102 protein-coding genes, 2 pseudogenes and 1 other annotated feature (1 of these 105 running past the window's edge) are annotated in these 115343 nt (G+C 44.7%); of the genes and pseudogenes, 32 read left to right on the top strand and 72 right to left on the bottom strand.

All coding sequences use genetic code 11. The features are described from left to right. Positions 1–1374, top strand: the 3' portion of a protein-coding gene (locus tag GM612_RS06455) for a glycerophosphoryl diester phosphodiesterase membrane domain-containing protein (RefSeq protein ID WP_155431567.1). It extends 411 nt beyond the left edge of the window; only the last 1374 of its 1785 coding nucleotides appear in the window; its start codon lies off the left edge, out of view; the stop codon is at positions 1372–1374. A gap of 144 nt (positions 1375–1518) precedes the next feature. Here the strand turns inward: GM612_RS06455 and dltD are convergent, their stop codons facing one another. The 11 genes from dltD to GM612_RS06400 all read right to left on the bottom strand — a co-directional run bounded on the left by dltD (position 1519) and on the right by GM612_RS06400 (position 11516). Beyond that, positions 1519–2772, bottom strand: coding sequence for a D-alanyl-lipoteichoic acid biosynthesis protein DltD (gene dltD, locus GM612_RS06450; RefSeq protein WP_155431566.1), 1254 nt, complete (start codon positions 2770–2772; stop codon positions 1519–1521). Beyond that, positions 2769–3002 (bottom strand): D-alanine--poly(phosphoribitol) ligase subunit DltC, encoded by a 234-nt coding sequence (gene dltC / locus GM612_RS06445; RefSeq protein WP_155431565.1) that lies wholly within the window; start codon positions 3000–3002, stop codon positions 2769–2771. Before dltC ends, dltD begins: the two co-directional genes overlap by 4 nt. 12 nt (positions 3003–3014) lie before the next feature. Beyond that, positions 3015–4229, bottom strand: coding sequence for a D-alanyl-lipoteichoic acid biosynthesis protein DltB (gene dltB, locus GM612_RS06440; RefSeq protein ID WP_155431564.1), 1215 nt, complete (start codon positions 4227–4229; stop codon positions 3015–3017). After that, positions 4222–5718: a D-alanine--poly(phosphoribitol) ligase subunit DltA gene (gene dltA / locus GM612_RS06435; RefSeq protein WP_155431563.1), complete on the bottom strand. Its 1497-nt coding sequence runs from the start codon at positions 5716–5718 to the stop codon at positions 4222–4224. The genes dltB and dltA overlap by 8 nt, the downstream gene beginning before the upstream one ends. A 20-nt stretch (positions 5719–5738) precedes the next feature. Further along, positions 5739–5885, bottom strand: a complete 147-nt coding sequence (locus GM612_RS06430; RefSeq protein WP_343031834.1) for a teichoic acid D-Ala incorporation-associated protein DltX — start codon at positions 5883–5885, stop codon at positions 5739–5741. A 488-nt stretch (positions 5886–6373) separates the two neighbouring features. Beyond that, positions 6374–7756 (bottom strand): HAMP domain-containing sensor histidine kinase, encoded by a 1383-nt coding sequence (locus GM612_RS06425; protein ID WP_155431561.1) that lies wholly within the window; start codon positions 7754–7756, stop codon positions 6374–6376. Continuing rightward, entirely contained in the window at positions 7746–8447 is a 702-nt protein-coding gene (locus GM612_RS06420; protein WP_343031829.1) for a response regulator transcription factor, read from the bottom strand. The genes GM612_RS06425 and GM612_RS06420 overlap by 11 nt, the downstream gene beginning before the upstream one ends. 159 nt (positions 8448–8606) lie before the next feature. Beyond that, complete coding sequence (ahpF, locus tag GM612_RS06415; protein ID WP_155431559.1) at positions 8607–10160, bottom strand: alkyl hydroperoxide reductase subunit F; 1554 nt, start codon at positions 10158–10160, stop codon at positions 8607–8609. Between the two features lies 1 nt (position 10161). Next, positions 10162–10725 (bottom strand): alkyl hydroperoxide reductase subunit C, encoded by a 564-nt coding sequence (ahpC, locus tag GM612_RS06410; RefSeq protein WP_155431558.1) that lies wholly within the window; start codon positions 10723–10725, stop codon positions 10162–10164. Positions 10726–11106: 381 nt separating this feature from the next. Further along, on the bottom strand, positions 11107–11244 hold the full coding sequence (locus tag GM612_RS06405) for a hypothetical protein (RefSeq protein WP_155431557.1): 138 nt from the start codon (positions 11242–11244) through the stop codon (positions 11107–11109). A gap of 17 nt (positions 11245–11261) precedes the next feature. Beyond that, the gene (locus tag GM612_RS06400; protein WP_155431556.1) at positions 11262–11516 is read right to left on the bottom strand and encodes a GlsB/YeaQ/YmgE family stress response membrane protein; all 255 of its coding nucleotides are present in this window, start codon (positions 11514–11516) and stop codon (positions 11262–11264) included. A 212-nt stretch (positions 11517–11728) separates the two neighbouring features. Between GM612_RS06400 and GM612_RS06395 the strand changes: the two genes are divergently transcribed. Both GM612_RS06395 and GM612_RS06390 read left to right on the top strand, forming a co-directional pair. After that, entirely contained in the window at positions 11729–14257 is a 2529-nt protein-coding gene (locus GM612_RS06395; protein ID WP_155431555.1) for an AAA family ATPase, read from the top strand. A 25-nt stretch (positions 14258–14282) separates the two neighbouring features. Then, the gene (locus GM612_RS06390) at positions 14283–14858 is read left to right on the top strand and encodes an isochorismatase family protein (protein ID WP_155431554.1); all 576 of its coding nucleotides are present in this window, start codon (positions 14283–14285) and stop codon (positions 14856–14858) included. A gap of 197 nt (positions 14859–15055) precedes the next feature. Here GM612_RS06390 and GM612_RS06385 read toward each other — a convergent pair whose 3' ends face one another. After that, positions 15056–15604: a TetR/AcrR family transcriptional regulator gene (locus tag GM612_RS06385; protein ID WP_155431553.1), complete on the bottom strand. Its 549-nt coding sequence runs from the start codon at positions 15602–15604 to the stop codon at positions 15056–15058. Between the two features lie 299 nt (positions 15605–15903). Between GM612_RS06385 and GM612_RS06380 the strand changes: the two genes are divergently transcribed. Further along, positions 15904–16734 (top strand): undecaprenyl-diphosphate phosphatase, encoded by an 831-nt coding sequence (locus tag GM612_RS06380; RefSeq protein ID WP_343031828.1) that lies wholly within the window; start codon positions 15904–15906, stop codon positions 16732–16734. 110 nt (positions 16735–16844) lie between these two features. Then, complete coding sequence (locus tag GM612_RS06375) at positions 16845–17240, top strand: iron-sulfur cluster biosynthesis family protein (protein WP_155431552.1); 396 nt, start codon at positions 16845–16847, stop codon at positions 17238–17240. A 141-nt stretch (positions 17241–17381) separates the two neighbouring features. Here GM612_RS06375 and GM612_RS06370 read toward each other — a convergent pair whose 3' ends face one another. The 6 genes from GM612_RS06370 to GM612_RS06345 all read right to left on the bottom strand — a co-directional run bounded on the left by GM612_RS06370 (position 17382) and on the right by GM612_RS06345 (position 22692). Then, positions 17382–18557, bottom strand: a complete 1176-nt coding sequence (locus GM612_RS06370) for a MalY/PatB family protein (protein ID WP_155431551.1) — start codon at positions 18555–18557, stop codon at positions 17382–17384. Then, positions 18554–19405: a DUF3737 family protein gene (locus GM612_RS06365; RefSeq protein WP_155431550.1), complete on the bottom strand. Its 852-nt coding sequence runs from the start codon at positions 19403–19405 to the stop codon at positions 18554–18556. The genes GM612_RS06370 and GM612_RS06365 overlap by 4 nt, the downstream gene beginning before the upstream one ends. A 281-nt stretch (positions 19406–19686) precedes the next feature. Beyond that, positions 19687–20424, bottom strand: a complete 738-nt coding sequence (locus GM612_RS06360) for an SDR family NAD(P)-dependent oxidoreductase (RefSeq protein WP_155431549.1) — start codon at positions 20422–20424, stop codon at positions 19687–19689. Between the two features lie 22 nt (positions 20425–20446). Continuing rightward, positions 20447–21280 (bottom strand): SDR family NAD(P)-dependent oxidoreductase, encoded by an 834-nt coding sequence (locus GM612_RS06355; protein WP_155431548.1) that lies wholly within the window; start codon positions 21278–21280, stop codon positions 20447–20449. 26 nt (positions 21281–21306) lie between these two features. After that, positions 21307–21897 (bottom strand): TetR/AcrR family transcriptional regulator, encoded by a 591-nt coding sequence (locus GM612_RS06350; protein WP_155431547.1) that lies wholly within the window; start codon positions 21895–21897, stop codon positions 21307–21309. Positions 21898–22272: 375 nt separating this feature from the next. Then, positions 22273–22692 carry a MerR family transcriptional regulator gene (locus tag GM612_RS06345; RefSeq protein ID WP_173021237.1) on the bottom strand — a complete coding sequence of 140 codons (420 nt, stop codon included), beginning with the start codon at positions 22690–22692 and terminating at the stop codon, positions 22273–22275. A gap of 165 nt (positions 22693–22857) precedes the next feature. Continuing rightward, positions 22858–23104, top strand: a binding site (T-box leader). 57 nt (positions 23105–23161) lie between these two features. Between GM612_RS06345 and asnA the strand changes: the two genes are divergently transcribed. Then, positions 23162–24169: an aspartate--ammonia ligase gene (gene asnA, locus GM612_RS06340; protein WP_155431545.1), complete on the top strand. Its 1008-nt coding sequence runs from the start codon at positions 23162–23164 to the stop codon at positions 24167–24169. Between the two features lie 780 nt (positions 24170–24949). After that, a complete protein-coding gene (locus GM612_RS06335; RefSeq protein WP_155431544.1) occupies positions 24950–25822 on the top strand; it encodes a hypothetical protein in 873 nt (290 codons plus the stop codon). Positions 25823–26219: 397 nt separating this feature from the next. Here GM612_RS06335 and GM612_RS06330 read toward each other — a convergent pair whose 3' ends face one another. Then, positions 26220–27134, bottom strand: coding sequence for an SDR family oxidoreductase (locus GM612_RS06330; protein ID WP_155431543.1), 915 nt, complete (start codon positions 27132–27134; stop codon positions 26220–26222). Between the two features lie 110 nt (positions 27135–27244). Between GM612_RS06330 and GM612_RS06325 the strand changes: the two genes are divergently transcribed. Beyond that, on the top strand, positions 27245–27829 hold the full coding sequence (locus tag GM612_RS06325) for a TetR/AcrR family transcriptional regulator (protein WP_155431542.1): 585 nt from the start codon (positions 27245–27247) through the stop codon (positions 27827–27829). 55 nt (positions 27830–27884) lie between these two features. Here GM612_RS06325 and GM612_RS06320 read toward each other — a convergent pair whose 3' ends face one another. Next, positions 27885–28655: a glucose 1-dehydrogenase gene (locus GM612_RS06320; RefSeq protein ID WP_155431541.1), complete on the bottom strand. Its 771-nt coding sequence runs from the start codon at positions 28653–28655 to the stop codon at positions 27885–27887. A gap of 139 nt (positions 28656–28794) precedes the next feature. Between GM612_RS06320 and GM612_RS06315 the strand changes: the two genes are divergently transcribed. Further along, positions 28795–29328 (top strand): TetR/AcrR family transcriptional regulator, encoded by a 534-nt coding sequence (locus tag GM612_RS06315; protein WP_155431540.1) that lies wholly within the window; start codon positions 28795–28797, stop codon positions 29326–29328. A gap of 180 nt (positions 29329–29508) precedes the next feature. Here the strand turns inward: GM612_RS06315 and GM612_RS06310 are convergent, their stop codons facing one another. Continuing rightward, complete coding sequence (locus tag GM612_RS06310; protein ID WP_155431539.1) at positions 29509–29829, bottom strand: HesB/YadR/YfhF family protein; 321 nt, start codon at positions 29827–29829, stop codon at positions 29509–29511. A gap of 278 nt (positions 29830–30107) precedes the next feature. Here GM612_RS06310 and GM612_RS06305 point away from each other — a divergent pair, with 278 nt between their 5' ends. Together GM612_RS06305 and GM612_RS06300 are read left to right on the top strand one after the other, a co-directional pair. Beyond that, positions 30108–30641 (top strand): TetR/AcrR family transcriptional regulator, encoded by a 534-nt coding sequence (locus GM612_RS06305; protein ID WP_155431538.1) that lies wholly within the window; start codon positions 30108–30110, stop codon positions 30639–30641. An 88-nt stretch (positions 30642–30729) separates the two neighbouring features. After that, positions 30730–31758 carry an amidohydrolase family protein gene (locus GM612_RS06300; RefSeq protein ID WP_155431537.1) on the top strand — a complete coding sequence of 343 codons (1029 nt, stop codon included), beginning with the start codon at positions 30730–30732 and terminating at the stop codon, positions 31756–31758. A 101-nt stretch (positions 31759–31859) separates the two neighbouring features. Here the strand turns inward: GM612_RS06300 and GM612_RS06295 are convergent, their stop codons facing one another. The 4 genes from GM612_RS06295 to GM612_RS06280 all read right to left on the bottom strand — a co-directional run bounded on the left by GM612_RS06295 (position 31860) and on the right by GM612_RS06280 (position 36376). Next, a complete protein-coding gene (locus GM612_RS06295; RefSeq protein WP_155431536.1) occupies positions 31860–34319 on the bottom strand; it encodes a phosphoketolase family protein in 2460 nt (819 codons plus the stop codon). A 284-nt stretch (positions 34320–34603) separates the two neighbouring features. Further along, entirely contained in the window at positions 34604–35068 is a 465-nt protein-coding gene (locus tag GM612_RS06290; protein WP_155431535.1) for a DUF3021 domain-containing protein, read from the bottom strand. Further along, positions 35065–35508 carry a LytTR family DNA-binding domain-containing protein gene (locus GM612_RS06285; protein ID WP_155431534.1) on the bottom strand — a complete coding sequence of 148 codons (444 nt, stop codon included), beginning with the start codon at positions 35506–35508 and terminating at the stop codon, positions 35065–35067. Before GM612_RS06285 ends, GM612_RS06290 begins: the two co-directional genes overlap by 4 nt. A 259-nt stretch (positions 35509–35767) precedes the next feature. Beyond that, the gene (locus GM612_RS06280) at positions 35768–36376 is read right to left on the bottom strand and encodes a PepSY domain-containing protein (protein ID WP_155431533.1); all 609 of its coding nucleotides are present in this window, start codon (positions 36374–36376) and stop codon (positions 35768–35770) included. Between the two features lie 308 nt (positions 36377–36684). On the opposite strand from GM612_RS06280, the gene GM612_RS06275 reads away from it, so the two are divergent. Further along, entirely contained in the window at positions 36685–37308 is a 624-nt protein-coding gene (locus GM612_RS06275) for a hypothetical protein (protein WP_155431532.1), read from the top strand. Positions 37309–37425: 117 nt separating this feature from the next. Here GM612_RS06275 and GM612_RS06270 read toward each other — a convergent pair whose 3' ends face one another. Then, on the bottom strand, positions 37426–38019 hold the full coding sequence (locus tag GM612_RS06270; RefSeq protein WP_173021236.1) for a TetR/AcrR family transcriptional regulator: 594 nt from the start codon (positions 38017–38019) through the stop codon (positions 37426–37428). Positions 38020–38182: 163 nt separating this feature from the next. On the opposite strand from GM612_RS06270, the gene GM612_RS06265 reads away from it, so the two are divergent. The 3 genes from GM612_RS06265 (at position 38183) to GM612_RS06255 (ending at position 41217) form a co-directional block, all read left to right on the top strand. Continuing rightward, positions 38183–39070 carry an SDR family oxidoreductase gene (locus tag GM612_RS06265; RefSeq protein ID WP_173021235.1) on the top strand — a complete coding sequence of 296 codons (888 nt, stop codon included), beginning with the start codon at positions 38183–38185 and terminating at the stop codon, positions 39068–39070. A gap of 21 nt (positions 39071–39091) precedes the next feature. Continuing rightward, positions 39092–39844 (top strand): SDR family NAD(P)-dependent oxidoreductase, encoded by a 753-nt coding sequence (locus tag GM612_RS06260; protein ID WP_343031833.1) that lies wholly within the window; start codon positions 39092–39094, stop codon positions 39842–39844. A 185-nt stretch (positions 39845–40029) separates the two neighbouring features. After that, entirely contained in the window at positions 40030–41217 is a 1188-nt protein-coding gene (locus tag GM612_RS06255) for an MFS transporter (protein ID WP_155431528.1), read from the top strand. 57 nt (positions 41218–41274) lie between these two features. Here the strand turns inward: GM612_RS06255 and GM612_RS06250 are convergent, their stop codons facing one another. Beyond that, positions 41275–41859, bottom strand: a complete 585-nt coding sequence (locus tag GM612_RS06250; protein WP_246147616.1) for a TetR/AcrR family transcriptional regulator C-terminal domain-containing protein — start codon at positions 41857–41859, stop codon at positions 41275–41277. A gap of 151 nt (positions 41860–42010) precedes the next feature. On the opposite strand from GM612_RS06250, the gene GM612_RS06245 reads away from it, so the two are divergent. Further along, positions 42011–42853: an NmrA family NAD(P)-binding protein gene (locus GM612_RS06245; RefSeq protein ID WP_155431526.1), complete on the top strand. Its 843-nt coding sequence runs from the start codon at positions 42011–42013 to the stop codon at positions 42851–42853. 252 nt (positions 42854–43105) lie between these two features. Here the strand turns inward: GM612_RS06245 and GM612_RS06240 are convergent, their stop codons facing one another. Beyond that, positions 43106–43630 carry a flavodoxin family protein gene (locus tag GM612_RS06240; RefSeq protein WP_155431525.1) on the bottom strand — a complete coding sequence of 175 codons (525 nt, stop codon included), beginning with the start codon at positions 43628–43630 and terminating at the stop codon, positions 43106–43108. A 475-nt stretch (positions 43631–44105) separates the two neighbouring features. Between GM612_RS06240 and GM612_RS12565 the strand changes: the two genes are divergently transcribed. Continuing rightward, positions 44106–44645 (top strand): DapH/DapD/GlmU-related protein, encoded by a 540-nt coding sequence (locus GM612_RS12565; protein WP_173021234.1) that lies wholly within the window; start codon positions 44106–44108, stop codon positions 44643–44645. A 3-nt stretch (positions 44646–44648) separates the two neighbouring features. Beyond that, a complete protein-coding gene (locus GM612_RS06230) occupies positions 44649–45266 on the top strand; it encodes an NAD(P)H-binding protein (protein ID WP_155431523.1) in 618 nt (205 codons plus the stop codon). 748 nt (positions 45267–46014) lie between these two features. Here the strand turns inward: GM612_RS06230 and GM612_RS06220 are convergent. Next, positions 46015–46221: pseudogene (locus GM612_RS06220) on the bottom strand (2,3-bisphosphoglycerate-dependent phosphoglycerate mutase); the annotation flags it as partial. Positions 46222–46341: 120 nt separating this feature from the next. Next, positions 46342–47034, bottom strand: coding sequence for a hypothetical protein (locus tag GM612_RS06215; RefSeq protein ID WP_155431522.1), 693 nt, complete (start codon positions 47032–47034; stop codon positions 46342–46344). A 289-nt stretch (positions 47035–47323) separates the two neighbouring features. Here GM612_RS06215 and GM612_RS06210 point away from each other — a divergent pair, with 289 nt between their 5' ends. The 3 genes from GM612_RS06210 (at position 47324) to GM612_RS12665 (ending at position 48976) form a co-directional block, all read left to right on the top strand. Further along, on the top strand, positions 47324–47659 hold the full coding sequence (locus GM612_RS06210; protein ID WP_173021233.1) for a transposase: 336 nt from the start codon (positions 47324–47326) through the stop codon (positions 47657–47659). Between the two features lie 93 nt (positions 47660–47752). After that, entirely contained in the window at positions 47753–48730 is a 978-nt protein-coding gene (locus GM612_RS06205; RefSeq protein WP_155431520.1) for a transposase, read from the top strand. A 9-nt stretch (positions 48731–48739) separates the two neighbouring features. Beyond that, positions 48740–48976 (top strand): transposase, encoded by a 237-nt coding sequence (locus GM612_RS12665; RefSeq protein WP_425500337.1) that lies wholly within the window; start codon positions 48740–48742, stop codon positions 48974–48976. 29 nt (positions 48977–49005) lie between these two features. Here the strand turns inward: GM612_RS12665 and GM612_RS06195 are convergent, their stop codons facing one another. The 7 genes from GM612_RS06195 to GM612_RS06165 all read right to left on the bottom strand — a co-directional run bounded on the left by GM612_RS06195 (position 49006) and on the right by GM612_RS06165 (position 55488). Then, on the bottom strand, positions 49006–50289 hold the full coding sequence (locus tag GM612_RS06195; RefSeq protein ID WP_155431518.1) for a helveticin J family class III bacteriocin: 1284 nt from the start codon (positions 50287–50289) through the stop codon (positions 49006–49008). A gap of 676 nt (positions 50290–50965) precedes the next feature. Beyond that, positions 50966–51145, bottom strand: a complete 180-nt coding sequence (locus tag GM612_RS06190; protein ID WP_155431517.1) for a hypothetical protein — start codon at positions 51143–51145, stop codon at positions 50966–50968. A 270-nt stretch (positions 51146–51415) separates the two neighbouring features. Further along, positions 51416–51640, bottom strand: coding sequence for a hypothetical protein (locus GM612_RS06185; RefSeq protein WP_246147614.1), 225 nt, complete (start codon positions 51638–51640; stop codon positions 51416–51418). 285 nt (positions 51641–51925) lie between these two features. Next, a complete protein-coding gene (locus GM612_RS06180; RefSeq protein WP_155431516.1) occupies positions 51926–52615 on the bottom strand; it encodes a 2,3-diphosphoglycerate-dependent phosphoglycerate mutase in 690 nt (229 codons plus the stop codon). Positions 52616–52767: 152 nt separating this feature from the next. Continuing rightward, a complete protein-coding gene (gene lepB, locus GM612_RS06175; protein ID WP_343031832.1) occupies positions 52768–53385 on the bottom strand; it encodes a signal peptidase I in 618 nt (205 codons plus the stop codon). Positions 53386–53408: 23 nt separating this feature from the next. Then, the gene (locus GM612_RS06170) at positions 53409–54488 is read right to left on the bottom strand and encodes an AI-2E family transporter (protein ID WP_155431514.1); all 1080 of its coding nucleotides are present in this window, start codon (positions 54486–54488) and stop codon (positions 53409–53411) included. A gap of 70 nt (positions 54489–54558) precedes the next feature. Then, entirely contained in the window at positions 54559–55488 is a 930-nt protein-coding gene (locus GM612_RS06165; protein ID WP_216644509.1) for a hypothetical protein, read from the bottom strand. Positions 55489–55668: 180 nt separating this feature from the next. Here GM612_RS06165 and GM612_RS06160 point away from each other — a divergent pair, with 180 nt between their 5' ends. Continuing rightward, the gene (locus tag GM612_RS06160) at positions 55669–56841 is read left to right on the top strand and encodes an SAM-dependent methyltransferase (RefSeq protein ID WP_155431513.1); all 1173 of its coding nucleotides are present in this window, start codon (positions 55669–55671) and stop codon (positions 56839–56841) included. A 551-nt stretch (positions 56842–57392) separates the two neighbouring features. Here the strand turns inward: GM612_RS06160 and GM612_RS06155 are convergent. The 20 genes from GM612_RS06155 to GM612_RS06060 form a co-directional block, all read right to left on the bottom strand. Further along, positions 57393–57737: an AzlD domain-containing protein gene (locus tag GM612_RS06155; RefSeq protein ID WP_155431512.1), complete on the bottom strand. Its 345-nt coding sequence runs from the start codon at positions 57735–57737 to the stop codon at positions 57393–57395. An 18-nt stretch (positions 57738–57755) separates the two neighbouring features. After that, on the bottom strand, positions 57756–58490 hold the full coding sequence (locus GM612_RS06150; RefSeq protein WP_246147623.1) for an AzlC family ABC transporter permease: 735 nt from the start codon (positions 58488–58490) through the stop codon (positions 57756–57758). A 442-nt stretch (positions 58491–58932) separates the two neighbouring features. Continuing rightward, a complete protein-coding gene (locus GM612_RS06145; protein ID WP_155431511.1) occupies positions 58933–60222 on the bottom strand; it encodes a D-alanyl-D-alanine carboxypeptidase family protein in 1290 nt (429 codons plus the stop codon). Further along, the gene (locus tag GM612_RS06140; protein WP_155431510.1) at positions 60209–61384 is read right to left on the bottom strand and encodes a sensor histidine kinase; all 1176 of its coding nucleotides are present in this window, start codon (positions 61382–61384) and stop codon (positions 60209–60211) included. The genes GM612_RS06145 and GM612_RS06140 overlap by 14 nt, the downstream gene beginning before the upstream one ends. 45 nt (positions 61385–61429) lie before the next feature. Continuing rightward, positions 61430–62119: a response regulator transcription factor CroR gene (croR, locus tag GM612_RS06135; RefSeq protein WP_155431509.1), complete on the bottom strand. Its 690-nt coding sequence runs from the start codon at positions 62117–62119 to the stop codon at positions 61430–61432. Positions 62120–62996: 877 nt separating this feature from the next. Then, a complete protein-coding gene (gene guaB / locus GM612_RS06130) occupies positions 62997–64136 on the bottom strand; it encodes an IMP dehydrogenase (RefSeq protein ID WP_155431508.1) in 1140 nt (379 codons plus the stop codon). Between the two features lie 262 nt (positions 64137–64398). After that, positions 64399–65166 (bottom strand): DUF1129 domain-containing protein, encoded by a 768-nt coding sequence (locus tag GM612_RS06125; RefSeq protein WP_155431507.1) that lies wholly within the window; start codon positions 65164–65166, stop codon positions 64399–64401. A 270-nt stretch (positions 65167–65436) separates the two neighbouring features. Beyond that, complete coding sequence (ychF, locus tag GM612_RS06120) at positions 65437–66537, bottom strand: redox-regulated ATPase YchF (protein ID WP_155431506.1); 1101 nt, start codon at positions 66535–66537, stop codon at positions 65437–65439. Positions 66538–66559: 22 nt separating this feature from the next. Further along, positions 66560–66751, bottom strand: coding sequence for a DUF951 domain-containing protein (locus GM612_RS06115; protein WP_155431505.1), 192 nt, complete (start codon positions 66749–66751; stop codon positions 66560–66562). Between the two features lie 10 nt (positions 66752–66761). After that, positions 66762–67643, bottom strand: a complete 882-nt coding sequence (locus tag GM612_RS06110; protein WP_155431504.1) for a ParB/RepB/Spo0J family partition protein — start codon at positions 67641–67643, stop codon at positions 66762–66764. Further along, the gene (locus GM612_RS06105; RefSeq protein WP_155431503.1) at positions 67627–68400 is read right to left on the bottom strand and encodes a ParA family protein; all 774 of its coding nucleotides are present in this window, start codon (positions 68398–68400) and stop codon (positions 67627–67629) included. The genes GM612_RS06110 and GM612_RS06105 overlap by 17 nt, the downstream gene beginning before the upstream one ends. Before the next feature lie 17 nt (positions 68401–68417). After that, entirely contained in the window at positions 68418–69242 is an 825-nt protein-coding gene (gene noc, locus GM612_RS06100) for a nucleoid occlusion protein (RefSeq protein ID WP_155431502.1), read from the bottom strand. A 15-nt stretch (positions 69243–69257) separates the two neighbouring features. Beyond that, a complete protein-coding gene (rsmG, locus tag GM612_RS06095) occupies positions 69258–69989 on the bottom strand; it encodes a 16S rRNA (guanine(527)-N(7))-methyltransferase RsmG (RefSeq protein ID WP_155431501.1) in 732 nt (243 codons plus the stop codon). Between the two features lie 290 nt (positions 69990–70279). Next, positions 70280–71191, bottom strand: coding sequence for a ribonucleoside hydrolase RihC (rihC, locus tag GM612_RS06090; protein WP_155431500.1), 912 nt, complete (start codon positions 71189–71191; stop codon positions 70280–70282). 30 nt (positions 71192–71221) lie between these two features. Next, the gene (locus tag GM612_RS06085; RefSeq protein ID WP_155431499.1) at positions 71222–72529 is read right to left on the bottom strand and encodes an NCS2 family permease; all 1308 of its coding nucleotides are present in this window, start codon (positions 72527–72529) and stop codon (positions 71222–71224) included. A gap of 189 nt (positions 72530–72718) precedes the next feature. Next, positions 72719–73972, bottom strand: coding sequence for a NupC/NupG family nucleoside CNT transporter (locus tag GM612_RS06080; protein WP_155431620.1), 1254 nt, complete (start codon positions 73970–73972; stop codon positions 72719–72721). A 1269-nt stretch (positions 73973–75241) separates the two neighbouring features. After that, entirely contained in the window at positions 75242–75922 is a 681-nt protein-coding gene (rpiA, locus tag GM612_RS06075; RefSeq protein WP_155431498.1) for a ribose-5-phosphate isomerase RpiA, read from the bottom strand. A 636-nt stretch (positions 75923–76558) separates the two neighbouring features. Continuing rightward, a complete protein-coding gene (locus GM612_RS06070) occupies positions 76559–84742 on the bottom strand; it encodes a DUF7601 domain-containing protein (protein ID WP_155431497.1) in 8184 nt (2727 codons plus the stop codon). 145 nt (positions 84743–84887) lie between these two features. Next, the gene (locus GM612_RS06065; RefSeq protein ID WP_155431496.1) at positions 84888–85400 is read right to left on the bottom strand and encodes a sigma-70 family RNA polymerase sigma factor; all 513 of its coding nucleotides are present in this window, start codon (positions 85398–85400) and stop codon (positions 84888–84890) included. Between the two features lie 249 nt (positions 85401–85649). Then, positions 85650–86339: a hypothetical protein gene (locus tag GM612_RS06060; protein ID WP_155431495.1), complete on the bottom strand. Its 690-nt coding sequence runs from the start codon at positions 86337–86339 to the stop codon at positions 85650–85652. Between the two features lie 224 nt (positions 86340–86563). Between GM612_RS06060 and GM612_RS06055 the strand changes: the two genes are divergently transcribed. Next, positions 86564–87022 (top strand): hypothetical protein, encoded by a 459-nt coding sequence (locus tag GM612_RS06055; RefSeq protein ID WP_155431494.1) that lies wholly within the window; start codon positions 86564–86566, stop codon positions 87020–87022. A gap of 128 nt (positions 87023–87150) precedes the next feature. Here GM612_RS06055 and GM612_RS06050 read toward each other — a convergent pair whose 3' ends face one another. The 11 genes from GM612_RS06050 to GM612_RS06000 all read right to left on the bottom strand — a co-directional run bounded on the left by GM612_RS06050 (position 87151) and on the right by GM612_RS06000 (position 99679). Then, complete coding sequence (locus GM612_RS06050; RefSeq protein WP_155431493.1) at positions 87151–87429, bottom strand: hypothetical protein; 279 nt, start codon at positions 87427–87429, stop codon at positions 87151–87153. Between the two features lie 173 nt (positions 87430–87602). After that, entirely contained in the window at positions 87603–88760 is a 1158-nt protein-coding gene (locus tag GM612_RS06045; protein WP_155431492.1) for a M57 family metalloprotease, read from the bottom strand. A gap of 112 nt (positions 88761–88872) precedes the next feature. Next, on the bottom strand, positions 88873–89133 hold the full coding sequence (locus tag GM612_RS12560; RefSeq protein ID WP_173021232.1) for a helix-turn-helix domain-containing protein: 261 nt from the start codon (positions 89131–89133) through the stop codon (positions 88873–88875). 505 nt (positions 89134–89638) lie between these two features. Beyond that, on the bottom strand, positions 89639–90454 hold the full coding sequence (locus tag GM612_RS06035) for an NlpC/P60 family protein (protein WP_155431490.1): 816 nt from the start codon (positions 90452–90454) through the stop codon (positions 89639–89641). Between the two features lie 15 nt (positions 90455–90469). Beyond that, positions 90470–91312: a C39 family peptidase gene (locus GM612_RS06030; protein WP_155431489.1), complete on the bottom strand. Its 843-nt coding sequence runs from the start codon at positions 91310–91312 to the stop codon at positions 90470–90472. Positions 91313–91490: 178 nt separating this feature from the next. After that, positions 91491–92402 carry a hypothetical protein gene (locus GM612_RS06025; RefSeq protein WP_155431488.1) on the bottom strand — a complete coding sequence of 304 codons (912 nt, stop codon included), beginning with the start codon at positions 92400–92402 and terminating at the stop codon, positions 91491–91493. 191 nt (positions 92403–92593) lie between these two features. Next, complete coding sequence (locus GM612_RS06020; RefSeq protein WP_155431487.1) at positions 92594–93715, bottom strand: SGNH/GDSL hydrolase family protein; 1122 nt, start codon at positions 93713–93715, stop codon at positions 92594–92596. 85 nt (positions 93716–93800) lie between these two features. Then, a complete protein-coding gene (locus tag GM612_RS06015; RefSeq protein ID WP_155431486.1) occupies positions 93801–94775 on the bottom strand; it encodes a hypothetical protein in 975 nt (324 codons plus the stop codon). 358 nt (positions 94776–95133) lie between these two features. Beyond that, entirely contained in the window at positions 95134–96165 is a 1032-nt protein-coding gene (gene rfbB, locus GM612_RS06010; protein WP_155431485.1) for a dTDP-glucose 4,6-dehydratase, read from the bottom strand. Positions 96166–96351: 186 nt separating this feature from the next. Beyond that, a complete protein-coding gene (locus GM612_RS06005; RefSeq protein WP_155431484.1) occupies positions 96352–97587 on the bottom strand; it encodes an S-layer protein in 1236 nt (411 codons plus the stop codon). A 199-nt stretch (positions 97588–97786) separates the two neighbouring features. Continuing rightward, entirely contained in the window at positions 97787–99679 is a 1893-nt protein-coding gene (locus tag GM612_RS06000) for a hypothetical protein (protein WP_155431483.1), read from the bottom strand. A gap of 493 nt (positions 99680–100172) precedes the next feature. Here GM612_RS06000 and GM612_RS05995 point away from each other — a divergent pair, with 493 nt between their 5' ends. Then, on the top strand, positions 100173–101294 hold the full coding sequence (locus tag GM612_RS05995; protein ID WP_155431482.1) for an NAD(P)-dependent alcohol dehydrogenase: 1122 nt from the start codon (positions 100173–100175) through the stop codon (positions 101292–101294). A 480-nt stretch (positions 101295–101774) separates the two neighbouring features. Next, entirely contained in the window at positions 101775–102605 is an 831-nt protein-coding gene (locus GM612_RS05990) for a TIGR02391 family protein (RefSeq protein WP_155431481.1), read from the top strand. Between the two features lie 78 nt (positions 102606–102683). On the opposite strand, the gene GM612_RS05985 is transcribed toward GM612_RS05990, so the two are convergent. The 3 genes and pseudogenes from GM612_RS05985 to GM612_RS05975 all read right to left on the bottom strand — a co-directional run bounded on the left by GM612_RS05985 (position 102684) and on the right by GM612_RS05975 (position 105629). Then, on the bottom strand, positions 102684–103418 hold the full coding sequence (locus tag GM612_RS05985; protein ID WP_155431480.1) for a hypothetical protein: 735 nt from the start codon (positions 103416–103418) through the stop codon (positions 102684–102686). Between the two features lie 30 nt (positions 103419–103448). After that, entirely contained in the window at positions 103449–104180 is a 732-nt protein-coding gene (locus GM612_RS05980) for a helix-turn-helix transcriptional regulator (RefSeq protein WP_155431479.1), read from the bottom strand. Positions 104181–104604: 424 nt separating this feature from the next. Beyond that, positions 104605–105629: pseudogene (locus tag GM612_RS05975) on the bottom strand (IS30 family transposase). A gap of 499 nt (positions 105630–106128) precedes the next feature. On the opposite strand from GM612_RS05975, the gene GM612_RS05965 reads away from it, so the two are divergent. The 4 genes from GM612_RS05965 to GM612_RS05950 all read left to right on the top strand — a co-directional run bounded on the left by GM612_RS05965 (position 106129) and on the right by GM612_RS05950 (position 112604). Further along, positions 106129–107652, top strand: a complete 1524-nt coding sequence (locus tag GM612_RS05965) for an AAA family ATPase (RefSeq protein ID WP_246147612.1) — start codon at positions 106129–106131, stop codon at positions 107650–107652. Positions 107653–107662: 10 nt separating this feature from the next. Continuing rightward, positions 107663–109015 carry an McrC family protein gene (locus tag GM612_RS05960; RefSeq protein WP_173021231.1) on the top strand — a complete coding sequence of 451 codons (1353 nt, stop codon included), beginning with the start codon at positions 107663–107665 and terminating at the stop codon, positions 109013–109015. 1738 nt (positions 109016–110753) lie between these two features. Further along, on the top strand, positions 110754–111437 hold the full coding sequence (locus GM612_RS05955; protein WP_155431477.1) for a DUF5986 family protein: 684 nt from the start codon (positions 110754–110756) through the stop codon (positions 111435–111437). A gap of 36 nt (positions 111438–111473) precedes the next feature. Then, positions 111474–112604, top strand: coding sequence for an ImmA/IrrE family metallo-endopeptidase (locus tag GM612_RS05950; protein WP_155431476.1), 1131 nt, complete (start codon positions 111474–111476; stop codon positions 112602–112604). Positions 112605–112796: 192 nt separating this feature from the next. On the opposite strand, the gene GM612_RS05945 is transcribed toward GM612_RS05950, so the two are convergent. Further along, positions 112797–113285, bottom strand: a complete 489-nt coding sequence (locus GM612_RS05945) for a hypothetical protein (protein ID WP_155431475.1) — start codon at positions 113283–113285, stop codon at positions 112797–112799. 285 nt (positions 113286–113570) lie between these two features. On the opposite strand from GM612_RS05945, the gene GM612_RS05940 reads away from it, so the two are divergent. The 3 genes from GM612_RS05940 to GM612_RS05930 all read left to right on the top strand — a co-directional run bounded on the left by GM612_RS05940 (position 113571) and on the right by GM612_RS05930 (position 115009). Continuing rightward, positions 113571–114137 (top strand): hypothetical protein, encoded by a 567-nt coding sequence (locus tag GM612_RS05940; protein ID WP_155431474.1) that lies wholly within the window; start codon positions 113571–113573, stop codon positions 114135–114137. Between the two features lie 179 nt (positions 114138–114316). Then, positions 114317–114541, top strand: coding sequence for a hypothetical protein (locus GM612_RS05935; RefSeq protein ID WP_155431473.1), 225 nt, complete (start codon positions 114317–114319; stop codon positions 114539–114541). 300 nt (positions 114542–114841) lie between these two features. After that, complete coding sequence (locus GM612_RS05930; RefSeq protein WP_155431472.1) at positions 114842–115009, top strand: hypothetical protein; 168 nt, start codon at positions 114842–114844, stop codon at positions 115007–115009. Positions 115010–115343 lie beyond the last annotated feature (334 nt).

Raw genomic sequence — 115343 nt, 5'->3', positions numbered from 1 at the left:
CTGCCATTTGCCGGGATTGGTTTCAAAACTGCGCTACTAGCAAAAGTTAAGATCCCCGACTTTATCATCACGTTCATGTTATCAAAAGTCTGGTTAACTGCATTATTGGTGATCGCTTACCTGCTGGTTTTATACCTTGGATTGCGCTTACTATTCGTGCTGCCTAATCTGGTCATCCGCCAAACCTCCGTCCGGCAAGCAATCACCGACAGTTGGCATAAAACCCACCATCACACCTGGGATTACTTCCTCAGTATTTTAATGCTGTCAGTTACCGTCACCGTCTTCGGTGCAATCTGCTACTTGTTGATTATCGGCGGGCAAAGCTTAGCTGATCACTGGCTCTATCCAATCGCTTTTCCAGTAGCCATTCTCAACATGGTGTTCATTCAAATCGTTTCGCAATTCGTACTGATTTTCTCGACGTTTGGCTTGATGCGGATTTTGATGTCAGATCTTATTATCTCAAACGTTGAACGCTCGCCGTTCATTCATAAACGCCGCCGGCCACGGGTGCTTACCGTAGCAGCCATTCTATTGGTCGCAGTGGGCATCGTTGGCTTTAACGTTATCTACTTGAAGGGCTTGACGGTCAGCCGCCCACTGGAGATCTCACACCGTGGCGTTGACAATGGTAATGGCGTGCAAAATACCATTCCGGCATTAAGAAAAACTAGCCGTGAACACCCCGACTACGTTGAAATGGATATTCATGAGACTAGGGACCACCAATTCGTGGTCATGCACGATAATAATTTAAAAAACTTGACTGGCGTGAATCAGGATCCATATCAAATGACCTTAAAACAGATCACGTCATTGACGGCAAGAGAAAACGGCTACGCAGCTAAAGTGGCCAGTTTCAATCAGTATTTGACAGCCGCTGAAAAGCTGCACCAAAAATTATTGGTGGAGATCAAAGTGACTTCCCACGATTCTCCTGATATGTTAAAACTGTTTGTTCAGCGGTACGGTAAGCGCTTGCGCCGGGATCACGATGAGGTGCATTCACTGTCGTATCCAGTCATCAAAGGGCTGAAAAAGCAGGACCCAAAGCAGTTTGTCAGCTTTATTCTGCCGTACAACCTGTCCTTTCCACACACCAAGGCCAACGCCTACACCATGGAGTACACCACACTGACCGATAGTTTCGTGGATCAGGCTAACGCGCGGCATCAGCGCGTCTATGCCTGGACGGTCGATTCAGATAACGCCGTCCAAATCGCTCTGTTTCAGGGTGTCAATGGTATCATCACTGACAATTTGTCGCAGCTTAAAAGGACGGTGAATGCTAATTTGAATCACCCAACCTATGCTACCCGGCTGGAAGATTACATTATCGACGTTCCATCCTCTAATCTGCCACTGAATTAATGACGGTCACTAACACAAAGCGCTACTAGACAAGTCTTCCGGTACTGAAAAATTGCCTAGTAGCGTTTAGTGTTTACTGAGACCTAGGTGCCAGTTATCGCCCTGCCGTCAGTGTCTGAGAACTTCAACTGCGGTTTAGATAACTTATTTAACGACTTTATTCTGCCAAGTCTTACTGAAGTAATAGTTGTTCAAATGGAGTTTGGGCCTCGTTTGTCGTTGCTCCAAGAATGGCTTCACTCGCTGATCCAGGGTTAACCAACCCTGCCAGCCTAAATGAATCGTATCCTGCATAAAGTACGGCTTATTACCATCGCGGCTCAGATCCACGATTTGATCAAAGCCCTGACTTTGTAGTTGCTGCTTAATCTTTTTGGTGTTTTGGGCCATCATCTTCATTGGTAAACCAGTGTAGCGCGCCCATTTCCCATTCACCGGCGGAATGACAAACATCACGTCAGTCCCCTGCTGTTTAAACGTACTCAGCAGTAGTTCCAAGTCGCTGTACTCTGGTGAGTGGAGATAGTCATAATGAATCTGCCGGTTTCTCATGTGCTTGATTCGACCATGACTGAGCCGCTTTTTGTACAGCTGTTTGTCAATGCCTAAGCGATTATTATCGGTTGAACGTTTACCAATTCGGTTTGCTAACCGGAACAACTGCGCCCGATTATAGGTAGCAGGTAACCGTCGCTCTTGTTTATGAAGCCTTGGTAATTTGTTGATGATTTTTAGTTGCGCAAACAGTTGGTCTTCATTGTGCAGCATTTTGGACCGGAATTGGAGGTACTGCCGCTGACTGCCGGTAATTGAATGCCCGGTCGCCATCCGCCTGACGGCTGAACCCATGACGCCCTTATTTGCCTGTGAGTGCATGGCTAATAAGCGCTTTGCCGCATATTGGTCAGTAGGACTAGGCTTAGCTTTAAGTAGCCAACTGGTAGTCGCTAACGGCGAGTAAAATATTTTAAAGGCCGGGCTGAGCTGCCCGTGTTTAGTAAACCACTGCGGTGACACAATCACGATGGCCTTTCGATGATGCAATTGTGGCAGCATATCTTGCATCTCAAAATACTGAGCCAGCGATTGCGTGCCTGCACGTCCAAGTAAAAATGGCCGGTATGGGCGATGGTACTTAGCGGCTAAAACACTCGGATGGGTGAAATCTAAGCGAGCCAGTTCTGATGAGCCAAAAAACGGCACATAGCCGTGATCCATGGCTTGGGTCTTGATCGATTGCCCTTTAAAAACGTTGTAGGCCAAGGAGATCGAGGCTAGCTCCAATTGGTTTTGGGAATAGTGTTTTGCCTTGCGGGGTATTCCGAGCAGCATGGCCACCACACCAAGCGCAATGATCACCGGTGCGATAGCCAGCAACAGTGTGTGTTTCTTTTTCATTGTAACGTCGCAACCTTTTGAATAATTTTATTAGCGGTATCCCATTCATTGCGGTCAAATTCCGAAATGGGAATCGTTACGTGGCAGGCTTCCTCCAAGTCAACGACTAACTGAACCGAAGCCATTGAATCCATTAAACCAGTCTCAAACAGGTTATCGTCGCGCTTGTTTGAAACATCGGTACCAGTTAACTCATTTAAAATTTGAAGAATCTTTTTTTCATTATTCATTAGTGTTTTCTCCTATCTGAACCAGAGTGTATTTAAGAAACCAGAGAAAATTAAAAAGCTCAAGCAAACCGTGTTAAAGGTGATGAAGATAGCTATACCTTCCGTCAATGAATTATGCGGTAAGCCCTTCAGATGCTTTTTCTTGAACCGGAGCCAAACGTCATTCAAAATGATGGCCACCGCATGGAAAAGCCCGTAAACAATGTAATACCAGGTTAGACCATGCCAAAAGCCCATCACCAAAAAGTTGATCAAATAGGCTACCTGGGAGATTCGAACGGGATTTTTCATCAGGCGTTTCTTCATGATAAAAAACGTCACCCGCATAAAAATAAAGTCCCGAAACCAAAATGACAATGACATGTGCCAGCGATTCCAAAAATCCTTGATGTTGTGGGAAATAAACGGCGCGTTGAAGTTCTGGGGCGTCTTGATTCCCAAAAAGTAACTGATACCGATTGCAAACATGCTGTAACCGGCAAAGTCAAAGAACAGGTACATACTGTAATCATACATATAAAACAGCAACGACCAGGACAGTCCGAGGCCGTGGAAAGCTTGACGATGAGCCATCGCCAGCTGCGCTATCTTTGGCAGCCACAGGGTGCCAAATAAATATCCCAGCATGTATTTGTACACAAAACCCCGAAATAGAAATTGGGTGCCCTTGTCTAACATCCGCGCGTAGGTATCGCGATCGGGAAGCTTAACCACATCGGCTTGAAACCGTCTGAACCGGTCAATTGGACCTGACGAAACGGTTGGGAAAAACAGCAGAAACCGCAAAAAATTCCGTGCCCGAATCGCTTTAATAGTCCCATCACGCTGTTCCATGATGATCTGAACAGTTTTAAATGTCAGGTAACTGATCCCTAAAAAGCCCAGGAATGATAATTTTTGTAAGGCTAGACCAGCTGCTAATTTAACGCAAACTAACGGTAAAATACTCAACAGTACCATTGTGATAAAAACCACGGTGCTATTGTGCTGCTTGCGATAACGCTGATACAACAGGATCAACAGTAACTGGAAAATCACGTAGAAAATCAAAGCCAGCCCTTGATGCCACTTATTCCCGCCAAATGTCAAAACTAAGAAGCCAAATGTCCACACCGCTTCGTATATCTGCAAACGCCTGCCATAGTACAGTGCAATCATGGCCGGCAACAGCGTGATGATCAAAAGAATGAAGTAGGTCGGACTGGCGTACGGTTGCAAATTAATCATTGACGTTTACGCCCGCAATCAAGGCTTTAATATCGACCTTACCGTTTGCACTAAGCGGTAACTGGTCTTTGAAGATGAACCGTTGAGGCATCATGTACGGCATAATATTGTGGCTTAGCTGCTGCTTTAAAGAGCTGACCAACGTTGAATCAGCAGCCGTCGATTCTTGCGGCACAACAACGGCTACTAGCTGTTTAACCTTATGATTCTGGTCATATTTAGGCACTGCTACGCCCTGCTTGATCAGTGCCAAATTTGCCAGGTAATGGTTAACTTCTTCCAGTTCAATGCGATAACCGTTTAATTTAATTTGAAAATCGGTTCGGCCGTTGTAAAACAGCAGCTGATCTTCGTAATAGCCAAGATCACCACTGCGGTAGAGTTGGTATTGACCAGGGTGTTCAAATACTTGGGCGGTCTTTCTTGGATTATTCAAATAACCCTTAGACACGCTTGGACCGCAAATCAATAGCTCACCCTTAGTATCGTGGGCATTAGTATCAATTAAGATCTGGGTATCCGGTTTAACATACCCAATTGGCAACCGCTCATACTTCGCTAGGATCGCCGTTGTAATTTCGACACGAGTGACCGCAACAGTTGCTTCGGTAGGTCCATAGGTGTTGTAAATATGAGCATCACTGAATCGCTGCTTTAGCTTTGCCGCTGTTTGGTGCGTCAACTCTTCACCGCAAAAGATAAACGTTTTTAAGTCCGGATAATGATGCTGGTCAAAATTGGGGTCTAACAGACAGATATCGATCAGTGAAGGCGTTGAGATCCATAGGTTCAGCTTCATTTTGGGCAGTGCAGCAAACATTAACATAAAATTATCCGTACTCTGTTTTGGCAAAACTTTCAACGTCCCGCCGTTGGCTAGCGTGGGATAAATCGCCATCACCGATAAATCAAAGGAAAAGGAAGGCTGGAGTAAAACGTTTTGCTGCTGATAATCTACCCAATCATCCATCCAATTCACAAAGCTCAATAAATTGGTATGGCTGATCTGAACACCTTTAGGATTACCAGTTGTCCCTGAAGTAAAAATCGTGTAAAAAACGTCTGAGCCTTTAGTGTCAACATCCTTAGAAACCGGCTCAAAAGTTCGGTAAATGCTTTGCAGGTCATCAAAGTTTAAAACCCGTGGCTTAACATGAACCGGCAACGGCTCAACTGCAATGACCAGAGCAGGCTGCGCGGTTTCCAGGATGGAAACTACCCGATCAGGAGCAGAATTAACATCTACTGGGATGAAAGCCCGACCAGCTTTTACGCTGCCAAGAAAGGCTACCAGCATATCGAAGGTCTGACCGCCAAATACCAGAATCGGACCATTGTCTAATTCGGATTCTTGCAGACAAGCCGCCAGTTGGCTTGATTGCTGCTCCAGTGTTGCGTAGGTCTCCGTTTGCCCAAGGTAGTCAAACGCGATTCGCTGTGGGTGTTGATGAGCCTGATTTGAAATGGCTTGAATAAGATTATTGATCATGATTGCTGACTTCCATTCATTTAAAATTCGTTATAGATAAAGTGACCGCTGGTGACCCCGTTATAATCATAGAGGTAGATCAGGGCGAGTAGAATCACCGTGTAACAGACGACCTTCAGTCCAAAATAAACGAGGCTGGAATGCCGTTTGATCCACGCATCGATCACTTGATCATCTTTTTTTGAGCTTTTATCCTGCAAAAGAAGCACCCCTTTTTTAATCACTAGAAACATTGTAGAAAATGCTCTTAGAAGCTACTATATATAAAATAAGAAAGTAGGATGAGAAAAACTCATAAACTAGAAGATGTTGCACACCACGGACAGGCTATCCAAGGGTATTTTCTTAATCAATCATGCTTTCAAACCGCTTTAAACAGGCATTTAGATCAATCATTAAAACGGCCAAGCGCGGGGACTTTTCTGAGAATTGTTTATAAATGAACGGCTTGAACCAAACCTTAACTTTGAGTAAAACTGGGAGATGAGGCGTTCAAAACCAGTAGTCAGTCGCTCAAACATAAAAAATAAGGTACTGCCAGATGAACTTCCGATTTTGGAAATTCACCTAGTAGTACCTTATCTGGTCACCATTTGAGTCATTGCTCATGGCCAGTCTAATTTAATGTTTCAAAATTAAAAAGTGGTATCGTGCTTCATTGTTGGGGCAAGGTCACTGTAAAGCAGGCACCGTTGGGCACGTTATCTTCAACCTTGATCTCACCGTGCATTAACAGCACTAGCTGATAAACGATGGCTAGGCCAAGACCGTTGCCCTTAACCTGATTGCGAACCGCTTTGGTTCGGTAAAAGCGCTCGAAAACGTGGGGCTTTTCTTCATCAGAAACTCCACGGCCAAAATCGGAAACCGTCAGCATGATTTTTCGACCAGTGGCGTTCATCGTCAGTCCAATCGGCTGATCAGCTGGTGAATACTTTTGAGCGTTCGTCATCAAACTCGTCAAAATTTGACGAATACTGTCGGAATTAGTCACTGCCAAGACATCTGGTTGGATAGTGGCCTCGATCTTGCGGTTTAAAGTTGACCCCAATTCGGCCACCATTTGAATCATTAGCTCACTTAAATTGACTTGCTCAAATTTCAGCTCGAGCTGATTAGCATGCGAAAGTTGCAATAGGCTTTCGATCAACCTCTGCATTCTTCCCGATTCCTGATCGATAAAGGCTAAAGAAGTCGGAATGATATCTGGGTGTGATCGACCACGACGTTGAATCAGGGACACGTGACCCCGAATCGCTGCGATCGGCGTCTTTAACTCATGCGATGCATTTGACACAAACTGTCGGTCCGCCTGTGCTTGGTCACTTAAAGAGCGTAATAGGTGGTTGAACTCCACGCTCAAATCATGCACTTCCTGCGGTGATTGAGGAACGGGTAATTGCGACTGGTATTGATCCGACAGATCACGATTAATCTTTTTGGTGGTTTTAGTGAGTTGGACTAATGGCTGATTGAGGCGGCGTGCTAACAAATAGATCACCCATGTGCCTAGAACTAGAAAAATAAACGTGATCAGCAAAATGAGCCGAATGAGCAGCCAGAGTAAGTTAAGGACGCCGTTTAACTCAACCCAAACATCGTAGTGGATCGCAGCATACGAACTATCTGACTGCAAACTCTTCGCATGGTAATAAAAACCCGTCCTAGGAGAATAGTAAACGTTCATTGAAACCTTTTTCCCCTTGCTTTTTTGAGCCCTCGTGAGAAACCTTTTAGTATTCGGCGAATAGAGATAACTTTCTGAACCGTTCTTTTTGATCAGTCTGAGCCGGATAAACGTATGATGATTATTCGTTGAACTGCCAGCGCGCCACCAGAGCCAATCGTCTTTCGTACTGATCTCACTTCGTTTAAGTGCTCTAGCAATCCCGATGGCCTTTTGTTTCTGTGCATCATACTGCTTAACGCCGACCACTGAAATAATGACCAGACTCAAAATGACGGCAATACCAGCTAACAGGCTAGCATAGACGCGAGTAATGCGCCACGCACTGGTATTAAATAACCTATTTTTCATGTTCTGACGCCGCCTCTAACCGATAACCAACACCCCGAACTGTTTCAATCAGCTGTCGATCAGTGTGTTCCTTAAATTTATTTCTGAGGTACCGTACGTACACGTCCACGATATTGATTTGACCATCAAAGCTCTGACCCCAAACGAGATCTAGTAGTTCATCACGAGTCAAAACTTCTTCAGGTCGCTTCATAAACGTCAGCAGTAATTCAAATTCACGTTGTGTGAGCTGAACTTCATCATTTTCGAAAAAGACCTGCCGCGTTTTAGTATCTAAGGATAAGGATCCAACCCGGTAAATTGGATCAGTCACGTTTTTGTGCACATTTCGCCGTAAAATTACCCGAATCCGCGCCAATAATTCCTCGGTCTCAAACGGTTTTGTAATGTAGTCATCAGCTCCTGCATCCAAGCCAGAGACCTTGTCGCCAACGTAGTCACGAGCGGTCATCATGATCACTGGAATATCAGAATGCCGTCTTAACCGACGTAGAACACCTAAACCGTCAATGCCGGGTAACATCCAGTCCAAAATGATCAACGATAACTGGCTTGCTCTGGTTTTAAAAGTTGCCAGCGCCTGTTCACCGCTCGAAACTGAAATCACTGTGTAGTCTTCAAATTTTAATTCTGATTCTAAGTACGACCTCAGACCTGCTTCATCCTCAACCAGTAAAATAGTGACTTGCACTTCCAACGCTCCCTTGCTGAAACACCCAATTTTTAACTCTAATATTTTCCCTAATTAAACCATCTCAATAAGAGCCACGTTCAGATATACCATGAAAAAAAGCGCTAGGCACCATCAAATGATGATTCTTAACGCTTTTTTGAAAATTTGCATCGCAGGTTATTCTTCAACGGCAACCTGTCGTGCCAGGGTATCAAACGCGCCAAGTGCTGCAGTGGCACCAGAGCCCATTGCAATCACAATTTGCTTATAGGCGGAATTAGTACAATCACCAGCTGCAAATACATTTGGTAGGCTAGTAGCACCTTTTTCATCAATCTCAATTTCACCTTGAGCATTCAGATTCAGGCAATCGCCCAACCAGTCGGTATTTGGAATCAAACCAATCTGGACGAACACGCCATCAACTGCTAAAGTGTGTGAATTGCCATTCGAACGATCGTCATAGGTCAGGCCAGTGACCCGGCCATCGCCTTCGATCTTGGTCGTTTGAGCGTTGGTGATCAGATCAACGTTAGTTAACGACTGTGCCTTGCTGGTCAACACTGCATCAGCTGAGATGCTGGGCGCGAACTCTAGCACTGAAACGTGTTTCGCGATACCAGCAAGGTCAATGGCCGCTTCAACACCGGAATTGCCGCCACCGATCACAGCTACGTTCTTACCCTTGTAAAGTGGACCATCACAGTGCGGACAGTAGGCCACACCCTTGTTGCGAAATTCAGCTTCGCCTGGAACACCGACATTGCGCCAGTGGGCACCCGTGGCAATGATCACCGTTCTGGCCTTCAGCGAAGTATCCCCCTTCAAATTAACCTGAACGGGTGACCCGCCAATGAGGCCCGTCACGGTTTGACCATCGATCAAAGTGACTTGGTACTTGGACATCTGAGCCTGAATATTTTGCATCAGCTGTTCACCTTCGATATAGTCGGTGCCAATCAGGTTTTCAATGCCCACCGTTTCCAGTGGCTGGCCACCCATGTGATCAGCCACGACCGCGGTTGCTAGTCCCTTACGTGCTGAATAAACAGCTGCTGAGCCGGCTGCGGGGCCACCACCAATGATCAAAACATCAAACGTCTTAGCAGATACGCTTTCATCAACAGCCGCTACGGCCGCCTTACCCTGGGCTTTGTTAACCAACTGTTCTAGGGTAGCACGCCCATTATGCCATTCCTGACCGTTCAAAAAGACCGTTGGAACAGCCATAATATCGTGAGCTGCCGCTTCATCTTGAAACATACCGCCTTCGATCATGGTATGCGTAATGTGAGGATTCAAAACACTCATGATATCAAGTGCCTGAACGACGTCAGGACAGTTATGACAACTTAAACTGGCAAAGGTTTCAAAGTGCAGGTCTTGATCAATGGCCTCGATTTGTTGTTTGACCTGATCTGAAATCTTTGGTGCGTGTCCAGAAACCTGCAGCAGTGCCAAAACAAACGATTCAAATTCGTGTCCTAATGGAATCCCCGCAAAGGTGATTCCCGAAGGCGCAGCTCCCCGAGCGTCAACGGTAAAACTGGGCTGCCGCTTAAGTGAGCCCTCTACCACCGACAGCTTTGGCGATAGCGCAACGACCTCGTTTAAAAAGTCGCGAACCTTGGTCCCGTTTTCTGAATCGCCAGCATCAAGCGTGAAGACTACTGGTTGTTGAAGTAACTGCAGGTAGGCACTGAGTTGCTGTTTTAATTTATCATCCAGCATCTTAAATCTTACCTACGAGGTCGAGGCCGGGCGTCAAGGTTTCTGAACCTTCCTTCCACTTTGCAGGGCAGACTTCACCAGGATGTGATTCAACGTATTGACCCGCTTTGATCCGGTCAATGTATTCGGAAGCGTTACGGCCAATGCCGTCAGCGTTGATCTCAAGGGATTGAACGATACCGTTCTTATCTAGAATGAACGTGCCCCGTTGTGCCAGACCCTGTTCTTCGTCAAAGACGTCAAACATCTTGGCTAATTGATGCGATGGATCACCAATCATGGCGTACTTTAACTTGCCAACCGCATCCGACTCATCGTGCCATGCCTTGTGGACAAAATGAGTATCTTCAGAAACGGAGTAAACTTCTACCCCTAAACTCTGCAGGGTTTCATATTGATCTTGCAGATCTTCCAATTCGGTTGGGCAGACGAACGAAAAGTCGGCTGGATAAAACATCACAACGCTCCAATGACCCTTTAAATCAGCGTCTGTAACATCAATAAACTTGCCGTTTTGATACGCCTGTGCCTTAAATTCCTCAATTTGTTTTCCTACTAAACTCATGTGAATTCCTCCTCAGAATTTTTTACTACAATGACATTGTACAATAGAATATTTCTAAATTAAAGGGCAAATTAGAATTTCTCAAATTAGGGTCTTTCTGGCCCCTTTTATACCGAATTTTAATCGTGGCTAGCCATTGTTGTACACTTTTTGATCGGCGCAATGATATCTAATGACTGCCAATTTTCTAACGTTTAAACTTATCGATAGTTACTGAAGATATTAATAGTTTAGAACCTTAGAGGACTGCATTTCACGAAACAGATTAAGATAGCTGACTTAAAATACTCTTTAACGTCCAGCACCCATTAGAACGTCATCTTTCTTGCCAGCTTGACCACATAAAAACCGCACCCAGCATCGGTGCGGTTCAAGTCTAATTTAATGCAGCTTCTTTTGTAATTTATCGCCAAGAGTGTTGACTTTTTTAGCGGCAAAAACGGTGCCGCCTACCAGAACACCACCCACAATTAACGTGCTGGCAATCATGAATTTAAACACCGATTGTAATGCGTCCATCATTGTCCCACCTTTCGTCACGATTCATCGCGCTTCATCCCAAAAAAGACCGATACGATCAGGATCAAAATGACCGCACCAATAATTGATGGTATCAGCGCCATCCCTGCCAACTGCGGGCCCCAAGAGCCCAGTAGTGCCTGCCCAACAACTGAACCTAGCAGGCCTGCGATAATGTTGGCGATCCAACCCATCGCCTGGCCGCGATTCGTCAGTGCGCCAGCAATCGCGCCGATAATGGCGCCAACAATTAGTGACCATAAAAATCCCATAAGAGTCCCTCCTGTCATTTTTGAGGTGGCCTTCATCTATATACCAATCATATCAAACTGCTTCAAAAAAGGACACAAATATGATAATAATTCTTTTATGTAATCGATTATTAAGCGTTTATGTAAAATACAGTTTAGTCGCATCATTTTCACCTCAATTGAATTTACGTTAAAATAGAATTATTCAACTATTCAGAAAGTCAGGTGGACATTTGGTACAACCTATAGATCACATTGAAGTCCGTGGTGGCAGCGTTAATAACTTAAAGAACATTAACGTTGATATTCCATTGAATAAATTTGTTGCCATTTCTGGGCCGTCTGGTTCGGGAAAGAGTTCGCTAGCAATGGGCATCCTCTATGCTGAGGGATCCCGGCGCTACTTGGACGCTTTATCGACTTACACCCGGCGACGAATTGCGCAAAATAAAAAGTCCCAGGTTCAGTCAGTCAAGCATATTCCCTCGGCTTTGGCACTGCGTCAGCGGCCAAGTATTCCATCGGAGCGTTCGACCGTGGGTTCCCTGACCGAGGCCTTTAACGTCATCCGCCTCATCTTTTCGCGGTTAGGTTCACCGGTTTGTCCCAATGGTCACCGCATTCCGTCAACGATTCAAATCGCTCAAGTTATGGATCTGGCTGGCGACGACATGGGAATGTTGACCTGTCCAACTTGTGGGGTCCGCTTTATGGCGCCAAGCGCGGAGGACTTTTCGTTTAACTCTACCGGTGCTTGCCCAACTTGCGGCGGTCTGGGAGTGGTCCGTCAACTGGACGAATCCAAACTGATCGGTGACGAAAATCTGTCGATCGACGAAGGCGTGGTCGGTTCGTGGCACCTGCCAGGCCGTAATTTTATGCCAAAAGTTGTGGCGACGCTTGGCGTTCGAACCGACGTGCCTTATAAGGATCTGACTGAACACGAGCGAGACATTGTGTTGCACGGTGAATCGAAGACTTATCCAGTTGATCTCACGACTGGCACCGGCCGGGTATTTCACATGGATAACGCACTCTACGAAAACGCCTACGCTGCCGTAGAAGACTCAGCGAAGAATTCGACAAATGAACGGTCCATTGCCCGTATTAACCAGTTCTACCACTTTTCGACCTGTCCAACTTGTCATGGGTCAAGGTTAAATCCGGAACGGCTAAAGCAGTTAGTTGGTGGTAAAAACATTGCTGAAGTCGCAGACATGCAGCTTGACCAGTTAGCCGACTGGGAAACTAAGACTAAGAAATCCCTGCCTGAAAACATGAACCATCTGGCAGAGATCTTATTTACCGAACTGGAGGATAATTTGCGGCCCCTACTGGAACTTGGCCTGGAATACCTAAGCTTATCCAGAAGCGGTAACACCTTGTCGACCGGGGAACTTCAGCGAATTCAGCTTGCTCGGACACTGCGAACCGAAACTACTGGTGTCCTCTACGTGCTGGATGAACCGTCGATTGGCTTACATCCCGATAACATCCACGGTCTGATCAACGTCTTTCGTGAATTGATCGCTCAGGGTAATTCACTGGTCGTTGTCGACCACGAAGTTGATATTATTGCCGCCGCCGACTGGGTGATTGAAATTGGCCCGGGGTCTGGTGATGAAGGCGGTCAAGTGATTGCTCAGGGACAGCCAAACGAACTGGTCCACAACCCCCATTCACTGATTGGCCCGTTTCTGGCTGGCAAAGCGGCCATTCTGCAAAAGAAGCACCCCGCAAAAAAGGCAAACGGCAAGTCAACGCACATCACCGTCAGTGATTACTTTAATCTGCACCACGTTTCAACTGCATTTCCAGATAACAAAGTCACCGCCATTACTGGGTTCTCTGGAGCTGGTAAAACCAGTCTGATCCTCGACAGTCTGGTTCCTGCCATCCAAGCACGTAAGCAGCAACACAAACTGCCTGCACAGGTGACTGACTTGCAGACCGACCTGCAAGACGTTGTCAGTGTGGATGCGACGCCCGTCGGTAAAAATACCCGCTCCACACTGGCCACTTACACCAGCATCATGGATTCACTTCGCCACATGTTTGCGGCGCTGCCCGAATCTAAGAAACGCCACTACGGCATCGCCTACTTTTCGTACAACAATAAGCAGGGTGCCTGCCCGAACTGCGGTGGTTTAGGTACGATCACGCTCGACATTCAGTACCTGCCGGACATGGAAGAAGTCTGCCCCGTCTGCCACGGGACCCGCTATAAGGATGACATTCAACAGATCAAGTGGCACGGTTATTCGATCGTTGACCTGCTTTCAATGTCCGTCGAAGAAGCGATTCCCGTGTTTAAGGACGTGCCGAAAATCGAACGTCAGCTCAAGCAGCTGCAAGAGGTTGGTCTGGCCTACTTGCACCTCGGTGAAAGTACACCGACCCTGTCAGGCGGCGAAGCTCAACGCCTCAAGCTAGTCAGCCACCTCACAAAGCGTCAGGCTGGCACGTTATTCGTCTTCGATGAACCCTCCATTGGGTTGCATCCGCTAGACGTCCAGACCCTGCTGCAGATCATCGACCGCTTACGGATCAAGGGTGCAACGATTCTAATCATCACTCATGATGTGGATCTGATGTTAAATGCCGATTATCTAATCGATATGGGGCCTCGCGGCGGTCAAGCTGGTGGCCGCATCGTCGCGACTGGCAAACCGTTGGACCTAGTGAAACAATCTGATCGCAGCCTAACCGTTGACTATCTGCAGAAACATTGGTCAAAGTTTGGTGAACCAGAGGACGCTTAAACGACAAGCAGAAAGCAGTGAAATAATGGCATTACCAACGATTGAACCTTCTAAAACAGCTTACATTGCAATTGATATGCAGGATAATATTTTGGCAGCCCCAACGATTGGTCCCAGCACATCTGCGGAAGTGCTGGCAGTCAATAATCAACTCGCGAACCGGCTTAAGAACACAGCCATCTTGATCGTCCAAGTGACCGTCAATATGCCAGACGTCCAAAACCTTTTTCCGTTTCCGAATGGGTTCGAGAAGCCACCACTGTCGCCAAATACAGCACGGCTAATGATGCCGATCGCTCACGATGATTCCGCAACCAACGTGATCACAGTCACTAAACATAATCCCAGCGCCTTTTTCGGAACTGATCTAGAAGTTCAGCTTCAACGGCAAGGTATCGACACGATCATTTTGACCGGGGTCTCGTCTTCCAACGGTGTCTACGCCACTGGTTTTGACGCCTATGAACACCGTTATCGTGTCATCTCAGTGGAAGACGCCTGTGCTGACCGGGATCCAGAGAGTCACCGCTTCTTCTTCAGGAAAATTTTCCCACGAATCGGTTGGGTAACGGAGAGTGACAAATTGTTGCAGCATTTATGAAAATTCATCTCGGTAAAATACCCGATATTTTCAGAAAGCCCGCTAAAAGTGGCTGAATAAAGCAACTATCTTTCAAACCAATACAAAAGGCGTGATTTCAAATTGAAATCACGCCTTTTGTATAAAATTATCCGGAAAGAATCCTTTATCTACTCTAATTCTTCCTCGCACTTTTATTTCCATAATATAAATAAAGTTTACTTATAATTCTGGATGCCTTCGACAACTTCCATCAAAAACGCCTTGACCCTGAGTCGGTCACGCTGATTTGATAAATTTGCCTGCGCCAAGACTCCAAACGTGCCATCAAGGAGAAAGATAATTGATAACATGGGGTCGTGCGTTCTTCTGACGCGCTCAATAACCGGTTGCGTAAACTTTTTTCTTTGTCCAATTCGAGCCATGATCCAACGCTGTAAAATCTTTTGAATATCTGCGTAGTGCCGGCTACTGGCGTCCACTTGCAAGTGCGAAAAGACGTCGTAATTGTCCATAAAAAAATCTGCAATTTCGGCTGGCGTGCGCTCGCCATGACCAGCATTTTGCCAGTCCTCCAAGAGCTTATCCAGAACCGCCTCAGTGACTTCAATTTTGTCATGAAAATAACGGTAAAACGTACTGCGCTTGATTAGTGCGGCTTCACAAATTTGGGTAACTTCAATATCATCGATCCGGTGAGTTTTTAATAAGGTCAACATTGCTATCGTTATCTGATTACGCGTTCGTAAGCGTGCATACGAGACCATAATTTACCCCCCTTAGATGTTGTTGCTCTCTAACATTGATATATAAATAATATAACAGGCCACGTTCTACTGTAAACGATAACAACACCGAAATAGCCATTAAATTATGACAAAATGGTATATCTGGTATCGAAGGGAACAGCTAATAAATTATGTGCCTAAATTTTAAAAACTATAAACAGTTTGCGAAGACCCTCTTCAATATTTACACAACTTTTACACAAACCAAACAAGCGCTTCACACCACTTCCCTAAAATAAATAAATACTGAAAGATCAAGCAGAGGATGTGTGAAAATAGTGATCGAAATTCTCCAAGCAATTTTCCTAGGAATCGTTGAGGGTGTCACGGAATTCCTACCAATCAGTTCCACCGGGCACTTGTATCTCGCAGATGAATTTGTCAGACTCAAGCAACCAACTGCTTTCATCAACATGTTCATGGTGGTTATCCAACTTGGGGCAATTATGGCTGTCGTCGTTTTGTACTTCAATAAACTGAATCCGTGGTCCCGCAAAAAAGTGGCTTTGCAACGGCACCAAACCTGGGTACTGTGGTTGAAAGTTATCCTTGCAGTACTACCATCCATCGTCATTGGTCTACCTCTCAATGATTGGATGGATGCTCATCTGACTACGTGGCCTGTAATCGCTTCCACCCTAATTATATACGGATTTTTGTTCATTGTAATTGAAAACATCAACCAAAACCGCGTGCCGAAGTTTACCGACCTTAACGCTCTGTCACTTAGGATGGCAATTTTTATCGGTTTGTTTCAGGTTTTATCACTAGTACCGGGTACTTCCCGCTCTGGGGCGACTATTCTAGGCGCCATTCTCTTGGGAACCTCCCGTTACGTTGCCACAGAATTTTCATTTTTTTTAGCGATTCCAACCATGTTTGGTGCCTCTTTCCTGAAAATTGCTAAATATCTCATCCATGGCAACGGTTTTTCAGAACTTCAGTTAGCCGTCCTACTCACTGGGGTCGTGGTTTCCTTTGTCGTCGCGTACTTATCGATTAAATTTCTACTCAATTACATTAAACGTAACGACTTTAAATTATTTGGCTGGTATCGAATTATCCTTGGAATCCTGGTGTTTAGCTATTTTGGCATACTTCATCATTAAATTTTTGGGGGTCATTTATTGGATTCACAATTTAATTGTGCTAGTCTGAATTTAACGAACGACTCATTACTTTCCAAGTAATGGAGACACTCGCAAAAGGAGGAATTCAAATGGCTGAAATCTATCTTACACCTGACTGTATAACTGAACTCAAAGCTAAACAACTGACGAACAAAACGCTGGCGTTGATCACTGACGATGCTGGTGGCAAATACTCCTTGCACGGTGGTGCTTGCAGTATCGGAACTAAGTTTACCTTAGTTGTTTTAGATCAACCGGATCCTGATTACAACGTTCCAGTTGAAAATAACGCCGGTCTTAAATTATACACTTCTGACTACGATATTTACTTCTTGGGAAAGGGCTTGAAGCTTGATTACCGAAAAGCCATGCTGTCACTGAGCAACAACGGTCAGTTACTGGATAATAACGTCCAAATTGCTGACGGGTCGAAAGTCCTGGAAGCCTTTGCTGAAGGTATTCCAGCTGAGATCAAGAATTGCTAAACTATTAACGGCATAAGAGAAAGTTTTTGACATCACCCGTTTAATTAGCATAACTAGAGTAACACCAAAAGTGGGTTCCCAAAATTTCTTGGGGAACCCACTTTTGAGATCACAAATGTTGTCACTCTTTGAATTACAAAACTAAGCTTTAATAGCCGCCTTGGCAGCTTTAATGCCCGTTTCAAGTCTATTCAACCCATCAAGCACGCGTTGTCTAGGGCAAGCTAAGTTCATCCGCAAAAATTGATCACCGTCACCGCCGTATACCGAGCCCTCCGAGAGATAGAGGCCGGTCTTCTCTCGAATTAACTGGCCTAAACGTTTCGCAGGCATTCCAACTTCGCTGATATCTAGCCAGATCAAATAGGTCGCATCACCATGAACCACGTGAACACTAGAAATATTATCGTTGATAAACTTGGTCACAACGTTTTTATTTTCCTCCACGTACGCTCGGAGTTCGGTGACCCACTGGTGACCCTTAGTGTAGGCGGCAATCGTACCTGGAATTGCAAACGAATTAGGTTCCGCCAGTTCATCAGTATTTAAACCCCGATCAACCACGCTACGCAGTGCTTCATTTGGAACGATCACCGTTGCGGCGTGCAATGCAGCCACGTTGAATGTTTTACTTGGTGAGACACAGGTGACACTATTTTGTTCGTTGACCTTATTTACCGAAGCAAACGGCGTGTACTCCTTACCCGGTGCGGTAATATCGCCGTGAATCTCATCCGCCAAAACAACGACGTGGTGCTTAGCTGCCAAGTCACCAATCTTCGCCAGCGTTTCCGCCGACCAGATATGGCCAACTGGGTTATGCGGATTACATAGGATCATCATCGTTGTCAGCGGTTCAGCCATTTTAGCCTCCAGGTCATTCCAGTCAATGTGGTAAACATCTTGATCATCGCGGACTAAATCGCTGGAAAGCACGTGGCGGCCGTTATTCACAATGGAATTGTAGAAAATATTGTAGACTGGCGCTTGAACGAGGACGTTATCACCAACGTTAGTCAGTCGACGAACAGAAGACGAAATTGTCGGCACAACCCCGGTGGCAAAAATCATCCACTCAGTGTCAGGCCGCCAGTTGTGTTCCTCAGCATACCAGTTTTGAACCGCCTCAAAATACGCTTGCGGGACTTCCTCATAGCCAAAGATTCCGTTCTTGGCTCGGTCTTCAATGGCGTCCACAATGGCAGGCAAGGTTTGGAAGTCCATGTCGGCTACCCACATTGGCAACTCATTATCAGCCACGTCCCACTTCACCGAATTAGAGTGCCGACGATCGATCATTTTGGAAAAATCTGTCATGCTGTCGCCTTCCTCACGTTAATTTGACATGCTGCTTTATCAATTTCTGGGTCGTCTTGAATCAATTCGCCAATGGCTGGTGCACTGATGACCCCGCTAATTGGGTTCTTAACGCTATCAATCTTAGTAACGATTTGAGCGTTAATGTTTGAACAGTATTCAAAGGCCAAGTCGGTATTGATCAGCGAACAGTTTTCCATCTGCAGGTCATCGACGTAGCAAAGTCCCTGGTCACTTTCAATCCAGCAGTTCACAAACCGAATGTGCTTAGTGTTCCAAGCTAAGTATTCACCAATCAAAGTAGAATCGTAAACGGTGACGTTCTCGCAATTCCAAAAAGCGTCATGGGTCTCAAAAGTGGAGTTATGCACTTCGATATTTTTACTGCCGTCAAATGCATAGTTTCCGCTCAACTTTAAATGGTCCACCGTGATATTTTCGCAGTTTTTGCCAAAGTAATCACCGGTCGCAGTAATGTGATCCAGTTTGACGTTTTGACACCACCATAACGTCTCACCGGCGTTACTGATCGTAATGTTGGAGAGTTTTGAATCGCTGATATGACGGAAAGTCTTGGTATCTTCGATCATGACGTTATCCATGGTCAGGTGCTTGGTGTACCAAATACCTGCGTGGGCGCCATTTTTCAAAGTGCTATTAGTGACCTGGACATTATCGGAATACCACAGCGGGTATTTCCACTTAAAAATGTTATGGTCCACCGTGACATCATGACTATGCTTCAGCGGTGATTCACCGTTTTGAAACGTACAGTTTTGAAAATGGAGGTCATGAGCCTTAAACTGCGCTCTTTCGCCTTCGAATACTTGTTGATTAATTTCCTTCAAATTGATTACCTCAACTTTTAATCTTGATCTTTTAATTCTTTTTTGGTCCATGAGTGTAAGCTAACTCACAATCATCGCCAGGAGTCATTTTTATGACATACTCTACTATACTACTTTAAGGTTACTCGAAGGCAAGTAGCCCGTTTGACCAACGTAGAACAACACAAAACAAGTGAAACCTGAACTTAAAAAAGAGTCGGTTCCCCCTGTAGCCCTGTCTAACTGAATTTTAGTCTAATAACCGTTTTCAATACTGATGGTAGGCTCTCCAATCAGCTAGCTTATGAGTGCTCACGCCTAGATTTAATCAGCCGTTGGATCAATTTAGTAGCCCCATAATCAGTCACGATTTTACCTTGGTGATGATGGGAATCGGTGGCAATTTTCACCACGGCACTAGCACCCTCCGGAATCGTGTGCATCAGCGGATTGCTCATGTGACCGTTTAAATCGGTTGTAACGCCACCAGGAATGATGCCAAAAACGTCCACTGGAATGTGCTGTTTACGAAAGCTTTGACCAACCATTTTGATCATCTGGTTCAGCCCTGACTTACTGATGATGTAGCTAAAAGGATGCCAGAACCGGGTATAGTTAACGGGAATTGTCAGGTTCACGATTCGGCCATGATTGCGCCGTAAAATCGGCGTAAAAGCCTTGATCATTTCAAAGTTGCCCAAAACATTCACGGTCAGTGTCTCCTTGAGTTCTTGATTGGTAACATCCAATGGTTCGGCTGACATATGGCCTGAAATACCGGCGTTATTAATCAGTATTTTTAATTCTGGATGCTGCTCAGACACTTTAACTGCAGCCTCTCGAACGGTGGCAAGATCATCCATATCGATCCTTAGCCATTCCACCTTCAGACCCTCGTTTTTCAACTGACGAACCGCCGCTAACCCACGGTCTTCGTTGCGGGCACCTAAAAGAACTGTCCAGCCTTTTTGCCCCATTTGTCGAGCTACTTCAAACCCGATTCCTTTATTAGCACCGGTAATTAATACCGTTTTTGTCATAATTGCCTGTCCTTCCAGTGCGTTAACGGTTAGCTTTTAAAGCTAATCTGACAACAGTGGTCATAAACTGATGGAACAATCCTGGGTGCTTACGCGCGATACTCGAGATAAGTCGATCTGGCAAGCCAAAGTAGTATCTGCGCTTGGGATGCCGATCCGTGGCAGCTCGGTAGAAGACTTTTGCTAAATCCTCAGAAGTTGCTTCTGGTGAATTCAGCATGCTACCCAGCAACCGTTTAGCCTCTGAAGTTAACTTTTGGTACGGTGAATTCGGCTTTAAGTTCTCAAGGGCGTTTTCCATCGCGATATCAGTCCATGCTGACTCGGTACCACCAGGTTCAATGATGATCGATTGCAGTCCAAACTGACGAATCTCAGTATCCAACACGTCAGACCAGACGTTTAGTCCGTGTTTCGTCACGTAATACCAACCGCCTAACGGAGAGTATATGTCGCCACCGATTGATGAATTGTTAATAATCCGGCCATAACCCTGCTCGCGCATTCGGGGCAGTACTAACTTAGTTAATTCTGACAAGCCAACCAGATTGGTGTCTAACTGTTTCTTAACCTTGTCCAGACCAACTTCTTCCAGCGGTCCGAATTCGCCGTACCCGGCGTTATTCAATAACACATTAATTTGTTGGCTATCTGTCAGCGCATCGGCCACGAATTTTTGCCGTGACTCGGCATCGGTGACATCTAAATACATGGGGTGGATGCCATCACCAGTGGGAATTTTTTCCACTCGTCGCGCACTGGCATACACTTCCCAGCCGTGCTGTGCAAATAATACCGTGGCTGCGTATCCCATGCCGCTTGATGCACCAGTGATAAAAATAACTCTTTTTGCCATCTTAACTCGTCTCCTTCTACGTTAATTCACACGTCTAACCGACTGTTTGAAACATTTGGTGTTGCTTTTATCCCTGAGGAAGTCATTAATTCTGTCAGCAGATTACTCAATTCTTTAGCGCTTAAATCATCATCTTCCAGCCATTTCTTGATTAACCCAATTGTTCCTGTACAACAGTAAGTAAATTGGTACTCCATTTTTTTACGATTGAAACCTGGTGTATTCGTTTCACAATCAGCTAACATGTGCTCGTGGGCCTTACTAAATAGGCGAGTCAGTGCCGATTCTTCGCGATTGTCTTGGATCACCACCCGCATGGCATCTCGGTGTTTGTCCACAACGTTTACCAGACTAATCATCCAATCGGCAAAATGATCATGATCCTTAGTTGCCAGGAGTGGTAGGATTTCGTCGAGGATCTCCCCTTCAATCTGATCTAGCAAATCAACGGGACTGTCATAGTGCAGATAAAAAGTGCCGCGATTAACATCGGCTAGATGACAGATTTCGGTGACCGTAATTTTGTCTAGTGGTTTTTTTTCGAGCAATGCCATCAAAGCGTTCTTCAAAGCGTTAACCGTGTATTGCGTTCGCCGGTTATTTACCACACCAACCATCTCGTTAACACCTCGATTCCATTTGTTGATTTCGTAACTTTCAAATATAAATTACTGGTTATCCCGGTAATTTATCTTAATTATAATAACCCATCATCTTTAAATCAACAGCTTGTTCAATTAATATCATAGTGTTTTAAACCATTTCCTGATATTAGGCTTTAACTTTGGGGCAATCACTCACAACCACACCAGTCCAACTAAATTTTGGCAGAGATTGTTAGACTGCTAAGTCAAATCAGGACTCCCATCACTGTAAACGTAATTTGAACGCTTGTATTCTTGAGAGGGCGAGCTTCAAGAGTCAGGTTTTAAATCCAGTAAAAAAGCGCTCACTCATCCAACGTAAGTGATCGCTCCCATGTAATTTAATAATCATTCCACCGGCCAAGTTTCAGGATTCAATCGGTCGTTGTGGTCATTTAGATCTTCTTGATACATTTTAACTTTTCTCGCCAAATAATCGACGCGTTCTTGAGCAGCCGTTAACTGTTTCTGTGCTTCTCGCTGCTGAGCCAAAATAATTTGGTACCGGTCAGGAATTGTATCTTCACCTTCGAGACACATGTTCACGTACTCTCTTAAGTGCGCAATGGTCATGCCCGTTTCACGAAGACACAAATCAGCCCGTAACCAGTTGACAGCATCTTGGTTAAAAACTCGCTGGTTATTAATATTACGCTGAACCGACGGCACCAAGCCTTGATCCGTATAGTAACGGACAGTATACGCTGAAATATTTAATAGTTGTGCCACATCTTTAACGGCCAGTTCTTTTTTGGGTTGATTGATCATGGGCTTTCCTCCGTTCATCTTCGAATTAATATCATAGTCTTTTAATTAAAATCTTACAACTAGTTTCCTACTACTAAGTGTCTTACGTCAAGTCATCGCGTTGAATAAAAAATCCAAATTGTGTATTTACAAATAATGAAAAGATGGTAAGATACTGATTAGAGATTAAAAACGTAGGAAAGACGAGTAAGTTTAGTTGCCCTATCAGTGAGTTGGGAAACGGTGTGAACCCAATCAGTGTGTGACTATTCTGAATAACACTTTCTTAGTTGCGGGCCGAACCTTTTTGAAGTAAGCCTCGCCGTCACCGAAACGTTACCATCGGAGCGTATGTTTGTACGCGTATTGAGGTGGCTTATCTATGGATAGGCAACTTGGGTGGTACCGCGAAATGAAGTCTTTCGTCCCTTGGTTATGGGATAAAAGGCTTCATTTTTTATTCCAAATCTAATATAGAGGAGCTATCACCTTGCATTTAATTATTCCAAAGTCATATGAACCAAAGTTGTCCGTCCGTGAAACTCAAGACGCTATTCGTTACATCCGTGAAACTTTCCAAGAAGAATTTGGCAAAGAACTGAACCTGTCACGGATCTCAACACCAATGTTTGTTGAAAAGAAAACCGGCTTGAACGATAACTTGAACGGTGTTGAAACACCAGTTTCCTTCACAATGAAGGACATGGGCGATGAAACGATTGAAATCGTGCACTCTCTTGCGAAATGGAAGCGAGTTGCTTTAAAGCGCTATGGCTTTAAGCTTCACGAAGGTATTTATACCAACATGAACGCCATTCGTAAAGACGAAGATCTAGATAACTTCCACTCCGCTTACGTGGACCAATGGGACTGGGAAAAGGTCATCACCAAAGAAGAACGCAACGTGGAAACGTTAAAGAGCACCGTGCGTCAGATTTTCAAAGTCATCAAGCATATGGAACACGAAGTTTGGTACAAGTTCCCGCAATCCGTCTATCATTTGCCAGATGAGATTCACTTCGTGACTACCCAAGAGCTGGAGGATCGTTGGCCAGATAAGACGCCAATGGAACGTGAAGATCTGATTGCTAAGGAACTCAAGTGTGTCTTCATCATGAAGATCGGTGGTGCATTGAAGAGTGGCAAGAAGCATGATGGCCGGGCACCTGACTATGACGATTGGGAATTGAACGGCGATATCATCTTCTGGTACGAACCATTGGATCAAAAGATTGAAATTTCTAGCATGGGTATCCGTGTGGATGCGGACTCAATGAGAAAGCAATTAAAGATTGCTGGAGCTGAGGATCGTTTGCAGTTGCCGTATCACAAAATGGTGTTGAATGAAGAGGTACCGTATACGATTGGTGGCGGGATTGGCCAGTCACGCTTGTGCATGTTGTTGCTTGGTAAGGTTCATGTGGGTGAAGTACAGGCAGCGTTGTGGCCACAAGAAATGATTGATAAGTGTGAAGAAGCGGGAATTCATATTTTGTAAAAGAAGGTGCGGAACAAGGCGGTTAAGGACTGGAGCGTAAGGCAACTTTGACAGAATTTGCGGCGGGCTTGGCCGTGAATTGTGTCGAAGTTGACTTACGTGCAAGTCCTTGCCTTGTGGAGCCCGATTAGGCAAGGTGCGGAGAAACGCGGTTAAAGAACGGCGTGTAAGGGAAGCCTGGCAGAATTTGCAGCGGGCTTTGCTGTGAATTATGTCAGGATTGCCTTACACATAGTTCTTTGCGTTTCGGAGCCCGATTAGACAAGGTGCGGAACAAGGCGGTTAAGGACTGAAGCGTAAGGCTACTTCGACAGAATTTGCGGCGACTTTTGCCGTTAGTTATGTCGAAGTTAACTTACGTGCAAGTCCTTGCCTTGTGGAGCCTGATTAAGCTAGGTGCGGAGAAACGCGGTTAAGGACTGGAGTATAAGCTGACTTCGACAGAATTTGCGGCGAACTTGGCCGTGAATTGTGTCGAAGTTTCCTTACACATAGGTCTCTGCGTTTCGGAACCTATTTAGGCTATGTAAATTAGCTGCTCCGCAAGTTCTTGCGTTTCAAAATCCCTAGCCTCTGAAAAATAAACATTCCAAACATCAATAAAAACTTGCATGTGTAAATAATCATCTAAAAGAGGACAAAACTACCAATCAAAGATAGTTTTGCCCTCTTTTCAAATCCAGCCAAACTGCATTTCACAATCCCCTACCCCATACTAAAACTGTAAAATTCCAGCTCAATTTAAAATGTTATAATAGGCTCAACAAAGGGGCGAGTAAAATGTCATCATCAAAAATAACGGTCGCCCTTGCTGCGGTCTTACTTAGTTTATTTTCTGCGGGGACGGCCTTAGCGAAGACGACCAGCAGTCCACACCGAACCACAATTGATACCGATACGTATGGCAATCGTGACGGGGGTTTCGCAACCAATTGGTATCGATTAAAATCAGCAACGAACGTCACAGTTACCTACCAATCGACTCGTAATTCAAAGGCTGTTAATAAGCAGTTACGTTTACCCAAGGGAACCATCATCGGTGCCCAACGTTACCATAAGGGTCTAGCACCCCAAAAAGATGCCTTCACCACGGGCTACATGACACCTAATATCAGTTATCATTTAAAATCAAAGCTGGTCAATTCTAAAGTCTATGGTTTTGGCGCAGTGTCCTTTAAACTGTCGGCAAATAAAGTGAAGCAAATCGTTCGGCCAGCTTATGGTCTGCCATATGGGAGCGGGACACTATACGCGGGTGGCTTACCAGCAATTAAAACGTTGAATCGCAACGTGAATGCCATTAAGTTAACGTCCGATGGCTACATTGAAACTTATCGTAATGACCCCAAGGAGTACGGTTCGTTCTGGGGTACGCTGGAGAGTCACTATCAATCGCGGCCAGATAGTGCGGAACCAATTACGTTATCTGAAAGAAAGGGCGATCAGGTTCACTTGTACTACGCCCACCATCTGGCTGGTGTGAATGATCAAAAAGTTCACCAAACTGGCAACATGAAGTACCGGCTGACCATCACAAATCAGCACACACCATACCAGTACAATGATCCTGCCTACATGGGCAATAAAGCGGTCGCCAGCATTTATAGCGTTGGCGGCAGCAATTACTTCACCATAATTGGCGCTGGCAAGTAGAAACTATAAACGGATCAAGTGATGATTTATCTGTTGCCTTAATAAGTTCCGTCGATAAATACCCCTAAATGGCTAAACAAAAAGACAAAGATTACGTTTAAATACGAATCCCCTTGATTAACAACAGTCAACTGCCATTTCGTTCCAAAATTGCCTGGGTGACCAAGCCAGTATTCGTCACACCAGCAGTGCTTAATTTAAACATCATTTCCTTGGCTGACAAATTAGCTTATAAACAGTTCGCACCTAGGCCGTGAAGCATCAACCACGATGTACCCTGTATCGCCGTGTCAGTTGGACATCTTGTTTACCCCCGTCAACAAGCCAAAATTTCAAACAAGATAACCGACCTCTAGACATAAAACAGCCACCTCAAACGAGGTGGCTGTTTGAATACCTAACTGACGATAGTCTGCGCCCTTGGCCCATCTGGACCAGCCTGATAGGCAGCGGCAAATTGCTTTGCAAAATCTGCTAATTTTACGTTACCGGCTGGAGTTTGCTCTACAGCTAAGTCTGCATACAGTTTTTCGGGTTGGCGTTCGAAAATCGTACTTTGAACAAAGGGTTCAACAATCCCCCTTGGTATGCCCGCAGTCAACATGCTTTGCGCATATTGCTCATCCGTAATCTCGACATACTTGAGATCAGGCATCTCTAATGCCTTTGCCAGAGCTTCAACAAGCATTTTACCGGTAAACGCATCACTGTAAACGTAATGAACGGTCTTTCCAGTTGGCACGTGACTCAATAAACTGTATACCGTTTCTGCAATATCTACGGGAGCGACAGCCCGACGAACAGTATCTTCTGGTAAATTAGAATATATTGCGTGCTTGGCTCGAATACTGGCCATATGGCTATAGTAGTTTTTGTAAAAACCAACCGGACGCACAAATGCGACATCCACATCTGGTAAAGAACTCAAGGCATCTTCGACTAGGTGGTAAGTATACAAAGAACCTGCTTGTTGGTCTTGAGCCCCAATACTGCTTAAATCCACAACCCGCTTGACGCCAGCGCGCTGGACAGCCGTTTTGAAGACGTCTGCTTGATGTGCCATAGTACCAAATAAATCCGTTCCAGGATTACCGGATACCATCAAATACACTACATCTTGCCCAGTGAAGTGTTTGGTTAAAAACGCGGCATCAGTCATTTGACCAACAACAGCCCTAGCACCAGTCGCTTCAATGACTGCCACCCGTTGTGGATTAGACGTCACAACCGTCAAGTCGTGTCCTTCAGCAATCAGTTTTGGAATCACGATTCGATTGATATTGCCAACAGAACCAAGTAATGTCATTTTCATTTTATCTTCTCCTCTTAAAAGATAGCTCTATCTTTTATTACTACACCATAAAAGATAGGGCTATCTTTGTCAACCTTGAACTTTAATTTCTTTTCTTTTAAACTAAACTCATGAGAAAAAAAGACGAGTCTAAAAAAATCAAAATTGAATCAGCAGTCGCTGACATTATTTTAGAAGAAGGGGCTGACGCCGTCTCAACTGTCAAGGTCGCTAAAAGAGTTGGAATCTCACAGTCCAACGTTTACCTTTACTTTAAAAACCGCGATGCAATGTTACTGAGTGTTTATTCCCGAGAAATTGAGAAAATCAAAGATACTGGTAACTTTAACCAATTAAATAATCACGACATTTCGCTAACTGAAAGAATCCGCGGCTATATTAAGGGCGTCTATGAGTTTTCCTTAGCACACCCCCAGAGTCTGTCATTGATTCAACAAATCAAATATCTTTTGGGCAAAGCCGATGAGACGCCTTTTCCTGACACAGATCAACCTACCGATTCGACCGTGACTGCTTTACTGACAGAAGGTGTTAAAGCTGGTGTGTTAAAACCATTGCCCATTAACGTTCATATGTCCCTTGTGTTTTCTGTCATCCACACTCATACACTAAATATCAACAAGGGAAGATACACTGAAAATCAATACTCATTTGACGACTTTTACGCCTTCATTTGGGGCGCAATGGCCAAATAAAAAGTCGCACCAACACGGTAAACGTGTGGTGCGGCTTGCTTTTAAAGTTCCAATATTAACGAACTGTCCAGCCACCATCGGCGGTAATAATATCGCCGTTAATAAACTTCGATTCATCACTGGCGAGAAAGACTGCTAAGGCAGCAATGTCTTCTGGCTGACCCAGCGGTGAGCCTTCAGCACCAGCAGCGGCAATGGCTTGGTAGCCCATCTTATCAGGATCCGTAATGGTGGTCCCAATATTGGTTGCAACTGAACCCGGCGCGATAGCGTTCGCCCGAACTTTACCAAAAGTGCCAAAGGTGGCAGCAATGTTCTTGGTCAGTCCAACTAAGCCGTGCTTTGACACGGTGTAAGCAACGCCACCACGAGCGCCAAATAACCCGCCAATGGAAGCGTTGTTGATGATAACACCACCATTTTCTTGGTCATTTATGACTTTCACTGCCTCACGGGCCGCCTTAAACGGGCCAGTCAGATTAACGGCTAGAACTCGTTCCCAGAGGTCATCAGTGGCGGTTTCCACCGTCTTAAAGTTATCCATAATGCCCGCATTATTGACCAGCACGTCTAATTGGCCAAATTCCTGTACTGTCTGTTTGACCATGTTTACAATGTCAGCTTCTTGCGACATATCAGCCTTAACAGTGGCAGCAGTTCCACCGGCACCCGTGATCTGTGTCTGCGTCTCCTTCACCGTCTCCAAATTAAAATCAGCCAGCATGACCTTAGCACCTTCATGCGCAAAGGCTTCGGCGATGGCACGGCCCATTCCTGAACCGGCACCAGTCACGATTGCAACCTTACCCGTTAATCGATCAGCCATTTTAATTACCTCCATTACTTGATTTGTATGCGCTTTCATTTTAGCATGGATTTAATTTGAACTGGTGAATCTTACTCCTCGGTAACAACGATACGTATACAGTTCTCGATTTTGTATAAATAACTCAAGGAGTCCTATCATGAACGAACAAGATCTTCGAATCCGGAAAACGAAACAGGCCCTGCAGCAGGCTCTGATCGATAAGCTTGAAGTGCAACCATTCTCCAAAACTTCTGTCAAAGCGCTATGTGAACAGGCCAATGTGGCCCGGGTCACCTTTTACAAACACTACCGGGATAGAGATGATTTGCTTTATGACGTATTAACCGCACAGACGCTGCCCGTTGAACAGGTCCCTATCAAGACGTTATTAAGCACGCCGTTTTCAGTATTCCCAAAGATTGTGCGTGCCCCGTTGATTAAACTGTTAAAGGCTCAGTCTTCTGATTCAGGCTTTCAGTCCGTCTCCCGCGAGTATTTTTACAACTACTACATGGAGGTCTTTAAGCACACAACTTTTAAATCTAATTTACCCCGCGAATTGGTCGCCTACACTCTGGTCAACAATGCTTTTAGCTTTTTTGAATGGCAAAGCACCTACCAAGTCCAGACCACGACCGACGAAATGAACCGCTTATTTGGACTGTTGGTCAATTTGAAAAACGTTTATTAAAGCTGTCGTTAAAAACTTGATACTGTATTTTCGTTAAATACAGTCCACCTTGACTTATTCATTATACCCAAGTGAATATCTTGGTTATCCTTTCGCCCAAAAAAACTTGGCTGTCAAAATTTAAACTGACAACCAAGCTTTGTGATGTCACACTCGAAAACAAGAACTTTTGGTGACCAATTAGTCAAGCTCACCGTTTTCCTTCCAATCGTACTGAACGTTATTTTCATCAATTTTCGGATCGTAATCAACGTTCAAATCGTAACCTTTAAAGAACCAAAGGTCGCCTTCTTCAATATAGTAGGTCACGCCGTTTTTCTCAAACTTGACGCCAAAACTATGTGGTTGTAGTTCACGCGCTAAGCCAACTGAAAAGCCTTCGTGAACCTTTGTCTTGCCATACAGTTTGCCGTAAAATCGAATTGCAGCTGGCTGATCAGGGCCAACGTTCATTTCGTCTTCAAACCATTTGCTTGCGGCATCGGTAACTTGTAATTTCATGCTTGATATCCTCCTTGGATAACCAGTTAAATTCAAAAGTAAGCGTAGCCATTGCTTACGCGTCGATATCATTATACAATAATTTGCCTATGGAAGGAAAATAAATACTTGTGTATTATATAATTTGCGTACAATCTATTTTTTGAATTAGCTATTAATTTACCACCTGACCTTTAACGCATCAAAAACTTTGCATTTCCCTGAAAATCTGCCGACTCCCCTATAAAATAATTCCGAAGTAAGTTCGAAAATTCCCTCTCATGAAAGCAGGTCAAAATATGGCGCGACTAGATTCACGAACCGTTAAAACTAACCAAAAAATTGTCGCTGCAATGATTCAACTCTGTCAGGATCAATTTCCCTTTGCCAACCTAACAACTTCTAAAATTGCTGGCACAGCCGGAATCTCAAGACAAACGTTTTACCGCCACTATTTAGGCCCGAAAGATGTTATCAAATCATTGATTGACACCCATTTACAGGAATTTCTGACACAATTCAGTGCGCAACATCTTTCCGCCAGATCCTTAACGACCCGTTTAATGGCCGTTTGGCAAAAGCGACCGACCGTTCTCTACTTAGTGGAGTGGGCCGGCATGCAGATTGAATTCATCCAAGCGATGGCCGGTTTTAATTTGCACATTGCACAACAAAATCAAGTCGCCTTAATTGACCTCGAAACCGTCTGCAAGGTCTATGCTGCCGCCACTTATATGATTCTCCGCGACTACGTGTTAACCCATAAGCTCACGAAACAACGGGCTGTCGACTTGCTTTTGCAACTCACCGATAATATGAAGCAGATCTATTAGTTATGTGACACCTTGGCTGAATCCGCCCACATCACCATAGTAGATTGGTCTAAACTGTATTTAATCTTATGAGAGGTGGCATTTACCTATGAAAATCATTACAACTGAAGAACATCTCAGCATGGCCTATGCAAATAAGGCAATCACGGATTATTTAAAGACCCAGCCGGCTGACCCAAAGGAGCTGCGGAAGTTTGGACAGTCATTTGCTGAGGGCTTAGTTGCTTATACGCCCGATCAAAAAGCAATGCAGGATATCAATGAGGGCCGCATTAAATATATGGATGATAATGGCATTGACATGCAGATTTTGTCTTATGGTGACTCCAGTACCAATCCTGATATGCTGCCTACCTCGCAATCTATCCCTTTAACTCAGAAAATCAACGATGATATTGCGAGTGCTGTCAATCAACATCCGGATCGGTTTGCTGGCTTTGCCACCTTGCCAGTTTCTGCTCCTGAGGCTGCAGCACAAGAATTAAAACGCGCCGTTTCGGAACTCGGCCTTAAGGGTGCCTTGATCTTAGGAACTGCACAAAATAATGAATTTTTAGACGCACCAAAATTCATGCCGATTTTTGAAATGGCTGCACAGTTAAACGTGCCACTCTACATGCACCCGTCAATGCCTTCCAAAACGATTCGCGATAACTACTATAGCGGCATGCAACCGATTGGATTCAACGCCATCATGTCAACGCCAGGCTGGGGGTGGCACATGGAAGCCGGTCTGCATATCGCGCGGTTGATTTTATCCGGTCTGTTTGATAAGTTGCCAAACCTAAAGATGATTTCTGGGCACTGGGGAGAATTCGTTCCCTTCTTCCTGGAACGGCTGGATGAAGCCACCACGCCCGTGATTGGCAATCCATTAAAGCACGCGTTTTCTTACTACTATAAAAAGAATTTCTACGTTACGCCTAGTAGAATGTACACTTGGCCACAAATGCAATTAGTCCTTAACGAAGTCGGTGCTGATCACGTCATCTGGGCACAAGATTATCCCTACGTGACGGGAAATGCTCAAGATTTTCTCGAAGGCACTCCCATCAGTTCAGCTGATAAAGAAAAGATTGCACATGGAAACATCGAAGAATTGTTAAATTTGAACTAGTCATAATTCGACTAAAATTTGCCAAATTATAAAACACAAAAAGCCCTAATCCACAAACTGCGGATTAGGGCTTTCGTTATCTATTCAAGAAGGTTAGTGAATTACTTCTTCAGTGGTGTCCATGACCACTTCGTGAATTCTTCAATATCGCGACCTTCGTCACGGGTAACCTTAAAGTGCTTAGCTAAGATGTCATCCATCTTCTTGTCGAATGCCTTACCGGCAACGGCGTCGATTACACCTTTGTCAACAAGCGTGTTAACGGCATCCTTGGCTTGGTTAAACCGGTCCAGCTTAGAGTAAACACGCATGTCATAAGCAGTGGTGATGTCACCATCTTCACGGTAACCGTGAACGTGTAAGCCTAAGTGTTGGCGTTCGTAGAAGATCGATTCAATCAAATCTTCGTAACCGTGGAAGCCAAAGACAATTGGGGTGCCAGATTGACCAAAGAGTGAACTGAACTTGTCATCACTCAAAGCCCGTTCTGCGTTCAGTGGGCCATTCTTCTTTTGAAGGCGGCCAAGCTCAACAACGTTGACGTAACGCATCTTAACATCTGGAAAGGCATCGTTGATCAGGTCAACTGCAGCCAAACTTTCGTTGGTTGGTTCAACACCGGCTGAAGCGAAGACGATATCAGCATCTTCACCTTCAGCAACAGTTGATGCCCAGTCGATTGCTTTGATTCCTTCAGTAGCCAGTTCTTCAGCTTCATCGATTGAGAACCATTGTTGACGAGGTTGCTTCGAAGCTACGATGTGGTTAACTTTTTGACGGTCCTTGAAAGCCCGGTCAAAGACGGCTAACAGCGTGTTCCCGTCGGCTGGTAAGTACTGACGGATAAAGTCAGACTTCTTTTCAGCCAAGTGGGTCAGCATTCCTGGATCTTGGTGGGTGTATCCGTTGTGGTCTTGTTGGAACACAGTGGAAGTTGAGATCAGGTTCAATGATGGGTAATCATTACGCCACGGTTGATCAGCAGCTTGACGGATCCACTTGAAGTGTTGGGTGGTCATTGAATCAACGACCCGCAGGAATGATTCGTAGGAAGCAAAGATCCCTTGACGACCAGTTAGCGTGTAGCCTTCAAGCCAACCTTCAGCTTGGTGTTCAGACAATTGAGCATCTAAGATCCGACCTTCTGGGGCTTCATATTGGTCGTTTGGTTCAATAACTTTGCTCATCCATTGACGGTTAGTCATGTTGAACATGTCCCAAAGACGGTTCGACATGGTTTCATCAGGGCCGAAGACCCGGAATGAAGTTGGGTTTTGCTTAGCGACACCAGCAAAGAAGGTTGATAAAACGTTCATATCCATGTTGCGGTTACCATCTGGTAATTGGGTTCCGCGGTTAGTTTCATCGATCTTGTTGGCAAAGCTCTTCCAGTCAGGCAGGTCCAGCATGGCAGCTTTTTCACCGCGACGACGACCGCCGTTAGCGATTGGGTTAGCAGCCATCCGCTTGTCACCCTTAGGAGCAAAGTCAGCAACTTCAGCCTTCAATGAACCGTCCTTGTTGAATAATTCAGTTGGGCGGTATGAATTCATCCAAGCTTCGAATTCTGGTAATTCATCCAGCTTGTTTTGTGCCAAGCCAAGCGGAACTTGGTGAGCACGGAATGAGTTTTCAATTGGTTCGCCGGCTGGGTTCTTCTTAGGACCGCCCCAACCCTTTGGTAAACGAGCGATAACAACAGGCCAAGCTGGAATTGTGCCATCTTCGTACTTGCCGTTTTCGCGGGCGTCCTTTTGGATTTGTTGGATATCAGCGATTGCTTGATCAAATAACTTAGCTGCTTTTTCGTGGTAAGTCATGAAATCATGGATATCATCGTTTTCAAGGAAACGAGGTGACCAGCCTAAGCCTTCGAAGAACTTCGTGATCTTATCATCGCTCATCCGACTGAAAAGCGTTGGGTTAGAGATCTTAAAGCCGTTTAAGTCAAGAATTGGTAAAACGGCACCGTCGTTCTTAGGGTTTAAGAACTTGATCGAGTTCCAAGCCGTCATCGCTGGACCAGTTTCCATTTCACCATCACCAACAACGGTGAAGGCAATCTGGTCTGGGTTATCTAAAACCGCACCAGTCGCGTGTGACAGTGAGTAACCCAGTTCGCCACCTTCATGAAGTGAACCTGGAGTTTGAGCGGTCATGTGGGAACCAATTCCGCCTGGGAACGAGAACCGCTTGTACAGACGGGACATCCCTTCAAGATCCTGAGTGATTTCAGGGTAGGCGTCAGTGTAGGTACCATCCAAGTATGAGTTAGTGACCATAACTTGGCCACCATGACCGGGACCACCAATGTAGAACATGTTCAAACCGTACTTGTTGATCAAACGGTTGGCGTGGGCGTACAGGAACGTTTGTCCTGAGATCGTACCCCAGTGGCCGATTGGCTTAACTTTAACGTCATCTTTTTGGATCGGTGTGTTCGTCACTGAGAACAGTGGGTTGCTCTTCAGGAAGATCATACCACCTGAAAGATAAGTAGTGGCACGCCACCAAGCGTCAACTTTTTCCAAGTATGACTTGGAATCGTAATCTACTGCCATGAAATTATACACTCCTTCATCTAAATGCCTGTTTCTAACAATTTGCTTGAAACTGTTAAGGTCCATTTGCAAGTATTAATATTACCAATATTTTTAGGAAAGTCAACTATTTTATATATTGATACGGTCCAATTATAAAAATGTAATGTACCGGTAATATTTAACCAGAGCTGAGCCCTAAACTACCAGGGCTTTCTGGGTGCTCTCAGAATACTATGTAAGTTGGAAAATAGATAGTAAATTGACCCCATTTAATGACCTATTTTCCATTTTCCCGCAGCGATTCACTGCTTTTCCTTTGAAACCAGGCGATTCAGTTTACGAACAGTTGCCTTCGCAATCTGCATCGAAACCAGCCACGTGATAAAGTAAATAATGAGGAACTCAATGGAATAGGAAATCAGGTAATACTTGACTGGAAACCAGCCCGCAGTCACCGCCAAAGGTGTGAACAGGACATAGGTGATTAGAAAGTGAATGACGGTCTGATGGGTGATGCTCCAACGATCGATTGCAAAAATGATCGAACTGGTGGCTGAAAAGACAATTCCCATCAACGCCCACAGTCCGACCGAGACCAGTGTCGCCGTTAAATTATTTTGATACTGCGCTACAAACGTTGGTGTTGATGGTAAAAAGACTGGGCTTTGATTTAAAACTGAGGAAATCAGTGCTAGGAGAAAGCCAATCAGAATCCCAATCAGACCACCAATCAAGCTGACTTGAATCACTCGCCAAGAAAATTTCATTTTAAAAACGCCTCCCTAATGTATTTGACGAAACGACGAGACGAAAAGGTGGTGTCGCCGTTCGTCAGATTGATCTGGTAACTGCCGCTCTTAGTCAGTTGAAACGATTTGATCACGGTTTTATTCACGATCTCAGCGTTGGAAACTGGAATTAAGTCCGTCCCAGCTAATCGCTCCCGTAACTCGTACATCCGCTCGTGAATCTTATAAGCCCCGTCCCCGGTTTCACAAACCACGTGCTTACCTTGAGTGTAGAAGCGAGTAATTTGGTAAAACGGAATGACAGTTTGTTTACCGTCCGCGTAGCCGATGATGGTTAGCTGATTAACGACCCGGTCGATCGCCACAGAAAGTGCTACAAGCTCGCGACTTTCTTTCTGCGCGTTGATGCTGATAAATGGTTTGGCAAATTTCTCTGCTAGGTTAAAAATCACATTCATTAACTATTTCCCCCTTTCAAATGCAGTTTAGCTGATTGCACCTGTCTGTACTAGTTAATTAGCATAAGTGGTTGTTTCTGGATGATAGGTGGTGGCTAACGGTAATTCATTACAATCAACCCTTCGCCCATAACACCTGTATCTGAAACTATACAGTCATTAATATACCCTTTAGAGTGATGACACACCAATCAAAATAAGACTGAGCACTAAATCTTAATCGATCTAATGCTCAGTCTTATTAAGCTTGCTTTTCAACTCAATCATCATGCTCCACAACCAAAACTTTTCCAGTTTGCGCATTCAGTTTCACACTGGTTTCTCGTCCGCGGGTATCAAACTGGACGTCCCAATAAGTCTGGCCGGCTTCTTTCTCTAACGACGCTTCGACAGCCGGTGTATCCTTCACTGAATCCTCAGCAATTTTAACCGCCTGCGTTAACGTCAAGATTCGGTGCAAATTTAAGGCTTTCTGGCGCTCAACTCCGTCTCTTTCATCCGAATTCAACCGTTCGCTAACCTTAGACAATTGCTTCCCAGATTGAGCGTTAAGTTTTAAATTGTGTTCTTCAGCGTCATCCGCACCTTCCACCTCATACTGATATGTCCCGAGTTGCTTCTCAATTGAAATCCCAGTAATTGCGCTAGCTGGAAAGGCCTGCTGATACTGTTTAATGGCAGTATTGACCGATACCTTAAACTGCGATAATTCAGAGGTATTTACCACCGAAGATTGGGAACTTTTGTTTTGACTGACCCGACTACTCATTATTGAACTGGACTGACTATTGGCTTTGTTTTCACTATTAGCCGAACACCCCACTAACAACAGCGACATGGTGGTGACCCACAATAATTTTGCTCTCATCGATGAACACCCTTTCAATTCTAGCCACAAGTTGGAAGTTATTTACTGGTGAAAGTATCTCTAATCGCCCCAATTTTACTGGAAAATACCGTTTCGCACAATGAATTTACAATCTAAATTATGAACTATCAAAGTCACTATATCGGTCATCTATCACTATCAAAATCAGTGAGTGCTTATGCTGGAGTAACCTTCATGAATACTATAAAATGAGCGCAAATATAGGAGTCGAACTCAAGTCCTTTACGGCGTAGAAAGAAAATCATGGACGGTTAGTAATAACCCACCCTTTGAAGGAGGAACCCATCATGTTTAACTGGGAACAAATGGAACCAAGCGAGTATCAACGTTCTGCCACTCCAAGCTTTGTCGAACTCACCACTCGTAGCTACATCACAGCCACCGGCACGGCCCAGGATCACACCGCCGACCAGGCTTTCTTGAGATTGGCTGCTGGTGTCGTCGCTGTCGCCCAGGCAATTTCAGATAGCGCCAAACTGGGTATCAACGTCTCAGGGTTCAAAACCTATCGTCCATACCCGGTTCAAGCGGTTTGGACGTCAACGGGTGATGGTGAAACGGAGCAGTTCAAAATTTGGCTAAAACAACCGCTATTTATCCATGCGGATACGTTCGAAGCGGCTAAGGCTCAAACTTCATTAGATGACGAAATTGCTGCTCAGATTCAGTTTGAACAACTAGCGGAGGGGACGGAGATTCAAGCAACCGGCACGGGTAAAACCGGGATGATGTCTGAAACCTTGCAGGGGTTACGATTAAGGGTCGATAAGGATGGTTATCAACTCGTTGATCCTGAAAAATACCGGGAAGTTTATCTGGATGGTCTGCCGATTTCAGAGCAGTCTGACATCCTGTTCCGTTTGGAAATCGACCCGAATGTGGGTCAGCCGCCAATCAGCGTCGTGAACTAATAGAAAATGATTCAAAATAAGCACAAGTATGGGGCTCAAATGGTAGCCTCACGCTTGTGCTTTTTTATTGAATTTACAGCTTTAAAGAACCTTCTCGCTCACTGTCAGGTTACAACACTAGACCAACCACTGCTGAATTAATAGTTCAACCTGCTTTGTGTCATAAATATCAGAATCAGCACCACTAAAACTGAGGACGATACTCTGAAGTGCTGGTGCCAGAAACAGTTTAGCTCCCGTTACTGGATCAAACTGAACCAACTCGCTCCTTTTTTGACGGTCGGCGATAAAGTTGGCCAGTTTTTCGGTCAACCCACTATATTCATCATCCGTGATTTCCTTTAGAGCTGGGTAAAGTTCATCCTGAAAATAAATATCAGCCTGCCACAGGTACAAGCTAGCAACAAACATTTCAGTGAAGTCACGATTAATGATTTTAAAGGCTGTCTCAACCGGCGTTTCTTTCAAGCCGTCAATCTTATTCCCCAACGCCTTGAACTTCGGCGTGACATCGTGTTCCATCAAGGTTTGAATCAGGTTGACCTTGCCATCAGGAAAATAGTGGTAGAAAGTTGTGCGCGTCTTGTTCGCATTAGTCGTGATATCACTCACCGTGGTCGACGCGTAACCCTTAGTTTTAAACAGTTCTCGTGCACTGTCAATCAGCGCCTCATGAGTTGCATCGTAATATGCTTGTCGTTTGCTGGCCATAAAATTCATCACCTTCTTGAAGTCTACTGCTCTTAATATAGCACGTTTTGAGTGCATTTTCTTTTTCGTTGACACTGTGTTGACAAAAGATTGTGAACGCTTTAATATGTATTTGTTTCAAAGTAGTCACCTTATTTTAATCAAATACAAAGGACCTGATAAGATGCTGTTAGTCACGTGTGCATACGGTCAAGTAGGTCATCAAATTGTGCCCTACTTAGTTGATAAGGGCGTTGATGTCCGGGCGATGGACATTAATCCCAAGGTAAAAGAATATGAACAAATTGGCGTCAAAGAAGTGCTTGTCGGCAATGGGGTTGATGAAGATTTCATGGACAAAGCCATGCAAGACATTGATGCGGTACTTTATTTGCCACCCCTATTCACTTACCAAGAAGCCAAAATGGGTAAGATGGCCATTGAAGCGGCCATTAAAGCTGGCGTTAAACAGTTCATTGACGTTTCAGTTCTGTTTCCAAACCTAGATAATAACCTTCAGCACCGGATGAAAGCGGAGGTAGAAAAGCACCTTCTCTATCGGGGCTGGGAAAGTCATATGAAGTGGACGGTTCTCCAACCAGCCGGCTACCATCACAATTTGTACGTTAAGCCGTTTTATGACAGTGGCGAATTACCTTCCTATTCACCTTTGGATCAAGTGATCTCAATGGTCGACGCTCGTGATGAAGCTGACGTAGCCTTAAAAGTCCTGGCTGACCCTGATGGCTATGACAAGGGTGTCTTCGCACTGGCTAACGAAAAATTCTCATTGCGTCAGGTCGCCCAGTTAATGAGTGAGGTCACGGGTAAGACGATCAAACCGGTTTTCGTCCCTAAAGACAAACTACGAGATTACTGGCCAAACTACTTCTTAGGCAGCGATAGTTACGCCGAAGAGGCCTTTTGGCACGTTTACGATAGCAATATGCGCTGGGACTGGGATGGCAACTCTAAAGAACTAAATTGGTTGCTGGATAAGAAACCACGCTCACTGCGCAGTTATTTGGAAGAAGAAGCGCAAAAAGCGGGCATCACAGTTCATTCACACTAATCAGCTAAGAAAGGGTTGACTATCATGGCTCAAAAAATTGTCACTTTGATCACTGGTGGTGAAAAGGGACTGGGTTTGAAGACTGCTCAAGCATTAAGTAAACAAGGTCAGGTAATTGTTATTGGGGCGTTAGATACACAAAAGGCAAAGGCAGCCGTTGAAGCGATGACTAAAGCGGGCAACGAAGCTAGCTACGTCGCCTTAGATGTGACTAACCACGCCCAAGTCCAAGCTGCCGAACAATACCTTGAAGACAAATATGGCTATCTGACCATCTTGATCAATAACGCAGGCATCGTCACGGATGCGATGAAGCCTTCGCAAGAGATTCCCCTCGCAGCACTTCATCAAGAATTCGATGTAAACTTCTTTGGTTCAGTCGACGTTACTCAGACAATGGTGCCACTCTTAAAGAAGGCCGAGCACGCGCAAATCATTAACCTTTCAAGTAACATGGGTTCGCTGGGACTCGCTACGGATCCCAACTTCCCCTTCTACAACATGACCTCCTTGGGTTATGCCGCTTCCAAAGCTGCAATTAACTTTGAAACGGTCAGCTTTAGTAAGGATCTGAAAGAATTTGGCATTGCCGTCAATTCCGTCAATCCCGGCTTCACAGACACTGAATTTGGCGGTCGAAACACCAATGATCCTAAACCGGCAGGCATGCAGACACCGGATGAAGGTGCAGCCCAGATCATTAAAATGGCTAGCCAGAATCCTCATCCAGCAAACGCGACGTTTACTGAAAATGCCGGAGAATTGCCTTGGTAATCGTCTTCATTCACTAGAAAACATAGCTAAGAATTTTAAAATTGGTTACAAACTCCCAAATGGGTGTCTGTAACCAATTTTTATGGCTCATTATCATGCTCAGCCAACCTGACTACGAAAAAGTGTGAAGAAAACTGCAAAATATTGTACGATGATAGGTAATAAAGTTGTGGGGGAAAATGATGATGACAAAATACCGTTGGCAGGCCTGTGCCCTAGTTTTAGTAACGTTCATGTTAGGCTGTAATGAATCAATCGTCATCGGCGTGATCACTGACATTGCGGGGTCCTTGAACGTCACCGTAGCCACTGCTGGTTACTTGGTGACGATCTTTGCCGTGGTATTTGCGGTCAGTACCCCGCTCATCACGATTTTTGCCAACCGGTTTAGTCGCTATAAAACGTTTATGACCCTGTTACTCATTTTCTTGGTTGGTAACACTTTGAGTGGCTTCGCGACGACCTATGGTTGGTTTCTGGCTTCCCGAATCATCACCGCAGCCGTGGCCGGTTCAATCGAGTCTCTGGCGGTACTTTTTGCTAACGACATTGCCCCCCAAAATCAACGCGCCATGCTGATCTCTTGGATCGCAGCCGGCTTCAGCATTGCCTCCGTTATTGGGGTGCCAATTGGGACAGCCATCAGCACAGCCACCAACTGGCACGTGACCTTCCACGTGATCTCATTGCTCAGTCTCTTCACCTGTATCGTCATGGCATTCCTGCTGCCCCGCCACTTGAATCAAGTTTCTGGCAGCATCAAAGACCAACTGGTTTTACTCTCTGACAAACGAATTTATCTCGGTGCACTACTCGCGTTGCTTTCCGCTGCCGCAGTGTTTGCCTACTACACTTATATTCGACCACTACTAACCACCGGCCTAGGCTTCAGCACTACCGCTCTGAACTGGTTACTTTTCCTGCTAGGGATCATGAGCATCTTGGGTAATAACGTGTCAGGCGTGGTGGCTAACCATGGCGGGTTAAAAACCATGCCTCAGTATTACGTAGCTGATATTGTGCTCTTTTTGTTGCTCCCGGTAGCCATGCATTACCGTTGGGCCGGGTTAGCCATCCTGGTGATCTTGCCGCTGATTATTTCTGTAGTGAACTCGCCGATTCAGATTCATTTCTTAGACGTTGCCGCCGCTGATTATCCTCAGGCGACCTTGCTGGCGTCGTCCTTAAATGCCATCTTCTTCAACATTGGCATTTCGGTTGGTTCGGCCACCGCTTCGCTCGTCTTGACCTATGGCGGATTGAACCGCTTAGGCTTTGGCGGGGCAGGTTTTGACATCCTTGCCTTAATCATTGCAGTATTGTTGAATCACGTGATAGCCCAACACACAGTGGCTAAGACGCCTGCTAAATAAGTTAGTCAAACGGTGGTGTGGGGGATTAAAGCTCACCTAGATCATCACCCGATATTTTTAATTCTGACCACCCTTTCCAAACAAATGTCGACTTGAAAAGCGGTACTCTTGAAAAGCTTTCTTCAAAAATTCAGGTGTCATTTGGTACTGAAATTCAGCTAGATCTTCCAAACTGATCTTGGAGTCGTTATTCAGCCATTCCTTGAATAACCCCATCATGCCGTAAGAGTGATACCTCACCGCTAACATCTGCTGCTTTGATAAGCCCGACTGCTGCAACACCTGCTTAACGGATTCAGAGGCAATGCTAACGTTGAAGTGTTGCACATAACTGTCGATTGAATTCTGGCCAGATTCACTGTAAGCCTGCTGATAAAATTGCCGTTTTTGAGCAGTTGTTTTTAGTGAGGCAGCAATGCGCTCAGCCGAATATTCAGGCTGCCGATCAGCAAAAACCGCCGCAAAATCACGCAGAAATATCCAGGCCACCAGCTCGTATTTGTCATGAAAATAATAGTAAAAGGTCGGTGGGGTTGCCCCACATCGCCGGCAAAGTTCCACCACCCGAACCTTGTCCATCGGCATAGTGGCTAACATTTTCTCTAGTTCAGAGGCAAACATTAACCGTGTTCTATCCTTCATCATACTAACGCCAGCTCTCCATAATTTTCTTACATATCATCCATTTCATAAGGAAAATTAATACTACCTAAATTATATCTATTTCTATCCATATCGCAATCATTATAATGAATGTCACACAGTAAAAATGCAGTTTAAAGGAGTATCTTTTATGAATATTATGGTTACTGGTGCGGCTGGCGAATATGGTCATGCCGCCTTAAATTACCTCACGCAAATGGCACCAAACGATCAGCTCTTTGGGTTGATCCACAATGATAAAAAGAAGTCGCTGTTCGATGACTCTGACATTCAAATCAGAGTGGCTGACTATAGTGATTACGATGCCATGGTCAAGGCTTTGACGGGTATTGATCGACTGCTGTTTGTCTCCGTTTCAATTCCCAAGGTTCAAAAAACAGTCGTGGCTGCGGCCAAGGCTGCCGGTGTTAAATTTATTGCTTATACCAGCATTGCTGACCCGCAATACGAAAAGTTCGGTTTGCAGATCAATCACAGTCAAACCGAAAGATGGATCAAAGAGTCTGGCATTCCCCACACCTTTTTGAGAAACAACTGGTACCTGGAAATCATTAGCGACTATTTAAAAGCGTCAGCTACTCATCATTACTTCCCATTCTTCGCAGATCAAGGCGTGGCAGCTTGGGCTTTGAAACGGGAATATGCCGAGGCTGGTGCCCGTGTGATCACGCGCAGTGATAATCCTGAAATCATCACCCTGGCTGGTAATCCCGTTAGTTTTCGGGAAATGGGTGAGGCCGTTCAAGAGGCAGTAGGACAAAACGTTCAAATCGATCACGTATCGGCAGACAAGTTTGCTGACGAGGCAGCCAAGATTGACCTATCGCAGGGTGCAGCAATGTTAGCGGCTAGCTATCAAGATTACGTTATTAAACAACAAAACGGCGAGGCTGATTTGACCGCCACTGAATTTGAAAAAGTTTTGGGCCATCCGCTGGTCTCGTTACCTGAAGCTATTAAAACTTTACTTTAGGAAATCGTAGATTAGACTATGTGGTATAAAATCGGCAATAGGTATCAACATAGTAGGTACATTTGTAAGACTCAGCTTTCTATCTCTTAGCAAAATAAAAATCACCATAGCAATCGGCTACGGTGATTTTTTATTGTTTAGTGCTGCGTTGTGTCGACTTGCAGGAATTTTATCAAACAGCCACTTTAAAAAATCCTTTTTGAGCTCTTAAGCCACCAAAAAGGCGAACTGCCATGGTTCTTATTTCCGAGTTTATTCAACGCTCAAGCCCAGTTGATAAGCTTCAGCTTCTTTGTTTTGCCCCAGTACGCGCCCAAGGTCCTTCCAATTCAAATAGTGTTCAAAGTTGCCATACCAGCTTTCAAGAAGATCAAAATCGCTCCCACCGGCAACACCGAGTAACACCGATTCTTTTTCAAAATTCTTAAAGCCGATTGCTTGCAAGAGCGGTTGTAAATAATCAACGGCAAGTTTTAAACTACCCGAAATGTCCCACCAATAAATCGGTGTTGCAAAGACCAGCACGTCTGCGTCGTCTACTGCTCGGGATAGGAAAGCCAGGTCATTGTCCAAAGCCAAAATTTTATCATGCTTGTACGGATTATCCTTCCAGTACTGATCATTAGACCAAAGTTGTCCCGAGAAATTTAAATCAGACGTTCGAATTTCAGTTACCTGATGACCCTTCTCTTTTGCACCCTTTGCAAAGGATGCAGTTAGACTAGCAGTTCGTCCTTCAATTCGCGTCGATCCATTTAAAATCACAATTTTTTTCATGTTTAACTCCTTTCAAATCCAAGCTTTCGTTTTGACTCAAACTGAGCAAAGGTCTTAATTTTTAAGCGCTAATTTACCTTTAACTCATTGATAAGGGCTACAACTAGGTTGTCACCAATGTCATAAATTTTCCCTTCAGGTTATATTACAGCATCTATATAGTTTTTGATCCTTATAAAACTGTAATTATATAAGAAACTATGATATAAACTGAATTCTATTTCTAAATTGACACAGACGAAGAACCACAATCTTGGTTAAGTGAGTTTAAACAGGAAGCATCATGCGTCTCCTGATATTCAAAATATGAAACCATAGCCTCTCAATATAGGTATTTTACATATCAATTTCTAGTCTTTATCATATAGTTAATTAAATTTAGCAGGTACTGCCAGTCATACTTTCAATCACTATTCATTAGCTATTTAAATGCTAGTGAGCTAAATTTACGCCAAAGTGAATGAGAGGTGCCAATATGAAAGTTTATGATATGAATTCTGAAACTTATCAAGACTTACAACTAGAGTTAGATAAATCCCAACTAAATTGCTTCCAAATCAATACAAGTACGCCAAATAGCGCCGCACAACAGGAGGCTTATGACCAACTCTTTGCGCATCAGCTGCCAAAAGATAGCACCGTCACTGCGCCAACCTACATTGACCGAGCCTCACATGTGCACATTGGTAACCACGTTTTTATCAATCATAATCTGACCACCATCGCACTCGGCGGTATTTATATTGGAGACAACGTCCAAATCGCCCCGAATGTTTCCTTGATCACTGCCAACCATGATATTCAGCAGATGAATATTCTTAACACCGCTCCCATTCACGTGGAAGCCGGTGCTTGGATCGGCACTAAAGCCGTTATTCTACCAAGCGTCACGATTGGTGCAGGAACCATTATTGGTGCTGGAGCAGTCGTCACCAAAGATATTCCTGCCCATAGCGTCGCCGTGGGCAACCCCGCTAAAGTGATTAAAAAACTGACTCTCAATGAGGAGGACTAAAGCATGTCTGAACATATTTTATTATTGGGCGCCTCCGGAACTGCTGGAGAAGCTATCCGTCAAGCGCTGCTAAAACAAACTGATGCTCAATTAACCCTAGTTTCGCGCCACGCTAATCGATTGAATCCCACTCCTAACCGCGAAACACTTGCACAATTGGATGTCAATGACCATGGGGCGCTGACCAGCGCTATGAAAGGACAAACCATAGTCGTTTCCGCCTTATCCGCTGAAAATAATCGTACTGATTTAGGTGTTCTTGCACAATCGGTAGTGACTGCTATGGAGGATTGCCACTTAAGTCGGCTGATCTTCATGGTAGCTATGGGCATTTACAATGAAATCCCCGCAGCTGTCGGTGCGCAAGATAATGTGGAGAACAATCCGAGCCAGGAGCATAACTTAATAGCTGCCAATGTCGTGACTGCCTCTAACCTGAATTACACGCTTTTGAGACCCGGGTTTCTAACGACTGGAAATAGCGACCCTGTGATTACACCTAAAGGCACTGCCGTCACTGGAAACAGAACTTCTTTAACCTCATTAGGTCATGTCGTTGTCTCACTAGTCACTGGCAAGCTCACTGCCAGTCGCGGGAGCCTAGGTATTAATGAAAAATAATGGTATGTACGAAATAGATTGAGGTGGCCCCCGGAATTGAATCAATTCTGGAGCCCACCTCAATCGGCCAATCACGAACTTAATCCCTTTTCTAAACTAATGTGAAAGGCAAAGCCTAATCCATCACCACATGCTGGAACTCAATCGAACCAGTCCCCAAATCTGCCTTGAATAATCCCTTAACGCCTGACTTCTCATCCGTCAAAACGACCATATACTCGTCTTGACCGCCCTTACCATGTTAGAAACTCTCATATTCGCCACGGAAGCTGTTCTTCCGGAAAAGGCCGATGATCTTCATCATGTCGCGTTGTGAAACTTCTTGTTCTAATACGTTATCCAAGGTAATATATGCTCCAATTCGATTTTAGTTTTTATTATTTAGCCAGCTTGAATGAAGCACTTTAACTTAAAAGCGCCTCATTCAGCTTACCTGTTACATAGCCGAAACGTGCTCCAGAAAACTGAGACCTGCATGTAAGCAATCCTGAACACAAAGCCAAACCCAAGCTATGTCCAGGCTCGCTTACACTCCGGTCTCAACCCGTTTTCTTCCACACTCTGCCGTCACGAATAGCGACCCCAGCGCCCAATCAGAGACGATTAGTGACCGCTAGTGCCAGCATTATCCGTATTTATCCATAATCCGCACAGAAAAATGATCACCACTGGGCCTCAATTGCCACCCTTCAGTGATCATTTTTCTGTGTTTAACTTTAAGTTGTGAGCTAAAAGTTTGTGTTGCTAATTAACCAAGCTTCGTCTTGCTTTGTACTTCAAGCTTTTCGTTGAAGTCGTAGACAACTGGTTGGCCAGTCTTCATTTCAAGGTTGATGATATCTTCATCAGAGATACCTTCGATGTACTTGCTCAAGGCCCGTAATGAGTTACCGTGAGCTGCGATGATGACGTTTTTGTCGTCAAGCAGCTTTGGTGCAATCTCATCTTCCCAGAATGTACCCTGTAATGCTGATATAACGGTATTACTATCATCATTGGTGGCATTTTTGGTGACATTCTAGTGACGTATTAATCAGCTAAAATCTTAACCTATTCTATTGCACTGCTAATTTAATTAATTTTGAGGAAGCACATGGAAAATTAACGTTTCCCCTACCTTAGATGTGACAACATTAGGATAAGTTGTGTCTGTAATATCATAGCCAGTTGGTGCATCAGCAGTTGCAGCCGATAATACGCTTGTAATATCTTTTAAAATACTCTTCATACTAGTGCCTTCACTTAATGAGGCACCTGACTTTAATAAGTTTGACGGTACAATCCATGAAGTACTTGCAACCGTTGCCCCTGAAGTAGCATTAACGTACTTAAAAGTAAGACTATTGCTACTCGTTGCTACTGTAGAATCCGTTGTGGTGGTAGTTGAGGTAGTACTTGTACCTGACTTAGCTGCAAATTTACCCTTAGTTAAGTAACTACGCCAAACATACCCACTTGCTGAGTTGCTCTTATTTTTTACATAGTAGAAAATACCAGTTTTTTTACCATTAGTTAACTTAACACTCTTTTGAACGTACCACGTTGTTTTAGGGTAATTCTTCAAGTTATGCAACTTCTTAGTTAGTGTACTATTCCACATATAAACCGATTTAGTTGCATTTTTTGCATGATATGCTGGCGTTGTACTAGCATAACTCTTCGTTTTAACCGTCCGATATGCAGCACTAGCGTTAACCTGCTGTGTAGTAAACCCAATACCAAGTGCCAAAGTGCCTAAAGTCAAACTTCTAATAATTATCTTATTCATAGTGATTCCTTCTTTCAGCTATTCGGGATACTTTAACTTAAAAGCACCGTATCTGTACCAGTATTCCAATTCATAATAGCATTATGCAATCCTCATTATCAACCTTTTTACATCTTAAAAAGATTAAGAGAAAATAAAAGGGGCTGGGACAAAAGTCCCCGCTTAAAAATAAGTCGTAAAATTCGGATTTTCGAATTTTACGACCTATTTTTTACTTTTATGTAGGCACGATATGCCCGTGTCTGTTAATCTCAAATCACCACAACAAAAGAAAGCAGGCGAACATATCATGTACAAACAGTATAACAATAACCAAACAACATTGACAATTCCTTTTGAATTTACAATTTCGACTAACCACGTTGCCGCTTTTATTAGCAATTTTATCGATAGCATTCCGGAAGCGGTATTGTACCCAGCGTCCGCTGAGTTTGGACGACCACAGTACTCACCGGCGATGATGTTGAAAATGATTATTTTCGCCTACACCCGCAAAACCTTTTCAGGACGAGGTATCCAACAGATGGCCGAAGAAAATTTACCGATGATGTGGTTAATTGGTAACTGTGACGATGTCCCGAGTTACCGAACTATCAATCGATTTCGAGTTGCTAAAAGTACTTAATCCCTGATTAAAGAGCTATTTTTACAGTTCCATAATCAACTCTGCGACTACGAATTAGTCGACGATAGTGCCCTGTTTATTGATGGGACCAAGATGGTCGCTGACGCTAATAAATATAGTTTTGTTTGGCGGAAAAGCATCGAAAAATTTGATGCGAAGTTAGATGAAAAGGCTCAATCAATCTTTGATGAGTTGATTCAGGCCAATGTTGATTTAGCGCTAACTGAAGAAGGTCCATTAGCTAACTTAGAAGCAGCCAGTCAAAAACTAGATCAGGAAATTAATAATCTAAACCAGACAATTGAAACCGAAAAAGCAAGTCAAGATGGCTCGCCACGGAAGCGGCGAAGACGGACACTAAAACACTTACAACACATCATTAAAACGGATTTGATTCCGCGAAAACGCAAATACGAAACTGCCAAGGCAACTTTTGGTGATCGTAATAGCTTTTCCAAAACCGACCATGATGCCACCTTTATGCGTATGAAAGAAGACCCCATGAATAACGGGCAACTGAAGTCGGGGTATAATCTGCAAATTGGGACGCAGTGTCAACATGTCCTTTACTATACAGTTAATCAACGACCGACTGATCAGCGAACGTTACAACCATTTTTGAAAACCGCTCAGAAGAGCCGACGAATCTTCCGTTATATTGTGGCCGATGCCGGATATGGCAGTGAATCGAACTATGACTTCATTCTGCAGGAGTTTGGAGCAACCCCGCTCATCCCCTACACCATGTATTTGAAGGAGCAAACTCGTAAGTATCTTAAAGATGTCCACAAGGTCATGAACTGGCGTTATGACCATCAAACTGACAGCTTTACAGATGACCACAACGTACATTTTTCATTTAAAGCTCTTTCAACTCGAACCGATAAATATGGTTTTACCCGCCATACTCGAGTTTATGAAGCTGACGAGCAACCCGAAAACAACGACATTGATTATTCGCTCAATAAAGGTGGTAACCAACGTCAAATCCAAGTTAATCCCCATTGGGAGATGCAGAAAAATGTAATCCGACTAAAGCTTTCAAGCGAAACTGGTAAATCAATCTATTGACGTCGTAAGATTGAAGTTGAGTCAGTTTTCGGTAATTTGAAGGCTAATTTAGCGTTCAAACGATTATCAGTCAGAGGATTACAGTCCGTTACTAATGAGCTGGGGATTGTGCTAATGGCCGCTAATCTGAAGAAATTGGCTAAGAATATGGGGGTGAAACCCCAAAGTAAACCGGATGGTCACCAAAAAGTAGCTCAACAAACTCAAAAATTGAGTTCATTGAGCTACTTTTTAATTCAAGGCTGAATTATGTCCCAGCCCCTTTTATTTAAAAGTTAAAATGCTGATTTAGGAACACTGTAAATCATCGATACATTTGGATTGTCATGAAAATCAACAACTAGGTGAACATCATCACCTTTGAGTTGCATTCCTTCAGTTTCCGTCGTAGAACCAAACTCACTATTATTTAGCGTTACTTTAGATCCTGAAGTTGTATTCCAAGCAAATTTTACCATCGCTGGTGTATCTCCCTCTTGACCGCTAGAAATATAAATTGCATCTGCATCGTTATATTCAAAACCTTGAATAGAATCATACGATATTAAACTGGTCAATGCTGATGCAGTCATCGGGTGCCCGGCAATATAAGCAGCATGTACTCGTGAATCAGTGAATGGCACATATAAATTTCCGCCAGAGCTAACAGCTTCATCTAAAATCTGATTCATTTGGGTAGCGTCATAGGACGCATAATGAGCAGTACCATCACCATTCTTAGTCCAAATAAATAGTCGATTAGTAGTACTTGAAAGTGCACTGTCAGAACGCGTCATACTTCCATTTGAAGCTCCTGTGTTATTAAGGTAATTAATACTTGAGAATCGTGGAGCGTCTGTATATTTTAATTCACCTGGACTGTACTGAATTCGTGCTACTTGAGTTGACCACGGAATACCACTTGAAGTAGTTTCCACTCCCTTACATCCAATCCAGAAATAATATTCATCATTGTACTTAAATTCTTCTAGTGTTTGAGAGTGTCCAAAATCTGTTAATTTCATTTCATCTTGATAAACTGCTACGTTTCCTTCAATTCGACACCGTGATAAGTATAAATCTTGTCCTGATAATTGCGTTACGTAAATGTAGGTAGAGCCAATGTATGCTTTTTGAATAACAGTTGTATGTTGAAGACCTTCAAATGAATATTCTTTAGCAGCAGTTGTAGCCCCTGCCATAGCAACATCAGCCGAACGTGTTGAAATAGTATCTGTTGTTTTTACATACGGATGAGTACGCAAATATGAGTAATATTCATTATCATTATTAAAATCATCACGACTAACTACTGTTGGTGCCTCAATACTAGCATCACTATCATCAATACCTTCAGCTTCATTAGCTAAAATTCGTTTATTATCTGGGTCATTTAATAAATTTTGCGTTTCTTGTTCTCGTGTAATCGTTTCGGTATCAGGTGTAGCAGTCGATGAACTTGATGTTGACGTAGTTTCTTCTGCATGAGCAACTAAGGAAATATTACTGATAACACTTCCTCCTACAAGGCTAAGAGATAACATACCGGATAAAAGTAACTTACTAACTGTCTTGTTCATTTTGAACACATCCTTTTACCTGAACTTTATCGAGTAAATAGCTTTTCGATATCTTAATATTATTAAAATAATATGATTTCCATAAGAAAAAGGTGGGATTTTTTTGTGAATTTGCTTCTTTTTTGCATTATTATTTTTTCCAAAAGAATTCCTGTAACTGTTCAATACCCGAATTGTCAAATAATAAAGCGATGTTCTTTTAAATATTCTATAATCTGTCCCTGTTCGTCAAATATGCTTTGGACAGCATCTTCACTTTTAGTTGAAACTACATTAAGAAACTTTTCTTCTAGCTAATTATCAACCCCGGATTTATAATTTGTTTCATTTCGCGACGAACAGTTCACCATAGCTGTTTTTCGTGCTGCGTTCAATGCTCTTACCTACCTTTTTAATTCCCGATACTGATGCGGTATCGGATTTTATTGGCCAATCCACATCTCCTATTACTCAATACCTGTCACTTTGTCATATTCGTTGCTTATGTACCGCTCCTGAAAAACGGTAGTTATTGATTGTGGATGGGCTATTCTAGTCTTAAATATGTTATACTTAAGACATAAAAAGAAGCCCTACTGCAAATAGGACTTCCATGCAGAGCCGTTAAAGACGGTGGCATAGTTACGAACAAAAAAACCATTCCGAACCTGTCAAAGTTAGCGGAACGGTTTTTATTTTAGTCTTTTTCCAACTTCCGCCATGCATCAATCAACTTGATTCCAGCATAGATCAACGCAGTAAGCGCCAATACTAATGCTGTCAACTTGCCAACCAACACAATCAAAAAGCTCAGTAAGCCTAAAATGGCTTGTCCTCTCTCTAGAATAGAATCCTCACTACAAGCAGAAACACTCATAGGCATCAACTCACTTCAATTGGATTTGCCAACCGTCACTAACCCTCTACTTAGCTCAGTATACCGGAAGCACAGGCTTAATTGAATATAAATTGAGTGCTCTCACTGTTTTCTTAGGTCACTAACTAGCGCTAACGGCGTTCCGATAATCATCATAGCGTAGCCGCTATTCATTACTATTTTGAAAAATAAGACTTCATAAATAGAAAGGGGGTCAAGATCGCACAACCGCGACCTTGACCCTTCTTCTATACCTATGACTGGTGACGCCTAATCCATCACCACATGCTGGAACTCAATCGAACCAGCTTCTAGATCTACCTTGAATAATCCTTTTACACCTGATTTTTCATCCGTCAAGATCACCTGGTAGTGATCTTGAGTTTCACCACGTTTAAAGCTCGCGTACTCACCACGAAAGCTATTCTGCCGAAAAAGGCCGATGATCTTCATCATTTCACGTTGTGAGACTTCATTTGTGATTGCGTTATCCAAGTTTATTTACTCCCATTCAATTTCAGTTTTATTTGCCACTCAGGCGTCCTAGTACATTCATTTTGGCGCAGAAAAATGACCACCCACGAGCCAGACTTAACGCCCGTTAGTGATCATTTTTTGTTTATATTTAGGTGCGAGCTGTTTGGGCATCGTAGCCGAAACGTGCTGCACAAGGCTGAGACCTATGTGTAAGTCAACCCTGACATAATTCATGGGAAAAGCACCCGTAAATTATGCCAGCGTCACCTTACACGCCGGTCTCAAAACGCCTTGTTCCGCACTCTAGCCTAACTTCGTCTTATTCAACACCTTTAATTTTTCGTCAAAGTCATAAACCACTGGCTGCCCAGTTGCCATTTCAAGGTTAATGATGTCCTCGTCACTGATACCTTCAATGTACTTGCTCAGTGCCCGTAATGAGTTACCGTGCGCTGCAATGACAACGTTCTTGCCATCCAACAACTTAGGGGCGATTTCATCTTCCCAGAATGGCATTACCCGTTCCAGAGTGACCTTTAAGTTTTCACCGCCAGGTACGATGTTAGGGTCCAAGTTCGCGTAACGACGGTCTTTAACAGCTGAACCTTCATCGTCAGGCTTCAAAAGTGGTGGCAAAACGTCGTACGAACGACGCCAAATGTGCACTTGGTCGTCACCAAACTTCTTGGCTGCTTCAGCCTTGTTTTGGCCTTGCAATGCACCGTAGTGACGTTCGTTCAAACGCCAAGTCTTGGTTTCAGGGATCCACAGTTGGTCTGAGTATTCCAAAACGTAGTGCAACGTCTTGATGGCACGCGTCAAAACGGAAGTGAAAGCATAGTCGAATTCAATGCCTTCCTTTTTAATCAGCTTACCAGCGTTGATGGCTTGCTTTACACCTTCATCACTAAGATCAACATCAACCCAACCAGTAAATTGGTTAGATAAGTTCCATTCACTTTGACCGTGACGGATCAATACTAATTTAGCCATTAATCAATACCTCTTTCTTCTTTTAATTACCAAACCATTTTACACCAAATGGCCCGTGATTTCAGTACGAAATGCTGTTTCACTAAAATGAAAGCGAGTCCAATCAGCACTCTGATTGAACTCGCTATTTTGATTGTGAATTTGTTGATATCTTAATTGGTATAATCATTGATAATTTTGTGGTTACTCTTCCAAGGACCCACTTTGACCACGCCGACCAGCTTACTCTTTGGAACGAATCCGTAGTAACGGCCGTCTTCAGAAACGCTTCGGTGGTCCCCCATCACGAAGTAACAGTTCTTCGGTACCTTATTGATCCGGTTGTTGCCGATCGCCAAACTCCATTTATTGCTCCAGTCGTTTTGACGGGCGGCAGATACCAAGGTAAAGCCGTTCGCAAACTGCGACACTGTCCCGGCTTTTTGCTGGTACTTAGAAATGAAGTTTTGGGCTTGATACTTGCCGTTGACGTAAAGTTTGCCAGTCTTCGTGTATCTGATCGAATCGCCTGGTAACCCAATCACACGCTTGACGTACTTTTCACCCTTCGCAGCGTTTGAATCAACACCGTAAGCGTTAAATACAACGACTGAGAAGCGTTTTACCGGTGACGTCTTGATGGCCACGACCCGCTGATTATTCTGCAGATTGGGTTCCATCGAGGCTCCGTCAACGCTAACGGGAACCAACCAGAAAACGCGAATACCAATGGCTAAAAGTAGCCCCACCGCAATGGGAATGAGCCATGAAAGTGCTTTTTTCAAGGTAATACCTCCAATAGATAATCGGGCAATTAATCGTCGGATTTCCAGCGGTCAGCCCGTGCTTTAATTTTCTTCTTCAGTTCTGCTGGTGCCACGTGCAAGCCATGAGCCCGCTTCACACCTAAGATGTCGAGGAAGAAGGTGAACACAGGGACGCTGACGATCAACCCCCATGTGCCCCACATTGCCTCACCTGCCAATAATACCACGAATGTGTAGAAAATTGGCAGCTCAGTTTTGCTTGACATCAATTTCGGGTTCAAAACGTAGGCTTCTATCGCATGAACCACCAGCAACAAGATCAAAATTGTGATCACATCTTGGTAACCCCCGACCGAATAACCAACGATACTCAGCGGTACGGCTGAAATGATCACCCCAGCGACCGGAATTAAGCTTAGGATGAAGACCATGATGGCAACAACTAACAATTGAGGAATGTGCAAAAACGCCAGACCAATCGTCGTCACTGCCGTGTTAAAAATGGCAATCAGGAATTGGGCTTCCAAGACGACCCCAAACGTATCGGCAAACTTATGTCCAAAGTAGGAGATATCCTGGAAGAACCAGCCATAATCACTGCTCAAAAAGAGCTTCGAAAAAGCGAACATCGGCTTTAATTCAATGGTGAAAAAGAAGCTAAGGATCAGTGACAGAACCACCGTCACGCCAAATGAACCCACACTAGTAATGTAGTCGACCAGGACCTTAATACCACCTTTGACCTGCGGCATCAGATTAGATTTACTTAACCAATCTGACACCAGCCGAACCGTTTCGTTCGTATCGTTAGAGGAATTCTGGTAGAAATTATAAATCGACTGAACCGATAATACCACTTGGTTAGCGATTTTCGGGATGTAGATGGTAATGGCAAAAAACAGCGCCAAAATCAGCACCACATAGACCACGATAACGATGATCTGCGACGGAATGCGCAGGTGGCGTTGAATAAAGCGGATCAGGCGAGTAATCAGAAACGTAAAAATAAACGTCAGCAAAATCATACTCATTTCAGACCTGACAAGCCACAGCGTCAACATTAAAATGCCGAGTACCACCCAGCGTCTTAGTATGACATTTTTAACAAATCGTTGGTATAATCCCATAACATCCCTCTTTCTCCGACGGTACATAAATAGCCCTTGTTAGCAATTGGTTTAACAAGGACCATTAGCCTTATTTATAATTCTTTTCAGCGTATGACTTAAATGAAATACCCTGTTTATGCGCTGCAATCATACCATCTCTGATATCTTGATCAGAGAAGCTCCCTGGTGCAACCCCAATTGATTTGAGCGTGTTGCGAGCAGAATTGATCTGGGCAGCGGTGATCGTTTGACCATCAATCTCAGTTCGCGACTTCGGCACCGTATATTCATTAGATCCCTTGTAGTTCTTCGCCGCCTGTTTTTCGGCATCCGTCAGTCCAGTCACACTACTGCTTGAACTGCTGCCAGGGTTAGCACTCGTGGTGCTAGAACCCGAATTGGTCGTCGTACCCGTTGACGAACTACTCGTGGCAGCACTAGTGCCATCCCCGCCATTTTTAATGGCCTTATTGTTAGCGGTTCGGAGGTCAACAGCTTGATTGTAAATTTTGGTGTAGTAACTTTGTTGAGCTTCGGAATCCTTGAAGATTCGGTCCAGCGTTGCGTTAGACTCAGTATACTGCTGACCCTGATTTTGAGTCACAGCTTGGTCGTAGATCTGCTGGAATAGTTCGGCTTTAACGGTAATGGTTTTCAGATTTTTCAGGGCCGTCTTCGCACGGTTTGTTAAACTAGCAATGCTCGGCGACGCATTCTTAACCTTCGTGTAGTTACTCTTGGCAGTCGCAAATTCACTGTCGTTCATGGCCGATTCAGCCGCCACGAAGTTTTGTGTCTGGGTCAGATAGCCCTGCGCTTGCTGGTCATTTGTTCGGTGTCGCAGAGCCTCCTGGAATGAGCTTTCAGCAACCGAATAATTCTCCTTTGCAACGGCTTTTTTCCCAGTCGTCATTGCCGCAGTATAAGCCTTTTGTGTGATGTGGTGGCTGGTAAATGCAACGCCACCGACGACCGCGATGATCACGACTGCCACAATGGTCCATATCCACTTTTTCACGTCAATATCCTCCCCACTGTATCCATATTAATTTCTATTATACCATGTTGCTAATTCGGGCGGAGAACAGGTTTATTAAGTTTATGTAAATCTGCAAGTCACGAAAATTTAATAGGTAGCGTATAATTCATAGTTGAGAGATCTTAAACTGCATTTAAATAGAGAAAGGATTGACATTGCATGCTTGAAAAGACATTTTTCAAAACTTTTCTGAGTCGTTCGTTTAACATTCCAATCAAGGTGACCTATTGGGACGGCAAAACGGCCACGTATGGTGACGGCGAACCCGAAGTTCACATTACCTTTAACGAACCGATTCCCATCAGCGACATTCGCAAAAACGCCTCAATTGCCCTTGGTGAAGGTTATATGGACAAGAAAATTGAAATCGATGGCAGCATTGAAAAACTGCTGATCTCAGCGTACGAGAATGCTGGCAGTTTTTTTCATAACAGTAAGTTCATCCATTTTCTGCCCAAGCAAAAACACGATGAAAAGGAAAGCAAGGAGGACGTTCAGAGCCATTACGACCTTGGCAACGACTTCTATAAACTGTGGCTTGACCCAACCATGACTTATTCGTGTGCCTATTTTGAACATGCGGACGATGATTTAGAGACTGCTCAAATGAATAAGGTCCACCATATCATCAATAAGCTAAATCCGCAGCCGGGGCGGACTTTACTGGATATTGGCTGTGGCTGGGGTACTCTGATGCTGACAGCGGCCAAGGAATATAACTTGAAAGTAACTGGCGTAACGCTGAGTCAGGAGCAGTATGACATGGTTAAACAGCGCATTGCGGACGAAAATTTGGAGGGCATGGCAGAGGTTCTGCTGATGGACTACAGAGAGTTGGGTAATCACCAGTGGGATTATGTCACTTCAGTGGGCATGTTTGAACATGTGGGCGCAGAGAATCTGGGTGAGTACTTTGCGGATGTGGCAAAGTACATGAAGGATGACGGCGTGGCGCTAATTCATGGGATCACACGGCAAGGAAAGGGAGCTAATAATGGTTGGTTAAATAAGTGGATCTTCCCGGGAGGCTATGTACCGGGAATGCTGGAGAATCTGCAGCATGTTTTGGATGCCGGCTTACAGGTGGATGATTTGGAACCGTTGAGGCGTCATTATCAAAGGACGACGGAAATTTGGGATAAGAATTTCCAGGCGCATGAGCAAGAGATTCAAGAGATGATGGATGAAAAATTTGTAAGAATGTGGGATCTGTATCTGCAGGCGGCGAGTGCGTCGTTTGCGTCGGGAAATATTGATGTGATGCAGTATCTATTGTCAAAGGGACCGTCGGGAAAGACGTTGCCGATGACGAGGGGGTATATGTATAAGTAAGGTGTGGAGAAATGTGGGAGAGACTGGAGTCCTAACTGACTTTCGCCAGAAATCCCGGGCTTGGATTTGTGGTGGAAGTCAGTTAGGCGCAAGTCTCTGCATTTCGGAACCCGATTCGGATAAGGTGTGGAAGCAGACGGGAAGGCCCGGTGTATAAGATGACTGTGGCAGAATTTGCGGCGGGTTGTGCCGTGAATTATGCCGCAGTTGGCTTATATGCAGGGCCTTGTCTGCTGGAACCCGATTCGGATAAGGTGTGGAGAAATGCGGGAGAGACTGGAGTCCTAATTGACTTTCGCCAGAAATCCCGGGCTTGGATTTGTGGTGGAAGTCAGTTAGGCGCAAGTCTCTGCATTTCGGAACCCAGTTCGGCAATATAAAATCAAACCGCACCAACCAACAAATTAATAAGGAGCACCAAAGGGGCCACGACATCATTGCCGTGGCCTTTTCGTTCGTCCTAAAAAATCAACTCATCAATAAATTCCCCACAAAAAAAGCCAGCCCACAATCAGCCAACTTCGAAATTAAAATCATCAAATTCACAACCACTACAGCACAACCGCCAGCAAGAACACACTGACCAGCCCAACAATGACCGACAATGCCATTGACCGGGTAAAGTAGGCAACGAAGCCAACGATCACCGCGGCAATAATTTCCGGTATGTGGCCCATAATGTCCACTTGGTAACTTGAACTGACAAAAATATCCTTAACGACCAGAGCAGTAAAGAGCGAAACGGGAACGAATTTCATCCACTCGTTGAACCACTCTGGAATTTTGCGCTGCGTAAAAATTTTAATGGGAAAATAACGTGGTGCGAAGGCCACGAAGAACCCCAAAACGATTAAAAGAAAATGTTGCGACGTGTTCCAGTTATTTACAGCTGCCATTAGAATTCTCCTGCTTAACTAATTCTCGCCCGACTCTTCAACGACATCTTCATCTTCGTCCTTACTGCTACGGCTCCGAATCTTATATAGTAACCGACTGCTTGGCCGCTTGGTTTTCAGGTAATGTTCAAGCGCAAAACCGATGAATGATGAGATCAAAGTGGCAATGACCAAGCCCAGCGTGCTCTTCGTCAATACCAAGAAGAAGACTGCCAGTAATGCCGCTACGACACTGATCAAAATGGTCAATCGGTTCTTTACCTGCATAATGATCATGTAGAGGAATAAGGCGGTGAGGGCAAAATGCACGACGGTTAAGTCAATCTTTAAGGCACTGCCGATCAAACTGCCGACTAAGTTACTAACGGTCCAAAATAACAGCGAGTAATGCTCAACCATCAACGCCTCACGGGGTGTCCACTTCTTATCGGTGGCGAACTTCAAGTAGTTGACCGCGTAGTTTTCGTCGTTCATTGAAACCGCAAAAATCAGCTTAAACCGCTCTGAAGTTTTAGTGAGATACCTCGATAGACTTGATCCAAGCAACGCGTAACGCAGTTCAAGAAAGAATAGCATTAATACGATTGAGACCAAGGGCGCGTTGATCGTTAACATGGACGCAATCATAAATTGCGCACCACCTGAGAAAATAAAAATTGATACCAGCCCAGTTAACAGGGTGTTGAAGCCGGCGGCGTGTAGGAGCACACCACAGGCCAACCCAATGGGTATATAACTCAAATTCAATGGCATTGAAACGTTTAACGTCGTCCGCCATTTAGGCTCGTTTGGGTTTGGCACTTGTTTAGTCAAGAATAATGCCTCCAAGTAGATAGCATGCAGAACAAGGTTGCGCATACCGCCAGCTTGCCACTTAGCGATATCCGCTTCGGTCAGGTAGTAGAGTTGAACCCCGTCCTTAAACAAAAACATTGACCTAGTGGCGTTCTTTTAGCAGACAGCCGGTTGCACTTGCAGCGCTCTGTGAGCCAAAATACGTCACACCGTGTGATTAGTCCAATCACACAATACAAGCATATTTTACCATGTTTCTTTCTGTTTTCCTACGTTGTTTTAACAAGTTAAGACTCTCACAAAAGTTATTTTAGTTGGTAAAACGTTTTCAATTCCCGAAAAATAAAAACCTTGGTCATTTTAAAATAAATTTCCAAGGTTTATCGATCTTATTTTTCATTTAAAACAGGGCAAGAAACTCACGCCAGGTTCGGACAAACCAATTAGCTCGTTGTACGTTGGCAATTGTTTTCACTGGCAGGCTTAGCACGCCGGCCTGATTCACCGTGGCAATCTGCTTGCCAGCAAGTGTCAGGTGCACTCTACCAAACGTGGTACCTGACTTCGTTGGTGCTTTCAACCCGCCACGTTCACGATGACCCGCGCTGATTGTCACTTTTGAAGCCAGCGATTTTTGCGACTGACCGTTTTTGAGCCAGACGGTTGTGGGCCTGCTGACGGACGCGTTAGTCGTTTTACTCTTCCCCATCGGAACGCTAACGTTGCTCAGTTGGAACGTCTGCGTGTTCAACGTGACTGGCTGATAGCTGGCGTAGACCCAGTTCATCAGTCGACGAGTCTGCACGAAACGGGATGGGTCAGAACTGGACTTATCCCGAGCGTGCATGACAACCGTGATGATTCGGTGGCCGTGCTTCTTCACCGTACCGACGAAGTTGCCACCCGCCGCATCAGACGTCCCGGTCTTGAGGCCGTCAACTGGCAGTGACGAGGTATATTGCGATTCGCCCTTCAGCATTAGATCCCAGTTGGTCATCTTGGTTTGGCTGCTGCCGCCCTTGTCGAACCACAGTTTGCTTTGACTGGTCGTGGCAAGAATTTGCGGATACTCCTTTAGTAAGGCTTTCGCCAACCGAGCCACATCGGCAGCGGACATCGTATTCTCGTTCTTTTTTGGCAGATTAGCGTAACCAAGGCTGCCCGCCTGACCATTGGTGATACCAGAAGCAGTGATGAGGTGAGCACTGGTTAAATGCAGGTGGCGGGCTGTCGTCCTCATTTTTGCCACGAATCGATGTGGCGTGCCCGAAACTGCATTTCCAAGTGCCGTAATGGCACCGTTCGCGGAGTAGATCAACGCTGCTTGATACAGTTCTCGCACGGTATAGGTCCGTTTAGCGCTCAGCGGGACGTTTGTCAATTCTTTGTTCCGGCTCATCTTAGCAACGGCTGGACTGATCGATACCCGTTGGGTCCAATGAAGTTTGCCCGCTTTGATTTGCTGTAAAACGATGTACGTTGATAAAAGCTTGCTGACCGAAGCAATTGGTAACGATTTCTGATCGTTTTTGGCGTATAGAACCTGCCCCGTTTTAGCGTCGATAGCTACCGCTGAATGAACTTGTAAGTCCAGCGATGCGGCGCTGGCGGTTATCCCACCCACTAGCATAGTCATAAGTACGGTGCACAAAAATAACGCCATCTGCAGGCGTTGTTTAATTCTTTGCATTCGGCAATGCCTCCCTATGGTCGTCTTTTAGTTGCGTGCCATTTTTGATTGGTAAGTGAATGATAAACCGGGTGATTTGGTCATCCGAGGTGACGTAGATATAGCCACCGTGGCGGGTGATGATACTTTGAGCGATGGCCAGTCCCAGTCCAGTGCCACCAGTCGCCTTAGATCGGGAGCCCTCGACTCGATAGAAACGTTCAAAGACTTGATCCAGTGAGGCTTTGGGAATCTTAGCGCCGTCATTTTCAACACTCACGACGACTTCATCATCATTTTCCTGGTGAGCCCGCAAGTAAATGTGCTTGCCGTCCTTGCCATATTTTAAGGCGTTAGTGATCAGGTTGTTAAATACCCGGCCGAGTTTCTCGCCATCGGCTTCGATCTTCATCGGCTGATCTGGCACGTCAATGTTAACGTCCATGCCCTTTTGACTCGCTTCCAGTTCAAAACTGGCGGCCAGTTGTTCGAGCATTTGGCCAACGTCCAGCGTGGCAATCGATAACGGCGTATCCGTGTTCCGCATTTTAGTGTACACAAATAGATCATCCACCAGGGACTTCATTTGCTTGGCCTTGTTGTAGGCAGTATTCGTGTATTTTAACAACTCATCTTGCGAATGATACTGTTTGTCCTCAACTAGCCCTAAATAGCCAATAATTGAGGTTAGCGGGGTCCGCAGATCATGGCTGACATTAGTGATCAGCTCATCCTTAGACTTCTCGATACGGCGTTCTTCGTCCATTGAGGCAATGACAGAGTCCACCAGCGAATTGACCGAGGTGATCACCCGTTGCGTATCACCTTTGAGCGTAAACGGAATTCGGTGATCAAAATGGCCGTTGGCAATGTAGTGCAGTTCATCAATAATGTGGCGCAATTGCATCTGCCGGTACCGGCGAATCAACCGCCAGTAAACGACGCCAGCGTCAAAAATGGCCAGCAAGACAATGAAGATATTTTCCCAGCTCCACAGCTGATAGTGCGCCGGCCCAATGAAGACGGAGCGTTTGATGATGAAGATCCCGTCTTGGAGACCAGGATTGGTCTGAATCATTTCGTTGAGCAGCACGATCACCGAAAGATTCAGCAGCAACAAAAGCACAACGGTCACGATACCTTCCATGATCAGCGCGCTTTTCTCCCTGGTCGTTAATTTCATAGTGTTTTTAGCCTTGTTAGGTCTGTTATTCGTATCCATTATCCTCTAGTGTGTCTCGATCTTGTAACCAACGCCCCAAACTGTTTGAATGACTTTTTCGCCACCAGTGGCTTCTTCAATTTTGTCCCGCAAATGAGAAACGTGAACCATGACGGTCTTTGCGGAAACAATTGACTCTTGACGCCAAACCCGTTCGAAAATCTCGTCAGCAGAAAAGACCCGGTTGGGGTGGCTGGCTAAGAGGTAGAGAATGCCAAATTCAAGTGCCGTTAAGTTAACGAGCTTGCCGGACAGCGTCTTAACTTCGTGAGAATCCTTGTTGATGGTCAATGAACCAATGTCTAAAACGTCGGGCTTCTCGTCAGTCACGTGGTCGGAGGCACGGCGAAGCAGCGACTTCACGCGGGCCATGACTTCAAGTGGGTTGAATGGTTTGGTAACGTAGTCGTCACCACCGCTGATGAGACCTTGGATCTTGTCGATGTCATCGGTTTTAGCGGAGAGAATGAGAATTGGCAGTTCGGAGTCTTTGCGAACTTCTTTGATAACTTCGATCCCGCTCATTTCGGGCATCATGATGTCGAGGATCATGAGGCCGATGTCGGGGTCGGTGTGTAATTTAGTGAGGGCTTCTTTACCGTTGTAGGCGGAAACGGGTTCGTAGCCTTCGTTTTTAATGTAGATTTCAAGTAATTGAGCAATTTCTTTATCGTCATCGACAACTAAAATTTTCATAGTAGCGTAGTTCTCCTTAGTATTCACAGTAGGTAGAAAGGGCGGCAGGGGCCGCGGGGGTGCGGGCAAAGGTAAGGATAAAAGAAGCCCGCAGCGATAAATCGCTAGGTCTATCTTACCAAAAGTTGGGCGGGGAAGCATTGTTTTGGGAAGATTTTAGGGGGAATTTAGGGATTACTTTAAAAAGAGCGCGGAAGCAGGCGGTTAGGGAGCGGCGTGTAAGGCAACTATGGCGGAAATCCCGGGCTTGGATTTTTGCCATAGTTGCCTTACACATAGCTCCCTGCCTGCTGGAGCGCGTTTCGGCAATATGAAAGTCGTGAGCCAAAAGCAGTAACCTGAATGTAGCAAATGAAAACGACTATGGCGGAAATCAGAGCTTGGATTTTTGCCATAGTTGCCTTACTCATAGCTCCCTGCCTGCTGAATAACAGAGCGCGGAAGCAGGCGGTTAGAGGGTGGCGTGTAAGGCGACTATGACAGAATTTGCGGCGCTCTTTGCCGTGAATTATGTCATAGTTGGCTTACACATAACCCTCTGCCTGCTGAATAACAGAGCGCGGGAGCAGGCGGTTAGGGAGCGGCGTGTAAGGCAACTATGGCAGAATTTGCGGCGCCCTTGGCCGTGAATTATGTCATAGTTGCCTTACACATAGCTCCCTGCCTGCTGGAGCGCGTTTCGGCAATAGAAAAGTCGTGAACCAGAAGCAATTACTTAAAAGCAGCAAACGAGCCCACCTAGCCAGAAATCCCGGGCTTGGATTTTTGTCATAGTCACCTTACACATAGTTCCAACGTGTTTCACCCGCTTAACCCCAAACCCACCCCACCAAAAAAAGGCGCACCCAAGCACGCCTTCCCATCAAAATTCAATTCATTATTTATAATTAGGAGCAGCCTTAGTCAATTGCACATCGTGTGGATGTGATTCAACCAAACCGGCGTTGGAGATCCGAACGAACTGTGCATCGTTGATCAGGTCTTGAACGGTTTCACAACCGGTATAACCCATGCCTGAGCGTAAGCCACCAACCATTTGGAAGATAATGTCATCAACGCTGCCCTTGTATTCAACGCGGGCTTCGATACCTTCAGGCACTAACTTATTGGCTTCGTTGACGCCACCTTGGAAGTAGCGGTCGGCTGAACCATGTTCCATGGCTGCCAGTGAACCCATGCCACGATAGGTCTTGTACTTCTTGCCATCTTCTTCAAAGACTTCGCCGGGAGCTTCATCAGTCCCTGAAAGCATGGAGCCAAGCATGACGGCGTTACCACCAGCTGCTAATGCTTTAACGATGTCACCTGAGTACTTGATTCCGCCATCGGCAATAATTGGCTTGTTGAATTCTTGAGCAACTTCCGCTGAATCGTAAATCGCAGTCAGCTGTGGAACACCGACGCCGGCAACTACACGGGTCGTGCAGATTGAGCCAGGACCGATTCCCACTTTGACCACGTCAACGCCGGCTTCGAAAAGTGCGCGAGTCCCAGCACCAGTTGCAACGTTTCCGGCAATCAAGGTAGCATCCGTAAACTTGTCACGAATCTGAGCGACCTTGCGAAGTACACCAGCCGAGTGACCGTGGGCAGTATCGATAATGATGGCGTCAGCACCAGCCTTTAATAAGGCTTCAGCCCGTTCAAAGGTGTCAGAGGTCACCCCAACAGCAGCGGCTACCAGTAACCGGCCTTGATCGTCAACCGCAGCATGCTTAAGGAACTTGTCAGCTGGTACAGCCTTAACTTTGGCAACTTCACCAGCCTGCGCATCGATGCTCATATTCTTGTGAATCACACCGAGACCGCCGTTGTTGGCCATTGCGATTGCCATTGGTGATTCAGTAACGGTGTCCATGCTGGCACTTAAAAACGGCACGTTTAGTTTCAAGTTATCGGCTAATTGGACCCTTAAATCAACATCATTTGGCAGTACATGACTTTCAGCTGGTATGAGCAGTACATCATCAAAAGTAATCCCCTGTTTTGCAAACTTCGAATCCCAATTAGTAGTCATTGAAATAAACGCTCCCTTTGTTCATATTTTTTTGTTATTGCTTGGTAATATACCAGCCATTTTCATGAAAGGCAAGCATTCTCATCAAACTATAATGATTTTGTTCGATTTCTAAAGGATATTTGACTTATCAGGGGATTTTTAGACTGTATTTTAAAATACATGCAGAACGATCTGTACTTTTTAATTAAAATTGTTCGGAATGAAAAGGACTCGTCACGGCATCTAAACAAATGCTGTGACGAGTCCAATTGGTATTAATTTATTTTCGTGACCGGTTGTTGCCAGTGGTAAAGAACCCTTGGCGCAGGTCAAATTGACGCTTGACGTACCACGAACCAAGCCCGGAAAGCAGGCCTAGAATGATTTGTGGCCATGCGGTCAATACTGGGTTCAAGTAGAACGGCAGGTAGGCCATCAGGTAGAACAGCAGGAGCCAGACTACCATGAACAGCAATACCAATGGAATTCGAACCCAAAGCGAATACTTGTGCTCGCGCTTCGAGTCGAACATTCGTGGAATGGCTGGTAGTGCCAAACCGGCAATTACGGCAGACAACAGGATGGCAGTTAAGCCAACCGGCTGTGAGCCTTTCTGTGTCTGTGGTGAGATCAGGTACATGATCCCAAACATCAAACTAAAGATCGTGAAGAAGGTTAACCCGTTATACAGCGCACTTGGCCAGTACGGGTCATCGGCGTCGGCGGGTCGCTTAGGGCCTTCAACGATCTCCTTCACGTGGGCGTCAACGTCGTTACCATACAGGTTACGAGCGGTCTTGCCCGTTTTTTGAGCTGCCTTAATTTCGGTCACGGTAGACTGCACGATCTCTGCCTTTTTTTCGGGCGTCAGTTTGGTTGCTTGCAATGCTTGGTTGAACCGGAACATATAGTCGGCGTTGCGCTTAGTGAGCCCAATATTATCAAAGGCCGCGTGTTCTTTTTTAATCACACTGTTGCGGTCCTGATGAATCTCATTGTTGCGTTGACGCTGCTGAGCGCCGGCGTTGCGTTTTTCATTTTCGGACAATTTTTGATCTCCTTTTTTTGAAATGCAGTTTTCTGGGGGATTTTGGTGAGGACTCGAGGTGAAGAGTCGGAAAAGATTACCCTTTTAGCTCACTTTGCTTTGTGGTAGTAAGCCCTATAACCCTTTTCATGCTCTCTAGCTGAAACGTGTTCCGCAAGGCAAGGAGCTCTGTGTAAGTCCACTCTGACAGAATTCACGGCCAAACCCGCCGTCAATTCTGTCAGAGTGGACTTACACGCCGCTCCTTAACCGCCTTGCTCCACACTCTACTCAGACATTAAACCTAAACTCCACAATATCCCCATCATTCATCACGTAATCCTTACCTTCCAGCCGCAGCTTTCCAGCTTCCTTTACCGCACTTTGAGTCTGATACTTATCCAAGTCCTCAAACGCCATCACTTCCGCACGAATGAACCCGCGCTCAAAATCCGAATGGATAATTCCGGCCGCTTGCGGTGCCTTGGTCCCCTTCTTAAACGTCCAGGCACGCGTTTCCTTACCGCCCGCCGTGAAGAAGGTCTGCAGACCAAGCAGATGATATGACGCCCGAATCAACCGGTTCAAACCAGGCTCCTTAACGCCTTCAGCTTCCAAGAAGTCCGCTTTTTCATCGTCATCCAACTGGGCAATTTCTTCCTCGGCTTCCGCAGCAACCGCAATTGCTTCTGCGCCTTCCTTCGCCGCATAGTCTTGAATTGGCTTAAAGTATTTCGAGTTTTCGGGATCTGCCATGTCATCTTCAGCAATGTTTGCCACGTACAGTACCGGCTTGCTGGTCAGCAGGAATAAGCCCTTCACGATTGGCTTTTCGTCATCCGTGAAGTCAATTGTCCGCACACTCTTGCCGGCTTCCAGCACGGGCTTGATTTTTTCAAGCACCGCCAGTTCAGCCTTGGCCGCTTTATCACTACCCTTGGCTGCCCGCTGGACTTTTGCCAAGCGCTTATCAACGGCTTCCAGGTCAGACAGGCCCAGTTCCAAGTTGATCGTTTCAATATCATCCAGTGGATCGATCTTGCCAGAAACGTGGGTGATATTATCGTCATCAAACGCCCGGACAACGTGCACGATGGCATCCACCTGACGGATATTTTCCAAGAACTTGTTGCCTAAACCTTCACCCTTGCTGGCACCCTTAACGATGCCGGCGATGTCGGTAAATTCAAAGGTCGTTGGCACCACTTTTTTGGCTGGGATTAATTCCTGGATCCGGTCCAACCGAGCATCGGGCACTTCCACCATGCCGACGTTTGGATCAATGGTCGCAAACGGATAGTTCGCCATTTCGGCGCCGGCGTTCGTGATCGCGTTAAATAGGGTTGACTTACCGACGTTTGGTAAGCCGACGATTCCTGCTGTTAATGCCATAGTAAAGTCTCACTCTTCCTTTTTAGTCAGTTTGCTGTTTCTTTTCCAAAACTTTCTTCATCTTTTTTTCAAACTCGCGACGGCTGAGCATCACGATGTGACCGCACCCGGTGCACTTGATCTTAATATCAGCGCCCATCCGGATAATTTCCCAGCGGTTCACGCCACATGGATGCGGCTTCTTCATTTCTACTAAATCACCTAAATCGTACATTGAATCACTCCTAATCTAAATGCACGTTGAGAATCTCTAAAATCCGGCTCAAATCATCATCCGACAAGTATTCAATTTCAATCTTGCCGTGACCCTCTTCCTTAGATTCGTTGATTGAAACCTGAGTGCCAAACTTTTCTTGCAGCACGTTTTCGCCTGCGCGTAGGTATGGTGACTTCTGTTTCGTCCGTTTCTTCGGTTTGGCTTCGACCTGGCCGTTCATCTTGTTAACGACGTTTTCCAGTGCCCGAACAGTCATTTTACCATCCGCGGCTCGGTTTGCAAGGCTCACCATTTGTGAGCGGTCCTTCAATGATAACAGGGTTCGTGCCTGCCCCATTGATAACCGTTTCTTTTGCAGCAGATCCTTGACCTGCTTAGGCAACCCCAGTAACCGTAAATAGTTGGCAATGTAAGGCCGGCTCTTCCCAAGCCGAGAGGAAACTTCCGCCTGCGTCAGCTTTAAGTTGCTCATCAGCATCTCGTAGGCTTCGGCTTCTTCCAGTGGCGTTAAATCTTCACGCTGCAGGTTTTCCATCACGGCGATCTCCATCATTTGCGGTTCAGTGACTTCCCGAATAATGGCTGGAATCGTCTCGTTTTTGATCATTTTTGACGCTCGGAAGCGCCGTTCACCGGCGAGAATCTCATAACGGGAAACTTCCGGATCCGGCTGGCGGACGATAATTGGTTGAAAAACGCCCGACTTCTTAATTGACCGCGCCAGATCCTTCAGCGCTGCCTGATCGAACTTCTGCCGTGGCTGGTAAGGGTTCGGTCGAATCTGGTCAAGTTTAATGTCAACAACTGTTTCTGCTTCTGGGTCGACGCTATTATCTGCAAACAGGGCTTCAATGCCGCGTCCGAGACCCTTATTATTTTTGTTTGCCATGGGCAGCTGCCACTTCCTTTGCGAGTTGCGAATAAACGATCGCACCAGTTGATTTAGAATCATAATCCGTGATCGGTAACCCGTGACTAGGCGCTTCAGACAACCGAACGTTACGCGGAATAATGGTCTCGTAAACCTTATCCTTAAAGTACTTTTTCACTTCTTCATTGACTTGGTGACCCAGATTGGTCCGGGCATCATACATCGTCAATAAGACCCCTTCGATCTTCAGGTCAGGGTTAAAATGCTTGCGGACCAGCTGAATGGTATTTAACAGCTGACTAAGCCCTTCCAGCGCGTAGTATTCACTTTGTACCGGAATCAAGATCGAGTTGCAGGCGGTAAATGCATTGATGGTCAACAGGCCTAACGAAGGCGGACAGTCAACCAGGATAAAGTCGTACTGATCCTTGACCGCTTTTAAGGCGTCCAGCAGGCGAGTCTCACGGGCAATCTGCGCTGTGAGTTCGATCTCCGCACCAGAAAGTTGGATCGTTGCCGGTGCAATATCGAGGTCTTTGTGACTGGTATGTAGGATCACATCGGCAATCGGTTCTTCATTGACTAGCACGTCGTAAATATCCTTTGTAATGGCGGACTTGGCAATACCAACCCCACTGGTTGCGTTCCCTTGAGCATCAATGTCAACGAGCAAGACGTGGTAGCCAAGATTGGCTAGACCGGCCCCCAGATTAACTGCGGTCGTCGTCTTGCCAACGCCACCTTTTTGGTTCGCAAGCGCAATAATATCTGCCATTGGTTTATGTCACTCCTTTATGATTTTTTCATAATGTCAATGATGATCCGGTAGCTGTCATCATTGTCTTCTTCCGTTGTTTTAACATCAAGGCCGGCATCGTTGACCATCTTCAGTGATTCTTTAATGGTGTTCACGGCAACTCGGGTGTCGGCGGAAACCGACTTCACCGTTGGCTTCGGCTTGGCCTTCGCCCGTTGCCGCTGAATCAGCCGTTCCGCGTCACGCACCGTCAAGTGGTCGGCAATGATTCGTTTCAGCAACTTCTCCTGTTGCTTGGGCGTCACTGCCAGCAACGCGCGGCCGTGCCGCTCACTGATTTGATCGTCCATGATTGCTTGCTGTACGGGTTCACTGAGCTTTAACAACCGTAACTTGTTGGCGATGAACGATTGACTCTTGCCGACATTCTTAGCCAGTTGGCTTTGTGTCAGCTGGTTGAGCTTCATCAAAGAGCGATAAGCCTGTGCCTCTTCAATTGGCGTCAGTCCTTCACGCTGCAGATTTTCAATCAGTGCTAGTGAGGCTGTTTCGTCGTCGGACATCGATTGAATAATGGCGGAAACTTCATGCCATTTCAGGAGCTTAACCGCCCGAAAGCGACGTTCACCAGCAATGATCTCGTACTTGTGAGGCTCATATTCCCGTAAAACGATGGGTTGCAGCAGCCCGTGTTCATCAATGGTCTGTGCTAATTCTTCGATACCGCGTTCATTAAAGACTTGCCGGGGTTGGAACCGGTTGGGCTCGATGGCATCAATCGGTACCATGACAATGTTTTGCTTGATGCTTTCACTAGTTTCTTTGTTTGATCTGTCGCGACCAAATAACGAAAACGCCATCGTCTCGTCCCCTTTCTACTGACCGCCAAGTGGCTCCTTGTTGGGCGTCCCAGCCTTTCGTGGATAGCGCTTCGGCGTTGGTTTAACTTTCTCAACCACCACGATGTGCCGTTCGTCCCCAGATTCGGGAAGCGTGAAGGCTTGGTCCAAATGCAGTTTGCCCCCCAAAGTATTCAGTGCTTCCTGCGACTGTGCCAGTTCATTTTCAGTCTGCTGCGCCTTTAAGGCCACAAACTGGCCGTGAAGTTTAACCAGTGGTAAACAGAGCTCGCTTAAAACGCTCATCCGTGCTACTGCTCGCGCCGTCACCACGTCATAGGCTTCCCGGTGTTCAGACCGTCTGCCGCCAAATTCTTCGGCCCGGGCGTGAAACACTTGGACACCTTCCAATCCTAAATCAGCGATCAGGTCCTTCAAGAAGTTGATCCGCTTGTTCAGTGAGTCAACGATCGTGATCTGCAGCTGCGGAAACAGGATCTTCAGTGGCAGTGACGGAAACCCTGCCCCAGCCCCAACGTCGCAGAGTGTGAGGCTGTCAGTCCGTAAACTTGGCACATAAAACGCCGGCGTCACCGAATCATAGAAGTGCTTCAAATAGACGTCGCCGCGTTCTGTAATCGTGGTTAAATTAAGGTGTTGATTGGTGTCAACAAGGACTTGAAAGTACCTGTCGAACTGCTGCATTTGCCGGTCAGAAACCGTGATTCCCTGTTCAGCAAGTGCGGCTATAAATTGACTATCGTTCATTAAACTCTCCTAGTTGTGCTTTGTGAAACACTTTGTTTCACACTCTACTATACTTTACATTAATTACGCCTGGGAAGCAAGTTCACGACGCTTCGATTTTTTCGGTTTGGGGCTCAGCAATCGATCACCCATACCAAAACTTTCAGCACCCCTAATTATACTAGACAACCACCTGATTTGGAAACCACCCGAGCGCAATTCTAATCAAATTAAATAGACCGTCCCGAGCCCCTTACAGCCCGGTGCGGTCTATCAATGTATAGTGGTATAAACAGCGCTATAATGCGTTTTTATTTTGAAATGTGGGAAACTTCGTCAATGAACCACTTGTTGAATGCAGCGGCATCAATGTCGACACAAACTGACGTATTGATTTTACCATCGTGGTAGGCACCGCGAATATCGCCGACTGTTTCGCCCATTGCGGGTCCTTCAGTCTGCACGTCGACCCACATGTCTTCAGTGGTAATGGCTTCAGGATGGAGCAGGTAGAAGATCGTGTTAACGTCGTGCATGGCGATCCCCTGATCCGAGTTATCACCATCGTGGATGATAATGTCGTGCAACATCTTTCCAGTTTCGTTTAAGGTTGGCAGCTTTTCGATGCTTTCGTGGGTCAATAGCGCCTTCATGGTAATATCTAAGCCCACCATCACGATCGGAATGCCAGAATTATAAACGATCCGAGCAGCGTGAGGGTCGGTGAAGACGTTGAATTCAGCGGCACTGGTCATGTTACCCTTGCCAAGTGAACCGCCCATTGCAACGATCCGTTCAATGTGGTCCTTAACTTCCGGATACTCTGAGAATAACAGTGCGATGTTGGTGTACGAACCCGTTGGCACCAGCGTGATCTTGTCGTTAGCCATGATCTCATCGCGCAGTGCTTCGACCGCGCTTTTTTCCAAGGGCTTTGGTAAGTCCTCTGGGAAATCATATCCGGGCATTCCTGATTCACCATGGATCCGAGCGGCGTCTTCAAACGGCTTGATCAAGGGCTGCTTTGCGCCGGCAGCAACTGGTACATCAGCGTTAAAGAAGCGGACCAGCTTCAAGGCGTTCTTGGTCGTTTTGTCGACCGTCACGTTACCAGCAACGGTAGTGATCAGCTTCAGGTCAATGTTACTGTCGTTGATGGCCATGGTGATTGCAGCTGCGTCGTCGATACCTGGGTCAGTATCCATGATAATTTTGATTGTCATAATAATCTTCCCTTCATACTAAAGTGAATTTTAAAGTAAAGCACTTAATACCAAATCGATTAAAAACAAGCCGCCTAGAACGTACATTGTCGGGCTAACGTTGCGGGCATCGCCACTTGCCAATCGCAGGATCGGGTAGAAGACGAAACCAAATGCCAGGCCGGTGGAAATACTGTTGGTCAGCGGAATCAAGACAATAATCAGAAACGCCGGGAACCAGGCAGCAAAATCATGCATGTCAATACTGCCAATGGCCTCCATCATGATGGCGCCAGTAATCACGATCACTGGTGCAATTGCGGCCTGCGGAACATACGTCAGCAACGGAACAAAGAACATTGAGATGGCAAATAAGATTCCGGCCGTGATCGCCATCACACCAGTTCGGCCACCGGTTTCAATGCCGGAAGCACTTTCGGCTGCCGCAACGGTCGGACTAGTCCCTAAACCGCCAGAGATCAAAGACGTCACTGAACTGGCCTGAAACGCCCGCTTGAACTTCCGGTTATCGGGCAAGACACCCTGCAGCAGACCCATCGATTCAAAGACCAGAATCATGGTCATCGAAAAGGCTGCGAGAATAAACGGAATCGTCAGTGCTTGACTAAAATCACCGTGCAGTAGAATCTGGTGATAATCAGCCAGCCGGGAAAGGTGAACGGTGACGCTTTGGTCATCGCGAATGCCAAGCAGAATACCCAGGACACTAGTCACCACGATCCCGATCAGAAAGCTGCCGGGAACCTGTCTCAGGTACAAAATCACACTCAGCAAAAGCCCGAAAATCGCTAACAGCGTGGCTGGCGACGTGAGGTTGCCAAGCACGATCAGCGAACTCTTACCCGCCGTGATCAAGCCAGCTTTTTCCAGTCCAATTTCAACCAGAAACAGACCAATTCCAGCGGTGATGCCGCTTTTTAGCGACCCTGGAATGGCTTCAGCCAGCAGGGTACTCAGACTAGTGAACGCCACGATCATATAGATCACGCTGGCCACCATGGAAATCGCCACGGCCACCTGCCACGACAACCCCATGGTGGCGCAGATCGTGTAGGTGAAAAAGGCGTTCACACCCATGCCGGGGGTCAAAATGATCGGCGCGTTGGCGTAGAAGCCCATGATCAAACAGCCAATCACGGAGCTGATGATGGTGGCAAATACACTCAGGTCGGTCGGCAGCCCAGCGTCCTTTAAGATCACCGGGTTGACGATAATGATGTAGGAAATGGCGAAAAAGCCCGTTAAACCAGCGATGATCTCCTGCTTTAAAACCGTCTTATCTTGCCAGACTTGCCTAAGTGTCATCGTGTTCTTTGCTTCAATTTGTTGCGGTTTCATGAAAATAATCCCTATCCTTTCGTCGTTGAGACGGCTGTGATCGGGGTTGCATCTTCACGTCTGTGAAAATGGGTTTCAGCTGGCATTTGAGCCAGTTTCGACACCCTAGGCCACAACAGCCCAGACCGTAATGATATGCGCGATCTGGGCTGTTCGTGGTGTGAAAATTCATTCTTGTTTAAACGGCAATTACCAGATGAACAGGCCCACGATACCAGCTGATAGCAGTGAAACTAAGATACCAGACAGCAGCATGTAGCCAACGTTCTTGGAGATCAAGGTGTTGGACTCTTTGTCCGCCAAGCCTTTGAAGGCCCCGATAATCATACCAGTAGTACTGAAGTTAGCAAATGACGTCAGGAAGACTGTCAATTGTGCTTGATAGTGCGCGCCGTACTTGGCAACATCGTGAATCGTTGGGGCAATCTTACCCATAACAACGAATTCATTAGTAACTAACTTCGTCCCCATGTATTGTGCAAACTGGAAGGCGTCGTGGACATCGAGTCCCATTAACCAAGCAAATGGGAACATGATGATCCCCAAAATGTGTTCCAGTGATAGCCATGGGTTGATCAGACCGAGCAGTCTATCGATCAAAGCAGCTAAGGCCACGAAAGCGATAACGTTAGCGGTAATGATCAAAATCAAACGGCCGGCACCCAGGATCGAGTCACCCAGAAACGAGAAGAACGGTTCTTTTTTACCATCGTCCATTTCGGCTTCTTCAGCGGCTGAATTGCCACCGATCTTAGCAATGGTATCCTCATCTTTAGTGACCTTGACCGGGTTCAAAATGTTGGTCACGATAATGGCGTTCAAAATGTTCAGTGGTATCGCGGTCAAGACGTAGTTACCTGGGACCATTTGGGTATAAGCCCCGACGATTGACGCCGTGATACATGACATGGACATCATGGCCAAAGTGACGTTCCGTTCTGCCCGCATGGTTTGGATCTGCAGACGAGAAACGGCTAAGGCTTCGGTGTTGCCAAGAAACATCATTTCAACTGAGAAGAATGATTCGAACTTTGGCTGACCAGTAATGGCTGACAGGCCACGGCCGATCCATTTAATGATCCAAGGCAAGACACCAATGTAGGTCAAGATATCAAACATTGGAACGATCAACAGGATTGGAAGCAATGAACTAGTAACGAAGTTCATGGACTTCGCAGTCCCACCGAACTGTGGCGTTACCCAGTTAGGAAGCGCAAACACGATTCCTTGGTAAGCCACTTGGACCAACCAGTTGAATGCGTTGGCTGCGGCTTGCACCGCGTCACGACCCCACGCAAAACTGGTTAAGATCCAGGCAATCACTAAGTTCAGCACCAAAACAATGATCGTTGAACGCCAGTTGATCGTCTTTTTACTCTTCGAGAACAGAAACGCGATCCCGAGGTATACCAAAACCCCAATAATGTTGACGATTAAGTACATCGACATTAAACTAAACCCTCTTTCTAAAATTTGGCTGCCTGGCCTCAGTCGCTCGCAACACCATTCAGTGATCATCAGTTCTTAACGCTTGTGTGGCTGAATGAATAATGGCTCTTACACGTGAACCAAGCGTTAACGACTGCCCCGCACTGTATCAGGTACCTGTTTCGATTGACCGATGCCAAACGGCGAATAAATACACCCTCCACTCACTCGTTTTGAAATGAACAAGTAAGCTAGGACTAATTCTACATGGTTTCGTGAAAGCCGTAAACAGCAGTTTCGAAAACCAAAACGGTTAAACGGTTTAACTAACGTGGTTGAGAGGTTAAGCACTGTCGGTTAGTGAAAGAGATGTGAGTCACAGTCCGATTTTAGCAAAGAAAAAAGGATTTGCATTGCCGTGGTTACAACAAGTAAATCCTTTTACAGTCAAGAAAAATGCCCATATTTTTCTCGAGTTGCCCCTGCCAAGGATCTTTATTATACCATGACTGTCATTCAAAATGCATTTAACCGCAAATTAGCCCAAAAAATAAGACTCAAGGTTGATATATTATGCACTCACCCTTGAGCCCCTATGACGCTTTGGAAGAGACGCGGCCGGCAAACCAGCAGACCCGCTTCGTAAACATTAAATTAATAGTCTATCGCCTCATAAACATATTTCTAGTCAACTGCCGTAATCTATTTGTCATTACATATGTCAGTTTCAATTACCGTTTGACCAGATGAGATAAAACTTTCAACTCTTGAATCTCATGACTTCGACTCTTTACACTCCAAAGGTTATTACATAACCATCGCATAAACCCAGCCTACATCACATTCGAACCCTTTGTAACCCCTAAGAACATGTTACTAAATCTAAGACATTCGCACGTTTTAGCAGAAACGCTAAGCATGTAACTCATATTCAGTTAGTGGTGAAACAAAAACCTTAGGTGGCTAGTGTTCGTTAGAAATTCTCGCTTAAACCGTGAATCTTGAAACTCTGAAATCCTGTTACATTGGAACCAAACGTTGATGCTGTCTGTTACCAATCATTCACTTCGATCTACAAAACGGGATCAACTTCATAATCGGTGTAACTCTACAACTTGGAAACGTTCTGGTTTCGGCTTCTTATCTCTTCCACGGTTATATAATAACATGACTTGAAACCGGTTACAATAAAAATGCCAAAAATTTTTCGACTTTTTTGTGATTTTCTGAGCACCTATCACAATCAAAAAAGCAGACCCGCTAGAAACGCCGGTCTGCTAGTATTTACTTGGTTTTAACGACTGCACCATCCTGTGTACCAATAACAACTGTTTGAGTCATATCCAGGAATAAACCGTGTTCAACCACACCGGTCATGTTGCTGAGTTCGTCTGCCAAATCATATGGTGCGGCAATCTTACCCAGGTGCAGGTCAACAATGATATTGCCTTCATCCGTCCGGAATAAGCCGCCGTCCTTTTCACGCACGACCGGGTTGTAACCCAAGTCAGACAGCCGCTTAACCAGCTGATGATGACCGTACTCCAGCACTTCAACTGGCAGCGGGAACTTGCCTAACTGGTCGACCATTTTGCTTTCGTCGACGATCCAGGCGCACTGCTTGGAGTTGGTCGCAACCAGTTTTTCCCAGGTCTGCGCACCGCCGCCGCCTTTGATCCCATTGATCTGCGGGTCGACTTCATCGGCGCCGTCGATCGTGATGTCCATGGTGTCAACTTCGTCCAGCGACTTGATCTCCATGCCCAGCTTAGCGCCGTAATCCGCAGTCCGCTTAGAAGTTGGCACGCCGGTGAAGTGCACGCCATCCTTCTTGATCCGTTCGCCTAGCGCGTCCAGCAGGTAGCGGACGGTGGAACCCGTCCCCAGTCCTACTGTCATTCCATCTTCAACTAAGTCTGCGGCCTTGTAGCCGGCAATTTTTTTGAGTTCATCTTGCGTCTTCATCAGCATCCTCCTGAGTTCATTATCGCTTAACGATACTTTATTTCTAGCTAATATATTATGCGTTTCTTGCACCGGGGTCAATGGTAACGGTTTTATGAAATACAGTTTGTGGGCTGGTGGCGTTGGCTTGCGGGACGTGAATTGGGCGGTTGACGCTAAGCAAACCGATTTAGCGCCAAGAAAACTTGAGCTGCGTGTGTTGTGTATGCCACTCCCCTCCAGGAAAACGGGCAGCCCGTTATGGCTCGCTCCAGAGCTAGACCTCCCTTCGTTCGGTCGGATCTCTTCCGTCTCGCGCAGCAGTAAGCGAACCCAAAACGTTCGCTAACTGCTGCCTTCACAACGGTCTGCCCGTTTTCCTTCCGCTCCGTTCACATCCCGCCCCTTCATTGCCACCCACCCTCAACACGCGTTTCACGCGAACTGCCTACTAAACTTCAAACCACATTGACCGCACTTTCAGAAAAGGTGGTACAACTGGCATTCACGACGCCAAGCGAGTTAAAACCCAAACCAAAAACCGAGGTGCAGTCCTCACCGGAACCGCACCTCGGTCATCTTGTGTCATTGACCGTCAGCTAATTTCTCAGCTAACCACCATCACCTCGCACCTCAAACCACTATTTCATCCATGCATCAGTCACGTTTCCACATCCGCTTGATACCGATACCTAGCAGACTGACCAGAATCAAGATACCCAGTACCATCAGCCAGTTTTGCGCCAGCCATTCGCCAGTTTGTGGCAGAATGCCCTTTGAACCACCCGCTGTGGTGCCAGCTGAACCGGTCGTACCACTCGTACCCCCTGGCAATGCAGTGGTTGTACTGCCAGATCCACCAGGAATTGATGTGTCGGTATCGTCATCAGTCGTAGTTGGCTGATCTTCATCCGGTGTTGGTTCAGCGCGGTTGTAGTAAACCACCTTGCCATCAGCCGGAGCGGAATTCGTCACCACACCCGTGGTCGTTAAGCCACTGCGTTCTGGTGCCAGCCCCTGACTCACGCTGGTCACGTAACCATCCGCTGAGTAATCGTCCTCAGTGATCTGATAATGCGTCCCGTTTGGTAACTGCCAGCGAATCGTTTCGCCGTCTGCTAAGGCAATTTGAGTGCTACCATCCGGTTTCAGCATCATCTGGTTGGTTTCGTATCCGCCCGTGCTAGTGGTGCGAACCGTGTCCAACGTTCCAGACAACGGTGCCAGATTAACATCCAGGAAGCGGACCGTGAAGTTGAAGTTTCGGTCGCGTTCGCCGACAGCTCCTAACACTGATTTAGTCAGTGCTAACCAGGCTGGTTTGTCCTGCTTCGGCCGGTCGTTGATGAAGGTCACGTGCTGATCCAGGCCATCTTCGATCATCACCACGTCACTGGTGTTGCCAGTAATCACTCGCCCACCGTTCAGTCGGTAACTTGACACGTATCCACTGGCTGGTGTTTCGGTTACCACGACCCGCATATCATTCGGTAAGTTGCCGACTTCAAGCCGTTCATTGGCTTTCAAATGCACGGTGAATTTGCCTTGATCAAAGGTCACGCTGGTCGTCTGCTGGCCGTTGGCGCCGGTCTTAGTCGCCGGGTATTTGCCAGTCACTGACTTATCGTGGATCCAATCGTCACCATCCAGCTTCTGTGCTGTCACTGTGAACTCGAACGTCTGGTTCAGGTCAGCCTCCGTCGTTTCACCCGTCACCTGCTTTTCAAGCACTAAATTACCTGAGTGGCGATGATTAATGAACTTCACGTGCTGATCCTTACCGTCTTGGATGGCCACCACATCACTGGTGTTGCCGTTAACCACTTTGCCACTGTTAATTTGGTGGCTAGTCACGTAGTCGTCAACCGGCGTTTCGGTCGCAACTAGGTGCATGTCACTTGGCAGATTACTGATCTGAAGCCGTTCGTTAGCTTTCAAATTCACTTTGAGTTCGCCCTTGTCAAAGGTCACACTCGTCGTCGTCTGCTGACCGTCGCTGGTCGCTCTAGTTGCCGTGTACTGACCGTTAACGGACTCATCTTTAGTCCAGTCGCCGTCAACCGATTTCTGTGCGGTAACCTTGAACTCAAAGTCTCGGTTCTTGTCAGCATCCGTTGCATCACCCGTCACCTGCTTTCCAAGCACTAAGTCGCCCGTGTGAAGCTGGTTAGTGAAGGTGATCCGTGGCACGCCGTTTTCAGTCACGGTCTGTGGCGTCGTTGCCAATCCCGTTTGAATGTCCTCATTATTCACCTGCCAAGTGGTCGTCATGTTAGCCACTTGTGGATCGGTTTCGCGGACTTGGTAATCACCCAACGGCAACCCGTTGATGACCGCATACTGGTCAGCCGCTAGTTTGAAGCTCGCTTGCCCATCCGTAAACTGAATCGTATCAGTATGCAGTGACTGTCCCGAGTTGCGATCGTAAACGATCAATTTGTAGTCGTCATCAGCTTTAAGTTCAGTTGCTACGGTAAATTCATACGTCCGTTTTTCGTCGGTCTCAGCACCAGTCACCACCTTGTCCACTCGCAGACTTCCAACCAGATCCCGCACGTTCTTGTAGGAAACCACTTGCGTCTGATCTTCATCGATCGTCACTTCAGGGGTATTTGCCGCCGTCAGATCTTGGTAGCCGCCCTGGTTATTAACGTTCCAGGTTGGGTTCAGCTTGCCGTAGTCCGCTTCATTAACGGTTAAGTGGATCCCGTGCGGTAAACCAGTGATGGTCACCTGCTGCTTGTCGGTCATTTGCACTTCAGCTTGACCGTTTTCATCGAACTTAACGCTGTCACTCCCGCGGAGACCAGTCGCCTTGTAACTCTTATTCGCCACAAGTGCCACATCTGCGTCAGCCGCCGTGATGGTGAACTTGAATTCTTTCTTCAAGTCCGCATCATCGTGGCTGGTCACCCACTTGTTCAGTGTCAGGTCACCCGTTTGAACCTTGTTGATAAACATTACTCGGCTGGTTGTATCAGCTGTGACGCCAACTTTATCAGCCGTCAAACCGTTGCCCTCAGCCTGGTCAGTTTCCCATGACGTCACCACGTTGTCCGCCTGCTTCGCTTCAGTCACCTGATAGTCCTGCTCCGGTAAATGCTTAATGAGCATTGTTTCACCCGGCTTGAAGCTGACGTTTGCCACACCGTTTTCAAACGTGACTTTCTGAGAAACCGGGTCGCCGTTGACCGTCCTCACTTGAGCGTCAAAAGTCTTGTTGAGATCTTTGTCATCCGCCGTTACTGTGAAATCAACCTTGCCAGATGTCGGGAACTGCCCTTCTGCGCGTTTTTCAAGCAGCAGACTACCTTCACCTGGTCGGGTGTTGGTATAGTTCACAGTTGTTTGACCGTCGTCTTTGATTGCCACTTCGGCAACGTTACTCTCGACAGCGTTACCGCCACCGATGTTATAACTTGCCTGGAAGTCGCCGTAATTAACTTCGGTCACCTTAAGTGTCACGTCCGCTGGCAGGCCTTTGATCACGAGGCTTTCATTGCCAGCCAGTGTAGCTGTAGCAAGCCCGTCATCATTAAATGAAATACTGTCCTGGTTACCTGAATCCACTTGGAATTCACGTCCCTTAACGAGGTCAACATCCTCGTCAGCCGCTTGAATTTCAAATTTAAATCCAATTGTTTGATCACCAACGTGCTGACTCACCACTTTCTTAGTCAGCCGCAGTGAACCGTTTGGCAACGCGTTGGTAAAGGTTGCGTTAGCAATTTCATTAGCGTTCTGCAGCGTAATCGGCTGAGCCACTAATCCTTCGCCCTTATTACTGCCAGCTTGCCAAGTCGTCGTCATGCCCGGCACGTCTGGGTCAACTTCAGACACCGTGTACTTGGTATCCAACGGTAATTCGCTGATGACCGCGTACTGCTGACCAGTCAGTTCAAGCGTGGCCTGGCCATTTTTGAACTCAATTTGCCCCGCAGGACCTGGCTTTTGAGTGTCCACGTGGTAAGTGGCATACGGGTATGAGCCGTTCAAGTTTGGATCCGTTTGAATCTGGAACTTGAACGCTTGGTCGTCCTTGACCGCACCCGCAATCTGCTTTTCAACTTGCAGCTGGCCACTGAGCACTTTAGCGTTCTTGAAGGTAATCAGCTGAACCTTATTGGCGTCGATGGTCAGGTCAGATGGACCCGTGCCATATTCCTGGCCGTTCAGTGACCAAGTCGTCGTGAATTTGTCAGCCGGTTCTTCAGTCACATTAAATTTGACACCCTCAGGTAAATTCTTCACTCTCAGGTTCTGGTTATCACGCATGGTCACCTTAGCTTCACCCTGATCGTTAAAGGTCACGCTGTTCGTCACGCCTTCTGCGTCGTAACTCTTACCAGCCACCTTTTGGGCATCGTCAGCTTTAATGGTGAACTGGAAGTCTCGAGTGTGATCAGCCGCTACGTCGCTGCTAACCGTTTTTTTCAGTTCCAGGTCGCCCTTTGCCGCCGTGTTCAAGAAGTGCACGATGACGGCAGTCGCAGAGCCCTGGGTAAGGGTAAATGCAGGTGAAGTTGTCCCGGCAACCGTCTGATTGTTCACCGTCACTTGGGTTGTATAGTCATCACTGTGACTAGTTTCACGAACCACATAGTGCCGGTCAGACTTGGTGCCATCCGCGGCCACCTTTTCAATCGGTAAGTCACGGATAGTCCGACTTTGCCCGCCAGTTAACTGAATACTTTCACTGACACCATTTTCAAAGGTCACTTGGCCGCCGCTTTCCAGGTCGTATGTGCCGTGGAAGTTGGTATCAACGTTGCCGTTGTCATCCACTGCTTGGATCTCAAACTTGAAGGACTTCGACTCATCTAAGTTCTTCGTCTGTTTAGCAAGCGTTAAATTACCCACACTAGTACTGTAGTTCTTGATTTGTGGCGTATTTGTCTGCCAATTCTCCGTTTGAGCCCGCTTGAAATCAAACTCCATTGGTGGCATCTGGGAGTCAAAGCCAGCCGGAGTGCCCACTTCGACTAGGCGGTACTGAGTCAGCGTACCCATTAAGTGGAACTGCACGTAGCCCTGCTCATTAGAGGTGACGGTTCCGTATGTGCCGCTGCCATCGAGTTTCTCGGCATCAGTCCATTCACCGCCAACCTTCCATTGCAACTTAAACTTCGCACCTTCCAGAGGATCCCCGGTCTCACCGTTAATTTTCTGGAACCGGACACCCCAACTGGTCATGAAGGCGGAGCCCGAAAGTGTGTGCGATTTATCAAACGAAGTACTCTGTCCTTTAGCAGAAATTTCAACGTGGTTCTGATACGTGTCGGACCTGTCACTCACAAATGTCTTGTAATTTAAAGCAAGTGGCCGATCGACATTAGTCAGGAGTTTAATGGTCATTTGGTTGTCGTTGATCTCAATGGTGTAGTCTTCATCGCGAACTAACTTTTGCGTGTCACCATTTTTATCAACTTCGACCTTATAATGGTTACCCTCCTTCTCGTGAATCACATCAACTAACGACAGTTCAAAATCATCTGGAGAAATACTGTGCAGGTGATTACCCGTCAGCGTATCTGTGATCGTCGGTTTACCAATGTCACGGCCTAACGCGTTCAAGATAACTTCCCAGTTGATTTCGTTAGTCTTTCCGCCTTTAACAGTTTTCTGTCCATAGATACCAGTTGAACTCATAGGCACAGAAGAACCTACTTTCATTTCATCTTGACCTTTGTAACTCACAAGCGCGTCGTTATAGAAAATATGGGTGTCTGGTAATTTTTCTCCCTCAGGATTTTCTTCTTCCCAAGCTCGTAAATTAATTGGGGTCGAGAATTCAAATTCCAAGAAAGAATAACCCTTGTCATCCGCTTTGGAATTGAATTCGATGGTAAATGTCCGCTGATCAGTTTCAGGATCATTCGACCATTTTACTGTATACTCAGACTTCGGAATTTCAGCTTCTTTCTCACCCTTGTTACTTACTTTATACAGTTTATAGTCGTCAGCGTTCTCAGGAAAACTAAGATACTTAGGTCCATCACGATTTAAAAGTTCTTTGATGGTGATTTGATTGATTTGGTCATCTTTGGTGCCGAAGACAGTGTTTAATCGGCTACCAATTCCAATCGTCCACGTAACATTGTTCTTTGAGCTTTCCGGATCGTTTTCAACCAAGTTCAAGCGACTATCTTTATATGCATTTTTTAGAATTCGTTCTCCAACATTCACTGTTGAGTACGTATAATCCCAACGATCACCAGTTGTGGCTCCAACATCATTTTTGTAACTAGATGCCCATGCATGTTTAGTTTCAAACGTGATGGTAATTTTTTCACCGGAATAATTCTGATCGAACACAAACTTGAGTGCCTTGCGAGCATTGTTTTCGTTCTCTTCAAAATTGTACAAATTCTTTCCGGTTTGCGTGTCATTCTTAACTGAGCCGTTTGTTAATTGGACCCCTTTAACATCATCAAGGGATTGATTATTTATCAAAATGTTAGAAACGTCCTCATGAGTAGCACCCTCAGGTAACAGGTCAATCACTGTTAGCTGATTAAATTTTCGTTGTGCTTCATTAACTTTCACAGTCCACTTGATGTGTGCGGAATCATCTTGATAAACGTCACGAATTAATTCTCCATTCTTGACAATCAACTGATCGCCAGTCCCAGAGGAACCTTTGTCCTGTGAAGAATCATCCATTTCCATACGAATAGAATTCTTTTCATTTCCAATGGCACCTTCACCAGACTCAACCGTTTTGTAAGTCAAGGTGAGCGTGTTCTCATTTTCACCTAAAATAGAAATCAAATCACTAATAGTGTCATTTTTAGGCGTTATCACAAGCTCTTTTCCATCAATTTGATAGTCAAAAAGATCGGTTACATCTTTATTACCACCAGTCACAATCTTCAAGTCAAGCTGCTCTGCATCAAAAGCATGAGCCCCACTAATCGTGTCGGTCAGTTTCAAGCTCTGCAGCGCATCCTGGCGTTCCTCTGCAGTCGCATACTGACCAAGATTCAAAGTAACTTGGGCGTTCCATGAATAAATACCATCTGCATAGCCAGTTGACGATTTGGACAGACTAGCCGTTGATATCGTGGCTTCTTTCTGGGCAAGAGTAATTTTTTCGCCAATTTTACCGCCGATCCTATTGGCAAAAGTTCCAGTTGTACCCGCTTCGTAGCTAGTTCTAAAAGTAAATACCAAATCATCTAGAACTTCTTCATTACCCTTCCCGTTTAAAGTCAACTTTTTGCCGTCTGGTACGAGATCAAAGTTACCTTTCAAGTCGCCTTCAATGTTCTGATATTTCACAGTCCAACTGTCAGCAATATCAGCAACAAAAGATTGATCTTGAAAACTAGTACCTGCGTGTAATAAGGTATCATTCAGTTTAAGGTCACTAAACATGGTTTGACCTTCATTTGTCAGCGTAACCGTCCACTCAATCTGGTTATTACCAATAAACTTACCAGATTTTGCAAGTAACGCCTTAGTTTCACTCGGATCTACCGTCCAACTCGCTTCATCGTTATACTCAAAATCGATTGGACCGTTACCAGTATATTTCTGTTCAAACGACATCTGATACTTTACCTGGGTCCGGTTCATACTTTCGTTAGTGAAAGTGACCCGAATTTCTTGATACTTACCCTGGTCATCTTCGCCTTCAGTCAGCGTCCAAGTTGCGTACTCTACGTTCCCATTGTCCGTGATACTGCCGCTTCTTGAGCCGTTAAACTTCTCAAGTCCATAGATTCGGAAATCATAATAGTCGCCGTTATGGACATCGATGTTATTCAATTTCTTTAACAACGATTCGGAATCCCATTCATAGATCAGGTTAAAATTCTCCAGATCTGAAATATCCGTCGGCTCACTTGGATCCAATTCATAAGTCTGACCATTCGCCGTAATCTTAACCGCATCGAATAACGTTTTGTCCTTAGGGTCAGTATTCGACTGCAGTAACTTACCTAAATCTTTGCCTGCCCTAGTCGTCTTCTGGTCGTTGGTTTCCCGGGCTGCACCGTCGTTCTTCGCTTCCGCACTGGCATCCGCCTTGTGCGTCTTCAAAGCGGCCTCGGTCTTAGCAGCTTCCTTTTCCTTATCGGCAGCGTCTTGTTCAGCCTTCTTCTCAGCTTCACGTTGTGCTTCGGCTTCCTCTTCAGCGGCTGCTTTCTTGGCTGCTGCTTCTTGTTCCTTTTGCTTTTCAGCTTCAGCCTTGGCCTGCGCTTCGGCTTCCTGCTTTGCCTTCGCCTCGGCTGCCGCTGCTTCTTGGGCTTGCTGAGCCTGGATGAATGAATCTAATGAGCTTAATAGGTCAGTTGGCAGTCCGGTTGCTTCGCCGGCTTCTGCCAATTGGTCGTCATCCGTGTCAGCACCCACCACCGTTAGTGGCTGTAACACACCCTTCTGCGTCCCCACTGCTAATGGTAGCGCCATGCTAGTCATCGTCGTGCGGGGAGAGACTGGTAAATGCAGTTGGAACGTGGCCTGTGTCGTCACGTTCTCCCATCTAACCTGCAAGTCCTTTGATTTCCGTCGTTCAAAGATCAGCTTCGCATTCGTATCCGGAACGGTCGCAGTGGTTTCGACCTGATCCTTCAAGAGTTGTAACTGATCTTCTGGCAGCCAAACTGCTGCCTTGCCATCCTGTTGGTCACCATCCTTATTATTGATGGTTACCGTCATCTCCAGTTGGTACTTGTCATCCACCTTCGCCTGCCTGGGAGCGTTACCCTGGGCATCTTTTAGTTGAACACCGCTCAACTCGATGCGCTGGGAATCGTTCGCCAGGGCAAGTACGCTTTGGTAACAGGTACCAAACACCAACGTAATCACCGATATCACCTGGATCAGTACTTTCTTCATTGGCTTTGCCCTCCGTTCTAACTCATAAGTGCTGACCTATCTCATACATTCACAATATCAAATGGATATGACCAATTTTAGACCAAATTGTAACAATATCATGAACGCTATAATGATTGAATTAGTCGGCGGAGAACTAAAACGGCTAGTTCATCAGCTTGCGTTTGATGTTCTTGCGCCATTTATAGACGGTTTGACGTGAGACGCCCCATTTTTTGGCGATCTCAGTTGGTGTTAACTGGTGGTAGACGCTATCGATCAAAAAGTTACGTTCAGCAGCGTTGCATTTGCCTAGCCAGCCCTTCAACAAATCGGCATCAATGGTGTGCGCCAGCAAGTCTTCCGAATACGGCAGCGTGGTCAGGTCTACCTCCTCATTTTCGAGGTGGCCGGCTTCGCGCTGCTGAGACATCACCGTGTTGAGAAAACGCCGGTACAGTGCCTGATGCGCGTAGGCCAAGAACTTCTTGGGCGCTTCGGTGGGCTCCTGCGGGTACTTCTTGTAAACGTCCACGAACAGCAGCCAGCCTTCTTGAACCAGATCTTCGTACTGCGAATCCTGTTGGCGGATACCCAGCTTCTTTAACGCACTATAAATAATCAGTTGGTGGTCGCCTTCAGCTAAAAAGTCGAAAGCGTTTTGAACAGTTCTCTCCATGTTATGAACCCCTTTAGTAAGTGATCCATAGCGCTATGGTCGAGAATAGATTAACAAATCACCGCAAGACGCAAAAAGCCGCTTATTTAGCGGCTTTCTGGGAAATGCATGAGATAAATTGTGGTAGCAGCTGAACACGTCAAATCTTGAAAATATTAAAGACAATCTTTATTTCCTAAATGTTCTAGACCAATTTATCACCAGAAACTCATTCAGCAACACGCAAACTATTAAGGCAATGTAGCGTACTTAAGCATCTCGCATTAGTTTTCGTAACAAACTTTCTCGAAATCTTTTAGTCTTACCTTTACCAATCCTCATAACTTCGTCTTCTGACAATTCTTGCTCTTCAATCAGTGTTGGCGTGATTGTGTTCCCTACTGAATAATAATATCGCATTAAGATGTGGCAGGAGCGTTTTCGCAGGTATATCGCTTTTCGAGAATGTGGCAGCTTTAACGTCACCAATCCTGGATAGCTCACAAAGGCTGTCCTTTTTTCATAGACCCACTGTTCATTCTTTGATAAAACACGAACCCAGGAATGATTATTATTAGCTTTTTGGCCCACTGGTATCCACCAGTAATCACCACAGCCATATGGAATCAACCTAGATATGTCTAATTCAAGGGCGGAATATTTCATATCATGTACCAGATGAATCGGGAACTGATCGCTCATCTTAACCAACAGTTGATTTGGAGACAGTGTTGTCTTGACGACGCGACTATCTTCAAAGATTAGGACTGAACTATAAATACTTTGACTGCCTTCGGTATTAATGAAGGCAAAGACCTTCCTAAAGTCAATCTTCTCATGGTTTGGATCCATAATATCGATGACATCTTCAGGTTGAATTTGCTTAATATCAATATTTCCGGAGGACTGATATACCGTACTGTACTGCTTTGTGAGACCAAAAAGGTGCGGTTGAGTCATGAATTTTATTTCCTCGTAACTTATTTATTGTTGAAACTCCAGCAAGGATAACATATACCTTCCCTGATATAGACAACAAACACTCGAAATGAGACATTTCTCCTAAAGTTCACAAAATTATCGTTTCGATTCACAATTTCTTCATACAATGGTCAAAGTTTAGTGGCATTTATTTGAGATACTTATTATTAATAAGAGAGTAGGTTTATGGAGGAGGTGCGCTAGTGTCGCCCCAATTAACCAGGAAACACCATGTTGTCGGCGTGATCATCGTGCTTTGTTTATCAGTTGTGTTCGGTACCTCACTACTCACGCGGGAACGGTACGCGCAATCGGGAGTTTTCTTGCCACATTCACAAAAGATGCTTGCTAATCATGTCAAGGTCAACTTCATCACTGAACGGGGGCGCAAGTTAAAAACCTATTACTGGTCAACGAGTCATTCCAAAGGCCGTGGAACTGATGTGACGGATATCTTTAATAGTGATATTATAGAAGCGGACAGCGGTCTGAATAACCATATTCCGATCGATTATGCGTTTGATCAAACTGACTTACGCAATATTCGGGCGCTGAAAAATGTCCGTCTTGGCGAAACGATCAACCTCGTGGTCACTAAGATGTCGCCGGCAGATCGTCCAACTGGACTACAGCGCCTCTATAAATGGCTGGTCACAGGATGAGCCAACTAGACTGACTTCGGTCAGGCAAAACAAAAACTGCTCCCCAAATATATAAAATGACCCATCAGGTTCGTACACGCTTGCGTACGGACTCTGATGGGTCATTGTTTTTGATTAAATTCAGTTTGTTAGTAAAAACGACGCCGTGCCCAAGTTGCTGCGGTGCCAATCAAGATCAGCGCTGACAGTCCGTAAATGGTTGCCTGCCGTTCACGCGGTTTATTGGTCCGCCAAAAGCGAATCTGGTTATCCCGATCACCAACTTGAATCTTGGCACTGACTGTCGGCATCAAAGTTGTCTGACTTGGTTCAGTTGTTACCTCACTGGTCGTAGAAGCCTCAGCTGTGACTGACTGACTCAATACGACCAGCAAAACTGCAACGAACATTAATTTTAGTGCTGTCATCTTGGACCACCTCCACTAGTCATCTTCAGCTTCTAGCTTAGGTATACGCCCTCAGTGTTTCGAAATGATGTTGGTTGGGTAAAGGTTGTGTAAATTCATAACAGCCGACTTAAATAAAATAGCGAAACAAAAAAGACCCGCACTCGCAGGTCTTTCATCATTAACTTTAACTTTTACCAGTACCCTAACTTCATTGCTAACTTAGCCCGGTTAACGTCCCGGTCAGAAAGGGTCGGTGATTCCCGTCGAGTATCATTAGGATCCTTCGGTGCATCCCACGTGTACTTACCATTTACACTCGCACTGAAGCCGTCATCACTGGTTTCAGCATACATGATATCCGTCAAATAAGGGGTGTGATCCAGTCCCAAGGAGTGTCCAAGTTCGTGAACCAGCACGCTTTCCCAGTACTCGTTAACCGATGGCGCGGCCGCTTTTTGAGCCGCAACCAGTTGGTTATAAAGCTTGTGGCCTTGTGACAGGTAATTAGCCTTATCAGCGGAACCGCTTGGCGCAGCCTTATAGGCGTTGGCCACGTCTTCATACTGGTTATAGAGGTCACGAATCATCGGGGTGTCCGCCACGCTCTCAACGTAGGTGTTATCCTTGATTGCCGTGGAACTTAAATCAAGGGTGACGCCATCGTTTAAGCCGTCCCATTCACTGGAGGCCTTGGTTGTAATCGTCAGGTCCTTATTACCGGCAGTGCCAGTAATGAACACCTTGCGGCCTAAAGCGTCGTTCCAAACGCTCATTGCCTTAGTCGCCCAAGTCTTCAGCGATGGGTCAGCAATGTAGACCCGGGCTTGATGATTGGTGAAGTGTGTCAGGTTACCCGTCATGTTAAATTCTTTGCGCAGCGTTGCCCGATAACGACTATAAAAGGCTGACGGCTGGCTCATGATCTCGCCGGTCGGGTTCAAGTCCTGGTCGGCGTTGATCATTGCCATCAGCGCGGTCTTGCTGGCAATTGGCGTCATTAAGTATCCACGCCATACCCAGCCCGCTTTCTTACTGTTGGATGACGACTTGATGTAGTAGTACACCCGGGTCTTCTTGCCAACTTTAACCGCCTCGTGCCCCTTTGCATAAAAGGTGGTGCGGCTGTAGTTCGAAAGTTTAAAGACTTTCTTCTTCAAGTTACTCGAATAGGCGTAAGCATGCTTTGCTTTCGCCGAATTGATCTGGTACTTGGTGGTTGGCATTGATTTCTTCCACGCCACCGTGACCTTTGTTTTTGCCTGTGCATTCGGTGTCGCTGCGGTTGGCGAAGCAACCAGTACAGCTAACATTGAAACTGCAGTCACGGCAATGATACCCAGCTTTTTCATACCGAAAACGGCCCCCTCTGTACGCTTGCGTTGCCTACCACAAGACGTCCAAATCTGTTTAGAGCCATTTTACCATAATTAGTACGTGTGTTTGCTTATTTAGCAATATTCCTTACTGAAAATCAATTTTAAGTTCTTTGTGCATGGCTTGGGCGATCTTATCCAAGGTTTCTACTGTTATATTCGTACCGCCATTTTCCCAGCGCGCGATGGACGACTGCGGCACACTCATAATCTGGCCGAGCTGTTCCTGGGTCATCCCGGCTTCCGTGCGCAGGGCTTGAATCGCCACAGCGTACTTGTAGCGAATACTGCTTTGGTGAAACTTCTTAGCGAATGCCGGCTTGTCAAAAATGTTACTGCTCTTTCTCACGATAATTCCTCCTGTGGGGGTCAATTCTCAATTAGCGACAACAGGGTGTCAGGCGCTTTAACCATCCGACAAAGCCATTTTATCTAGAAAATTAAATTTGAGAAATCGAACATGTGTTCTTGATTTTTGAAAATACCTATGATAACCTAAAGATGTTCGGTTGATGAATTCCCAATCGAAACGTCTTGATTAGTTTCAGAATGCGTTGCACTACATGGCGTCCCATATGCGTCATGTAGCGAAAAGTCGCCCTCTACCTCCCCGCAGTTGGCGATTTTTTTGTCGCGAAAAGCAGCCATATCATTTATCACATTAAGGACTATACCAATCTTAAAATCCCGATATAACTTTGCTGAAATTAATTTAGACTCCCCGCCAGACTGACGGCTAGCACCTTCACAACAGCAACCTCGACCTGCCAGCAAAACAGCCAACATCAAATAAAGCGTCCATGTAGCAGCTACGAAAGGCTGTCGACATGGACGCTACTGTATTTTAAACCCTATTAAACAAACGGTCGCTTGACTCCTGCGATGTCGGCGCGCTGGCTGTTACGAATCGGCTGCACCATGACCTTAGGCGGCCAAGCTTCGATGACTCGATTGTGACCCAGATAAATCGCCACGTGCCAGATCACGTGCGTACCTGGCTCGTAGTAGAAGATCAAATCACCACGCTGCCGGTGGGCATACTTCACACGGGGCAGTTTCTTGGACGCCCAGAGGTTGCGGCTGTTCCACTCGTTACCCGGATACGCGTGGTGAATGGAGCTGATTGGTGCGGGATCAATGCCACCCGCATACAGCGCCTGCATCACTAGTCCCGAACAGTCCGCGCCATACTTGGGACTGGATGAAGAACCAACCAGGTAGGGATTGCCCAGGTACTTGTAGGCTTGCTTGATCATCGCTGCAATGTGCGCTTTGCGACTGTTTTTAGTTGTCACGGTCAACGGCGCAATGTAACTGTCGATGCTGGTCCACGAAGACTTGGTAAAGCCCATCTTCAGCCAGGTCTTCTCGTCCACGTTTCCGGTCGCCTTGAGGTGGTGCTTCTTTTGAAAAGCCTTCACCCGGTAGTAGGTAGCCGTGTTGTATTTGTCATAACCCGCATAAGTCTTCATCTTACGCATGATATACCAAGTCTTAATGCCTTCGTAGTTTCGCTTGACCGTGTAGCCCACGGTGCCGTCCGGCTTGATCTGCTGATTTTGAATCTGATAGTCCTTTTTCGGATTCTGATAGGCCTGCGCTTGGGAGCTAAAGCCTGCCAGACCCAACGTTGTTCCAAGACAAACGGCAACGATCCATTTCAATTTCATGTGATAGTCCCCCAATTAATAACTCAGCGCACGGTAAGCATCCGCGCGACGATGTTTAGTCAACGTACTGTTTGTCATGCTGGCGCGTTTCTCAGTCCACGGGTCGTTGTAGTAGATCCGCGACTTGGAATAACCGGTCACCGTGAGGGCGTGGTTGGAAAAGCCGTCCACGTTACCGACCCAAACCACCACCAGATGATTGCGATGCACCTGCGCTTTAATGCTGGTCAGGCTAGCGCCGGTCATGTTCTTAGCGCTGCCCATGTGCTTCTTGACGACGCCCATGAGGCCACCGGGAAATACATACCAGCCACTCGTCTTATACGGACTGCCCACGAAACCCTTGTTGGGATTCGAACTCCGTGGCATTTCCCTGGCTAGACTCAGCTTGGTGACCTTTGCCCCGCCAAACGCCAGCATCATCGCCGTAGCCGTAATTTCACAGCCAGTTGGTAGTTGCGGCCGCTGCCCAATCAGCGGTGCAACCAACCGATAAGTCGATTGAACGGTGGCGGTTTGTTGGATCCAGCCGGTGTGGGTATGGTTATAAGTGAACTTTAACCACGTCTTGCCAGCTACCACCTCTTCACGCGTAATGTGGATGAGCTTGTTGGCATATGTACGACCGGCGCTGATGGCGGTCATGTTAGTGGCCGCCGTTTGGTAGGCACCACTGCGATACACCGGATAGTTGTGAGTGGTGTTAGCCCCCATTGTGGTGTAGTAGCTGACCTTGGTGAGTCTGGTAACGGCGGCGTAGGTGGTTTCAGGCGTTGTTGCCGTGGTGGCAGCGTGCGCGGTAACGGTTCCTGTACCGATGATGACCCCGATTAGAACTGCGAGCATCCCGTGCTTCATGAACGATTCCTTCCCCCCTAAATAAGTTAATCACATTATAGCATGATTAGTGGGCTGGATTGGAAGGGAATGTTGGGTGGTTTGATTGGAATAAACAGTAACAAATCACGTTCAGGCAAAAAAAAGCACTCCCGATAGAGTGCTTTATCGTAATCATTTTTCAACTTAACAATTAGTCTTATTTAACATGGGCTGTCTTAGTAGATGTCACATAGCTAAAGTGGCCGTGAGAATAGTTGCCAACTGCGACTTTAACGGTTTTAGCTTTCGGTGCATAAATCTTCTTACTGAAATTATGATGACTGCTGAGCTTGGCATACTTGTATCCGCGATATGTTTTAATTCTTGCGTATCTGGCTTGCTTATAAAGTGTTGCATGCCCAGTAACTTTGACATACTTTTTCGATGATTTTTTAGCGGTCAGCTTGCTGATACTGCTCTTCTTAACAGTTTTGGCCTTAGTTTTGGACGGTGCTTTGGTAGACTTGCTAGAAGCAGGAGCGGCTGGGATACCGGTGATATTAGAGGGTGTTACATCGGCATAAAAATCCTCTTCAAAGTCTCCAGCAAAGATAGGCAAGTCAATATAAGCATCACCATTTTGACTCTCAATATCACTTTGCACATCAATATACCCTGGATCGAAACCTCCATTAGCCACACCATCTTGATCCCCAGTAGAGAGCCTTGGCATAAAGTATTCATAGATGGCAGTAATAGCATTAAAATCAGTATTAGTGGTGCTAGTTGGATTACCATCACTATCTAGACTTTTATCAGCATCATTTACTATGGTTTGAAAGGCAGCCATAAACGATGGTGCAGAATCACCATAAGCTTTCTTTGGATTACTCGTCAATTTACTGAAATACGCCGAATTCAATTGGCTTTGAACCTTAGGACTCGCTTGTTGTACTGCAGCCTTCAACGCAGCAACATCACTCAAAAACTGACTATAAGAAATGGAACTCTTTGCATCCGCTTGGGCTTCTGTGACATTCAACGCATTGGGCACCGTCACAAATACCCCACCTAATAATGCCGCACTAAGCATTACTGTTACTGATTTCTTCCCGAATACCTTTGACATATAGATTTCCTCCCTGATATTACTAACTATTAATGGTCTAATAAAATGATCATTAAGATTATAATAGTCTAATTTAGAAGTAAATCAATACAAAAATACAAATCCGTAAAAATATTGTTGTTCTGAATCAAAAAAGCATCAGTTCAAGACTGAACTGACGCTTCTGGAAAATACATATTGGAAAACTCTTTCTACTTTGCAAACGTCCCCGCCAACAGCTTACCCAACTTCTGGTCGGTCTGAACAGTCGGATGTAAGAATCCGTCATTCAACGTCGCCAGACGGTTAGAAGCTGTAATTAAGTTTGGTGCCAAATAGTGGAAGTTAACCACTTTTGCACCAGTTTGATGGTAAACCTTCCGCAAGGCCTCACGCTCCTGTCGCAGTGTGTAGCCCTCATCATTAGTGACATTCGAACTATCAGCGCTGGTGATCATATTGAAACGGGTCAACGGCAAGATACCAACGATGTGTGCGTTTGGATTCAATCGCTTGAGGTATTTCACATAGTGCTCCAGCGTACTAGCTACGTGAGTTAACGAGCCAGAACCAGAACCTTTTGTGTAATCATTGGTGCCTAACGCAATGTAGATATAGTTCACTTTCTTCAATTCGGCCTTATGCTGCTGAACCTGTGCTTTAAGATCCTGGCCATGAAGCGTGCCGTTTTGGAACGTGTGGTAACGATCGCCCACAATTTTAGCATCGGGTACGGCATAGTTATGCATGTGCTTGCGTGACATGCGAATGTACTGCGCAAACCAGTCGACATAACTGTTACCGTGATTCAGTCGAGTCCCATCCCAGCCAGCGGGAATACTGTCGCCGAGAAATGCAATTCGGCCGTTGTAGGCTTGGGTATGCTGACCGGTCGGATGGAAGCTAGATGAATTAACAGACTGCAAATCACAGGGACGAATCCAAAATGACTTTGCGGAATTCGTAACGTGATAAAACCGCATCCGCTTACCATTGACGTTTAAATCCGCATACTGGTCACGGAACCAGCCCTGTTTAAAATCGGTCTTCGTTAGTTTAACGTTTTTTTGTAGCTTCAAACTGGTAAAAGTCATGGCGCGGCTCTTTAATGAGAAGGCACGAGCCATTCCCTTACTTGTATCAATAAGCTTAACATTCGAATATTTTTTTACAACACGTGCAGTTGAGACTCTTGTTTTAGCCTTAATCTGCGTGGCTTGGTTTGCTGAAGTTGACGACTCAGCCTTTGCACCTAATGGCACCATAGAAACCACCCCAATTAATAACGCGATGGCAGACACCCATCCGCGCTTATGTAGTTTAAATCGACTCAAAATAAATACAACTCCCTTTACTGATAAGGTACGAAGACAATCATACCATAGTCGTGATGGAAGTTGTAAAATTGTAAGAATAAAATTACCATTCAAAGTCTTCTAAATCATTGTTAGAATCTAAGCCATATTTTGCATATAAATTATGTGCAAGTTCCCTAAGGTAACGTCCTTCCTCTATAAATTTTTCTGCCTTCGAACGAAATTTTTCTGCCAAGCCTTGAAAATTATCACGCCCGTATAAAACTAATAATTCCTGTGCAGTCTGAAAATGGATATCATCTTCTTGAGCACGCTGTTTAATTTTCTGGGCTCGTTCAAGATCATATTTTAGAAGCAGATATTCTGCAGAATTAGCATCAACTTTATTACGAATTGCCTGATCAAGAGCACTCTGAGCCAAAGATATTTCTTTATCCATTTCTGCATACTGATCACTGGCTGTTCCAAAGCTTGTATAGACAGCCCAAATAGCGTCTGAAATTGACCTTGCGTCTCGCGAGTCCTGCTTCAGACTTTCTGCCTTTTCAAAATACGAATCAGCTAGTTTTATCTCTCTCTGCTTTTGTAAACTATCATTCGAGTTTGAAGAACTACCCTCAACTTTAGAAGCATTATTGCTTGAATTTGACGGCTTCTCAATTCCCTTTATTGGCACCGACTGGTTGTTTGAAGGTGATTTCTGACTTTCATCATCTTTTTGTTTTCCACGATTCAGACTGTTTTGCACCGTCGTATTGGTCTGCAAAACCTGAACATACTTCACTACTGTCTTGTAACCTTTTTTATTAATAGTCAAGCGATATTTCCATCCTGCGTGCAACTTATGATGAAGCTTTACTCGGAAAGTCCCTTTCTTTGAAGCTTTTCCGTAGCCATACGTTTTTTGATAACGAGTCAACTTTACCATAGAGTTTTTTGTGGCCGAGCCTTTAACGACTGTACTCTTGTTTGTCAACGACGAAGGCTTCAAATGTAACTTTTTCACGCTGGCTTGAGCACTATTACTAACCGTCAAAACAGCAATTACCACTACCCCAGCAAAAACAGATTTAATCATAATTCATTCCCCTTAACTTTTGAATATCTTTAATATACCAGATCTTCTACGGTTACGATACAAAAATATAAGTAATCATACAATTATTCGATTTTATTTCACAAACATTTTTCTTGCATGAGTACTAAATATATGCCGATCAAAATGCCATTTATAAAGTTATATCAAGCAATTTAAGGGTTCAATCCCTGAATCTTTTCGTAATTTGGAAATGAATAAATATCTATTACGGTATAATGCTCGAAAGGGGGTATCATACACCCCACAAGAAGATTTTAATAACAAGTTACTAAACCAATAGCTCTTTTTGCAAAATAAAAAAGCGTTAGCTTGAAAAATAATTTTCAAGTTAACAACTTCATTGTCCATTTCTTTCGTAGTCTTTTTCTACCGATCTTTTTTGCATCTGCCACCATTCTTCATGGTTACGATACCACTCAATCGTTCGCCTTAACTCAGCTTCAAAATCAGAAAATTTGGGCTGCCAACCCAGCTCTTTCCTGAGCTTACTCGAATCGATGGCATACCTTAGATCATGCCCGGCTCGGTCTTTCACATGATCGTAAGCATCACTGGGCTGTCCCATCAATCTCAAAATCATTTCCAGCACTTCAAGATTGCTATGCTCGCCATCCGCGCCAATCAAGTAAGTCTCGCCAATCTGCCCCTTAGTCAGAATATCCCAGATAGCCCGTGAATGATCCACAGTATAGATCCAATCCCGGACGTTTTTCCCACTGCCATACAGCTTCGGCCGAATCCCACTAAGAATGTTAGTTATTTGCCGTGGAATAAATTTTTCAATATGTTGATAGGGACCATAATTGTTGGAGCAATTTGAAATCGTGGCTTGCAGGCCAAATGAGCGGACCCAAGCTCGCACCAACATATCTGAACTAGCCTTTGATGAAGAATACGGACTGCTTGGATTATAAGGTGAATCCGGCGTGAATTTTTCGCCTGCCCCTTCCCCATGACCGGGTAAGTCTTCTCTCAATGGCAAATCACCGTAAACTTCATCCGTTGAAATGTGGTGGAACCTGACACCATACTTGACACACGCCTGAATCAGCGTATACGTGCCAACAATATTAGTCTGAATAAAGGGTTCAGGATCAATCAAAGACCGGTCGTTGTGACTCTCGGCCGCAAAATGCACGACATTATCAGCCTTAGAAACCATTGAATCTACCAACGAAGCGTCACAGATATCCCCAACTACAAGTTCAACCTTGTCAGCCGGTAGATCAGCCAAATTAGCACGATTGCCGGCATAGGTCAGCTTATCTAATACCGTGATATGTTTAACCTCGGGATGTTCACTAATGATATATCGAACAAAGTTAGAACCTACAAAACCTGCACCACCGGTAATAATCAAGTTTTCCATAAGCCACTCCTTATAATCAATACCTCTAAATGCCAACTTGCTAATAATTTTGTATCCTTCTCTTTTCATTATGTACTTTATTAACCAATTAACACAAGAAGCAATCAGCTTGTATGGTTTTTATCTCATCCCATACAAAAAACGCCACCCAAACGGTGACGTTTAACAATTCATTTGAATTTATTATTAATAAGCTATTTTGTAGTAAGCTTTGACGTTGACAGTATTTGTTGAAGTAGTAGTGGTTGCACTATCAGCATGATCAAATGTGTATGATACACCATCATTGCCAACAAGGGTTCTTAAATTAGCATCCGCAATAATGTCTTCAACATCAGAAGCGGTCACATTATCACCAAGCTTAACTTGGAACTGAGCCTTAGCCCCAGAAGCAGTCAAAGCGTCAGAATCATTAGGCTTCAACGTAATTGAGTTGCCCTCAGTATTAACGACGCTTATGTTAATGTTCTTCGTGCTGTTAGCAGCGTCAAAGGCTTTAACATAGTAAGTAACTGTATCGCCATTCTTAGCTACAGCAGCAGTTGAGGCGTTGTCAAATGATGCAGAACCACCATTGTTATTGCTATAAGGGACATATCCTGAAGGAATGCCACTTACAATGCTTTTAAGGTTAGATGTTTCTGTAGCGTTGGTAGTTGTTGCGCTTTTATCGAATGGCAAGGAGCCAGTGCCGACACTCTTACCGGTATCTTTATCGACATAATTAATCTTAACAGAATTGCCTTGAGGAGCCTTAACACCACCATAATAGATCCAGCCAGTAATCGAAGGTGTCTGGTCATCAGTGACTTTGTAGTATAGTGAGCCTTCACGGGTCTTGGTTTCAGCACCGCTGACCGTGAAAGTATCAGTTGACTTGTAAGCACTCATGTCGACCTTAGCAGCCTTGTACTGCGTGTTTTGAGGATCACTCCAAAGGGTGTTCTTCTTTTGATTGACCAGAGTGTAACCAGTCAATTGAGTAGGTAACTTAGCGTCTTGCGTGGTCTTAGCAGATGCGATACCACCGGCAAATACATGGATGCTCTTACCACCATAGATCCAGCCACGGTACTTGCCGTTAAATGAAACGACCTTGAAGTAAACTGAACCACGGTTAGTCGTAGCATAACGGTATGCCCGGAAGTAATTAGCCGAACTCTTGGAATTGCCTAAAGCCGCCATAGTTGACTTCGAAGCAACGACCCGTGCGCCACGTAAAGTACCAGCTTTAGTATACAAAGCGTTTGTACCATTAGAAGCAACGTTCCGAGCTTCTGCAGCACCTGGTGCAGCCCCAATCTTCGAAACTTTTGCATATGTCTTGGCGCTTGCATTACTAGTAGTTACAAAACTACCAGCAGCTAATACTGAAACGGCAGCCAAACCAAAGTATAATGACTTCTTCAAACCTGATTTCATACCCAATACACTCCTTTTTAATCAAAGACTATCGCTAACCCCTTGCTAGCTGATTTAAGCATAACACCCCTTTCATAAAGGGGGTGTTCTAAAAGAAAAACTTAAAGTTTCCGTAATCTTTGTAACGTATGAATTCCGTGTTGTATCTAAAAACACCAACAAAAAAGAATGAGTCAAATGAACTCATTCTGTAAAATACCTATTCATCACGCTCAACACTCGGCACGCCAATCGTAATCGGCAGGTTATGCGGGTCAATCAGACTAACGTTAATGGGCTTCTGCAGCTTATCGATCAGCTTCCGCTCGGTGTCGTAGTTGGCCACTAGGTATTGCTGTTCAGGCAGGCTGTCGGTCCAGTCGTTAAATGCATCATCTTCGAGAACGGCATCCGTCACCAACGCAATCGGTGCTTTTTGTGCGATCTTCAAAAAGTTGCGGTAGGCGTCATTTTCAATTGGGCCAACCAACACGCCGTTGGTATTGAAATCGTTCTGCAGCCACCACTGATTGAATTCATCAATCGACTTAAAGGTCGCCACCTGCATGCCCACCGGATTCAACAGCTCAATCGAACTCAAATTGTCATTCTCATAGTGAATTGTCAGCACGCCCAAACCGTTTTGACGGTAGTATTCGTCGCGGTCCTTAGTGCCGTCATCATGGTAGAACCGATTCGATGCCAGCCGGCCTTCAGTAGACAAGAAACTGGTTTCCGAGAGCTGATCATTTTGGTAGGCATCAATGGTAGAAATATTCTCACCCAGATCAAAGTAGCGAATCTTCAAGCTCCAGCCATCGTCTGGCAAGACCAACGTGCGTTCAGTATGGGTGTCATTCCACTCATCACTGACTGCGTTATCAGGCAATTGGTATTTAGCCCCCAAATCGCCCTGATGCAGCAAATTATACAACGGATTATGCACCGACACCGTACCGTTGCTGACTGCTAGATCATTGGTCCACTTGGCAATCTGACTGTTCAGATTCAGTGTAAATTGACTGGAATACAGCCCAATATGCTTGATACCGCGCTCCATGAACAATTTCACCACCAACTTCATCAACGCAAATTGGTCATCGGACAGGTTATCCATATCCAAGACGATCTCCGAATCCGCATCCAGTTCCAGCCCCTTCACCGGCACCTTGATGCCCAACCAGTCTTGAATATCCTGATTGATGGTCGCTAGCTGTTCATCTTGCTCGTCCTTTTCGTTCTTCAACTTCGCCAGTTCATTTTGGGACTTCGTTAAATCAGCGGTCAAGGAGTCCAGTTGCTTACTGCGTTCCTCATCCTCGCTAGCAATCTTGATCTGGACGTCTTCGACTTGGTCATTGACGTCACTCAAACTCTTTTGATCAGCCGTCAACCCGTCACGGACGGACTGCAGCTGCTGCTTAACCTTCTCGCGCTTGGCATCCACTTCAACGATCAGCTGTGCGTTTGCCTCCCGCTCTTTCTTATTGACCGCAATATCGTCGCGGTACTGGTCAGCTAACGAAACGATGTCAGCCGGATCCTCGGTACTTTCAAACTGGGCTGAGATATCCTTTTCAGCTTGTGCTAGCTTCTGCTGCTTCTCATTTAACGTCCCAATTTCTTGGTTGATCTCATTGACCTGCATAATAAGTGCGCCAGCTTGGTCCTGCCCCGCTTTAATCTTTTGGTTCAGATCCTTTTGCTGGGCAACCAGTTCTGAAGTCGCCTTTTGCAGGTTATTCTCCATCTCATCTTGAATCTGAGAAATCGACTTGCCAGTATCATCTACCGTTTGCTGCAGGTCAGCAATTTGAGTATTCAGCGTTTCAATCTTAGCCTGCGTCGTCGATTGGTTGCCAAACAGTAAGTCCTGTAAGACTTCCCGGGTATCGTTATATTGACGCGCCACGTCAGCCAGACGCTGTTTAGCCACTAACGGTGACTGAATGGTAGCGGCTGGTTGAGTCGCCTCAGAATCTGCTACTTCTGCTTGTGTCTCAGTGGCTTCACTAGCTTGTGACTCTGGTTCCTGTTCAGTAGTAGGTTGTTCATTTTTAGTTTCATCTGTTTTCGGTTCTTTTTGTCCCCTGAATAAATCTCGTAGTCCCATGAGCGGGCCTCCTTCAAACTTTGAGTGCATACGTTAATCTTACCATTTAACCGGCTTCACAGGGGCAAAACATTAAAAATTTGCCGTTAGATCATGCGGTTTAAAATGCCAATTAGCTTTTTAACCGACACCATTAAATTGATAGTCACTTATCGCCTGACAAAATTGTGAAATACAGCACATAAAAATTTATTGTTACAATTAGATTTGTCTTTTACATTATTAGTCGTTAAGCACCACGAAAATAGCAATTATTATAAATCTGGAAACATCGAGTTCCATTCTGCACTTAAAATCAACACTAATCCTTTTATATCGTGCAAAACCAAATTTTTCTGCTTAATATACAGTGATACAGACTTATGGCATTATAGAAACTCCTTTTACAAATTTGATTGTAATATAGCATTTAAAACACTTGTAACCGGGGTTGTAAGCGCTTTCTTTTGTGGCATAATACATTCGTACCACAAACAGAAAGGACTGGTTTTAAATGAAGATCAAAGCTGCAGTTGTTAGTGAAAAGGATGCCGATTTCGAAATTAAGGACGACATCGAGTTAGCCGAAATGGGACCCGATGACGTCCAGGTGCACATGGTCGCAAGTGGGATCTGCCACACCGATGAAGCGGTACGTCATGGCGATTCAGACTATAAGTACCCGGTAATCCTCGGACACGAAGGCGCAGGCATTGTGGAAAAAGTTGGCCCAGAAGTTACGCAAGTCGCAGTTGGCGACCACGTTGTCATGAGCTACTATGCTTGTGGCGTCTGTGATAATTGTCTGAAGGGGCACCCGACCCAGTGTGAGAACTGGGCAGTTAATAATATGTCTGGCCTTCGTCCCGGTGGTACTGCCCACTTTACAGAGAATGGCAAAACTGTTGCTGATCTATTCGATCAAAGTTCGTTTACCTCAACTACTGTTGTGCGTGAACGCAACGTCGTCAAAGTTCCTAAGGATCTTGATTTGAGAATCTTAGGTCCACTGGGCTGTGGTTACGTCACTGGGTCTGGGACTGTGCTGAATAACTTGAAACCTAACCAGGGTGATACGCTGGCAGTCTTTGGAACAGGTGCTGTTGGGTTAGCCGCGATGATGGCCGCTCGAATTGCCGGTTGCACCAAGGTCATCGGTGTTGATATTGTGGATTCACGGCTGAAACTGGCTAAGGAACTAGGTGCCACAGATGTCATCAACAGTAAGAACGTGGACGCCGTCGCCAAGATCAAAGAACTGACGGGTGGCAAGGGTGTCAACTTCGCAGTAGATACCACGGGTGTTACCTCAGTAATGGAATCTTCAATCAAAGCCTTAGCACAAGGTGGTATCACGGCCACGGTTGCAGTTACCCCTCACCACATGGACGTTGATCCTTGGAATGATCTCAGTATGAAGGATCAGCAAGTCCGTGGTGTCCTGATGGGTGACTCCATTCCACAAATTGATATTCCACGGCTGATTGAATTCTACCGTATGGGCGAATTCGACTTCGATAAAACCGAAAAGTTCTACAAATTCAGTGATATTAATCAGGCGGATGCTGATTCTAAGTCTGGTAAAACGATTAAACCGGTTTTGATTATTGATGAGGATTATAAGCCGGGTGAATGATAGAGAGTAGATTGTAAAAGGCGTTGAAGTTTATGGCTTCAACGCCTTTTTTGTCTGCTGACTTAGAGTCTTTATCGTGGAATATTTTTCGTAACCATTAAAGACTTTATCAAGAAAAGACGAGTTTATTAATTCACCACCATTCTATTAAAGCTTTCAATCGACAGGTATTGACTAAGGATCTACAATCCTATAGCATTGCTGTAATAATAACTGCTAAAAGTAGTAATACCCAAGCACTTACATATCTTTCTGCGTATACGAACACAAGTCCAATAATTACTAGTTCATTTTATAAAATTAATGTCAATTCCCAATTTGACTAATAGAACCGAAATATCAAAAGAAAATTCTCGGACAATTTAAATTCTATAAGCTATGAATACAGGGAAAAAGCTCCAGATAAATTTAAGGGGAGATTAGAAATCTCCGTTCATGTATTATCATTCTTATATTTTACACGAGGTGAAATAATATAATATGAAACCAATTGATGAAAATTGCATTGAGAATGTTTCTAAAATCCTTGCTGAACTAACTACTGGATCAAAAATCACCGTTATGTTCCAGAAACTTGGTCTAAAAGATTTTGATGAAACTCGTCGAAAACAAAATTCTTTGCTGACTAACTCAACAAAGTGGAGAAGAATAAAGGAATCTATTATTAGCGGTTGTCAGCTATCTAATGATGCAAAACCGTTATTTAACGTAATCAGTTATATTATGAATCCGCCTGATTTTTTTCAGGATCCGGATAAATGGCATCGAACGCTTCAGTCCTTAAACGAGAAACTGATGTTTTATGGGTATGAAATTAATGATGCCGGAGAAGTAGAATCTGTAAACGTTCCAAAAACTTTTTCAGAAGCTCAAAGACGCCTACAAACACTCAAAAATAGATTATCCAAGTTAGATGTTCACCCAGAAATATTAAAGTACTGTAACTCAGAACTCCTTCAGGAAAATTATTTCCATGCCATATTTGAAGCAAGTAAGTGTGTCTTGCAAAAAATTCGTGATATCTCTGAATTAAACGATGATTGCAATTCATTGGTCAATGAATGTTTTAATACTAAACGCCCTATTGTATTAATTAAAGGGAATATGCTAAAAACTCAAACAGAAAAAAGCAAATATCTAGGCTTAAAAAGTCTTTTGAATACTATTGTCTATCTGTATCGTAATCCAAAGGCTCATGATCCAAAACTTTATGACGTTACTAGCGAAACTGACGCTATTACAGCACTAACATTGATGTCTTTGGCATACGGACTTCTAGAAAAGTGTATTAATGTTCGCAACCTTGACTAGCCTAGGCACTGCTTAACAAAAAAGCAGCTCGTTATTTTTCAATTTTGAAAGCTTAATTTTTCCAAAAGCACATTCTTTTCATAACACCTTTACATAAGACTTGATACGAATGGAGTCATCTAGATCTACTTGTCTAAAACCAATTCTTTCAGCAGCCGCTTTGTTTAATCGCCTTAACTTTTTCTCGAATAATTTCTCATTTGGATCCACCAATCCATCTAAAAAACGATTTTTAGAACTAAAATTCGACGTATAGTATTTAATTTTTGAAATGCCAATTTTTTGGGCGAAAGTAACCACAGCACTTAAAGAACTCGCGTAAAAGTTTGCAAACTCTTCTACCGTAACTGCACCTTGATATGTAATAACGTCAAATCCATTGAGCACCATTTCAGGAAGTCCGTTTGTGAATACTTTAAAGTTGCCGTCTATAAATAACTTTCTGTTTCCTTCGTATTTTGTCCAAACATTCATCGAACGATTGTTAGAATAAACTTGGTATGCAAGCTTGACACCAAGCTTCTTCATCGCGCTATCAAGTACACTCAGATTGTCTGTATCAAGCCAAGACGAATTGTAATTATAATCGGTTTCCCATATAAACCATTCGTTCTCTTTGAGTTGAAGACCAACACTAATTGCATGAGCAGTTGATTTCAAGATATCCAAGTGAGGATTATTAACAATGCGGCTAATTGCTGCCACGCTTAACCCGGTATAACAACTGAACTTTTTTATACTAATATTTCTATTCATTAAAATCTGACCCAGTTTGTTGACACAATATTCGCCCTGGTTTATCTCATTCTTCACAGATGTCAACTCCTTCGTTATAATATTTAATCAAAACGTCATCACATAAAAATTTGGTAATAAATTTCCGCTCAATGTTGCCTGCCTAAATCCTAATTTCTTTGCAACACGTTTGTTTTGTAAACTTATACTGCTTGGAAAATTAACTTGATCGTGGCGGGTCAAATGACATGCTAAATATTCTTGTGCGCCGAAATTCTTTGTATAATATTTCAGTTGGTACATACCCATTTCCCTGGCGAAATTGATCATGGCTCTCAACATATTTGCGTAGAAATTTGATATTTCTTCTATAGTCAGATTGTTATGATGACTCATTACATCAAAATCTACTATTGTCATCTCTGGAAGCCCCGCCATATCAACCCTCATATTAGCATTAAGGTACTCCCTTCTTATTCTTTCTCTTTTAGTGCAGATATTGACAGCATTATTGCTGTTATAGGGCTGATATACAAGGGATACATTGTATATCGCCATTTCTTTATCCAATAATTTTAAATGTTTATTTGTAAATCCATTGGGAGCGTAAAGATCATTAAATCTCCAATAATGCCAATCATCCAGCCCTATATGAAGCGCTTCGCTAATTACGAGGGACATGTCCTCAGTTATATTTGCTTTCGGATTATTTATGATCCGGCTTATTGTCGACATACTTAAACCAGTGAATTTGCAGAACTTGTACTGTGATATATATTTTTCCTTGAGAATTTCACCCAGTTTGTTACATCGATACATTGTATGATTAGAACAAGTCAATTGCAATGCCTCCTTATTTGAGGTAAGAGTAGCAGTTGAATAGAAGGAAAACAAGGTTTAATATATTGAACCATTTACCCTCGACAAATCCCCAGTAATATGCGGTTTTTAAAAATAGTAAACCTCTAGTCCATTTTTTAAAATTAGCTTTTTTAAGTTATCAAAGTCGTGCAGATCAATAACCCTCTTAAATGACGTCTTTTAATAGCTATATGATTAATATGATTTCTACCCAAAACAGTAAACAATAGTTGCAGAAATCATAATTAAGTTAAAATCCAAGTACCAGAGATTAGCCATTCATAATAAAAGAAATAATAACGTAAATTGCAATAACATGTTAGCCACTTCCAAAATTTAAAATCTATACAGCCTGATCATATATTGAGGAACTATTTTAAATAGTGGTTGTTTGGCGTAATAGTTAGCGACGAACTCGCTTCAACTCGGAATGAAATACTTCTTCAGGAGTTTTGTAAGTCCAAAATACACTGAGGCAGATGATTAAGATGTTTCTCAACCCGATATCGGCTGGAGCTAGTTCATCAAGGAACTTTCCTTTCGGAACATCACGTCGAATCATTCGGTTTTGCGCTTCATTAGTTGTTCGATCGCATGATTGATATGGATGGGCATAATAGACATCTGCAAGTACATTTTCTAAGCTGCTGAAATCGATGCCGTTATCTGCTGTAACTGTTTTGATAATGTCACCATATTCAGCTGTGATTTCTTGGAGAACATGGTTAACTGAATCGGCATCCTTGCCGTCGATTAAACGCATGAATTACACCGAGATTTACGTTCATTCATCGTTAGAATGACACTTTCCCGGCCATTACGTTTACCTACAACCGTGTCGATTTCAAAGTGACCAAACTCGCGACGCGAATCGGCCCGATTCGGCCGATCTTAGGTACTTCTACCAATCAGGCGTTTGTGCTTGGTGAGATGTTTATGGCCTGTCCGTCGTTTCGTCTTTTCCAGCAGATTAATATTTCGAATCTCCAGTAGCTGCGCATCAATATAGTTGAACAAGGTGGCCATACAAACCTTCTTATTAGGTTGGTAAAAATGCTCACGTCTGGCACCGCCCAATAACGGCATCAGGAGACCAATGATCACACTTAAACCGCTCGACAAAGTAAGCCAAAAATCGGCTGCCTGAGTGATTTTACGTGGCCGATGACAGTTGCGATTGTGCAGATAACGTGCACTAGATGCGTAAGGATCGTACACATGATAATATTGACGGTGACCATTAACCTTTTTTACCTGATCAATTTTGCCACGATGTAGTTCATTATTGACAGTTTGCGGACAAACACCAATTCGAGCGGCAATCTGACGATTGGAGAAACCCTGTTGATGAAGTTGAGCAATTGAACCGCGTTCAATATCAGATAAACGGTGACCTTTGACATGTGACATGGTAAGCTGTTCATGCATCAAGACGAAAACTTCTTTCATTGTTTATGTAGGAACTGCAAGGATAACAGGACTTTTCGTCTTGGTGTTTTTTAATTTTAAAAAGTGGCTAACTTAATTCTAAAACCCGCGCTATAGTTAATTTACAAATATATTGAAACAAGTAGCTAATTAATCAAACTCATTAAAAACTGTGATTTTGATTTTTGAGAATGCTGGTATAATAGTGATTCTTTTTTGTTTTCCCCGCAGGTGCGGGGGTGGATTCCTTTGTTGATTTAAATCCTAAAGTGTGATGTACACACTGCACGTGCCTACGCCTCTGAAGCGTATTTTACCGATTATTCATATTCCTACATCGGGCGAACAATCTCACAGAAAACGACCTATACCAAGGTCGTTTTTTATTTCAATCAAGAATATCACCACCGCTTCTTATACCACACCATGTTATATTGTAAAACACCCCAAGCAGCTCTATACTAACGATAACCATAACAATACAGGCGGTGAATTATGTATGACAATCGAAAAACTTATCAATAAACAGAAAGAACAGAAAACTTATCCTTGGACCAACAAATCAGAAGATCACGCATTAGACAAGGAAGTTACATACTACTCAAATAAACTAAGATCTTCACATAACATCATTTTACATGGTGCGCCAGGCACAGGCAAAACCTACCTTGCTAAGCAAATTGCGGCCCATTTGCTGATAGACGGTGATGATGATTCATTCGTTTCTACTTACGAAAATTTACTCGACATGGATACTACGCAAAATCGACTGGGTTTTGTTCAATTTCACCCAAGCTATGACTACACGGACTTTGTGGAGGGGCTCAGACCCGTCGTTAATGAAGCTACAGAAACAGGTCAAGACCATATTGGCTTTCAACTCCAAGATGGTATTTTCAAACAATTCTGCCAAAGAGCACGCACTATTCCTACTTCAAAATTTGAATTCATTAAAGCGACGTGGGCGGAATACATGGACCAAGCAGAAAAATCCTTTTTTATGAAGCACATTTTTCCGAAACTACAAAGTCTTTGCGAAAAGGAAGAAATATTGCATTATAACGGCTTCGACTATAATGAAAAGCTCGATAAACAGTTAACCTTTATGCTTTACTTATCAGGAGATAATTTAGCCTTTAGAACTAAAAAAACTAAATCAAACGACGATGATTCTGACGATGCTAGCTATAATTACAGAGATGCTATCCGTTACAAAGATTACATGGATGACACAGAAATGCTGAAAAAAATCAATCAACCAAAAGATCAAGAACCATTCTATCAACGATTAAAAGATCTCTTCTTTGCGATTTGTGCACATAACATTGAAGCTCTCACCCAACACTTCCGCAACCTCACCTACGTCTTCATCATCGACGAAATCAACCGTGGCGAGCTTTCAAAAATTTTCGGTGAGTTATTCTACTCAATTGACCCTTCTTACCGTGGTCAACGCGGGGCTGTCACCACTCAATACCAGTCCATGCACCAAGATACCAAGGAGCAATTTTACGTTCCTGATAACGTCTACATCATTGGCACGATGAACGACATCGACCGTAGTGTTGAACCCTTCGATTTTGCTATGCGAAGACGTTTCAGGTTCCTAGAATTAACAGCTGAGTCACAAAAATATGTACTAAAAGGACTTAATCAAAGCATCGAAAATGACACTAAGGATGATAAAAACTCATCTGAAGTTAACTTGGCAACCGACTGCATGACAGCAGTTAATCAAGCCATCAAGAGTGCACCGGGCTTCGCAGCCTCTAATGCTCACGAAATTGGGCCTGCCTACTTTCTTAAATTGCAGGCGTTACATGATAACATTGCTTCGGAAGATTCAACAACAGAGACTGCTTCAGACAATAGCGAAGTAACCACCTGGGAAAAGGCATTCGCACAACTATGGACCGACTATCTACAACCCATCATTTCCGAATACGCTAAAGAACTACCCAATAGTGATACTTTCATTCAGAAGGTTCAAGACGCCTTTTGCAACGCTCAATACCCGTCTTAGGAGCATGCTAATGATTAGATTAAAGGATAACTCCCCGGTACCAGGCTCCAGCGATTCGGATGACAAAAAGTCTAGTCACCCTTTTGAGTGCTTAAAAAATGAAAGCTTCAGCACACTTAAGAATGATGGTATCGTCACCTTCCCGTATTTCAAACAAGATTTAGACGTTATTAACGCCAATGCCCCGCTGTTTACCGGTACGAGCTCTGACGATACTTTTGTCGGCGATTATCTGGGTGTCATTAATGTTAAACTAAAAGAAAAGGTTAACCAAAAAGAAACTTATCAATCAGCTTTCATCACGTCTCGTTTCTGTACTGATACTAACGATTATTTTCTTTACTACATGTTAGAACGTGTCTTTAATTTTCCTATAATTGAACAACTAACAACGCAAGAAAGAGCCGATACCTACTTCAGCCTATTGATCTGCTCTTTTCCACGACTTTTTAAGCAAGCGCTGGTCAAGGGCCTTTTTCGACAGTATCGCACCTTTGCCCATAATGACAGCAACGTTCGCGGGACCATCGATATCAATCGGCAAATTAAAACTAACGTCCCGTTTTTGGGGAAAATTGCTTATCGAACCCGCGAATATACCGACGATAATTGGTTGATTTATTTAATCTGTGCCACCATCCAGGCAGTTAAGGCCTCGCCGTTTCGTACCATGCTGACGAAGGACCCAGAACTGAACCTGCTGGCAAACCATATTTTACAAATTGGCCATCATTTTACACGGTACACCACGTGGCAAATCATTAACCAAAACGAACGCCACCCCATCCACCACGCTTACTATTTGGAATATCAACCGTTACAACGCCTATGCCTCGCTATTTTAAAGCATCAAGCAACCAAATATTCTAACGCGGTAGAAGAAACGAACGGCATTCTTTTTAATGCATCGTGGTTATTTGAAGAGTACGTGAATAAATTACTGGCGCCCTCCTTTGATCATCCGGACAATCGCCACCAGACAAAAGCCCAGAAACTTTTTGCTAATAATAATGACTACCTTTTTTACCCCGACTTTATTGGTAAAGATCAACTTCAAGTCGTTGCGGATACCAAGTACAAGGATTTCAGTAAAAATAATGTCCACGTTCATGACGATCTGCTCCAAATTTTAGCTTATATGTACCGACTAGCCTTTAACGCTGGGGTCTTAATTTACCCGGATACTCTAAACCCAGGTACTGGTAAACCAGATCATCAAAAACTAGAACTGATTCACTCTCCTGCCGCTAACATCTACCGCTATAGTATCGGTGTTTGCATCCAAGCACCCGACTATCACACTTTCAAACAGATCATTCATCAGCGCGAAAAAGAATTGATTCGGTTTATCACTGAGCTTTGACTATTTGTTTGTTAGTTTCAAAGGGCATATTGCTTTGTAGACACCTATGATTTAATCACAAAAAAGTTAATCTAAGGTAATTTAAATTTCAAGGGGCTCTTTAAGCATCAAGAAATTTATAATCTTTATTTTTACGTATGGATCTTCAATTCCGAGTCAGATCTCAATCTTACAAACTATGAGGTGTAGTCACCATCTTTCCTGAAGTGTGGTAGCGGACGGCAAAGTGGACTACACCTTTTTGTGTCTGTGCATCATAAAAAAACATAAAAAATATCTGGTGCCAGATAGGCAAGATAAACTTGTCTACCCAACAACAAATATCGTAGAACCCCTCTTAATTTTAAAACCTTTCTAAAATTCACTATTATCTAACTTCTTGTATTTTCAGTTATCTAAGTATTAATTAAAAGCTCATTGTTTATTTAACGCCTTGTCTATCTAGTATAGAATCACCCCCGCACACGCAGGGAAAACAGCAAGTTTTAGAACTGTGTTAAAGCAAAAAGAGGATCACCCCCGCACATACGGGGAATACACGACATTTTCAAGAAAATTTCACGACAATGATACTGAATTCTAGAAAACTACTTGACTCCATCGATAGCGAATCTTTAATTCATTATTATAAGAAATCCTCAAGTGTCTAACTATGATTCTAGAATGACTTTTAACGTCTCCTGCAATCCATATAATACTCTGCTCAGAAAATCCTTTTTAGCTTCAAATTATTTCCAATCTTTTCTAGGGATAAAAAGTATGTTGATGTATTCTGATTGGCAGTAGATGCGAAATATCTGATAAATATATTGGTGGTAGATAGTTCAATTCCGAATCCTTTAATAAAGTTTCAATCATTTTTAAGCACTAATCTACTTCCTTTTACTTTCATTTTACCAATCAGCAAATAAATTAATAGGTTTTTTTGCGCTTTTAAATCAGTAAATCGCTGCTCACTTTAACACCCTCGGCATCTCTTGTTTTATCTTCCCTAATTTCGACATTATCAGAGAAGTCATCAGGTTGACCGCTGGATTATCAGTCGATTTAAATGAAATACCCGAATCGATCTGCATCTCGTTAGTTGGAATCTGAAATATTGCTACTTCGGGGTTATGGAACAGTCTTTGTTTCTGCAACGTATTTTGCACCGAGAATGTAATGCCAGTCTGGCAATGGATCAGTTCAGCAGCAAGATTTAAATCAGGAACAACGACACTACGCTGAACATCTACTTGCTTGTTGGTTAAGTAGTCGTCAACTTGTTGCTGAAATTTCGAATCAGAGGAAGTAATCAGTGGCTGAACATATCACAGTCAGCCAAAATAACGACTTACATCAATGTTGCAGATAGAAGTGTTCACAACAATCATGGTAATTCAAAATTCAGAAATAATAGCTGGAATATAATTATGCTATCCAAATTAAGAGTGCCACCTTTGACAGCACTAATAGCGTCTTAACTTTGTTTTCCAATTTCATTGGAACATGAAAAGTTCTAATCATTAGCTAATCCTGCAAGCTTTTGACTTACAGCTAGATTAATATTCCTAGCATTGACCTTTCAACACCACCATGAATAATATGTCATTACTAATTTCAGAACGAAAAACATTAATTTTCTGTGTTAAATAAAGAATATCGTATTGTATAGCATATAATAATCGGATTTTGTTGAATTTTGTCAACCGGCATGATACACTATGATTAATAAAATTAGAAAAGAGGTTTTTCTGCGATGGAACCAAATCCAATTATTCTACGATCAGTAGTCGAGGCCATGTCCATAACCGTTCGGGATGTATTGGCTGACTTTAATGCCTCTATCTCATCTGTGAACCATAACGGGCTGTATCAAGCTGTTTGGGCACGTCGAGGTCAAGTTGTCACAAACATGCTTGCCGATAACGAAACCATCAAAGTTGTCCATGTCCATCACAAATCTATCTGGCAGTTTGAAGCAATCGTTGACACTGACCAACGTGATGCATACTTGCTAATGTCGCATGATAACTTAAAAGCACTGCAAAAAAAATTTAAGAAGCAGAGTTCTAGTCACCATCATTACCTATACTCTTTTCTTTGTCTCAACCCTAAACCAACTAGCACGCAACAATCGTTATTTCAATCTGATGAAAATGAAGAAGCGGCACGAAAAAGTGACTGCGACATTATGTTAGGTGAATTTGCTAATCAAATCGATCGTGTTTACGTTGTCGCTTTCGACTACGCTGAAAACACTGCTACTGGTGGTGCAATCTATCTTCTTGACCAAAACGGTACAACGATTGAAACCAAGGATATTAGTGATATGCTTCTTGATCAGGAAGAAACAAGTGAAAATGATTCATTAGGTACCGATCCTATCAAGCATTCCAGCAAACCAACACCGTTGGTTAAACTTAAAATTAAGAAGGCTTAATACCAACCAATTTAATATTAGTGAGGATGTTGCATTATGGGCTTTAAAATAAATGGTAACCGTCTCCGAGAAGCCCGGCGCTATCGTAGGCTAACCATCACAAGCCTTTCCGAAAAAACCGGTGTTTCAAAGCAAATGATATCTCGATATGAAAGAGGTACCGCTCAACCAGGATTAGATGTCTTCCCGAAAATTGTGAAAATACTTCAATTCCCAATCGATTTTTTTACTGGGATCAACAAATTTGACTATAAGGACGAGGGAACCTATTTTAGAAGTCGTCTAACGTCCACACAGTCTGAAAAGATGCCAAGTGAGACATATAAAAAAGCCACTGGACTTGTTCGAGACATGTTTGGTGAGCACATCGAGTTCCCTCCGCTGTTTCAAAAGGAAATCACACCTAAATCTCCAAAAACTGCTGCTCTGAAACTTCGTCATCTATGGAACCTGGGCGATAAACCAATTAAAAATGTACTTCAACTTTTAGAAAGACATGGTATTTTGGTTGCACTAGTTAATTCTGATTCAGAAAAGATCGATGCTCACAGTGGGTATGTTGACATCAACCAGCATCGTTATTATGTTGTACTAGTAGATGCTAACAGTACAACTTTCTTCCGCCAACAGTTTAGTCTTACTCATGAACTCGGTCATTTTATTCTCCATTCAAACAGTATTAAGCCACAATCTCTTGACGCACAGGAGTACCGTCAAATGGAGAAAGAAGCAGATGAGTTTGCTGCAGAATTCTTATTACCTGCGCAAGCATTCAAGAATTCCATCAGTGGAAACCTTATGAATCTAGACGAATACGTCCGTCTCAAGACGAAGTGGTACGTAGCAGCGAGTGCGATGGTGCATCGTGCCCGGTCACTTCGCTTAATTAACGCCGATCAATATCTACGCTTGCAAAAGCGAATTAGCGCGCGCGGTTGGCGAAAACAAGAAAAACTAGACGGAATCATAAATCCATCAAAGCCTCAACTCCTGCACGAATCTCTAGACCTACTTGAGGGTGCAAACATCCTGCAGGCACGCGAACTTTCTGGTATACTGAACGACAAGTACGGTGTGGCTTTTCCGACAGAAATATTAGCTCAGGTCATTGGTGTCCCCATAAACCGATTTAAGGCTGACATTGTACAACTAAAAAACCATCACTAAAGCAACCCACCAATCCAAGATAATTCTTGTGTTTGCTTACGGGTAAAGAAGCCAATATATTGAAATATCGAACAAAATTGAACGATTATAAAAAGATGGATGCTCCTCACATCCACCTTTTTTATTCAAAGAATTAAAAATTTCAAATCCGATTTTTTGTCCTGGATAAACCGATTTCCTCTAATCCTCCACTCAGTAACTAGCATCCGCCCGGTGCGAATAAGCATGTCTCACCTTATGGCCCTTAATATAATCGGTCCCATAGCCGCCTTGATAGCCACGAATGACTTTATAGCGATGACCATTGATCTTACGACTGGTCAGCCTGAAGCCGTCTTCCGGAAAGACACTTTCCGCACCACTTAACTGGGCCTGCAAAGAAAAGTAGTACCGGCCCCCGCTCTTAAAGCCATGATAGGCCAACTTGTGGGCCCGACTCTTACTTGTCGAAGAAATTTTAAACGGCTTGGGTTTAACCCCCGACTTTGACGTATAAGTAGATGCAGAGTGGACATTGATCTTAATGACGCCCCACTTTGACTTGCCCAGATAACTATAGAACGTTCCGCGGACCGTCTTAGGTGTTGTGCCTGAAGCCTTCGCATTCGCTGTTACCCCGCTGAAATCAAAGGCAAAAAGCGCACTCGCCGCTACCAAACCCGTGATGACTTTATTTCTCATCTGAAATCCCCCTAGACTGTTTTGGATCATGACACTAAATCAAACGAATCTATTCCTAGTATACCTATTAAATTATCTCATGATGAAATTATTTTATAACTTTATCTCACAAATACCCCTGCCCTGCCCGAACGGATTCACCCTGTCGACACACTGGCACCCCACAAGCCCACTCACGCATCTAAATACCCCAACAACTCCCAAAATCTACTAGCAATTCCCCGCCAAAAAGCCTACCATCAAAGATAACTAAACGCTACCAATCACACAAAGGGGGACTCTTCTATGAGCTTATGGACCATGCAAAACAAACAAATTCTAGATATCTTAGACCAAGACGGTATATATTACCCGGATTTCCAAAAAAGCGACTATTTACATAAAATTCCCAAGCTTAGTGATCTCTACAACTATTTTCTGACCTCGTTTAACGCCATCAACGCCATTCAACCCGATGATCAAAGCGGTCAGGGCCTGATCTTTTGCTTCATGGGCTATGATTACCAGACCCACGAGGAAGTGCACGCCGATAACTTCTTAGACTTCATTCACCGCCACGTCGCGATCAACAGCTTATGGGAACACCTTACACGTAATCCGGATAACATCTTGCTGGAAGTTGACTTTAATCACGAATTCTTCAACCCTTTAATGCTCGACATCAATGACTTTCAAATCCTTATGCCACCCGTTCAAGCACTACCACCGTACACCGAAGACGATTTAAACCGCATCTTAGACGACATCCAAACCGGCAACATGCCCCAAGCCATCATGCCTAGCTACGTCGTTCAAGCACACCTACCCTATCTCCGGCCCGAAAACATCCTCAACGTTTACCATTCCTCATAAACGTTCATGCTACCGATCCATCTAAACGAACTGGCCTCGAGAACGCTAAATAAGCAAACAGTCTTCACTTTTTGTCGCCACTTTTCAATTTACAAGTCAAATATGTACAAATCGGTATAGTCCTATGTTATAGTCTAGCCATTGTTAATCACTCAAAGTTGATTTTTAAAGGAGACCTTATGCTTTATTTATTGGACGTAACTCCATCATATTATCAAAAGCTCAGTCAGCAACGCTACCTTGATATTACTGATATTCAGCCGGATGATGTGCGCACCGCCCAAGACGATCCCCGATGGTTACCAGATTTTAACCAAGTCCTCACCATGATCAACGTCGCAGAGTCCCGGAGCGACTACCGCACCATCCTCGTGATGAAGGGTCAGCGGATCATGAAATGTTAACCGCCCACGAACCAGTTGGTCAACCGTCTGTCGCGACAATTCGTCTAGGACTATCGCCAAGACCTCAAAGGCTTCGCTGAAGGCGTCGGCATCAGGCGTCAGATCCCCTATTGCTGTGACGACTTCTGGTTAGTGCCAGTTGATCAAAAACGGAGTTCTTACCTGTCCTGGATCAGATTGAACGTTGGTGGCAAAACTTGAGAATACCGCAAGCTCCAATCAGTCGTCGCCTTTCAGGAACAAGTCCCGCTGATGGTGCCGCATAGTAAAGCCGCTATGAAGTTCCGCGAGTGGAAGTTCATGAAGATTGTCGATTACCTGCACCACATGGCGTTAAAGACTTTGCCTACTCACTATCAGCCTATGCCACTACCTGATAACGAAACCTTCCGCAAGCTAAACAAGCGTGTCAAGGATACTTTTGAGCGGATACTGATCAAGCAGTTGTTTGATTCCGGGTTTGATTGATTGGGAGGGCGGTTCTTAATAGGCCATCAGAACACCCTTAACTCAGTTTGCCAGGAAGCTTCTTGGACTTTGAAATACCGTAACTGGATACATCATCTCTGTTGTCAGCAAGCAAGAAAATCCTATCAATCCGGCAGACATGATAACGTCAAAATACTTGAATTACTCGGATGAATACTAGCCTCACAACGCCACCTTTAGCCTCAAACTTTAAAAACGCCGACCTACCTGAAAAGGCAGACCGGCGTTTTTGGGTGCTACGATATTTAGAGTTGATAGGCTACTTGCCGGCCAACTCTTTTTTCTATACCATTTAGATATTAGAAGACATGAA

The organism is Secundilactobacillus folii (assembly GCF_009720675.1).
GTDB lineage: Bacteria > Bacillota > Bacilli > Lactobacillales > Lactobacillaceae > Secundilactobacillus > Secundilactobacillus folii.
This window is presented reverse-complemented; position numbering and strand designations above follow the sequence as displayed.

Excerpts from the sequence above, each read along its gene's own strand:
- dltC (WP_155431565.1), bottom strand. The coding sequence starts at position 3,002 with ATGAATAATGAAAAAAAGATTCTTCAAATTTTAAATGAGTTAACTGGT.
- GM612_RS06240 (WP_155431525.1), bottom strand. The coding sequence starts at position 43,630 with ATGAAAAAAATTGTGATTTTAAATGGATCGACGCGAATTGAAGGACGA.
- GM612_RS05935 (WP_155431473.1), top strand. The coding sequence starts at position 114,317 with ATGCTTTATTTATTGGACGTAACTCCATCATATTATCAAAAGCTCAGT.
- GM612_RS06405 (WP_155431557.1), bottom strand. The coding sequence starts at position 11,244 with ATGGACGCATTACAATCGGTGTTTAAATTCATGATTGCCAGCACGTTA.
- GM612_RS06205 (WP_155431520.1), top strand. The coding sequence starts at position 47,753 with ATGGTCGCTGACGCTAATAAATATAGTTTTGTTTGGCGGAAAAGCATC.
- GM612_RS06030 (WP_155431489.1), bottom strand. The coding sequence starts at position 91,312 with ATGAAGCACGGGATGCTCGCAGTTCTAATCGGGGTCATCATCGGTACA.
- GM612_RS06390 (WP_155431554.1), top strand. The coding sequence starts at position 14,283 with ATGGCATTACCAACGATTGAACCTTCTAAAACAGCTTACATTGCAATT.
- dltA (WP_155431563.1), bottom strand. The coding sequence starts at position 5,718 with ATGATCAATAATCTTATTCAAGCCATTTCAAATCAGGCTCATCAACAC.
- GM612_RS06375 (WP_155431552.1), top strand. The coding sequence starts at position 16,845 with ATGGCTGAAATCTATCTTACACCTGACTGTATAACTGAACTCAAAGCT.
- GM612_RS06035 (WP_155431490.1), bottom strand. The coding sequence starts at position 90,454 with ATGAAATTGAAATGGATCGTTGCCGTTTGTCTTGGAACAACGTTGGGT.
- GM612_RS06140 (WP_155431510.1), bottom strand. The coding sequence starts at position 61,384 with ATGAAATTAACGACCAGGGAGAAAAGCGCGCTGATCATGGAAGGTATC.
- GM612_RS05960 (WP_173021231.1), top strand. The coding sequence starts at position 107,663 with ATGATTAGATTAAAGGATAACTCCCCGGTACCAGGCTCCAGCGATTCG.
- GM612_RS06005 (WP_155431484.1), bottom strand. The coding sequence starts at position 97,587 with ATGAAATCAGGTTTGAAGAAGTCATTATACTTTGGTTTGGCTGCCGTT.
- ahpF (WP_155431559.1), bottom strand. The coding sequence starts at position 10,160 with ATGCTGGATGATAAATTAAAACAGCAACTCAGTGCCTACCTGCAGTTA.
- GM612_RS06000 (WP_155431483.1), bottom strand. The coding sequence starts at position 99,679 with ATGGGACTACGAGATTTATTCAGGGGACAAAAAGAACCGAAAACAGAT.
- GM612_RS06325 (WP_155431542.1), top strand. The coding sequence starts at position 27,245 with ATGAGAAAAAAAGACGAGTCTAAAAAAATCAAAATTGAATCAGCAGTC.
- GM612_RS06330 (WP_155431543.1), bottom strand. The coding sequence starts at position 27,134 with ATGAAAATGACATTACTTGGTTCTGTTGGCAATATCAATCGAATCGTG.
- GM612_RS06170 (WP_155431514.1), bottom strand. The coding sequence starts at position 54,488 with ATGGGATTATACCAACGATTTGTTAAAAATGTCATACTAAGACGCTGG.
- dltD (WP_155431566.1), bottom strand. The coding sequence starts at position 2,772 with ATGAAAAAGAAACACACACTGTTGCTGGCTATCGCACCGGTGATCATT.
- GM612_RS06195 (WP_155431518.1), bottom strand. The coding sequence starts at position 50,289 with ATGAACAAGACAGTTAGTAAGTTACTTTTATCCGGTATGTTATCTCTT.
- rpiA (WP_155431498.1), bottom strand. The coding sequence starts at position 75,922 with ATGAAGACGCAAGATGAACTCAAAAAAATTGCCGGCTACAAGGCCGCA.
- GM612_RS06355 (WP_155431548.1), bottom strand. The coding sequence starts at position 21,280 with ATGGCAAAAAGAGTTATTTTTATCACTGGTGCATCAAGCGGCATGGGA.
- GM612_RS06210 (WP_173021233.1), top strand. The coding sequence starts at position 47,324 with ATGTACAAACAGTATAACAATAACCAAACAACATTGACAATTCCTTTT.
- GM612_RS06045 (WP_155431492.1), bottom strand. The coding sequence starts at position 88,760 with ATGAAAAAGCTGGGTATCATTGCCGTGACTGCAGTTTCAATGTTAGCT.
- GM612_RS06255 (WP_155431528.1), top strand. The coding sequence starts at position 40,030 with ATGACAAAATACCGTTGGCAGGCCTGTGCCCTAGTTTTAGTAACGTTC.
- GM612_RS06295 (WP_155431536.1), bottom strand. The coding sequence starts at position 34,319 with ATGGCAGTAGATTACGATTCCAAGTCATACTTGGAAAAAGTTGACGCT.
- GM612_RS05955 (WP_155431477.1), top strand. The coding sequence starts at position 110,754 with ATGGAACCAAATCCAATTATTCTACGATCAGTAGTCGAGGCCATGTCC.
- GM612_RS06350 (WP_155431547.1), bottom strand. The coding sequence starts at position 21,897 with ATGGTTGGTGTGGTAAATAACCGGCGAACGCAATACACGGTTAACGCT.
- GM612_RS06385 (WP_155431553.1), bottom strand. The coding sequence starts at position 15,604 with ATGGTCTCGTATGCACGCTTACGAACGCGTAATCAGATAACGATAGCA.
- rihC (WP_155431500.1), bottom strand. The coding sequence starts at position 71,191 with ATGACAATCAAAATTATCATGGATACTGACCCAGGTATCGACGACGCA.
- guaB (WP_155431508.1), bottom strand. The coding sequence starts at position 64,136 with ATGACTACTAATTGGGATTCGAAGTTTGCAAAACAGGGGATTACTTTT.
- GM612_RS06080 (WP_155431620.1), bottom strand. The coding sequence starts at position 73,972 with ATGTACTTAATCGTCAACATTATTGGGGTTTTGGTATACCTCGGGATC.
- GM612_RS06285 (WP_155431534.1), bottom strand. The coding sequence starts at position 35,508 with ATGAATGTGATTTTTAACCTAGCAGAGAAATTTGCCAAACCATTTATC.
- GM612_RS06155 (WP_155431512.1), bottom strand. The coding sequence starts at position 57,737 with ATGGCAGCTGTAAATAACTGGAACACGTCGCAACATTTTCTTTTAATC.
- GM612_RS06215 (WP_155431522.1), bottom strand. The coding sequence starts at position 47,034 with ATGAATAAGATAATTATTAGAAGTTTGACTTTAGGCACTTTGGCACTT.
- GM612_RS05995 (WP_155431482.1), top strand. The coding sequence starts at position 100,173 with ATGAAGATCAAAGCTGCAGTTGTTAGTGAAAAGGATGCCGATTTCGAA.
- GM612_RS06275 (WP_155431532.1), top strand. The coding sequence starts at position 36,685 with ATGTTTAACTGGGAACAAATGGAACCAAGCGAGTATCAACGTTCTGCC.
- rsmG (WP_155431501.1), bottom strand. The coding sequence starts at position 69,989 with ATGAACGATAGTCAATTTATAGCCGCACTTGCTGAACAGGGAATCACG.
- GM612_RS06315 (WP_155431540.1), top strand. The coding sequence starts at position 28,795 with ATGAACGAACAAGATCTTCGAATCCGGAAAACGAAACAGGCCCTGCAG.
- GM612_RS05930 (WP_155431472.1), top strand. The coding sequence starts at position 114,842 with ATGAAGATTGTCGATTACCTGCACCACATGGCGTTAAAGACTTTGCCT.
- GM612_RS06265 (WP_173021235.1), top strand. The coding sequence starts at position 38,183 with ATGCTGTTAGTCACGTGTGCATACGGTCAAGTAGGTCATCAAATTGTG.
- GM612_RS06105 (WP_155431503.1), bottom strand. The coding sequence starts at position 68,400 with ATGGCAGATATTATTGCGCTTGCGAACCAAAAAGGTGGCGTTGGCAAG.
- GM612_RS06145 (WP_155431511.1), bottom strand. The coding sequence starts at position 60,222 with ATGCAAAGAATTAAACAACGCCTGCAGATGGCGTTATTTTTGTGCACC.
- GM612_RS06345 (WP_173021237.1), bottom strand. The coding sequence starts at position 22,692 with ATGATCAATCAACCCAAAAAAGAACTGGCCGTTAAAGATGTGGCACAA.
- GM612_RS06300 (WP_155431537.1), top strand. The coding sequence starts at position 30,730 with ATGAAAATCATTACAACTGAAGAACATCTCAGCATGGCCTATGCAAAT.
- GM612_RS06425 (WP_155431561.1), bottom strand. The coding sequence starts at position 7,756 with ATGAAAAATAGGTTATTTAATACCAGTGCGTGGCGCATTACTCGCGTC.
- GM612_RS06160 (WP_155431513.1), top strand. The coding sequence starts at position 55,669 with ATGCTTGAAAAGACATTTTTCAAAACTTTTCTGAGTCGTTCGTTTAAC.
- GM612_RS06290 (WP_155431535.1), bottom strand. The coding sequence starts at position 35,068 with ATGAAATTTTCTTGGCGAGTGATTCAAGTCAGCTTGATTGGTGGTCTG.
- GM612_RS06115 (WP_155431505.1), bottom strand. The coding sequence starts at position 66,751 with ATGTACGATTTAGGTGATTTAGTAGAAATGAAGAAGCCGCATCCATGT.
- GM612_RS06025 (WP_155431488.1), bottom strand. The coding sequence starts at position 92,402 with ATGTCAAAGGTATTCGGGAAGAAATCAGTAACAGTAATGCTTAGTGCG.
- croR (WP_155431509.1), bottom strand. The coding sequence starts at position 62,119 with ATGAAAATTTTAGTTGTCGATGACGATAAAGAAATTGCTCAATTACTT.
- GM612_RS06370 (WP_155431551.1), bottom strand. The coding sequence starts at position 18,557 with ATGACAGATTTTTCCAAAATGATCGATCGTCGGCACTCTAATTCGGTG.
- GM612_RS06110 (WP_155431504.1), bottom strand. The coding sequence starts at position 67,643 with ATGGCAAACAAAAATAATAAGGGTCTCGGACGCGGCATTGAAGCCCTG.
- GM612_RS06180 (WP_155431516.1), bottom strand. The coding sequence starts at position 52,615 with ATGGCTAAATTAGTATTGATCCGTCACGGTCAAAGTGAATGGAACTTA.
- GM612_RS06085 (WP_155431499.1), bottom strand. The coding sequence starts at position 72,529 with ATGAAACCGCAACAAATTGAAGCAAAGAACACGATGACACTTAGGCAA.
- GM612_RS05965 (WP_246147612.1), top strand. The coding sequence starts at position 106,129 with ATGACAATCGAAAAACTTATCAATAAACAGAAAGAACAGAAAACTTAT.
- GM612_RS06060 (WP_155431495.1), bottom strand. The coding sequence starts at position 86,339 with ATGACTCAACCGCACCTTTTTGGTCTCACAAAGCAGTACAGTACGGTA.
- GM612_RS06310 (WP_155431539.1), bottom strand. The coding sequence starts at position 29,829 with ATGAAATTACAAGTTACCGATGCCGCAAGCAAATGGTTTGAAGACGAA.
- GM612_RS06065 (WP_155431496.1), bottom strand. The coding sequence starts at position 85,400 with ATGGAGAGAACTGTTCAAAACGCTTTCGACTTTTTAGCTGAAGGCGAC.
- GM612_RS06070 (WP_155431497.1), bottom strand. The coding sequence starts at position 84,742 with ATGAAGAAAGTACTGATCCAGGTGATATCGGTGATTACGTTGGTGTTT.
- ychF (WP_155431506.1), bottom strand. The coding sequence starts at position 66,537 with ATGGCATTAACAGCAGGAATCGTCGGCTTACCAAACGTCGGTAAGTCA.
- ahpC (WP_155431558.1), bottom strand. The coding sequence starts at position 10,725 with ATGAGTTTAGTAGGAAAACAAATTGAGGAATTTAAGGCACAGGCGTAT.
- GM612_RS06150 (WP_246147623.1), bottom strand. The coding sequence starts at position 58,490 with ATGCCATTGAATTTGAGTTATATACCCATTGGGTTGGCCTGTGGTGTG.
- GM612_RS05945 (WP_155431475.1), bottom strand. The coding sequence starts at position 113,285 with ATGAGAAATAAAGTCATCACGGGTTTGGTAGCGGCGAGTGCGCTTTTT.
- GM612_RS06245 (WP_155431526.1), top strand. The coding sequence starts at position 42,011 with ATGAATATTATGGTTACTGGTGCGGCTGGCGAATATGGTCATGCCGCC.
- GM612_RS12565 (WP_173021234.1), top strand. The coding sequence starts at position 44,106 with ATGAAAGTTTATGATATGAATTCTGAAACTTATCAAGACTTACAACTA.
- GM612_RS06400 (WP_155431556.1), bottom strand. The coding sequence starts at position 11,516 with ATGGGATTTTTATGGTCACTAATTGTTGGCGCCATTATCGGCGCGATT.
- GM612_RS06250 (WP_246147616.1), bottom strand. The coding sequence starts at position 41,859 with ATGAAGGATAGAACACGGTTAATGTTTGCCTCTGAACTAGAGAAAATG.
- dltB (WP_155431564.1), bottom strand. The coding sequence starts at position 4,229 with ATGATTAATTTGCAACCGTACGCCAGTCCGACCTACTTCATTCTTTTG.
- GM612_RS06270 (WP_173021236.1), bottom strand. The coding sequence starts at position 38,019 with ATGGCCAGCAAACGACAAGCATATTACGATGCAACTCATGAGGCGCTG.
- noc (WP_155431502.1), bottom strand. The coding sequence starts at position 69,242 with ATGGCGTTTTCGTTATTTGGTCGCGACAGATCAAACAAAGAAACTAGT.
- GM612_RS05940 (WP_155431474.1), top strand. The coding sequence starts at position 113,571 with ATGAGCTTATGGACCATGCAAAACAAACAAATTCTAGATATCTTAGAC.
- GM612_RS06015 (WP_155431486.1), bottom strand. The coding sequence starts at position 94,775 with ATGATTAAATCTGTTTTTGCTGGGGTAGTGGTAATTGCTGTTTTGACG.
- GM612_RS06320 (WP_155431541.1), bottom strand. The coding sequence starts at position 28,655 with ATGGCTGATCGATTAACGGGTAAGGTTGCAATCGTGACTGGTGCCGGT.
- GM612_RS05990 (WP_155431481.1), top strand. The coding sequence starts at position 101,775 with ATGAAACCAATTGATGAAAATTGCATTGAGAATGTTTCTAAAATCCTT.
- GM612_RS06190 (WP_155431517.1), bottom strand. The coding sequence starts at position 51,145 with ATGAGTGTTTCTGCTTGTAGTGAGGATTCTATTCTAGAGAGAGGACAA.
- GM612_RS06360 (WP_155431549.1), bottom strand. The coding sequence starts at position 20,424 with ATGACAAAAACGGTATTAATTACCGGTGCTAATAAAGGAATCGGGTTT.
- rfbB (WP_155431485.1), bottom strand. The coding sequence starts at position 96,165 with ATGGAAAACTTGATTATTACCGGTGGTGCAGGTTTTGTAGGTTCTAAC.
- GM612_RS05950 (WP_155431476.1), top strand. The coding sequence starts at position 111,474 with ATGGGCTTTAAAATAAATGGTAACCGTCTCCGAGAAGCCCGGCGCTAT.
- GM612_RS06050 (WP_155431493.1), bottom strand. The coding sequence starts at position 87,429 with ATGACAGCACTAAAATTAATGTTCGTTGCAGTTTTGCTGGTCGTATTG.
- GM612_RS06280 (WP_155431533.1), bottom strand. The coding sequence starts at position 36,376 with ATGAGAGCAAAATTATTGTGGGTCACCACCATGTCGCTGTTGTTAGTG.
- GM612_RS06230 (WP_155431523.1), top strand. The coding sequence starts at position 44,649 with ATGTCTGAACATATTTTATTATTGGGCGCCTCCGGAACTGCTGGAGAA.
- GM612_RS06335 (WP_155431544.1), top strand. The coding sequence starts at position 24,950 with ATGTCATCATCAAAAATAACGGTCGCCCTTGCTGCGGTCTTACTTAGT.
- GM612_RS06305 (WP_155431538.1), top strand. The coding sequence starts at position 30,108 with ATGGCGCGACTAGATTCACGAACCGTTAAAACTAACCAAAAAATTGTC.